This is a genomic window from Rhodococcus sp. APC 3903 (assembly GCF_030407755.1).
GTDB classification, from domain to species: Bacteria; Actinomycetota; Actinomycetes; order Mycobacteriales; family Mycobacteriaceae; genus Rhodococcus_F; species Rhodococcus_F erythropolis.
On the sequence record NZ_JASDCV010000002.1, the window covers coordinates 296432 to 411774 of the forward strand.

Annotated in this window: 95 protein-coding genes and 1 tRNA gene (1 of these 96 cut by a window edge); 64 read left to right on the forward strand and 32 right to left on the reverse strand. The window is 62.9% G+C overall.

What is annotated here, in order from left to right; all coding sequences use genetic code 11:
* Window positions 1–2031 (forward strand): Ig-like domain-containing protein (locus QMA15_RS03865; RefSeq protein WP_290283700.1); only part of this gene is annotated, 2031 nt, incomplete at its 5' end.
* 251 nt (window positions 2032–2282) lie between these two features.
* Window positions 2283–5183: an Ig-like domain-containing protein gene (locus QMA15_RS03870; protein ID WP_290283701.1), complete on the forward strand. Its 2901-nt coding sequence runs from the start codon at window positions 2283–2285 to the stop codon at window positions 5181–5183.
* A 10-nt stretch (window positions 5184–5193) separates the two neighbouring features.
* On the opposite strand, the gene QMA15_RS03875 is transcribed toward QMA15_RS03870, so the two are convergent.
* Window positions 5194–6033, reverse strand: coding sequence for a hypothetical protein (locus QMA15_RS03875; RefSeq protein WP_029254199.1), 840 nt, complete (start codon window positions 6031–6033; stop codon window positions 5194–5196).
* 93 nt (window positions 6034–6126) lie between these two features.
* Between QMA15_RS03875 and QMA15_RS03880 the strand changes: the two genes are divergently transcribed.
* Genes QMA15_RS03880 through QMA15_RS03890 form a run of 3 tightly spaced genes read left to right on the forward strand, consistent with a single transcriptional unit; the run spans window position 6127 to window position 8495 of the window.
* Entirely contained in the window at window positions 6127–6882 is a 756-nt protein-coding gene (locus QMA15_RS03880; protein ID WP_020905757.1) for a lysophospholipid acyltransferase family protein, read from the forward strand.
* A 3-nt stretch (window positions 6883–6885) separates the two neighbouring features.
* On the forward strand, window positions 6886–7620 hold the full coding sequence (locus QMA15_RS03885) for a lysophospholipid acyltransferase family protein (RefSeq protein ID WP_029254200.1): 735 nt from the start codon (window positions 6886–6888) through the stop codon (window positions 7618–7620).
* 53 nt (window positions 7621–7673) lie between these two features.
* Complete coding sequence (locus QMA15_RS03890; RefSeq protein WP_024488043.1) at window positions 7674–8495, forward strand: Cof-type HAD-IIB family hydrolase; 822 nt, start codon at window positions 7674–7676, stop codon at window positions 8493–8495.
* Window positions 8496–8532: 37 nt separating this feature from the next.
* Here QMA15_RS03890 and QMA15_RS03895 read toward each other — a convergent pair whose 3' ends face one another.
* Entirely contained in the window at window positions 8533–10542 is a 2010-nt protein-coding gene (locus tag QMA15_RS03895) for an N-acetylmuramoyl-L-alanine amidase (protein WP_290283702.1), read from the reverse strand.
* Window positions 10543–10873: 331 nt separating this feature from the next.
* Here QMA15_RS03895 and QMA15_RS03900 point away from each other — a divergent pair, with 331 nt between their 5' ends.
* Window positions 10874–12436, forward strand: coding sequence for a SpoIID/LytB domain-containing protein (locus QMA15_RS03900; protein ID WP_042950300.1), 1563 nt, complete (start codon window positions 10874–10876; stop codon window positions 12434–12436).
* Between the two features lie 102 nt (window positions 12437–12538).
* Here QMA15_RS03900 and QMA15_RS03905 read toward each other — a convergent pair whose 3' ends face one another.
* A complete protein-coding gene (locus QMA15_RS03905; RefSeq protein ID WP_019746400.1) occupies window positions 12539–14032 on the reverse strand; it encodes a PucR family transcriptional regulator ligand-binding domain-containing protein in 1494 nt (497 codons plus the stop codon).
* A gap of 171 nt (window positions 14033–14203) precedes the next feature.
* Between QMA15_RS03905 and QMA15_RS03910 the strand changes: the two genes are divergently transcribed.
* The 17 genes from QMA15_RS03910 to QMA15_RS03990 all read left to right on the forward strand — a co-directional run bounded on the left by QMA15_RS03910 (window position 14204) and on the right by QMA15_RS03990 (window position 40485).
* Window positions 14204–15625 (forward strand): amino acid permease, encoded by a 1422-nt coding sequence (locus QMA15_RS03910; RefSeq protein ID WP_020905763.1) that lies wholly within the window; start codon window positions 14204–14206, stop codon window positions 15623–15625.
* A gap of 90 nt (window positions 15626–15715) precedes the next feature.
* The gene (locus QMA15_RS03915) at window positions 15716–16897 is read left to right on the forward strand and encodes a thiolase family protein (RefSeq protein ID WP_007731825.1); all 1182 of its coding nucleotides are present in this window, start codon (window positions 15716–15718) and stop codon (window positions 16895–16897) included.
* A gap of 2 nt (window positions 16898–16899) precedes the next feature.
* Window positions 16900–18051 (forward strand): acyl-CoA dehydrogenase family protein, encoded by a 1152-nt coding sequence (locus QMA15_RS03920; protein ID WP_021332810.1) that lies wholly within the window; start codon window positions 16900–16902, stop codon window positions 18049–18051.
* Between the two features lie 110 nt (window positions 18052–18161).
* A complete protein-coding gene (locus QMA15_RS03925) occupies window positions 18162–19085 on the forward strand; it encodes an MBL fold metallo-hydrolase (RefSeq protein WP_290283703.1) in 924 nt (307 codons plus the stop codon).
* 69 nt (window positions 19086–19154) lie between these two features.
* The gene (gene glf / locus QMA15_RS03930; protein WP_024488040.1) at window positions 19155–20369 is read left to right on the forward strand and encodes a UDP-galactopyranose mutase; all 1215 of its coding nucleotides are present in this window, start codon (window positions 19155–19157) and stop codon (window positions 20367–20369) included.
* Window positions 20366–22279: a glycosyltransferase gene (locus QMA15_RS03935; RefSeq protein ID WP_290283704.1), complete on the forward strand. Its 1914-nt coding sequence runs from the start codon at window positions 20366–20368 to the stop codon at window positions 22277–22279. Before glf ends, QMA15_RS03935 begins: the two co-directional genes overlap by 4 nt.
* Window positions 22260–22793 carry a phosphatase PAP2 family protein gene (locus QMA15_RS03940; protein ID WP_003943893.1) on the forward strand — a complete coding sequence of 178 codons (534 nt, stop codon included), beginning with the start codon at window positions 22260–22262 and terminating at the stop codon, window positions 22791–22793. Before QMA15_RS03935 ends, QMA15_RS03940 begins: the two co-directional genes overlap by 20 nt.
* The gene (locus tag QMA15_RS03945) at window positions 22790–23695 is read left to right on the forward strand and encodes a decaprenyl-phosphate phosphoribosyltransferase (RefSeq protein ID WP_003943808.1); all 906 of its coding nucleotides are present in this window, start codon (window positions 22790–22792) and stop codon (window positions 23693–23695) included. Before QMA15_RS03940 ends, QMA15_RS03945 begins: the two co-directional genes overlap by 4 nt.
* Window positions 23673–25592, forward strand: a complete 1920-nt coding sequence (gene zomB, locus QMA15_RS03950; RefSeq protein WP_046377737.1) for a flagellar motor control protein ZomB — start codon at window positions 23673–23675, stop codon at window positions 25590–25592. The genes QMA15_RS03945 and zomB overlap by 23 nt, the downstream gene beginning before the upstream one ends.
* Before the next feature lie 331 nt (window positions 25593–25923).
* Entirely contained in the window at window positions 25924–26934 is a 1011-nt protein-coding gene (locus QMA15_RS03955) for an alpha/beta hydrolase family protein (RefSeq protein WP_020905770.1), read from the forward strand.
* A 253-nt stretch (window positions 26935–27187) separates the two neighbouring features.
* On the forward strand, window positions 27188–29071 hold the full coding sequence (locus tag QMA15_RS03960; RefSeq protein WP_021332816.1) for an alpha/beta hydrolase-fold protein: 1884 nt from the start codon (window positions 27188–27190) through the stop codon (window positions 29069–29071).
* Window positions 29072–29177: 106 nt separating this feature from the next.
* Window positions 29178–29729, forward strand: coding sequence for a DUF732 domain-containing protein (locus QMA15_RS03965; RefSeq protein WP_019746408.1), 552 nt, complete (start codon window positions 29178–29180; stop codon window positions 29727–29729).
* A 9-nt stretch (window positions 29730–29738) separates the two neighbouring features.
* Window positions 29739–30692, forward strand: coding sequence for a cutinase family protein (locus QMA15_RS03970; protein WP_019746409.1), 954 nt, complete (start codon window positions 29739–29741; stop codon window positions 30690–30692).
* 206 nt (window positions 30693–30898) lie between these two features.
* Window positions 30899–31894, forward strand: coding sequence for an LLM class F420-dependent oxidoreductase (locus QMA15_RS03975; RefSeq protein ID WP_290283706.1), 996 nt, complete (start codon window positions 30899–30901; stop codon window positions 31892–31894).
* Between the two features lie 182 nt (window positions 31895–32076).
* Window positions 32077–33966 carry a long-chain-fatty-acid--AMP ligase FadD32 gene (gene fadD32 / locus QMA15_RS03980; protein ID WP_003943899.1) on the forward strand — a complete coding sequence of 630 codons (1890 nt, stop codon included), beginning with the start codon at window positions 32077–32079 and terminating at the stop codon, window positions 33964–33966.
* Between the two features lie 37 nt (window positions 33967–34003).
* On the forward strand, window positions 34004–38947 hold the full coding sequence (gene pks13, locus QMA15_RS03985; protein ID WP_290283707.1) for a polyketide synthase Pks13: 4944 nt from the start codon (window positions 34004–34006) through the stop codon (window positions 38945–38947).
* Complete coding sequence (locus QMA15_RS03990; RefSeq protein ID WP_019746413.1) at window positions 38944–40485, forward strand: acyl-CoA carboxylase subunit beta; 1542 nt, start codon at window positions 38944–38946, stop codon at window positions 40483–40485. The genes pks13 and QMA15_RS03990 overlap by 4 nt, the downstream gene beginning before the upstream one ends.
* Here the strand turns inward: QMA15_RS03990 and QMA15_RS03995 are convergent.
* A complete protein-coding gene (locus QMA15_RS03995) occupies window positions 40482–41393 on the reverse strand; it encodes a LysR family transcriptional regulator (RefSeq protein WP_020968113.1) in 912 nt (303 codons plus the stop codon). The two genes, QMA15_RS03990 and QMA15_RS03995, sit on opposite strands and share 4 nt — an antisense overlap.
* Window positions 41394–41466: 73 nt before the next feature.
* Here QMA15_RS03995 and QMA15_RS04000 point away from each other — a divergent pair, with 73 nt between their 5' ends.
* On the forward strand, window positions 41467–42417 hold the full coding sequence (locus QMA15_RS04000; RefSeq protein ID WP_172932457.1) for a DMT family transporter: 951 nt from the start codon (window positions 41467–41469) through the stop codon (window positions 42415–42417).
* Here the strand turns inward: QMA15_RS04000 and QMA15_RS04005 are convergent.
* The 3 genes from QMA15_RS04005 to QMA15_RS04015 form a co-directional block, all read right to left on the reverse strand.
* The gene (locus tag QMA15_RS04005) at window positions 42414–45716 is read right to left on the reverse strand and encodes an arabinosyltransferase domain-containing protein (RefSeq protein ID WP_020968115.1); all 3303 of its coding nucleotides are present in this window, start codon (window positions 45714–45716) and stop codon (window positions 42414–42416) included. The two genes, QMA15_RS04000 and QMA15_RS04005, sit on opposite strands and share 4 nt — an antisense overlap.
* A 73-nt stretch (window positions 45717–45789) precedes the next feature.
* Window positions 45790–49047: an arabinosyltransferase domain-containing protein gene (locus QMA15_RS04010; RefSeq protein ID WP_279162981.1), complete on the reverse strand. Its 3258-nt coding sequence runs from the start codon at window positions 49045–49047 to the stop codon at window positions 45790–45792.
* Between the two features lie 82 nt (window positions 49048–49129).
* On the reverse strand, window positions 49130–49399 hold the full coding sequence (locus QMA15_RS04015) for a helix-turn-helix transcriptional regulator (protein ID WP_003943854.1): 270 nt from the start codon (window positions 49397–49399) through the stop codon (window positions 49130–49132).
* Window positions 49400–49448: 49 nt separating this feature from the next.
* Here QMA15_RS04015 and map point away from each other — a divergent pair, with 49 nt between their 5' ends.
* On the forward strand, window positions 49449–50213 hold the full coding sequence (gene map / locus QMA15_RS04020) for a type I methionyl aminopeptidase (RefSeq protein ID WP_279162933.1): 765 nt from the start codon (window positions 49449–49451) through the stop codon (window positions 50211–50213).
* A gap of 9 nt (window positions 50214–50222) precedes the next feature.
* Here the strand turns inward: map and QMA15_RS04025 are convergent, their stop codons facing one another.
* The gene (locus QMA15_RS04025) at window positions 50223–52055 is read right to left on the reverse strand and encodes a glycosyl transferase (protein ID WP_019746419.1); all 1833 of its coding nucleotides are present in this window, start codon (window positions 52053–52055) and stop codon (window positions 50223–50225) included.
* Window positions 52056–52390: 335 nt separating this feature from the next.
* Between QMA15_RS04025 and QMA15_RS04030 the strand changes: the two genes are divergently transcribed.
* Window positions 52391–53062 carry an MspA family porin gene (locus tag QMA15_RS04030; protein WP_020968119.1) on the forward strand — a complete coding sequence of 224 codons (672 nt, stop codon included), beginning with the start codon at window positions 52391–52393 and terminating at the stop codon, window positions 53060–53062.
* Window positions 53063–53084: 22 nt separating this feature from the next.
* Here QMA15_RS04030 and QMA15_RS04035 read toward each other — a convergent pair whose 3' ends face one another.
* The 5 genes from QMA15_RS04035 to QMA15_RS04055 all read right to left on the reverse strand — a co-directional run bounded on the left by QMA15_RS04035 (window position 53085) and on the right by QMA15_RS04055 (window position 58634).
* Complete coding sequence (locus tag QMA15_RS04035; RefSeq protein ID WP_020905778.1) at window positions 53085–53711, reverse strand: hypothetical protein; 627 nt, start codon at window positions 53709–53711, stop codon at window positions 53085–53087.
* A 105-nt stretch (window positions 53712–53816) separates the two neighbouring features.
* Window positions 53817–54425, reverse strand: coding sequence for a TetR/AcrR family transcriptional regulator (locus QMA15_RS04040; protein ID WP_279162934.1), 609 nt, complete (start codon window positions 54423–54425; stop codon window positions 53817–53819).
* Window positions 54426–54498: 73 nt separating this feature from the next.
* Window positions 54499–56352: a galactan 5-O-arabinofuranosyltransferase gene (locus tag QMA15_RS04045; RefSeq protein ID WP_256064851.1), complete on the reverse strand. Its 1854-nt coding sequence runs from the start codon at window positions 56350–56352 to the stop codon at window positions 54499–54501.
* Window positions 56353–56442: 90 nt separating this feature from the next.
* On the reverse strand, window positions 56443–57204 hold the full coding sequence (locus tag QMA15_RS04050) for a decaprenylphospho-beta-D-erythro-pentofuranosid-2-ulose 2-reductase (protein WP_019746424.1): 762 nt from the start codon (window positions 57202–57204) through the stop codon (window positions 56443–56445).
* Window positions 57201–58634, reverse strand: coding sequence for an FAD-binding oxidoreductase (locus QMA15_RS04055; RefSeq protein ID WP_021342475.1), 1434 nt, complete (start codon window positions 58632–58634; stop codon window positions 57201–57203). Before QMA15_RS04055 ends, QMA15_RS04050 begins: the two co-directional genes overlap by 4 nt.
* A 63-nt stretch (window positions 58635–58697) precedes the next feature.
* Between QMA15_RS04055 and QMA15_RS04060 the strand changes: the two genes are divergently transcribed.
* The 3 genes from QMA15_RS04060 to QMA15_RS04070 are packed head-to-tail and all read left to right on the forward strand — an operon-like array spanning window position 58698 to window position 61158.
* On the forward strand, window positions 58698–59174 hold the full coding sequence (locus QMA15_RS04060) for a GtrA family protein (RefSeq protein WP_078377459.1): 477 nt from the start codon (window positions 58698–58700) through the stop codon (window positions 59172–59174).
* A 54-nt stretch (window positions 59175–59228) separates the two neighbouring features.
* A complete protein-coding gene (locus QMA15_RS04065) occupies window positions 59229–60155 on the forward strand; it encodes a PIN domain-containing protein (protein WP_080909280.1) in 927 nt (308 codons plus the stop codon).
* Window positions 60156–60174: 19 nt separating this feature from the next.
* Window positions 60175–61158 (forward strand): alpha/beta hydrolase, encoded by a 984-nt coding sequence (locus QMA15_RS04070; protein WP_021342478.1) that lies wholly within the window; start codon window positions 60175–60177, stop codon window positions 61156–61158.
* 13 nt (window positions 61159–61171) lie between these two features.
* Here the strand turns inward: QMA15_RS04070 and QMA15_RS04075 are convergent, their stop codons facing one another.
* The gene (locus tag QMA15_RS04075) at window positions 61172–61780 is read right to left on the reverse strand and encodes a TetR/AcrR family transcriptional regulator (protein WP_020905785.1); all 609 of its coding nucleotides are present in this window, start codon (window positions 61778–61780) and stop codon (window positions 61172–61174) included.
* 209 nt (window positions 61781–61989) lie between these two features.
* Between QMA15_RS04075 and QMA15_RS04080 the strand changes: the two genes are divergently transcribed.
* From QMA15_RS04080 to QMA15_RS04095, 4 genes are read left to right on the forward strand one after another with little or no spacing between them, the layout of a single operon-like run.
* Window positions 61990–62781, forward strand: a complete 792-nt coding sequence (locus QMA15_RS04080; RefSeq protein ID WP_070385939.1) for a cyclase family protein — start codon at window positions 61990–61992, stop codon at window positions 62779–62781.
* A gap of 53 nt (window positions 62782–62834) precedes the next feature.
* On the forward strand, window positions 62835–63767 hold the full coding sequence (locus QMA15_RS04085) for a fumarylacetoacetate hydrolase family protein (protein ID WP_279162935.1): 933 nt from the start codon (window positions 62835–62837) through the stop codon (window positions 63765–63767).
* Window positions 63764–65002, forward strand: a complete 1239-nt coding sequence (locus QMA15_RS04090; protein WP_279162936.1) for a thiolase family protein — start codon at window positions 63764–63766, stop codon at window positions 65000–65002. Before QMA15_RS04085 ends, QMA15_RS04090 begins: the two co-directional genes overlap by 4 nt.
* Window positions 65003–65010: 8 nt before the next feature.
* A complete protein-coding gene (locus tag QMA15_RS04095) occupies window positions 65011–66546 on the forward strand; it encodes an AMP-binding protein (protein WP_290283710.1) in 1536 nt (511 codons plus the stop codon).
* Here QMA15_RS04095 and QMA15_RS04100 read toward each other — a convergent pair.
* Genes QMA15_RS04100 through rfbA form a run of 4 tightly spaced genes read right to left on the reverse strand, consistent with a single transcriptional unit; the run spans window position 66535 to window position 70055 of the window.
* Window positions 66535–67395: a hypothetical protein gene (locus QMA15_RS04100; protein ID WP_279162937.1), complete on the reverse strand. Its 861-nt coding sequence runs from the start codon at window positions 67393–67395 to the stop codon at window positions 66535–66537. The two genes, QMA15_RS04095 and QMA15_RS04100, sit on opposite strands and share 12 nt — an antisense overlap.
* Before the next feature lie 34 nt (window positions 67396–67429).
* Entirely contained in the window at window positions 67430–68521 is a 1092-nt protein-coding gene (locus QMA15_RS04105) for a trypsin-like peptidase domain-containing protein (RefSeq protein ID WP_341464784.1), read from the reverse strand.
* 51 nt (window positions 68522–68572) lie between these two features.
* Entirely contained in the window at window positions 68573–69178 is a 606-nt protein-coding gene (gene rfbC / locus QMA15_RS04110) for a dTDP-4-dehydrorhamnose 3,5-epimerase (protein WP_042950318.1), read from the reverse strand.
* 1 nt (window position 69179) lies between these two features.
* Window positions 69180–70055, reverse strand: coding sequence for a glucose-1-phosphate thymidylyltransferase RfbA (rfbA, locus tag QMA15_RS04115; RefSeq protein WP_290283734.1), 876 nt, complete (start codon window positions 70053–70055; stop codon window positions 69180–69182).
* A gap of 98 nt (window positions 70056–70153) precedes the next feature.
* On the opposite strand from rfbA, the gene rfbB reads away from it, so the two are divergent.
* The gene (rfbB, locus tag QMA15_RS04120; protein WP_279162939.1) at window positions 70154–71155 is read left to right on the forward strand and encodes a dTDP-glucose 4,6-dehydratase; all 1002 of its coding nucleotides are present in this window, start codon (window positions 70154–70156) and stop codon (window positions 71153–71155) included.
* 7 nt (window positions 71156–71162) lie between these two features.
* Here the strand turns inward: rfbB and QMA15_RS04125 are convergent, their stop codons facing one another.
* Both QMA15_RS04125 and QMA15_RS04130 read right to left on the reverse strand, forming a co-directional pair.
* On the reverse strand, window positions 71163–72116 hold the full coding sequence (locus QMA15_RS04125; RefSeq protein ID WP_341464785.1) for a lysylphosphatidylglycerol synthase transmembrane domain-containing protein: 954 nt from the start codon (window positions 72114–72116) through the stop codon (window positions 71163–71165).
* Between the two features lie 124 nt (window positions 72117–72240).
* Window positions 72241–72957 (reverse strand): DapH/DapD/GlmU-related protein, encoded by a 717-nt coding sequence (locus QMA15_RS04130; RefSeq protein ID WP_020968131.1) that lies wholly within the window; start codon window positions 72955–72957, stop codon window positions 72241–72243.
* Window positions 72958–73067: 110 nt separating this feature from the next.
* Here QMA15_RS04130 and QMA15_RS04135 point away from each other — a divergent pair, with 110 nt between their 5' ends.
* Both QMA15_RS04135 and QMA15_RS04140 read left to right on the forward strand, forming a co-directional pair.
* The gene (locus QMA15_RS04135) at window positions 73068–74168 is read left to right on the forward strand and encodes a DegT/DnrJ/EryC1/StrS family aminotransferase (protein ID WP_020968132.1); all 1101 of its coding nucleotides are present in this window, start codon (window positions 73068–73070) and stop codon (window positions 74166–74168) included.
* Window positions 74169–74171: 3 nt separating this feature from the next.
* On the forward strand, window positions 74172–75152 hold the full coding sequence (locus QMA15_RS04140; RefSeq protein WP_019746438.1) for a Gfo/Idh/MocA family oxidoreductase: 981 nt from the start codon (window positions 74172–74174) through the stop codon (window positions 75150–75152).
* Here the strand turns inward: QMA15_RS04140 and QMA15_RS04145 are convergent.
* A complete protein-coding gene (locus QMA15_RS04145; RefSeq protein ID WP_020968133.1) occupies window positions 75107–77317 on the reverse strand; it encodes a hypothetical protein in 2211 nt (736 codons plus the stop codon). The two genes, QMA15_RS04140 and QMA15_RS04145, sit on opposite strands and share 46 nt — an antisense overlap.
* Before the next feature lie 145 nt (window positions 77318–77462).
* Here QMA15_RS04145 and QMA15_RS04150 point away from each other — a divergent pair, with 145 nt between their 5' ends.
* The gene (locus tag QMA15_RS04150) at window positions 77463–78269 is read left to right on the forward strand and encodes a glycosyltransferase (RefSeq protein ID WP_019746440.1); all 807 of its coding nucleotides are present in this window, start codon (window positions 77463–77465) and stop codon (window positions 78267–78269) included.
* 85 nt (window positions 78270–78354) lie between these two features.
* Window positions 78355–80229, forward strand: a complete 1875-nt coding sequence (locus QMA15_RS04155) for a glycosyltransferase (protein WP_037277809.1) — start codon at window positions 78355–78357, stop codon at window positions 80227–80229.
* A gap of 3 nt (window positions 80230–80232) precedes the next feature.
* Here QMA15_RS04155 and QMA15_RS04160 read toward each other — a convergent pair whose 3' ends face one another.
* From QMA15_RS04160 to QMA15_RS04185, 6 genes are all read right to left on the reverse strand, one after another.
* The gene (locus QMA15_RS04160; protein WP_279162942.1) at window positions 80233–81060 is read right to left on the reverse strand and encodes a class I SAM-dependent methyltransferase; all 828 of its coding nucleotides are present in this window, start codon (window positions 81058–81060) and stop codon (window positions 80233–80235) included.
* A 46-nt stretch (window positions 81061–81106) separates the two neighbouring features.
* Window positions 81107–82177, reverse strand: a complete 1071-nt coding sequence (gene rsgA, locus QMA15_RS04165; protein WP_279162943.1) for a ribosome small subunit-dependent GTPase A — start codon at window positions 82175–82177, stop codon at window positions 81107–81109.
* 198 nt (window positions 82178–82375) lie between these two features.
* A complete protein-coding gene (locus QMA15_RS04170) occupies window positions 82376–83272 on the reverse strand; it encodes a glycosyltransferase family 2 protein (RefSeq protein ID WP_279162944.1) in 897 nt (298 codons plus the stop codon).
* Window positions 83269–84075 (reverse strand): ABC transporter ATP-binding protein, encoded by an 807-nt coding sequence (locus QMA15_RS04175; RefSeq protein WP_007731776.1) that lies wholly within the window; start codon window positions 84073–84075, stop codon window positions 83269–83271. The genes QMA15_RS04170 and QMA15_RS04175 overlap by 4 nt, the downstream gene beginning before the upstream one ends.
* Window positions 84076–84084: 9 nt before the next feature.
* Window positions 84085–84957 (reverse strand): ABC transporter permease, encoded by an 873-nt coding sequence (locus tag QMA15_RS04180; protein ID WP_029254233.1) that lies wholly within the window; start codon window positions 84955–84957, stop codon window positions 84085–84087.
* Window positions 84958–85021: 64 nt separating this feature from the next.
* On the reverse strand, window positions 85022–85591 hold the full coding sequence (locus QMA15_RS04185; protein ID WP_007731772.1) for a bacterial proteasome activator family protein: 570 nt from the start codon (window positions 85589–85591) through the stop codon (window positions 85022–85024).
* A gap of 132 nt (window positions 85592–85723) precedes the next feature.
* On the opposite strand from QMA15_RS04185, the gene QMA15_RS04190 reads away from it, so the two are divergent.
* Window positions 85724–86926 (forward strand): cysteine desulfurase-like protein, encoded by a 1203-nt coding sequence (locus QMA15_RS04190; protein ID WP_007731767.1) that lies wholly within the window; start codon window positions 85724–85726, stop codon window positions 86924–86926.
* A 15-nt stretch (window positions 86927–86941) separates the two neighbouring features.
* On the opposite strand, the gene QMA15_RS04195 is transcribed toward QMA15_RS04190, so the two are convergent.
* On the reverse strand, window positions 86942–87931 hold the full coding sequence (locus tag QMA15_RS04195) for an NAD(P)H-quinone oxidoreductase (protein ID WP_259121394.1): 990 nt from the start codon (window positions 87929–87931) through the stop codon (window positions 86942–86944).
* On the opposite strand from QMA15_RS04195, the gene QMA15_RS04200 reads away from it, so the two are divergent.
* From QMA15_RS04200 to QMA15_RS04210, 3 genes are all read left to right on the forward strand, one after another.
* Entirely contained in the window at window positions 87930–89168 is a 1239-nt protein-coding gene (locus QMA15_RS04200; RefSeq protein ID WP_021332842.1) for a lactate 2-monooxygenase, read from the forward strand. The genes QMA15_RS04195 and QMA15_RS04200 overlap by 2 nt on opposite strands.
* 128 nt (window positions 89169–89296) lie before the next feature.
* Window positions 89297–89722 (forward strand): MarR family transcriptional regulator, encoded by a 426-nt coding sequence (locus tag QMA15_RS04205; RefSeq protein WP_020968140.1) that lies wholly within the window; start codon window positions 89297–89299, stop codon window positions 89720–89722.
* 50 nt (window positions 89723–89772) lie between these two features.
* Window positions 89773–89862, forward strand: a tRNA-Ser gene (locus QMA15_RS04210).
* A gap of 81 nt (window positions 89863–89943) precedes the next feature.
* On the opposite strand, the gene QMA15_RS04215 is transcribed toward QMA15_RS04210, so the two are convergent.
* Window positions 89944–90438: a DUF1877 family protein gene (locus QMA15_RS04215; RefSeq protein ID WP_021332843.1), complete on the reverse strand. Its 495-nt coding sequence runs from the start codon at window positions 90436–90438 to the stop codon at window positions 89944–89946.
* A 252-nt stretch (window positions 90439–90690) separates the two neighbouring features.
* On the opposite strand from QMA15_RS04215, the gene QMA15_RS04220 reads away from it, so the two are divergent.
* The 21 genes from QMA15_RS04220 (at window position 90691) to QMA15_RS04320 (ending at window position 112053) form a co-directional block, all read left to right on the forward strand.
* Window positions 90691–91542 carry a glycoside hydrolase family 43 protein gene (locus QMA15_RS04220; protein WP_223257880.1) on the forward strand — a complete coding sequence of 284 codons (852 nt, stop codon included), beginning with the start codon at window positions 90691–90693 and terminating at the stop codon, window positions 91540–91542.
* A gap of 589 nt (window positions 91543–92131) precedes the next feature.
* The gene (locus QMA15_RS04225; RefSeq protein ID WP_029537404.1) at window positions 92132–92815 is read left to right on the forward strand and encodes an MspA family porin; all 684 of its coding nucleotides are present in this window, start codon (window positions 92132–92134) and stop codon (window positions 92813–92815) included.
* Window positions 92816–92906: 91 nt separating this feature from the next.
* Window positions 92907–93305, forward strand: coding sequence for a hypothetical protein (locus tag QMA15_RS04230; RefSeq protein ID WP_019746452.1), 399 nt, complete (start codon window positions 92907–92909; stop codon window positions 93303–93305).
* A gap of 62 nt (window positions 93306–93367) precedes the next feature.
* Window positions 93368–93706, forward strand: coding sequence for a hypothetical protein (locus QMA15_RS04235; RefSeq protein WP_019746453.1), 339 nt, complete (start codon window positions 93368–93370; stop codon window positions 93704–93706).
* The gene (locus QMA15_RS04240) at window positions 93703–96630 is read left to right on the forward strand and encodes a hypothetical protein (protein WP_070796541.1); all 2928 of its coding nucleotides are present in this window, start codon (window positions 93703–93705) and stop codon (window positions 96628–96630) included. Before QMA15_RS04235 ends, QMA15_RS04240 begins: the two co-directional genes overlap by 4 nt.
* Complete coding sequence (locus QMA15_RS04245; protein ID WP_223257874.1) at window positions 96606–97322, forward strand: Imm52 family immunity protein; 717 nt, start codon at window positions 96606–96608, stop codon at window positions 97320–97322. Before QMA15_RS04240 ends, QMA15_RS04245 begins: the two co-directional genes overlap by 25 nt.
* Window positions 97323–97364: 42 nt before the next feature.
* On the forward strand, window positions 97365–98060 hold the full coding sequence (locus tag QMA15_RS04250; RefSeq protein ID WP_223257881.1) for a hypothetical protein: 696 nt from the start codon (window positions 97365–97367) through the stop codon (window positions 98058–98060).
* A gap of 247 nt (window positions 98061–98307) precedes the next feature.
* Complete coding sequence (locus tag QMA15_RS04255; protein WP_279162946.1) at window positions 98308–99081, forward strand: hypothetical protein; 774 nt, start codon at window positions 98308–98310, stop codon at window positions 99079–99081.
* Window positions 99082–99613: 532 nt separating this feature from the next.
* Entirely contained in the window at window positions 99614–100309 is a 696-nt protein-coding gene (locus tag QMA15_RS04260; RefSeq protein ID WP_326839284.1) for an Imm52 family immunity protein, read from the forward strand.
* Window positions 100310–100588: 279 nt separating this feature from the next.
* Complete coding sequence (locus QMA15_RS04265; RefSeq protein WP_223257877.1) at window positions 100589–101092, forward strand: hypothetical protein; 504 nt, start codon at window positions 100589–100591, stop codon at window positions 101090–101092.
* 92 nt (window positions 101093–101184) lie between these two features.
* Window positions 101185–102180: a squalene cyclase gene (locus tag QMA15_RS04270; RefSeq protein ID WP_047888768.1), complete on the forward strand. Its 996-nt coding sequence runs from the start codon at window positions 101185–101187 to the stop codon at window positions 102178–102180.
* Window positions 102181–102749: 569 nt separating this feature from the next.
* Complete coding sequence (locus tag QMA15_RS04275; RefSeq protein WP_007731720.1) at window positions 102750–104435, forward strand: ammonium transporter; 1686 nt, start codon at window positions 102750–102752, stop codon at window positions 104433–104435.
* Window positions 104436–104486: 51 nt separating this feature from the next.
* Entirely contained in the window at window positions 104487–104789 is a 303-nt protein-coding gene (locus QMA15_RS04280; RefSeq protein ID WP_279162947.1) for an urease subunit gamma, read from the forward strand.
* 29 nt (window positions 104790–104818) lie between these two features.
* A complete protein-coding gene (locus tag QMA15_RS04285) occupies window positions 104819–105256 on the forward strand; it encodes an urease subunit beta (protein WP_003943812.1) in 438 nt (145 codons plus the stop codon).
* A gap of 35 nt (window positions 105257–105291) precedes the next feature.
* Window positions 105292–107010: an urease subunit alpha gene (locus QMA15_RS04290; RefSeq protein ID WP_003943847.1), complete on the forward strand. Its 1719-nt coding sequence runs from the start codon at window positions 105292–105294 to the stop codon at window positions 107008–107010.
* A gap of 9 nt (window positions 107011–107019) precedes the next feature.
* Complete coding sequence (gene ureE / locus QMA15_RS04295; RefSeq protein ID WP_007731715.1) at window positions 107020–107667, forward strand: urease accessory protein UreE; 648 nt, start codon at window positions 107020–107022, stop codon at window positions 107665–107667.
* Window positions 107651–108364, forward strand: a complete 714-nt coding sequence (locus QMA15_RS04300) for an urease accessory protein UreF (RefSeq protein WP_029254252.1) — start codon at window positions 107651–107653, stop codon at window positions 108362–108364. The genes ureE and QMA15_RS04300 overlap by 17 nt, the downstream gene beginning before the upstream one ends.
* 10 nt (window positions 108365–108374) lie before the next feature.
* On the forward strand, window positions 108375–109016 hold the full coding sequence (gene ureG / locus QMA15_RS04305) for an urease accessory protein UreG (protein WP_007731713.1): 642 nt from the start codon (window positions 108375–108377) through the stop codon (window positions 109014–109016).
* Entirely contained in the window at window positions 109013–109960 is a 948-nt protein-coding gene (locus QMA15_RS04310) for an urease accessory protein UreD (RefSeq protein ID WP_205907278.1), read from the forward strand. The genes ureG and QMA15_RS04310 overlap by 4 nt, the downstream gene beginning before the upstream one ends.
* 34 nt (window positions 109961–109994) lie before the next feature.
* Entirely contained in the window at window positions 109995–111038 is a 1044-nt protein-coding gene (yut, locus tag QMA15_RS04315; RefSeq protein WP_020905834.1) for an urea transporter, read from the forward strand.
* 88 nt (window positions 111039–111126) lie between these two features.
* Window positions 111127–112053 carry a D-isomer specific 2-hydroxyacid dehydrogenase family protein gene (locus tag QMA15_RS04320; RefSeq protein WP_290283713.1) on the forward strand — a complete coding sequence of 309 codons (927 nt, stop codon included), beginning with the start codon at window positions 111127–111129 and terminating at the stop codon, window positions 112051–112053.
* On the opposite strand, the gene QMA15_RS04325 is transcribed toward QMA15_RS04320, so the two are convergent.
* Window positions 112047–112454: a DUF4259 domain-containing protein gene (locus tag QMA15_RS04325; protein WP_205907279.1), complete on the reverse strand. Its 408-nt coding sequence runs from the start codon at window positions 112452–112454 to the stop codon at window positions 112047–112049. The genes QMA15_RS04320 and QMA15_RS04325 overlap by 7 nt on opposite strands.
* Window positions 112455–112479: 25 nt before the next feature.
* A complete protein-coding gene (locus tag QMA15_RS04330) occupies window positions 112480–113100 on the reverse strand; it encodes a LysE family translocator (RefSeq protein ID WP_019746468.1) in 621 nt (206 codons plus the stop codon).
* A 426-nt stretch (window positions 113101–113526) separates the two neighbouring features.
* Here QMA15_RS04330 and QMA15_RS04335 point away from each other — a divergent pair, with 426 nt between their 5' ends.
* Window positions 113527–114510, forward strand: coding sequence for an alpha/beta hydrolase family protein (locus QMA15_RS04335; RefSeq protein WP_279162982.1), 984 nt, complete (start codon window positions 113527–113529; stop codon window positions 114508–114510).
* A gap of 20 nt (window positions 114511–114530) precedes the next feature.
* Here the strand turns inward: QMA15_RS04335 and QMA15_RS04340 are convergent, their stop codons facing one another.
* A protein-coding gene (locus QMA15_RS04340) for an MYG1 family protein (RefSeq protein WP_019746470.1) crosses the window boundary here: on the reverse strand, window positions 114531–115343 show its 3' portion. It continues 57 nt past the right edge of the window; only the last 813 of its 870 coding nucleotides appear in the window; the start codon falls outside the window, past its right edge; it ends in the stop codon at window positions 114531–114533.

Below are 115343 nucleotides of genomic sequence, written 5' to 3' on the forward strand. Positions count from 1 at the left end.
GCGACGGTTGCTCCGAACAATGCTGTCGGTACGGTGCAGTTCAAGTCGAACGGCACTGCGATCGGTTCACCGGTGGCAGTCTCCGCGGGTGTTGCGACGCTGTCGCATTCGTTCGATGCTGCTGGTGCTCAGAGTGTTACGGCGGACTTCACCGCTGGTGCAGGGTTTGTCAGTTCGTCGGCGTCGGCTCAGACGGTGACGGTTTCTGATCCGGCTCCGGTCGATGTGGAGACGACGACGTCGCTCTCGGTTCCGGCTACGGCGATCACGGGTACGGCTGTTGATCTGACCGCGACGGTGGCTCCGAACAATGCTGTCGGTACGGTGCAGTTCAAGTCGAACGGCACGGCGATCGGTTCGCCGGTGACGGTCACGTCGGGTGTTGCGACTCTGTCGCATGCGTTCGATGCTGCTGGTGCACAAAGTGTTACCGCTGACTTCACTGCCGGTGCAGGGTTTGTCAGCTCGTCGGCGTCCGCTCAGACGGTGACCGTTTCGGATCCGGCTCCGGTCGATGTGGAGACCACGACGTCGCTCTCGGTTCCGGCGACGGCGATCACGGGTACGGCGGTTGATCTGACGGCAACGGTGGCTCCGAACAACGCTGTCGGTACGGTGCAGTTCAAGTCGAACGGCACTGCGATCGGTTCGCCGGTGACGGTTTCCGGTGGAACCGCGACGCTGTCACATTCCTTCGATACCGCTGGCGCTCAGAGTGTTACGGCGGACTTCACCGCCGGTGCAGGGTTCGTCAGCTCCTCGGCATCGGCTCAGACGGTGACCGTTTCGGATCCGGCTCCGGTCGATGTGGAGACGACGACGTCGCTCTCGGTTCCCGCTACGGCGATCACGGGTACGGCTGTTGATCTGACGGCAACGGTGGCTCCGAACAATGCTGTCGGTACGGTGCAGTTCAAGTCGAACGGCACGGCCATTGGTTCGCCGGTGACGGTCACGTCGGGTGTTGCGACGCTGTCGTATGCGTTCGATGCTGCTGGCGCTCAGAGCGTTACGGCGGACTTCACCGCTGGTGCAGGGTTCGTCAGCTCGTCGGCGTCCGCTCAGACGGTGACGGTCTCTGATCCGGCTCCGGTCGATGTGGAGACCACGACGTCGCTGTCGGTTCCGGCTACGGCGATCACGGGTACGGCTGTTGATCTGACTGCAACCGTTGCTCCGAACAATGCTGTCGGTACGGTGCAGTTCAAGTCGAACGGTGCGGCGATCGGTTCTCCGGTCACGGTGTCCGGTGGGACTGCGACGCTCTCGCATTCCTTCGATGCTGCTGGCGCTCAGAGCGTTACGGCGGACTTCACCGCCGGTGCAGGGTTCGTCAGCTCCTCGGCGTCCGCTCAGACGGTGACGGTCTCTGATCCGGCTCCGGTCGACAAGGCGACGAAGACGGTCCTGAGCGTTCAGGGTGAAGCCAAGGTCGGACTGCCTGTTGATCTCTTCGCGACAGTGTCCGAAGATCCCTCGGACGCCCTGGTGCCGTCCGGCGGAACGGTTCAGTTCAAGATCGGTGGAGTCGATCAGGGTGCCCCGGTCGCGGTTGTTGACGGAGTTGCCAAGCTGCCGCACGTGTTCGGAGCAGAAGGCACCTTTGTAGTCTCGGCTGTATTCAGTGGCTCCGGCGTGTTCACGTCGTCCACCGCGGAATCCGTCGACGTCAATGTCACGGTTCCGACCCCGTCGGATGTCGAAAGCTCTACGTCGTTGACGGCTCCGTCTTCGGCAAAGGTCGGCACGTCGGTGCAGCTGAAGGCTGTGGTCAGTTCTTCCGGCGCGACGTCGGGAACCGTCCAGTTCTTCGATGGAACGACTCCGATCGGAACGGCCGTCGATGTTGTCGGTGGGCAGGCTGTGTTGAGCCACACCTTCACCACGACCGGCAACCATTCGATCACCGCGGTCTACAGCGGAGCCCAGGGCGTCACGGGTTCCACGTCGACTGCATCGGTTGTGAACGTCGGTAACGGGGGCGGTGACTTCGGTTCGCTCGGATCGTTGTCGCTGCCGTTCGGGTCCTGATTCTCCGATGATGTGATGCCCCTTGCGCCCGACGGGTGCAAGGGGCATCACTCTTCGCGAATCGATGATTGGTCGTTAGCAGAACTATCGGCAATTCGTGAATATTTGTCTGAAATAACTGATACAAGTACTACTTTCGACGGGTACTGTACGAGCGTCCAGCTCCATTCTGATTTCCGCTCTGTTCGAGTGACCTCCTTCCGTGCGGTTCCCGATCCACGTCTGTTGCTAGCTGAGGAGAGTTCGTGTTGGTGAGAAGAAGTTCCGCGGTTGTGGTGGCAGCGTTGGTCGGTGGCGTGCTGGTGGCAGGTGGTGTTGCTTCGGCTGCTCCGACGTCATCTCCCGCGGTGGAGAACACGATCGGGTTCAAACTGGGTTGCGATGGTTACGAGCACCCTGGCTTGGGCAGCATCTCCGACGAATTCCACTCCACGGGCGTGACCATCTCGGCTCCGGAGAAGGTCGCGGCGGGGTCGACGTTCACCTACCGAGCCCAGCCAGGTGCGATGACTGTTCCCACGAGTGGTCATGCGGGGCGTTCGGCGATCAGGTGGACACGGATGAAGTACGACTTCGACATTCCTGCGGGGGTGTCGTTGGTCGATGCTCAGGTAGTGGCGGGTACGTCGTCGAATTTGTCGGGTGCGGCGCCCTCGGTAATTCGAATCAACGACGGTGGTTCGCCGGATGCTGCGGGCACTCACTTGCGTATTTCGGGGAACAATCAGACTGCTGACTCCAATGGCGGTGGTGGAAACGGTCCGAGTACAAGTAAGAACGATGATGGCGGAATCGGCGCGGAGGCTGGAAAGACTTTCCGGTTGCCGGCGATCGATGTGACGGTGATTGCGGGTGGTGCGGGTAGCACTGTGCAGCCGAAGTTAAGGGTGACGGATGGCAATTCGGGATCCTTTGATTCTCCGAAAAATGCCTTCACCTTCTTGCAGCGCGAGAAGGACGTCTTCACCGTCGCATACTGGGAGAGGTACAACTGCTCTCCGCATGACTCACGCAGCGCGGGATTGAATGCGGGTGGTCAGGCATTGGCCACCGTCAACGTCGTCTCGCAGGTGGCGACCACGACCGCAGTGACGTCCGGCGCGTCGGCAACGATCGGTCAATCGACGGATTTGATTGCGCAGGTCTCCCCGGCGCCGACAGGCGGCACCGTTCAGTTCAAGGATGGCGGGACTGACATCGGCGCCCCGGTGGCCGTCGTCAATGGCGTTGCCACACTGCCACATACATTCACCGCGGCGGGAGATCACTCCATCACCGCTGTGTACGACGGAGTTCTCGAGTTCTTGACCTCAACGTCACCGGCGCGCACAGTGAGCGTGGCTGCTGCCGATGTACAGACGACCACGGCGCTGACAGTTCCGAGCAGCGCCGTCGAGCAGACCTCGGTCGCGCTGACCGCAAACATCTCTCCGGCAACTGACGGCGGAACGGTCCAGTTCAAGGACGGTGGCACAGACATCGGCGGACCGATCGCGGTGACTGCCGGCGGAGCGACCCTGGATCACACGTTCACTACGACGGGATCGCACTCGATCACTGCGGTCTACTCAGGCACTGCCGGTTTTGGTGGTTCGACCGCGCAAGCTCAGACCATCGAGATCTCGAGCTCCGCGCTGAGTACGACTACAACGCTTCAAGTTCCGGCTGCTGCGATCACGGGCAGCGCGGTTGATCTGACTGCGACGGTTGCTCCGAACAATGCGGTGGGCACGGTGCAGTTCAAGTCGAACGGCACGGCGATCGGCACTCCGGTGGCAGTCACGTCGGGTGTTGCGACGCTGTCGCATTCGTTCGATGCTGCTGGCGCTCAGAGTGTTACGGCGGACTTCACCGCCGGTGCAGGGTTTGTCAGTTCGTCGGCGTCGGCTCAGACGGTGACCGTTTCGGATCCGGCTCCGGTCGATGTGGAGACGACGACGTCGTTGTCGGTTCCGGCGACGGCGATCACGGGTGCGGCGGTTGATCTGACTGCGACGGTAGCTCCGAACAACGCTGTCGGTACGGTGCAGTTCAAGTCGAACGGTGCGGCGATCGGTTCACCGGTCACAGTTTCCGGTGGAACCGCGACGCTCTCGCACATCTTCGATGCTGCTGGCGCTCAGAGCATTACGGCGGACTTCACCGCCGGTGCAGGCTTCGTCAGCTCCTCGGCATCGGCCCAGACGGTGACCGTTTCGGATCCGGCTCCCATCGATGTCGAGACCACGACGTCGCTCTCGGTTCCCGCTACGGCAACTACGGGCGCGGCGGTTGATCTGACCGCAACGGTGGCTCCGAACAATGCTGTGGGCACTGTGCAGTTCAAGTCGAACGGCACGGCCATTGGTTCACCGGTGACAGTTTCCGGTGGGACCGCGACGCTCTCGCACATCTTCGATGCTGCTGGTGCTCAGAGCATTACCGCGGACTTCACCGCTGGTTCCGGATTCAAGAACTCGGTTGCGAGTGCGAAGTCAGTTCAGGTGAGTGTTGCCGACCAGGAATCCGTCGTCGAACTGAATATCCCCACCGATGCCAAAACTGGTGTGGCGACCGACTTGTGGGCAACAGTCCGAACGTCGTCGGATGACGCTGTCGGCGTCGGAACCGTGCAGTTCTACGACGGTGGCGTCGCGATCGGCGGTCCTGAAGCGGTTACGGCCGGCGCTGCTGGTCTGTCGCATACGTTTACCTCTGCGGGTGCGCACAGCATCACGGCGGTTTACTCGGGAGGAGCCGGTGTAGTCGGGTCCTCGGCCCAGGCGCGGACGGTGAATGTAACGGACCCTGCGCCTTCGGATGTCACCACGGAGACTGTGGTGACGGTGCCTGCCGATGGTGTGGTGAACAAGTCGGTGACCCTGTCGGCGACTGTCAGTTCGGTGCAGAACGGTGGAACGGTGCAGTTCATGGATGGGGACACCCCGGTCGGTGACGCTGTGGCGGTGGTCAACGGGATCGCGGCGCTGAACCACACCTTCACCACAACCGGCGCGCATTCGATTTCGGCAATCTACAGCGGCGCAGCCGGATTCACAGGCTCCACCTCGGCGGCCCACGCAATTCAGATCAAGGCTGCAACCGGCGGTGGCACGGGCAGCCTCGGTTCAGGCAGCGCTGGCTCGAGCGATTTCCTTCCCTTCGGTTCCTGACCGAAGCAGTTCAGGTCGCGGCCCCGAGGCAGTATCCCTCGGGGCCGATCGACAGGGTGAACTGCATCGAGCGTGAGTTACCGGTTCCGTCAGTGACGGGCAGGGTGACACGGACGTAGTCGCCGCGAACCGGAGTGACTGTTGCGGCGGCGGCATCAAAAGACTTGATACCGGCCAGCTGATTCGGATCGAGCTTGAGTGGCGGCTGGCCGGTGGCGCCGGTGCCGTCCGGATCCCACGGGCTGTTGCCGGGGCAGATCAGTGGATAGAACGTCTCGACGTCGCGGGTATTGACCGGCCGTCCCGTGGCGCGTGAGAGAAACCGGACGACGGCGTGGGAAGCGTCGGCCGCGGTGTAGAAGTTTGATTGCCCCGCAGGGAAGACGAACGGGCACGCATAGCCGGAAGCGATCTCCGAGCGCTTGGCGGCGACGGAGAGTCCGCCTCCACTCCAGGTGACCGCGTACTGGCCGTCGACGCCTGGTGCGGCGATGGCCGTCAAGATGGCGGGCACATCCGAGTATCGGTCGGCAATTGTTGTGGGCGGCATCGTCCAGCATGCGTTCGTGAGCGCGTCGACGTCCAAAGACACCAGGTCCGTTGCCCAGGCCGCCAAGGCCGGCGCAGCAGCCGGATTACCGGGCACGTCACCAACCGGAGGTGGCGCGACCGGCGTGGCGGGCGCAGTGGTGGTCGTGGGCGCGAGAGTGGTTGTCGTCGTGGTTTCCGTCGTAGGCGGAGACGGTTCGTCCGTCAGGATTCCTGTCCGTCCGTCGTCCTCACATGCGGTTATCGCCAACGTCATGGCGAGTGCGACTGCCCCCACTGCCGCTCGTCCTGCCGACTTCATTCGTTCTTACGCCCCTTTTGCGACATTCTGACCAACATCCACCCCATAACTGCTGCGGGTCAGATCACGGATTCCCGTCTACGCTAGCGAACTGTGGATCCCGTTTACAGAACAGTCATCGGCATCGCCCGTACCGTCTTCGCTTTCGAGGGCCTGAAGTTCTCCGTCAAGGGAGAGCAGAACATCCCGGCGTCCGGTGGCGCCGTGATCGCGATCAACCACACCGGATACATGGACTTCACGTATGCGGGACTGCCGGCGCGGACCCCCAAGCGCTACATCCGGTTCATGGCGAAGAAGGAGGTCTTCGACAACAAGATCTCCGGACCGATCATGCGGGCCCTCAAGCACATCCCGGTCGACCGCGGCGCGGGCGCCGACTCCTACAAGGCGGCCGTAGATTTCCTGAAGCGCGGTGAATTGGTGGGCGTGTACCCCGAAGCGACGATCAGTCGGAGCTTCGAGATCAAGGAATTCAAGTCCGGAGCCGCCCGGATGGCGATCGAGGCGGGCGTCCCGATCGTTCCCGTCGTCATCTGGGGCGCTCAGCGCGTGTGGACGAAGGGTTATCCGAAGCGTTTGGGCCGCACCAACACTCCCATCTCCATTGCCGTCGGCGAGCCGATTGCACCTTTCGAACCGGCGAGTGAGCTGACGGCGAAGCTACGGTCGACGATGCAGGAGTTGCTACTCGATCTGCAGAAGGACTACGACCATCCCGCCGGCGAGTACTGGGTACCGGCCCGCCTCGGTGGCAGCGCGCCGACGCTCGAGCAGGCCGACAAGATGGATGCCGACGAGGCCGAGGCGAAAGCCAAAGCACGTGAGGCGCGGAAGTCCGAAGGCTGACCCATGTCCTTCGAACCCGTTTACACCGCCGTCGAGGTAGTCGCGCGTGGTCTGAGCGGTTTCCAGGGCGTGAAAGTCACCCGCACCGGGACGGAACACGTCCCGGTGTCCGGCGGTGCCGTCATCGCGATCAACCACACGAGTTACCTCGATTTCATACCGGCGGCCCTGGCGGTCGGCACCGCGAAACGCAAGCTCAGAGTGATGGCCAAGGCTGAGCTGGCGGACAACAAGGTCCTCGGCTTCCTCATGCGTGGATGCGGCGTCATCGAAGTGGACCGCTCCGCCGGAGCGCAGGCGTATCGAGCCGGAGTCGACGCCCTCGAGCGTGGCGAATTGGTGGGCGTCTACCCGGAAGCGACGATCAGCCGGAGCTTCGAGATCAAGGAAATGAAATCCGGAGCAGCTCGGATGGCCATCGACGCCGGCGTGCCGATAATTCCGCTGATCGTCTGGGGCGCCCAGCGGATCGTCACCAAGGGCGGACCGAAAAATCTGGGCCGCAATCATTTCCCGATCTCGGTGGAGGTGGGTGCACCGATCGATCCGGTCGAGCCCGCCGAAGCGCTGAGCGAGATCCTGCGCATCGAGATGGATGCGATCCTGCGCCACGTTCAGGACGGATTCGTGCACGAACCCGGGGCGTACTGGGTGCCTCGCCGACTCGGCGGTGGCGCGCCGACGCCGGCGGAAGCCGCGGCCATGGACGCACAGGAACGCGCGAAGCGGGCGCGCTGAGCGAGACCGTCGTACCGGGCAGGCACAATGGCGGTGTGAGCCCAGACCGTCGTATCAGCCCTGACCGCCCAACCTTGGTTGCGACCGATGTCGACGGCACCCTCATCGATCACGACGAGTTGGTCAGTGCCCGCACCCGCGCCGCCGTGCATGCCGTCGTCGAATCCGGCACGCCGTTCCTGCTGGCAACCGGGCGTCCTCCGCGATGGATTTCGCCAGTCGTCGAAGGTTTGGGATACGCGCCACTCGCCGTCTGCGCCAATGGAGCCGTTGTCTACGACAGCTACGCCGACCGCGTCCTCAGCGCCGCGACCTTGTCGGTCGACGCACTCACCGAACTCTCCGAGTTGGCTCTGGTTGCACTTCCCGGGTCGGGATTGGCCGCGGAACGGGTGGGGGAGAGCGCACACGACGCCGCCACCCCACAGTTCGTCAGCTCACCAGATTACGAACACGCCTGGCTCAACCCGGACAACACCGAGATGTCCGAGGACGAAGTGCTTGCGGCGCCGGCCGTCAAACTCCTGATTCGCCGTCCAGGCATGACCAGCACGGCGATGTACGACACGCTCGCCCCGCACGTCGGTGCGCTCGCCGACATGACGTACTCCACCGAGAACGGACTGATCGAACTCTCGGCGCCGGGAATCACGAAGGCGTCCGGCCTGGTTGCCGCCGCTGAAAGGTTCGGCTTCGACCTGTCGGGTCTGGTTGCCTTCGGGGACATGCCCAACGACATCCCGATGCTGGGGATGGCACGCCTCGGCGTTGCCATGGGCAACGCTCACCCCGAAGCCAAAGCCGCAGCCGACGAGGTCACCGACACCAATTCGGCGCACGGGGTCGCAAAAGTCCTCGAGCGCTGGTGGTCGTAGAACCCACCAGCGCCCGAGGACGTGTACTGCTCGAGTGTCAGCCGACAGGCGCGCTGTTGGCCATTTCCTGGGCAAAGGTCTCGTTGTAGGTCTTGAGGACCTTCGTGACCATGCCGGTGATCTGGTTGAAGATCAGCGAACCGTTCTCGAAGTCGCTGCGCAGGCCGTCCGGGATCGAGTATTCGTCCGAGATCGGCAATCCGAGTTCACCCGCGTCGGAACCGAAGCTCTGCCACGACTTGAAGATCTCGCCGAGCACGGTGAACACTCCGCCGTTGGGTGAGGTGTAGACAGCGCCGTTCTGGAACAACGCACCCTGGTTGCCGAGCTTCGCCTGCAGGATTCCGGACAGCGCCTGGCCGAGGCGTCCGAGGTCACCACCTTCGGCGATCCACTTCTGCGCGAGCGGTGAATTGTCGGTGATCTTCAGAATCTGGGTGACCAGATCCGGGATCGACGATCCGGTGCCACCGGTGACCGTGTCGACCGGAGTGGTCGGCTTGGGCGCAGGCGTCGACGGATTGGAGGGGTTCGACGGGTTCAACGATCCCCCGATATTCGCGGCCGCGATGTTCCGGATGTCGTTCATGTGTGCGTATGCGGCATCACCAGGGCAAGCCGTGTTTCCGACGTCGCGGTGGGCGAAGATGATCGGCAGATCCACTGCTGCGCCCTGCGGGTACGGAGTGAACTCCGTGCCCTCGGAGTACATCGTCGTTCGACCCTTCGGGTCGAGGCCGGCCAGGCCGAGCTTCCAACCGAGGAACTTGCCGACGGCATTGAGCGTCGCCTGCGAAGGCTCGACGGTGGAGTAGTCACCCATCATCGCGATACCGGTGGTGTTCTCGTTGAAGCCGCCGGCGTGCGCGCCCTGAACTGCTTTGTCGAGTCCGCCTGCGCGGCCTTCGAAGGTCTGACCGTACTTGTCGACGAGGACGTTGTATCCGACGTCGCACCAGCCGAGAGTCCGTGCGTGGTAGGCGTAGATAGAGCGGACGATGCCGGCCGATTCTTCCTTGGTGTAGTTGTTGCTGCCCGCGGTGTGGTGAACGGTTGCTCCACCGGTGAAGTCGTCGTACGTGGGGGAGTCGCAGCGAAGTGACTCGTCGGCTCCCCACTGTGCGCGGGTGATGACGGAGGGTCCACTGCCGCCGAGCGGTGCCGCGACTGCCTGCAGATTGCTGTCCGCGTCGCTGGTACCCGGATCGATCAACACTGCGGTAACGGCATCTGCTGCCGTCGTCGCCTGGCGTAGCGGCTTGGACACCGAAGCCGGGGTGTACCCGAGTTCGCGGGTGGCTGCGGGTGCTTCCGCAGGCACAGGTGCTTCGGCCGGCGCTTCGGCAGGCACAGGCGCTTCAGCAGGTGCTTCGACAGGTGCGGGTGCGGCTTCCGGAGCCGGCACAGCTTCGGCCGCGGGGGCAGCGACACCCTGCGGGGTGAGGATCTGGATGGACTTGGTGGCGCCGACGAAGACAGGTTCGGTGGCGGTACCGGCGTTGGTGGCCTGATCCGAACTGGCGGAGTCGATGGCGTCAGGGGTGAACCACGGACCCCAGGTGCCGTCCTCGGCCAGGGCGCGGACCTTGGACTGCGCCGAGGCGAGCGTGTCCGAGGTCAACGCGACCATGCTGAACGGAGTGTCGCGGGTGACTTCCTTGACCACGGCACCTGGCTCTTCCTCGGAGGGAACCGGAGCGGTTTCGGTCGGGGCCCCGGGAGCAGCGGGTGCCGGGAAGAGCTCGGTCGGCAACGTGATCCCTGGAGGTAGCGGGATTTCGGTCGGGAGCTTGAGGTTTCTGAGATCGCCCAGGTTGATGTCGGGGAGATCGAGACCGGTCAGCTCCTTGACCGGAATGATGATGTCGGGCACCGACGCGAGGAGCACCTCTGCGATCTGGGTCGGCACTGCTACTGACGTCGTTTCGTTCGCGGAACGTACATCGGACGTAGTGCTCGTGAAGCCGTAGACCGCAAAAGGACTTGCGACAGCCACTGCGGCTACAGCCCCGAGTACGAGCGAGGGCTTCGGTCGACGGTGTGGCAAGGGATTACTCCTCGGTTGTAGTTACTTGCGAGCGAACTTCAGGGCCGATGACGGCCGTGAACGGAATCCTTCAAAACCGGATCCGAGCAGGTCGGATGCCATGTTCTGGGGTTGAACTCCAGTTTTCGGACGCGTACGTCTGCAACTCGTGATGCTGATGTGACTCGTGTGACTGGTGTTGCTAACTCCAAACACTCTTGCCACACTAGTCACAAAAGTCCATAACGCTCAACCTTAGGGTGAGACTTTAGTTAAATCGTTGTGGACTGGCCTGCGCGCGAAGTACCGACTTCGCGGACTCGTGAGGCCGGTAGCGATGAGGAGAGCATTGATGGCGAGAAGCGGAAGAAGCGGAACTGCAGGTAAGAAGCCTGTGTCCGGTCGCGCAGGTCGCTTTCTGGTGGGCGGACCCGGGAGGCGAACCTCGCTGATGCGGGTCTCGGTCCTCGGTCTCGTTCCGGCTCTTGCGCTCGGCGTCGCGATCGGAGGTTTCACGCAAATCCGCGCTGACGAGCCGTCGATCCTGCACGCCGTCGCCGCCGATACACAATTCACGCTCTCCGGTCATGGCAACGGACACGGCCGCGGAATGGGGCAGTGGGGCGCTTACGGCTACGCCAAGAACGACGGCTGGTCCGGCGAGCGAATCCTCAGTCACTACTACGGCGGAACCGTCCTGGACTCCTTGCCGCCCGCCCAGATGAGTGTGCGGCTCACAGCCCAGGACAACTCGACGCTCGACGTCTACTCCGACGCCGGCCTCGTGGTCAACGGTCAGCGCACCGCGCCGGGCGAGGCTGCCCATCTCACTGCACTGCCCGGTGGCGGTGCGCAGGTGGTTGTCACCAGCGGGTGTGGTGGCGGGGTTGTCTGGGAAGCGGTCACCGAGCATCCGTGGGTGGATCCTGTGGATCTCAGTCCCGATCGACCCGCCGACCAGTTCCTGAAGCTGTGCAACAACGACGCGCCCTATCGCGGCGCCCTCGGCGTAGTGCTCGACAACGGCTCGGCTCGGACGGTCAATCTCCTCGACATGGAGGACTACCTGCTCGGCGTGGTGCCGGTCGAGGCGAAAGCCGAATGGGCCGATTCCGGTGGGGCCGAAGCACTACGGGCGCAAGCCGTGGCGGCGCGCTCGTACGCTGCGACCGAGCATCGCAGCTCGTACGCCGACACGTGCGACACTCAGGACTGCCAGGTCTACGGCGGAGCTGGCAAGGAAGATCCCCGGACCACTGAAGCCGTTCGGTCCACCGCCGGCGCCGTTCTGTCGCGTGACGGCAAGATTGTTGCCACCGAATTCTCTTCGTCCACAGGAGGTTACAGCTCCGGCGGTGAATTCCCGGCCGTCGAGGATCTCGGTGACGCCCTTTCGCCCAATCACGACTGGACAGTGAATCTGACCGCGGGTGAGATTGCGGACGCCTTCGATGTGGGCGAGCTGCAATCGCTCAAGATTCTCTCGCGCAACGGATTCGGTACCGACGGCGGGCGAGTGACGGCAGTCGAGGTGGTCGGAACAGATGCAACTGTCGGCGCCACCGGAATGCAGTTCCGTCAGAAACTCGGCCTGAAATCGGACTGGTTTACCGTCGGCGACGGCGCTGGTGTGGTAGTGGCACCGGATTCGGAATCGACAGTGCCGGAATCCAATTCGCCATCCGGCGATCCATCGGGTACGGTTACGGAGACGCAGATCGAGAAGAAGTATCGGGAGCTCGGCGGTGAAAGCGGCTCTCTCGGTGCTCCTGCCGGCCCGGAGATGCAGTTGCCCTCCGAAGCAGGCACTTTCCGTGTCTACGAAAACGGAACCATCATCTGGACAAAGGTTTTGGGTGCGCAGGTAGTTGATGCCAACGTGCTCCGCGAGTGGATACCGACGGGCGGAAGCTAGGGGAAGGTCGGTCGGTAGCGACTCGCACGTATCGACTCTGAAGGGTCTCTGCCGTAACCCGGCGGAGACCCTTCAGGTCGTTCAGGGTTCGTTGCTTGTCGGTCAGATGGTCGGAGCGTCGCCGAGCAAGCGGTACTCGAGCCACAACTCCGCACGTTCCGTGGGGGAGCCGAGGTCCAGTTGGAGAAGACTCTCGATCCGAGCGAGTCTGCTGCGCAACGTATGCCGATGAATATTCAGCGCTGTGGCTGCGGCGTCGCCCACCCCGTTGTGTGCCAACCACATGGCCAAGGTTCGGTAGAGGTCGCTACCGCCCTTCGCTTCCAGAAGCGGGCGCAAGTGTGCTGCCGCGAATGCCGTCGAGCGATCCTGATCGAGAAACGCGGACAATCCGCTCTCCGAGAGTTCGGCGAACCGCATCGAAGGCAGGTTGCGGGCGCCGGCCTCGGCTGCTGCCTGCGCGGCTTGGCGTCTGGCGCGCGAGAGATCGTCCCACCACAGCATGTCCGACACGCCGACGGTTACGTCGATTTCGTTGACGCGGGCGAGGATTCGCCCGCTGTCGGTAGCCGAGACGACGGCAATCAGCGCACCGTCGGTGATGCCGAACGCCAGATCGCGGCTGAGACCGTCGAGCAGTGAGACGGACACGCTCTCGAGCAGGCCACTCGGGCCCGCTACGTGGAAGACCTGGAAAGGTTCGACCGGAAATCCTCCCCACAGTTCCCCGGAGATGTTGCGGGCGAGCGCATTCTGTCCTTCGAACAGCTGATGCATCGCCACGGTACGCAAGTGGTTCATCGTCAACTGTGCATCTCGGGTTCGAGCCGTCATCAACGTGAGCAGAGACGCGGCGGCGATGACGATGCCCTGATTCAGAGAGCCGACGGCGCCGGGGCAGCCGGCGACGAGATACCCCATCAGCTTTCCCCTCGACGTCATCAAAGGGTGCGAGATGACGTCCTCGTTCTCACTCGTGAGGAAACTGACTTCCATCGGGCGGGCGTCGCGCTCGGGAGCCGTTCGCTCGATTCCTGCGGCAGCAGCGGTGTGTGAGATCTCGACGGTATGGCCGGCCGAGTCCAGCAGGGCCGCCCATCCGCCGATCAATTCCGCCACCCGTCGTACGACTGCCCGGGTGCCGTTGACCGTCACTGCAGCTTGAAGCAGTCGCCGCAGGCTCTGGTAGTTGCTGCGCAGCGCTTTCATGTCGTCGTCGGATTGCGCCTTCGACACCGCTTTGGTCAGGGCGATGAAAGGTGTTCGCAATGGGACGTCGAGTAGGGGCACACTGAAACGGGTGGCCGCATCCACCAGAGTCTGCGGCGCCTGCTCGTATCCGAGGCCGGTTCCGAAACCGATTCCGGCAATTCCGGCCGCCACCAGGGTCCGTACGAAACGGGTCGTTTCCGCGGCCGTCGTCGGTAGCGACACCCCGGTGATGAGTAGTAGTTCGCCGCCGTCGAGGAAGGGCGTCGGATCGGGAAGTTCGGAGACATGTGCCCAGGTCAGGGTGCGATCGAGCTGGTCGTGCCCCGCCAGGACGCGAAGGCCGAACTGTTCGGTCGCACAAAGCTGGCGGAGCGTGATGGGCATGGGTCCAGTCTGACACCTCCGACTCGCCACTTTGTAGTGCCTGCGGTCACGTTTGTACAAAGTGGAGCCTGACGCGAGCTTGCCGAAGGTCCGACACTGGCGCTATCGAAAATGCGCTCCAGAAGAGCGTCACCGAGATCCACCCTCCCGAACAGCCCACAAGGAGTACTGATGTCCAGTACAGACCAGCCGGCACTTCAGCACACGCTGAAGAAGCGGCATCTGTCGATGATTGCGATCGCGGGCGTCATCGGCGCCGGACTGTTCGTCGGCTCCGGTGTGGCGATCCAGGAGACGGGACCGGGTGTCCTGGTTTCCTACGCGTTGGCCGGCGTAGTCGTCATCCTCGTGATGCGCATGCTCGGCGAGATGTCGGCAGCGTCGCCGGAAACCGGCTCGTTCTCGTCGTACGCCGACAAGGCCATCGGCCGCTGGGCGGGCTTCTCGATCGGCTGGCTGTACGCGTGGTTCTGGATCATCGTGCTCGGCATCGAGGCCACCGCCGGTGCCCTCATCATGAATCGTTGGGTTCCCGGCGTTCCCCAGTGGACCTGGGCTCTGATTCTGATGATCGTGCTGACGCTGACCAACATCATCTCGGTCAAGTCGTTCGGCGAGTTCGAGTTCTGGTTCGCTTCCATCAAGGTCGTCGCCATCATCGCGTTCCTCGGCATGGGCATCGTGGCGATCTGCGGATGGATGCCCGGCGTCGAAGCACCGGGAATGACCAACCTGACCGGTCACGGCGGTTTCCTGCCGAACGGAACAGGAGCCATGCTCGCCGCAGTCCTTGTGGTCGTGTTCTCGTTCTTCGGCGCCGAAATCGCCACCATCGCCGCCGGTGAATCGGCCAACCCGCTCGAAGCTGTTCGCGCTGCCGTCAAGTCCGTCGTCTGGCGAATTCTCATCTTCTACATCGGCTCGATCGCGGTGGTCGTCACTCTGCTTCCCTGGGACAGCGCATCGGTCGCGCTCAGCCCGTACGTCGCCGTCATGGACTCCTACGGCATTCCGGCCGCGGGCAACATCATGGACGTCGTCGTCCTCACGTCGGTTCTGTCCTGCCTCAACTCCGGTCTCTACACCGCGAGCCGCATGATCTTCTCTCTCGCCGGCCGCGGCGACGCCCCCAAGTCGCTCTCACGTATCGAGAAGACCGGCGTCCCGATGCGCGCTGTCCTGGTCTCGACGATCGTCGGCTTCCTGACCGTCGGCATGAACTACCTCTCCCCGGACAAGGTCTTCCTGTTCCTGGTCAACTCCTCCGGTGCGATCGCACTGTTCGTCTGGCTCGTCATCTCGGTGTCCCAGCTGCGCACCCGCCGCAAGCTCGAAGCTTCGGGCCAGGAGCTGGAGCTCAAGATGTGGTTCTTCCCGTATCTGACCTACGCGACGATCGCCGCCATCATCGCGCTCTGCATCGGCATGCTCACCCTGGACTCGACGCGCAGCCAGATGATCGTGTCCCTGGGGCTCGCAGCGATCCTCGTGGGCATCGGGCTCTACCGATACCGGAACCACAAAGAGACCGAGGACGCCGAACGCGCCGACGCCGAGGTTGTACCCGTGTCCGAGAGCGCTCCCACACCCTGACACCAACGTCCCCATCTGCGAGATACTTAGATGTCCTAGTATCGGCCACGGACAGAGAAATCGACGTGAGCACAGCAGATGGGGACAATCATGACCACACCCGAACCGATCGTCATCGTCGACGGGGCCAGGACCCCCGTCGGTAGCTTCGGCGGCGTCTTCAAGGACGTACCCGCACACGAGCTGGGTGCCGCAGCAGCCAAGGCAGCGCTGAGCCGCGCCGGCGTTGCACCCGAAGACATCGACGAGGTCGTCATGGGCTGCATCGGCCAGGTCGGCCCAGACGCCTACAACGCACGCCGCGTGGGCATCGCCGCCGGACTGCCCGAGAACGTTCCCGCCTACACCGTCAACCGCCTCTGTGGCAGCGGCCTGCAGGCCGTATGGTCGGCGGCGATGCAGATGCGCTGGGGCGCAGCTGCCATCACCCTCGCCGGCGGCGACGAGAGCATGTCCCGCATGCCGTTCTACGACTTCGCCGCCCGCTCGGGCTACAAGCTCGGCGATCGCAGCCTCGTCGACGGCACCGTCGCCATGCTCACCGACCCGTTCAGCAAGGCTCATATGGGCCGCACCGCCGAAGCCGTCGCCCGCAAGTACGGCGTCAGCCGCGAGCAGCAGGACGAGTTCGCCGTGGAATCTCAGCGCCGCGCTGCTACCGACGCAGCCAAGGCAGCATTCGCCGAGGAGATCACTCCCGTCGAGACCGGTGGTCGGCGCTCCGTCACCGTCACCGAAGACGAGCACCCCAAGCCCGGAACCACTGTCGAAACCCTCGCCAAGCTGCGCCCTGCATTCGAAGAGGGCGGATCCGTCACCGCCGGCAACGCGTCGGGCATCAACGACGGCGCCGGCGCACTCGTCCTCGCGACGGGCACCGAGGCAGCCAAGCGCGGTCTCACCGGACTCGTCACGCTCGAAACCGTCACGACGGCAGCCATGGAGCCCGGCCTGATGGGCTACGCTCCCGTGCTCGCTCTCGAAAAGCTTTTTGCGCAAACAGGATTGAAGCCGTCCGACATCGGCACCGCCGAGGTCAACGAGGCCTTTGCTTCGCAGGCCATCGCCGTCATCCGTGACAGTGGCCTGGATCCGGAAAAGACCAACCCGTACGGCGGAGCAATCGCCCTCGGCCACCCGGTCGGCGCCACCGGAGCCATCCTGACCCTGCGCGCGGCACGCGACATGGTCCGTCGCGACCTCGAATTCGGCATCGTCACCATGTGCATCGGCGGCGGTCAGGCACTCGCTGCCCTGCTGAAGCGGGTCTGATCATGGCGACCAAGCGCAAGCCGTCGTGGCATGACGACGAGATCACCGCAGTAGCCGAACTGGCCCGTGGTTTCTTCGATCGTGAACTGATCGCCAAGCGTGAGCAGTGGGACGCTCAGCATCGCGTCGACCGGTCCGTGTGGCTCGAAGCCGGCAAGCTCGGCCTGCTGTGCTGCTCGATTCCCGAGGAATACGGCGGGGGCGGTGGATCTTTCGCGCACGATCTTGCAGTCTTCGAGGCGCAGGGCTACTGCGGGGACTATGCACTCGGTAACTCCGTGCACAGTGGCATCGTCGCCCACTACGTGCTCGAGTACGGAAGCGAAGAGCAGAAGAAGGCCTGGCTGCCAGGTATGGCGACGGGCGAGATCCTCGGCGCCATCGGAATGACCGAGCCGGGAACAGGTTCCGACCTCAAGGCCATCACCACGTCCGCGATCCGCGACGGTGACCACTACGTCGTGAACGGGTCGAAGACCTTCATCACCAACGGTGGCAGCGCAGACATGATCGTGCTCGCCGTCAAGACCGATCCCAAGGCGGGTGCCAAGGGTGTCTCGCTCCTGATCGTGGATCTGCGTGACTGCGAAGGCTTTGCGGTCGGCCGCGTCCTCGACAAGGTCGGTCAGCACGGCGCCGATACGTCGGAGCTGTCCTTCACCGATGTTCGCGTTCCCGTCTCGAACCTCCTCGGCGAGTCCGAGGGGCTCGGTTTCGGTCAGTTGATGGCGCAGCTGGTGCAGGAACGCCTCATCATCGGCGCACAGGCCATCGGCACCATCGAGCGTGCCGTCGAGGAGACCGTCGCGTACACCAAGGCGCGTCAAGCGTTCGGGCACAGCCTCTTCGAGTTCCAGAACACCGCCTTCGAGCTGGCCGAGTGCCAGACGATCGCGCGCACCTGCCGTGTCTTCCTCGACAACTGCATCGAGGATCACCTCAACGGCGAGCTGGACGGCGCAGACGCCGCGATGGTCAAGTACTGGCTCACCGAACAGCAGTGCGCCGTCGTCGACCGGTGCGTGCAGCTCTACGGCGGATACGGCTACATGCGTGAATACCCGATCGCGCGCATGTACGAGGACTCCCGCGTCCAGAAGATCTACGCCGGCGCCAACGAAGTGATGAAGGGCATCATCGCGAAGAGTCTTTGATCACCGGCGTCGAAAACCATTGACACCGACCAGGCACCCACCGAGCATTTCGGTGGGTGCCTTTGTGTGTGCCTACAAGCGGGATCGAGCTGTTCGGAAGGCAATCACTGATGAGCTTCACCATCGACGTCGGATCGGCGCGCGTCACCCAACTGACGGAGCTGGCGCACTGGCCGTTTCCGCCGCGAGAGCTTTTTCCGCACGCGGGTGATGCGGAGATCGAGGACGCGTCGGCGCGGCTGACACCGGAGTTCTTCGACGCGGGTAGCGGTGACCTCGTACTTGCCATCCACACCTACCTGGTGGAGATCGGCGGCAAGGCCATCGTCGTCGACACCGGCAACGGGAACAGCAAGCACCGGCCGAACCTCCTGCCGCACCACATGTTCGGCACCGACTACCTCTCGCGCTTCGCCGACACCGGCGTCGACGTTGGCGACGTCGATCTGGTGGTCAGCACACATCTGCACCCCGATCATTGTGGTTGGAACACCAACCTCGAGGCCGAAACCTGGCGGCCCACCTTTCCCCGCGCGACCTACATTTTCGACCGCACCGAACTGGCCGCGCTCGAACAACTCGCCGCCGACGGTCCACACGAAGGAGTGGTCTCGGATCTGGCGCAGACCTTCGAGGACAGCGTCCGTCCCGTTCTGGACGGGGCGAAGTGGGAGGCGGTCGACGACGGCCACGTCCTGGCCGAGTCCGAAGGCACACGCGTCGTCGTGCGCAGCGCGCCCGGCCACACGCCGGGCCACGTCGTGATCGAGATCCGCACCGCCGACGGCGGCGCCGTCATCGCCGGCGACGTGATCCACCATCCGATCCAGTTTCTGTACCCGGACCTCAGCCAGGGCGGCGACGCGGATCCCGAGATCGCCAGGGTCACCCGCCGCGAACTTCTCGAACGCTGCGCGTCGGAGGGACTGCTTCTACTTCCCGCACACTTCCCCGTCGACGAACCGATCACCATCGAATTCGATTTGAGCGGTGCACCGAGTGCTTCCGGTCTGATCGGTCTTGCAACGTCCTGACTTGCCGCATCGTCCCTGGTGACGCATCCAACCCTCGGCGTCCGAACAGGTCCGATACCCTGGTTCATCGTGACCGCTGCAAATTCAGAGACCGCCCGTGCCCAGTACGACCTGATCGTCGTCGGTTCGGGATTCTTCGGGCTGACCATCGCCGAGCGTGCCGCTACCCAGCTGGGTAAGCGCGTGCTGGTGTTGGATCGCCGTCACCACCTGGGGGGGAACGCATACTCGGAGGCTGAGCCGGAGACCGGCATCGAGGTCCACAAGTACGGTGCCCACCTGTTCCACACCTCCAACAAGAAGGTCTGGGACTACGTCACCCAGTTCACGGAGTTCACGAACTACCAGCACCGCGTCTTCGCGCTGCACAAGGGACAGGCGTACCAGTTCCCGATGGGCCTCGGCCTCGTGTCGCAGTTCTTCGGTCGGTACTTCACTCCCGAAGAGGCGCGCGCCCTCATCGCCGAGCAGTCCAGCGAGATCGATTCGAAGGATGCCTCCAACCTCGAAGAGAAGGCGATCTCCCTGATCGGACGCCCGCTCTACGAAGCATTTGTGCGTGACTACACGGCAAAGCAGTGGCAGACCGACCCCACCGAGCTGCCCGCGGCGAACATCAGCCGCCTGCCGGTCCGCTACAACTTCGACAACCGCTACTTCAACGACACGTACGAGGGCCTGCCCGTCGACGGCTACACGGCGTGGCTCGAGAACATGGCGAAGGATCCGAAGATCGAGGTCCGTCTCGACACCGATTACTTCGACGTCCGCGACGAACTGCGCGCCGCGAGCCCCGACGCACCCGTCATCTACACGGGCCCGCTCGACCGCTACTTCGACTACTCCGAAGGTGCACTGGGATGGCGCACCCTCGACTTCGAGACCGAGGTTCTGCCCACCGGAGACTTCCAGGGCACCCCTGTCATGAACTACAACGACGCGGACGTGCCGTTCACCCGTATCCACGAGTTCCGTCACTTCCACCCCGAGCGCGAGTACCCGACCGACAAGACCGTCATCATGCGTGAGTTCTCGCGTGCCGCGGAGGCGAAGGACGAGCCGTACTACCCGATCAACACGCCCGAGGATCGCGAGAAGCTCTCCGCGTACCGCTCCCGCGCCAAGAAGGAGACCGCGGAGAACAAGGTCCTCTTCGGCGGACGTCTCGGCACCTACCAGTACCTGGACATGCACATGGCGATCGCCAGCGCACTGACGATGTTCGAGAACACCCTGCGCCCGCATCTCGAAACGGGTGCGGAATTGGCAGGGGAGAGCGAATGAACGCACGTCATCTACTCGAAGGCGAAGACGCCGTCAGCGGCGACGAGGTGACCTACCTCGGCAAGTCCCTGCTCCAGCGGATCATCCTGCCCCGTGCCGGTGAGCCGCTCGACGTCCGCACGTTGTACTTGGAAGAGTCCTGGTCCAACAGTCGACGGGCGCACTCGACCTCGCGCACGTCGGTAGCGCTCGGCGCCGAGACCGAGGTCTCGTTCGCGACCTACTTCAACGCGTTCCCCGCCAGCTACTGGCGGCGCTGGTCCATCCTGAAATCGGTGGTCCTTCGACTCGAACTGTCCGGACACGGCCGCGTCGACATCTATCGTTCCAAGGCCGATTCCTCGCGAATTCACGTGGAAGGTAAGGAATTTGCCGACGGCGATGCCGCGGTCGAGTTCGAGGTGGAACTGGCGCCGTTCGAGGACGGTGGCTGGATCTGGTTCGACATCACCACTGATACGGCCGTCGTCGTCGAGAGTGGCGGCTGGTACGCGCCCGTCGAGGCTCCCGGCGAAGCGACTGTCGCCGTTGGTATTCCGACGTTCAACCGTCCGACCGACGCGGTCAAGGCTCTCGCTGCACTTGCTTCCGATCCCCTGGTGTCGGACGTGATCAAGGCCGTCATCATGCCGGATCAGGGCACGCGCAAGGTGCGCGACGAACCCGGATTTGCCGAAGCTGCTGCAGCGCTCGGTGATCGGCTCGCCATTCACGATCAGGGCAACCTCGGTGGTTCGGGCGGATACAGCCGAATCATGTACGAGGCGCTCAAGACGACGCAGTGCCAGCACATCCTGTTCATGGACGACGACATCGAGATCGAACCCGACTCGATTCTGCGTGCGCTTTCGTTCTCACGTTTCGCGAAGTCGCCGATGCTGGTGGGTGGGCAGATGCTCAACCTGCAGGAACGAAGTCACCTCCACGTGATGGGTGAAGTGGTCAACCGCGGCACCTTCATGTGGACCGCGGCACCGAACGTCGAATACGACCACGACTTCTCGAAGAAGCCGCTGCGCGAATCGAAACTCCTGCACCGCCGCATCGACGTCGACTTCAACGGCTGGTGGATGTGCATGATCCCGCGCCAGGTCGCCGAAGAAATCAAGCAGCCGCTACCGCTCTTCATCAAGTGGGACGACTGCGAATACGGTTTGCGCGCAAAGAAAGCCGGATACCCGACCGTCACACTTCCGGGTGCCGCGATCTGGCACATGGCGTGGAGCGACAAGGACGACGCCATCGACTGGCAGGCGTACTTCCACCTCCGTAACCGCTTGGTGGTGGCAGCGCTCCACATGCCGGGCAACGGCCGTGGCCTCGTGGTCAACACGGTGAAGGCAACGCTCAAGCACCTGCTGTGCCTCGAGTACTCCACCGTCGCGATCCAGAACAAGGCAATCGCAGACTTCCTCGCCGGACCCGAGCACGTCGCGAACATGCTGCCGACGGCACTCGGTGAGGTCCACGCCCAGCGCAAGGAATTCTCCGACGCCGTCGTACTGCCTTCGTCGACTGCGCTTCCGCTGCCCTCGGGTGCAGATGTCGGGGACGTGAGCCTGCCGTTGTCGACCGTCGCGAAGATCACCCGGGTCCTCAAGGCCGGAGTGCACAACGTGAAGCCGGCCAAGCCGGAACACCTCGAGCGCCCTCAGCTCAACGTGCCGACCATCGACGCCCGTTGGTTCCTGCTCTCACAGGTCGACGGCGTCACGGTCACCACCGCTGACGGTCGCGGCGTCGTCTACCGCAAACGAAACCCCAAGCTTGCACTCGAACTGCTCAAGGAAGCCACACGGTTGCGCCGCGAACTCGCCGCGCGTTTCCCCGAGCTCAAGAAGCAGTACCAGGACGCCGTTCCTTCACTGACCAGCACGGAAAGGTGGGAACGTGTCTTCGGCATCTCCTGAAGTACAGATTCTGGCCGGTATTCAATCGACCGTCGGGCAGCTGCCGGGAGCCGTCAAGGTCGCCCGCGGTATGTCTCACTTCGGTGAGCACTCCCTCGGGTGGATAGCGATCGCTGCCGTCGGAGCTGCCGTGGACAAGCCGCGTCGACGGGAATGGGCCGGAGCAGCCGTCGGAGCATTCGGTGCACACGCCGCCTCCGTGGTGATCAAACGAGTCGTCAGGCGCAAGCGACCTTCCGACCCTTCGGTGCAGGTCAACGTCTCGACACCGAGCAAGCTCAGCTTCCCGTCGTCACACGCGACGTCGACGACGGCGGCGGCTGTGCTGATCGGTCGACTCACCGGGCTACCCTTACCGGCGTTGCTGGTGCCCCCGATGATGCTCTCGCGTCTGGTCCTGGGAGTTCACTACCCGACCGACGTACTCGCCGGAGCGGCACTGGGAGCCGCATCCGCGGCGGTAGTTCGCCGGGTCGAAGAAGCCAGAGCCGAACAGAAATGTGGAGATAAATGAGCGAGGAACCGGCTACGGTCAGCGGACCCCCGAAGTCCCTGCCCGCCGGCATCGTCAAGGCGCTTCGCCCACGTCAGTGGGTCAAGAACGTCCTTGTGCTGGCAGCGCCCATCGCGGCCGGAACCGCCACCGAAGCCGACGTGCTCCTGCCCGTCGCGCTGGCGTTCGTCGTGTTCTGCATGGCGGCGTCGGGCATCTACCTCGTCAACGACGCGATGGATGTCGAAGCCGACCGTGCTCACCCCACGAAGCGATTCCGTCCCATCGCGGCCGGAGTTCTACCCGTCAACATCGCGTACGGCATGGCAGTCGTGCTGCTTGCCGGTGCGATCGGGCTGTCCTTCCTGGCCAACTGGCAACTCGCCGTGGTCATGGGCGTGTACATCGTCATCCAGCTCGCCTACTGCTTCGGTCTCAAGCATCAGGCCGTCATCGACATCTGCATCGTCTCGTCCGGCTTCCTGCTTCGAGCGATCGCCGGTGGCGTTGCCGCCGAGATCGATCTCTCGCAGTGGTTCCTGCTGATGATGGCGTTCGGCTCACTCTTCATGGCGGCAGGCAAGCGCTACGCCGAACTGCAGTTGGCCGAGAAGACCGGCGCGAAGATCCGTAAGTCCCTCGAGAGCTACACGATGACGTACCTGCGTTTCGTGTGGACGATGGCAGCGACGACGCTGGTCCTCTGCTACGGACTGTGGGCGTTCCAACAGGACGCCATCAAGGGCACCAACTGGTATGCCATCTCGATGGTGCCTTTCACCATCGCGGTGCTGCGATATGCGGTGGACGTCGACGGCGGCGAAGCCGGAGAGCCTGAGGAGATCGCGCTCGGTGACCGGGTGCTGCAACTCCTCGCGATTGCGTGGATCGGAGTAGTGGGTGTCGCTGTCTACCTCGTCTGAGCCACGCACCGAGGCCGACCCGCACGTCGACACTGCGGCGAATCGCACCACCCTCAGTCGAGGAGTTTTTCTCGGCGGGGTGGTGCTTGCTGCTGCCCTCATGTTCTGGGGGGCGTGGGAGCGTCGCTGGATCGCCGACGACGGACTCATCGTCTTGCGAACCGTCCGCAACCTGCTCGCGGGGAACGGCCCGGTCTTCAATGCGGGGGAGCGTGTCGAGGCGAACACGAGTACCGCGTGGACATACATCGTCTACGCGTTCAGTTGGCTCACGCAGATCCGCCTCGAATACGTCGTTCTGACGATCGCGCTCGTACTCTCGACTGCTGCCGTCGTGCTGGCGATGCTCGGCACCGGTCGTCTGTACCGAGGCGTTCGGCCGTCGGCGGGCGGAACGATCCTGCTGGTACCGGCAGGTGTTCTCGTCTACATCGCGGTTCCGCCTGCGCGAGATTTCGCCACTTCCGGGCTCGAGACTTGCTTGGTGATCTTCTGGATCGCGCTCCTGTGGCTACTGCTCGTTCGGTGGGCGCAGGCGTCGAAGCCGTCCACGGCGTCGATCCTGACTCTCTCGTTCGTGGCAGGCCTCGGACCATTGGTTCGACCCGAGATGGCAATTCCCGGTGCTGCCGCGTTGATGATGATCGTTCTCTCCGCAGGCCTGACCTGGAAGATTCGCGCACTGATCGTGGTCGTCGCCGGACTTGTGCCGGTGGGCTATCAGATCTGGCGAATGGGCTATTACGCCCTGCCGTACCCGAACACCGCGGTGTCGAAGGACGCCGGTGGCGCGAAGTGGGCGCAGGGTTTTGCGTACCTGTGGAACCTCGTCGGGCCGTACCTGCTCTGGCTGCCGCTGCTTTTCCTGCTCATCGGCGCGCTGCTGCTCGTGTGGCGAAGCCGAGCGGACGCACCTGCTACCGCCACCGATCAACCCGCACGCTCGCTGTGGCAGCGCTTTCAGCAGTTTCTGCGCACGCCGCGGGCCGTCGTCACGTTCATCCTCGGCAGTGGGCTGATCCTAGGGATCTATTCGCTACGCGTCGGCGGCGACTTCATGCACGGCCGCGTCCTGTTGCCGGTGTTGTTCTGCCTGCTCATCCCGGTCGCGGTTATTCCGTTGCGGGTTCCGGCGCGGGCAGCGTTCGGAAGTAACCGCGACACCGCGATCTTCGGAGTCTCGGCGGTGCTGTGGATCGGCACGATCATCTGGGCCTTCTTCGCTGCAAACACGACGGGCATGCCGGAAGGCTCCGTGGTGGGTCGCTCGGGAATCGTCGACGAGCGTGCGTTCTATGCACTCAACACCGGTCACAAGCACCCGATTCTTGCCGAGGACTACCTCGACTATCCGCGAATGCGTGCCATGGTGGAGACCATCGCGCGGACTCCGGAGGGTGGGCTGCTGTTGCCGTCGGCGAGTTACGACTCCTGGTTCGTCGTCCCACCGCCAGGGCCGCTCGAGGAGCCTGCCGAGCACGTCGTCTTCTTCCTCAACCTCGGAATGACGAGCATGAACGTGGGCCTCGACGTTCGGGTGCTCGATCAGATGGGGCTGGCGTACCCCCTGGCAGCACACACCGAGCGCCTCGAAGACGGCCGGATCGGGCACGACAAGAATCTATATCCGGACTGGGTGGTCGCGGATACCGGAATGATCGACGTTCGCCCGTGGCTGCCGTTCTTCCTCGACGAGGACTGGGTTGCCGACGCGAAGCTGGCGATCACGTGCCCGGAAACGCAGGAGTTGCTCACGTCGTACCGCTCCGAGCTGACCTGGGCCAGATTCAAACAGAACTTCCAGCAGGCTTTCGACTTCGCGAAGTACCGATTCGACCGGGTTCCGGCCTACGAATTGGAACGCTGCGGGCTCGTTCCGCCGGAGCCGCCGAAGTGATGTGATCAGCATCACCGACGGTTGAAGGTTTGAATATTTCGATTCAGTAACACCGAATCGATTGGCCACGATGTACTCGAAGACGATTCACCTAACCTGAATCACTCCCTGCGGGTGATGACGGCGTCGCCCGCGGACTGAGACGTAACGGTCTGTCTATTTGTCACAGCTGAACCTGTGACATAAAGTCCAGCGAGCGCAGTGTGACTTGGAAGAGGTCCGCTGCCGACCCGAACTTGTTCGGGCTGGCAGAAAAGCCTGTTCCCCGACGGAATCCGCCGGAGCCACTCCACCGAGTGAGTGCCGCAGACGAAGAGAGAGAGCAGTATCCATGCGTTTTGCCAGAAAGAGGCTGACCCAGCGCCTCAAGCACCGAGCGTTGGCCATCGGTGCCGCAGCACTTGTGCTACCCCTTGCTGCAGGAGTTGCCGGTAGTGCTGTCGCCTCTGCTGCGCCCGCGCACACTGCTCCCAGCCACACCGCCCCCTCCGGCGGATACGACGAGCTGTGGGTGCCCTCCTCGATGGGCAACATCAAGGTCCAGGTCCAGTGGGCCGCACGCGGCGGAAACGCTGCCCTCTACCTCCTCGACGGCCTGCGTGCGCGCAACGACGCCAACGCGTGGAGCTTCGAGACCAACGCGATGGACCAGTACCGCAACGACAACATCACCCTCGTGATGCCCGTCGGCGGCGAGTCCAGCTTCTACAGCGACTGGTATGCACCGTCGAACTTCAACGGTCAGCAGATCACGTACAAGTGGGAAACGTTCCTCACGCAGGAACTCCCCAACTTCCTCGCGAACTACGGCGTCTCGCCGAACAACAACGCGGTTCTCGGTCTCTCGATGGGTGGCAGCGCTGCTCTGACGCTGGCTGCTTACCACCGCGACCAGTTCAAGTTCGCCGGCTCGCTGTCGGGCTACCTGAACATCTCGGCTCCCGGCATGCGCGAGGCAATCCGCGTCGCAATGCTCGATGCCGGTCGCTTCAACGTCGACTCCATGTGGGGACCGCCGTGGAGCCCGTCCTGGCTGCGCAACGACCCGTTCGTCTTCGCACCGCGTCTGCAGGGCCTGTCGATGTACATCTCGTCGGCAAGCGGCCTGCCCGGTGAATACGACCACCCGCGCGCACCGATCGATTACTACAACACGGCTAATGGCATGGGCCTCGAAGCACTCGCCCTGGTCAACACCCGTGCATTCCAGATCCGCATGAACTCGCTGGGTATCCCGGCCACCTACAGCTTCCCGTCCAACGGCACGCACTCGTGGCCGTACTGGTCGGCAGAGCTGTGGAAGGCTCGCGGCCAGATCCTCGACACCATGAACGCTTGGTGATCGTGCGCCATCCCGTGACCTAGTCACTTCACCAGTGCCGTTCCGGACTCCCTCCAAGGGAAACCGGGACGGCACTTGTGTATTCAGGCGCTGCACGATCGCCTGAGGTCAGTAACAATTGCACCACCAGTAACAGCGCGGCTACCCCAAGCGGGGATCGTTTGCGTGTAGAAATAGTTTCAACGGGGGTCTGGCTGCTCAGGCGGCTACACGATCGACGCGCGGACCGAACGTAAGGAAAGAGAGTGAGCTCATGCGAGTAGGCCTTGCCACGGAGGACCGTCGCCGGTCCCGGGCAACCTTCCGGACAAAGGTCGTCGGCGCACTGGCAGCGATGCTGGTACTGCCGATCGCCGCGGGCTTGACGACGGCCGGAACCGCGGCAGCCGCGCCGGCACCTGCTCAGGCCGCACCGGCCGTGACCCAGAACCCCACCGGCGCAGCGGTCACGAAGGTCGACTGGCTCAGTGAGCGTCGCGTCGCGCTGTGGGTGAACTCTCCCGCGATGGGCACCCCGATTCAGGTGCAGATCCTCTTGGCTCGCGATTGGAACGTCAATCCGTCGGCCAGCTTCCCCTCGGTCTGGATGCTCGACGGTCTTCGCGCGACCGACAACGAGAACGCCTGGACCTACGAAACCGACGCCGAGTCCTTCTACGCGGACAAGAACGTCAACGTCATTCTTCCCGTCGGCGGTCAGTCCAGCTTCTACTCCGACTGGCTCGAGCCCGACAACGGCAAGAACTACCAGTGGGAGACGTTCCTGACCAAGGAACTGCCCTCCATCCTCGAAAAGGACTGGCGCACCACGCAGACGCGCGGTGTCGTCGGACTGTCGATGGGTGGCACGTCCGCGATGTTCCTCACGGCACGCAACCCCGGCTTCTTCAAGTTCGCGGCTTCGCTGTCCGGCATCCTCACCACCACCTCGCTCGGCATGCCTCAGGCAATCCAGTTCGCGATGACCGACGCCGGTGGATACAACTCCGCCGCGATGTGGGGACCGCCGTCCAACGCGCAGTGGGCTGCACACGATCCGTATGCGCTCGCCGAGAAGCTCAAGGGCGTCAGCCTGTACGTCTCGAGTGGCAGCGGTACGACCGGCCCGTACGACCAGCCGTCGGGAATTCCCGGCGTCAGCACCAACTACGCAGGTATGGGCCTCGAGATCCTCGCTCGCCTGACCTCGCAGACCTTCGCGACCAAGCTCAACCAGCTCGGCATCCCCGCGCAGGTCAATTACCGCCCGTCAGGAACCCACTCGTGGCCGTACTGGCAGTTCGAGCTTCATCAGCTGTGGCCGCAGTTGGCCAACGCCATCGGCGTCGAGGTCGAGAAGCCGGCTTGCGGCACTTCGGGTGAGATCGGTGCGACGGCCGCAGCCAACGGCTGGATCGGCGACTGCATCACGCCCGAGTACAGCGTCGCGGGTGGACTGGCACAGGACTTCCGCAACGGTCGCATCTACTTCACCAGTGGAACGGGCGCCCAGCCTGTCGCCGGTCGTATCGCCGGCGCGTACATGAACACCGGAGCAGCGGCCGGCCCGCTCGGCTTCCCGCGTACCCCGGAACTCGGTACCCCCGACGGACGCGGACGCTTCAACCACTTCCAGAACGGCTCCATCTACTGGACCCCGCAGACCGGCGCTCACCCCGTCAGCGGCGACATCCTCGCCGAGTGGTCCGCACAGGGATGGGAAGGTGGCCCGCTCGGCTACCCGACTGCCGACGAGATCGCGACCCCCGGCAAGCCGGGCAAGGTTCAGGGATTCGAGATCGGCGCGATGTACAGCAGCGCCAACGGAACTCACGCGGTTCTCGGAATGATCATGGGCAAGTACGGCGAACTCGGTTGGGAAAACGGCTGGCTCGGATTCCCGAAGTCGAACGAGGTTCCCATCAAGGACAACGGGCGCTTCACCGAGTTCGAGGGCGGCAACATCTACTGGAGCCCCGGCACCGGTGCATGGTCCGTCGAGAACGGCCCGCTCTTCGACGGCTGGAAGAGCGTCGGATACGAGGGCGGCCGCCTCGGATTCCCGATCAGTGACAAATTCGACATTCCCGGTGGTGTCCAGCAGAACTTCCAGTTCGGCTACATCACGGTGATCGGTGACAAGACAGAAGTTCACTAACTCACAGTGGTGCACGACGGGCGGGCCCGATCACGGATCGGTGCCCGCCCGCGTGCGTTGCGTAACCTGTTGATGGACTTTCGACTGAAGGCAAGGACGGACATTGATGTCGCTTTTCTCGGGTAACCGAAACACTTGTGCACGCGCGATCGCGGTCGGCGCCTTGGCGCTCGCCACGGGTGGTGCGCTGGTCGCGTGCGGTAGTGACGACTCCACTGCAACCTCCAATCCGGTCACCACGACGTCCGCTGCGGCTTCGTCCTCGAGCGGTTCGGCGTCTGCGTCCGCCTCTGCGACCACGACGGCGTCGGCTGCGCCCACCAGTCCAGGAGCAGCAGCCACCGCGCCGCCGGAGCAGCCGCAGAGTATCGAAGGCTTCCCGGGCCCCACAGTCGTCGAGGTCAGTCCAGAGGCACAGAAGTTCCTCGACGGACTGAAGGCGAAGGGCATCACCCCAGCCGGTGACGGAAGCATCGCCGTCAACACTGCCAATTACATCTGCGCTGCCGGTCCTCAGACCGACGACGAGGTCCTGACCTTCGTGACTGCCTTCGTCGGTCAGGAAGCGTCGGCGGAAGGCAAGCAGATCACTCCCGAGCAGGCAGGTGCGAACGCTCAGATCTATATCGACGTCGCCAACACCACCTACTGCAAGTAGGCGCGGGTCATGGCGAGGTCTGGAAAGCGTCGTGGGTGCCTGATCCCGCTGCTGATCATTCTTGTGGTCGCAGCGGTCGTGATCGGCGGTTGGTACATCCTGGCCGGGCGGGTGCCTTCGCCGACTCCGATCCCGCCGAGTCCGGAGCCACCGGTCTCTCAGCCGGCCAGTTGCCCCGATGTCCAGGTAGTAGCCATACCGGGTACGTGGGAGTCGAGCGCTACCGACGACCCGTACAACCCGACGGCCAATCCGGCGTCGTTGATGCTGAACGTGACCCGTCCTCTTCAGGAGAAGTTCGATAGTTCGAGGGCCGACGTCTACACCGTTCCTTACGTCGCACAGTTTTCGAATCCGGTTGCGATCCCGCCGGACGGACAGCAGTCCTACAACAACAGCCGGGCTGCGGGAACTGCTGCCACTAACGACTTTCTGATGAAGCGGCACGCCGAGTGCCCGCTCACGAGCTACGTCCTGACCGGATTTTCCCAGGGCGCGGTGATCGCGGGTGACGTCGCCGCGAGTATCGGCGACGGTACCGGCGCGGTGCCTGCCGATCTGGTGCTGGGCGTCGGCTTGATTGCCGACGGTCGGCGCGATCCGGCGTTCGGGAACACGGTTGGCCCGAGCGTTGCCGGTGTCGGCGCCGAGCTGTCGCTGAACGGGCTGAAGCTTCCCGGTCTCACGATGACCGGCCCGAGGCCAGGCGGATTCGGTGACCTCAACGACCGGACTTATCAGATCTGCGCGCCGAGCGACGGTATCTGCGACGCTCCGGCCGCCGCTCTCAATCCGACCAACTGGTTGAGTTCGGCGCCGCGGCTTCTCGAGTACTACAACAACCCTGTGCACGCGATGTACAACTCCTTCCAAGTCGATCCGAACGGCACGACGGCCACCCAATGGATGGCACAGTGGGCTGCGGAGAAGATCGACGCCGCACCGACACCGCCCCACAGTTGAGTCACCGCCGCACTGTTGATTCGTCACAATCGGGCGTCTCGGGAGTTCGCTCGCGGGTAATCTGCTCGTTTGGTCCCGGTAGAGTGCTGCACGGTCCGGGGGCGTCCTCTACAGTGCTGTCACGTAAGTGACTGGCGAGTAGGTTCGATTTGTCCGGTTTCGAAGTCCGAGTACGACGTACGTGTCCATCACAGGAGAATCGCTATATGAGTTCCACCCACGGCAGCGATGCCCTACGCAAATTCCGGTTTGCGGCCGGTGGCGAGGGCAACGCCGAAGAGGGTGGTGCGCGACGTTTCATCAAGCTTGCGCAGAAGGCCGAGGAACTCGGCTACGACTCGTTCATGATTCCGGACCACCTGGGTAATCAGGTCGGACCGATCGCCGCTCTGGGAGCGCTCGCAGTGGCCACGGACAAGATCCGTCTGGGCACTGCCGTGTTGGCCAACGGCTTCCGTCATCCTGCTGTGCTCGCGAAGGACGCGGCGACTATCGACGTGCTGTCCGGTGGCCGACTCGAACTCGGTATCGGCGCAGGCTGGATGAAGGAAGAGTTCGACAAGGGCGGCATCGCATACGAAAGCCCCGGCGTTCGCATCGAGAAACTCGAGGAGTCTCTGCAGATTCTCGACACACTGCTGCGCGGGCAGGAATGCACTTTCGAAGGCAAGCACTATCAGGTGCGTGGCCTCAAGGGCAGCCCGCGACCGCGGCAGGGCCCGCGGCCACCGATCATCGTCGGTGGCGGCGGACCGAAGATGCTCGCTCTTGCCGCGAAGTACGCGGACATCATCTCGGTCGCCACACCGACCAACCGTGACGGGCGGCTTCTGCTCTCCGGAATCACGATGGAAAAGACCATCGAACGTGTCGAGCGGATCCGCGATGCTGCCGGCGAGCGTTTCGATGAGATCGAACTCAACTGGACCATCACCATGATCATGATCACCGACGATCGAGAGCAGGCTGCCGAGATGGCAATCGCCGCTCTGGACCAAGGTTTTCCGCCGAACATCGAAGTGGATCGTAAGCTGAGCGTGGAGGAGTTGCTGAACTCTCCATACCTGGCTGTGGGCACTTTCGAGGAAATCGCAGACCAGATTCGACTGGTCCGTGAGAAGACGTCGATGTCGTACGTCGGGGTCTTCCCGACGCAGATGGAAGCGTTCGCCCCGATCATCCCGTTACTGGCGGGCGAGTAGGCCGGAGAATACGGACGATGCGAATCTGTAACATATCGATGGTTTGGGATCGATGAAGTGATTCAGGTGAGTTGCGCACAAAGTGCGATTCGATTGATCGAAGATGGACCCGAGAGAGCGAAGGAAGTCTGGGGCGCAGGCATGAAAGACAGTGCTTGTGTGATCGCTTCGGAGGAGATGGAATGAACGCGCTGTTCGATGGCTTTCTCGACGAGAAGGGCCAGATCCGCCTGCAACCAGGCTTCACGCTGGTCGACTACGTCGAGCAACACTCGCGTGTCAACGCGGACGAGCTCGCGTATCGGTACATCGATTACTCACGCGAACGTGACGGTGAAGCCCTCGAGCTGACCTGGGAGCAGTTCGGTGTGCGTCTGCGCGCTGTTGCAGCCCGTTTGCAGCAGGTCACCAAGCGTGGCGACCGTGTCGCGATTCTTGCGCCGCAGGGGCTCGACTACGTCATTTCGTTCTTCGCCGCCATTCAGGCAGGTTCCATCGCGGTGCCGCTCTTCGATCCGGACGAGCCCGGTCACACCGACCGTCTTCACGCTGTTCTCGGTGACTGCAAGCCGACTGCGATTCTGACTGCCGCTTCGTCGGCAGCCGGTGTTCGTCAGTTGTTCCGCTCGCTTCCCGCTGCCGAGCGTCCGCGCATCATCGCCGTCGACGCGATTCCCGACACCGTCGGTGAAACGTGGGTTCGTCCCGACATCGAACTCGACGACATCGCGTACCTGCAGTACACCTCCGGTTCGACCCGAGTTCCCGCCGGCGTGGAGATCACCCACCGCGCTGTCGGAACGAACGCGCTGCAGATGGTCGACTCCATCGAACTCAACGAGGACTCACGCGGCGTCACGTGGCTGCCGCTGTTCCACGACATGGGCCTGCTGACGGTCATCCTGCCTGCTCTGGGCGGCAAGTACATCACCATCATGAGCCCGCGCGCTTTCGTGCAGCGGCCGTACCGGTGGATCAAGGAACTGGCTGCGGTTTCCGACGGCGCAGGCACCTTTGCCGCCGCTCCCAACTTCGCTTTCGAGCACGCTGCCGCGCGCGGCCTGCCGAAGGACGGCGAGACCCTGGACCTGAGCAACGTCATCGGCCTGATCAACGGCAGTGAGCCGGTCACGACGTCGTCGATGCGCAAGTTCAACGACGCTTTTGCTCAGTACGGTCTGCCCAAGACTGCGATCAAGCCGTCGTACGGCATGGCCGAAGCGACGCTCTTCGTCTCCTCGACCAAGCATTCCGACGAGGCCAAGGTCATCTACGTCGACCGCACGGAACTCAACAAGGGCCGCATGGTCATCGTCGACCAGTACTCCGAGAACGCCATCGCACAGGTCTCCTGTGGGTACGTCTCGCGCAGTCAGTGGGCGGCGATCGTCGATCCCGAAACTCTGACCGAGGTCCCCGACAATCACGTCGGCGAGATCTGGTTGCACGGCGAGAACATCGGCATCGGCTACTGGGGTCGCCCCGACGAGACGGCGGAGACCTTCCACAACAAGCTGGACAATCGGTTGAGCGAAGACAGCCACACCGAGGGCACGCCGGCGGATGCCAACTGGATGCGTACCGGCGACTTCGGCGTCTACGTCGACGGCGAGCTGTACATCACCGGTCGCGTCAAGGACCTCGTGATCGTCGACGGTCGCAATCATTACCCGCAGGACCTCGAGGCTTCGGCTCAGGAAGCCAGCCCCGCCCTGCGTCCCGGCTTCATCGCTGCGTTTGCCGTCCCGGCCAACCAGCTGCCTTCTGTCGTGTTCTCCAACACGCACTCGGGTCTGAAGTTCGACGACGACGATTCCTCGGAGCAGTTGGTCATCGTGGCCGAACGTGCTCCCGGCGCAGGCAAGGCCGATCCGCAGCCGATCGCGGACACTGTGCGTGCGGCGATTTCTTCCCGTCACGGTGTTACGGCCCGAGACATCCTGCTCGTCCCCGCGGGTTCGATTCCGCGTACGTCAAGCGGCAAGATCGCTCGCCGCGCGTGTAAGGCGAGTTATATCGAGGGAACGTTGCGAGGCGGCTATCAGCAGACCGCATTCCCCGATAGCGTTTGAGGAGCAGTCCCTTCATGATCGGTGGCTTGGTGAGTTGATGGTTGAACAAGATGGTGCGCAGAGCAAAGACGTTGTGAGCGAGATGAGTGTCGCGCAGTTGCGTGAGTGGCTTCGCAACTGGATCGCCGACGCGACCGGTCAGCCGGTGTCGACGATTGTGGACGACCGGCCGCTGGACGAGTTCGGACTCGCCTCGCGGGACGCAGTTGCTCTGAGCGGAGACATCGAGGATCTGCTCGGTGTCACGCTGACCGCCACGATCGTCTACCAACACCCCACCATCGCCTCGCTGGCTACTCGGATCATCGAAGGTGAGCCCGAGGCGCCGGAGGAGACCGTCGACGCGTCGTACTACGTCTCAGGCGCCACGACGGACGCCCACGACATCGCCATCGTCGGACTGTCCACACGATTCCCCGGTGCCGGGCACACGCCTTCGGACATGTGGGAAATGCTGGCGGCCGGACGCGACGGCATCAGCGACCTCCCCGAGGACCGCTGGGCCGAGTTCATGTCGGATCCCGCCATCAAGGCCGCGGTCGAGAACGCCAACACCAAGGGCGGGTACCTCGACGACGTCAAGGGCTTCGACGCCGAGTTCTTCGCGATGTCTCCGCTCGAGGTCGTCAACGTCGATCCGCAGCAGCGCCTCGCCCTGGAACTCGCGTGGGAAGCGCTCGAGCACGCGCGCATTCCGGCCAGCGGGCTCAAGGGCAAGCAGGTCGGTGTTTTCATCGGCAGTTCCGCCAACGACTACCAGTTGCTCGCGGTCAGTGATCCGACGACGGCGCACCCGTACGCACTGACCGGAACGTCGACGGCCATCGTCGCGAACCGGGTTTCGTACTTCTTCGACTTCCGTGGACCGTCCATCGCTCTGGACACCGCGTGCTCGTCTTCGCTGGTTGCCGTTCACGAGGCTGTGCGTTCGCTGCGCAGTGGTGATTCCAACATCGCGCTGGCCGGTGGCGTCAACATGCTGCTGGCCCCTCCCGGAACCCTCGGTTTCGATCAGACCGGGATGCTCGCTCCCGACGGAAAACTGCGTGCATTTTCCGCACACGCTCAGGGCATCGTTCGCAGTGAGGGTGGCGGACTCGTCGTGCTCAAGCGTCTCGAAGACGCCGAGCGTGACGGCGATTCCATCCTCGCGGTGATCGCCGGATCCGCGGTCAACCAGGACGGCCGTTCCAACGGTCTGCTCGCGCCCAACCCTGACGCCCAGGCCGACGTGTTGCGTTTCGCGTACCGCGACGCCGGAATCTTGCCGACCACAGTCGACTACATCGAGGCGCACGGAACGGGTACCGATCTCGGTGATCCAATCGAGGCCGACGCGCTCAGCCGTGTCGTCGGTCGTGGCCGTGACGACGACAAGCCGGCTCTGCTCGGTAGTGCGAAGACCAACTTCGGGCACCTGGAAGCAGCTGCGGGCGCCGCCGGCCTGATCAAGGTCGTTCTGGCGATGCAGGAAAACAAGATTCCCGCGACGATCAACTACCTGGGCCCGAACCCGCACATCGACTTCGAGAAGTCGCACCTGCAGGTGACGCCCGAGGCCACCGACTGGCCGCGTTACACCGGCAAGGCCGTCGCCGGTGTTTCCGGTTTCGGTTTCGGCGGAACCAACGCGCACGTCGTGGTCAAGGAATACGTGCCCGCCGACGTGGCAGTCGATGAACCAGTCGTGGATGCCCCGGTAGTTGACGAACCGGCAGCAGAGGACGAGAGCACCGTTGTGCTGGCTGTGTCCGGTGCGCTGCCTTCGCGTCGTCGCCGCGCAGCTGCAGATCTGGCCGACTGGCTCGAAACCGAAGAGGGAAGCAAGACGCCCCTCTCCGACGTTGCCCGCACACTCGCGCGTCGCAACCACGGACGCTCGCGCGCCGCTGTTCTGGCGAAGACGCGGTCCGAGGCCATCAGCTCGCTGCGCGCCGTCGCCGCAGGCAAGCCGGCTCAAGGAGTCTTCTCGGCCGACTCGCCGTCGCCCAAGGGCGCGGTGTGGGTGTTCTCGGGCTTCGGCTCGCAGCACCGCAAGATGGCCAAGCAGCTCTACACGGAGAACTCGGCCTTCAAGGCAGCCGTCGACGAGGTCGATGCGCTGATCCAGGACGAGGCCGGCTACTCGATGGTCGAGATGTTCCTCGACGATTCGATCGAGTACAACGTCGAGACCGCACAGGTGGGAATCTTCACCATCCAGGTCGGTCTGGCCGCATTGCTGCGTCACCACGGCGCTGAGGCCGAAGCCGTGGTTCCGCACTCGATGGGTGAGGCCGCTGCCGCATACGTGTCCGGTGGTCTGAACCTGGAAGACGCTGTGCGCGTGATCTGTTCACGATCACGGCTGATGGGTGAGGCCGAGGGCGCACTCGTCGGTGACGACATCCGTCTGATGGCACTGCTCGAGTACAGCGCATCCGAGATCGAGGCGCTGCTGCCCACGTACCCCAAGCTCGAGGTCTGCGTTTACGCAGCTCCGACGCACACGGTGATCGGTGGACCGCAGCCGGACATCGAGGCGATCGTCGCGGCCGCCGAGGCCGACGGCAAGATGGCGCGTGTCCTGCAGACCAAGGGCGCCAGCCACACCTCACAGGTCGATCCGTTGCTCGGCGAGCTTGCCGCGGAGTTGGCCGGTATCGAGCCGACCACGTTGAAGCTCGGCGTCTACTCGTCCGTCGACAAGGACACCTTCTACCGTCCCGGTCACGAGCCGATCCATCAAGAGGCGTACTGGGTCAAGGGTCTTCGCCACAGCGTGTACTTCACCAATGCGGTACGCGGTGCAGTTGCCCACGGCCACACCACTTTTGTCGAGCTTGCACCCAATCCGGTGACGCTGATGTCGGTGGCGGCTACCGCTTTCGATTCGGGCCTGCACGACATGGAACTCATCCAGACGCTCAAGCGTAAGGAAGACGAGTCCGCGGGTGTGCTTGCCGCTCTCGCGCAGCTGTACGTGCACGGCCATGCCGTGAACCTCGAGTCCTTGCTTCCTGCAGGCGATTTCGCCTCGGTTCCGCGTACTGCATTCCTGCGTAAGCCGTACTGGCTCGACATTCGCGTCAGTGCCGGCGGTTCGGCTCGCGTACCCGGTTCGCACGTCGCTCTGCCCGACGGCCGCCACGTGTGGGAGGTCGACGCATCCGCCGTCACCGATCTGGCTGTGCTCGTGAGCGCTGCTGCCGGACAGGTGCTCTCGGATGTCGCTCTCACCGCTGCCGTTCCGCACGGTGAACTGGCCGGCGCTGCGACCCTGACGACAACTCTCAACCCGCACCCGGGTGGAGCGTCGGTGCAGGTGCATGCTCGTGAGGGCGCTACGTTCCGTTTGCTGTTCGACGCCGTCGTCACGTCCGGTGAGCCGCTGCCCGAGCTGGTCGTCAGCGCGCCGGTCAAGACCAGCGCGCCGATGGAAACCCTGGCCGAGGTCGTCGAAGACGCCGGAGACAAGTGGGATCCGAACGGTTCGCAGAGCCTCGACGATCGCCTCAAGATCGTTGTGGCCGAGTCGATGGGGTACTCGCCGGAAGATCTTCCGGCCGAGGTTCCGCTCATCGAACTGGGTCTCGATTCGCTCATGGCGATGCGTATCAAGAACCGCGTCGAGTACGAGTTCGACATTCCGCAGCTCCAGCTCCAGGCAGTCAAGGACGCGAGCCTCAACGAGGTCAACAAGTACCTGCGCTACGCGATCGACAATCGCGAAGAGGTTCAGGCGATGGCCGACAAGCAGGCTGCCGAGAAGTTGGCAGCCGATGCGGCTGACGAGGACGCTGCTCCCGCTGAGGAGTCGGTGGAACTGCCGGCGACTGCTCCGGTTGCTGCTGCGCCTTCCGATCCTTCTCGAGCCGGAACTGCCGACGATGCCGGCTCCGATGTTCCGCCGCGAGATGCGGCCGAGCGCTTGACGTTTGCGACGTGGGCCGTCGTCACCGGGAAGTCCGCCAAGGGTATTTTCAACGATCTGCCGATCGTCGGTGACGAGGTCGCCGAGAAGCTTGCTGCTCGGCTTTCCGAGCGTGCGGGCGGCGAGATCACTCTCGACGACGTTCTCGATTCCACCACCATCGAAGAGCTCGCGGACGTCGTGCGCCAGTACCTCGAGGACGACGGCAAGATCGACGGGCTCGTACGCACTCTGCGTGCTCGTCCCGAAGGCTCCACTGCCGTACCGGTATTCGTCTTCCATGCTGCCGGTGGTTCGACGGTGACGTACGAGCCTTTGCTCAAGCGCCTGCCCGCCGGCACGCCGATGTACGGGTTCGAGCGGGTCGAGGGCTCGATCGAAACCCGTGCTGCTGCTTACGTTCCGCTGCTGCGTGAGATCCAGGGCGACGGACCGTACGTACTGTGTGGCTGGTCGTTCGGCGGCGTGATGTCGTATGCGGTCGCGAAGTTGCTGCGTGAGCAGGGCGCTGACGTGCGTGTGGTCGGACTGCTCGACACCGTCATGGCCGGCGAGGTAGTGCCGGACACCGAGGCGGAACGACGCAAGCGTTGGGAGCGCTACGGCAAGTTCGCCAAGCGCACCTACAACCTGGATGTTCCGCTGCCGCTTGACGTTCTGGCCTCCACCGAAGCGGACGAAGATCAGATCCAGATCTTGATGGACATGATCAAGATGAGCGGCGCCAAGATTCCCGGCGGCATCATCGAGCATCAGCGGACGTCGTGGTTGGACAACCGCGCCATCCAGACGGCCGAGTTCAGCAGCTACGACGGCGACGTCGTGCTCTACATGGCCGACAAGTACCACGACGAGTTGATGACGCTCGAGCCTGCATTCAAGACCCGCAAGGCAGATGGTGGTTGGGGTGACTACGTGAAGAACCTCGAGGTCGTCTACATCGGCGGGGACCACCTGCAGATCGTCGACGAGCCGTACATCGCGAAGGTTGCGGCAGACCTCACCACCAAGCTGGCCCAGATCGAGACAGCTCAGACCAAAGCAGCGGAAACCGGAGTTCAGAAGTGACGACAACCACCGCGGAGAAGCTCGCTGAACTCCGCGAAAAGTTGGAGAAGGCAAAGGAACCCGGCTCGGCTCGGGCCATTGCGAAGCGCGATGCAGCAGGGCACAGTACGCCGCGCCAGCGCATCGACATGTTGCTCGATCCCGGTAGCTTCGTCGAGGTCGGCGCCCTGGTGAAGATGGCGGGCGAGGACAACCCGTACAGCGACGGCGTCATGACCGGTCACGGAACTGTCGACGGGCGTCCGGTTGCCGTGTTCGCGCACGATCAGACTGTGTTCGGCGGTGCCGCCGGAGAGATGTTCGGCCGTAAGGTCGCAGCCGTCAACGATTTTGCACTGAAGGTGGGCTGCCCGGTCGTCGGTATCAACGATTCCGGTGGAGCTCGAATCCAGGATGCCGTTTCCTCATTGGCCTGGTACGCCAACATGGGTTCACGTCAGGAGCCCTTGTCCGGCGTCTGCCCGCAGATCTCGGTCATCCTCGGTAAGTGCGCCGGCGGTGCCGTGTACGCACCGATCAACACCGACGTCGTGGTCGCGACCGAAGAGTCGTACATGTTCGTCACCGGACCCGACGTCATCAAGTCGGTCACCGGCGAAGAGGTCAGCCTCGAAGATCTGGGCGGAGCGCGCAAGCAGGCGGAGTACGGAAACATCCATCACGTCGCTCCCGACGAGAAGGCTGCATTCGACTGGGTGCGTGAGTACCTGAGCTTCATGCCGTCCTCGTGCACGGAGAAGGCGCCGCTGATCAACCCGGGTCTCGAACCCGAGATCACCGAGTCGGATCTCGAACTCAACGCCTTCATGCCGGATGCCGACAATGCCGGCTACGACATGCACGACATCATTCTGCGGATCTTCGACGACGGAACCTTCCATGAAATCGGAGCCCAGGTCGCGCACAACGTGATCACCGGGTTCTCCCGCGTCGACGGCCTGCCCGTCGGTGTCGTGGCCAACCAGCCCACGTACCTCAGTGGCGCCCTCGATGCGGACAGCTCCGACAAGGCTGCCCATTTTGTGCGCCTGTGCGACGCTTTCAGTATCCCGCTCGTTTTTGTCGTCGACACACCAGGCTTTCTTCCCGGCGTCGATCAGGAAAAGGTCGGTGTCATCAAGCGCGGCGGGCGATTCCTGTTCGCATACATCGAAGCCACTGTCCCGAAGGTGACTGTGGTGGTTCGTAAGGCGTACGGCGGCGGTTATGCCGTCATGGGTTGCAAGCAGCTCGGTGCCGACATCAACCTCGCGTGGCCGACCGCTCGTATCGCCGTGATGGGCGCCGAGGGTGCCGTCAACATCATGGGACGTCGTCAGCTCGCCGAGGCGGGCGAGAACGCACCCGCGGTGCGTGCTCAGTTGATCAACTTCTACAACGAGTTCGTCGCGACGCCGTACATCGCGGCTGAGCGCGGATACATCGACGCGGTGATCGAGCCTTCGCAGACGCGTCTCGAAATCCGCAAGGCTCTGAAGTTGCTCAAGGACAAGACGATTTTCAAGAACCCGCGCAAGCACAACTTGATGCCGCTCTAATTCTTCTTGTCACCGAGGGCGTCGAACTGGCGGCGTAGCGCTTCTATCGCCGCCAGGACGGCAGGTCTTTCGCTGTCGGTCCGCCAGGCGAGGTAGATGTCGCGGCCCAGCGGCGGAAGGGTGTCGAGCATTCGAACACCTTCCGGTGGTACAACTCTCGCCAGGCGCGGGATCAAAGCGACGGCGAGGCCCTGAGCTACGAATTCGACCTGGGTGGGAAACTCGGCGACCTCGTACTCGATTCGTGGGTCGAACCCCTGCGCGCGCAGGGTCCTGACGGTGAAGGTGTGAAAGTCCGTTCCCCGGGTCCACGTCGCCCAGGCATGCTCGGACAGCTCGCTGAGCGCGACGACCTTGTTCTCCGCCAGCGGATGTGACGCGGGGAGAGCGAGCAGCGCCACGTCGTCGTACACGGGCGTGAAGGAGACTCCGTCGGGAAGTTCGACGGGCAGAGTGCTCCAACTGTCGACCACCACGACGTCGAGGTCGCGGCGAATCAGTGCGGGGAGGAGTTCTTCGGATTCGCCTTCGTTGAAGGTGATTTCGAGCTGGGGGTGCGCGTGCCTGATCTCGGCGATGGCTCGCGGCAGCACTGTCCTGCTGGGGGAGACCAGGGCGCCGATACGTACGCGGCCCGTCACCTCGCTCTGCAGCGACGCGATTTCCGCCTCGGCCTGAGCGAGCGTCGAGAGAACCTCTGCGGTTCGGCGCGCGAGGATCCGGCCCGCTTCTGTGAGTCGCACACCGCGGCCCTGCGGTTCGAGGAGCGGAACACCGACCTCGCGCTCGAGTTTGTTCAATTGCTGCGAAATCCCGGACGGTGTGACATGCAAGGTGCGGGCGGCAGCCGCCACTGATCCGTTCTCGGCGACGGCGTGCAGGGCGCGGAGTCTTTCGAGATTCAACACAGTAGTAATGCTACCGAATATACGGTCTGAACATTTGCTTGTGCTGAATAGTTAGCGGCAGGAACATTGTCGGGTGACCACTCTGACCTCCGTGACTGCGCAGACACCGACATCCACCAGAACTCCTCGGGGGCGTATCGACCCTCGATTGCTGGTCGTCGGAGGCGCAGCCGCGATCTCGATCAGTTCGCTCCTCATCAAGCTGGCTGATGTCGGGCCCTCGACCGCCGTTTTCTTCCGTTGCTTCCTGGCCTTGCCGCCGCTGTTGTGGTTGGCGTGGCGAGAGTACCGCCGGGTGGGCAAACCGAGCCGGCGGGCAGTCGTTCTGCAGGTGCTCGGCGGTCTGTTGCTCGGACTGGATTTTGCGTTGTGGTCGCAGTCGATTCTGATGATCGGCGCGGGTATGGCAAGCGTCGTCGTGAACGTGCAGGTGATTGTGGTGCCCGCACTGTCCTGGTTGGTATTCGGCAATCGGGTTCCGATGCGCTTCGTCTTCGCCCTACCGTTCATGTTCACGGGAATCGCCTTGGCGGGCGGCGTGTTCGGGAGCGGGGGAACCGGCGACGACTTGCTGTGGGGAACGGCGCTCTCGCTCGTCTCCGGAATCGCGTACGGCGGTTACATCTTCGTGGTCGGCCGTACGGGCGAGGCGGATCGGGCCGCGAGCCAGGTGTTGATCTCGACGACGTCCGCGGGCATCGCCGGCTCCGTCATCGGATCGCTGTGGGGCCGGATCGATTTCGTCCCGGGTTGGGAAGCGTTCGGCTGGCTCGCGGCACTGGCGCTGGTCGGCCAGGTGTTCGGCTGGATGCTGATGGGGCACTCGCTCCCTCGGCTTCCCGCCGAGGTGGGCGCGACGCTCCTGCTCATGCAACCGGTCCTCGCCGTGCTGCTGGCGGTTGTGCTGCTCGGCGAACGGCCAGGCGTTGGGCAACTACTCGGGTGCGTCGTCGTTGTCGGAGCGGTCTCGGCCGTCTCCGTACGTCGCACCCGAGCAGTCACCCGAGTAGGTAGCGCAGGCTAGTGCACTCGCATCTCGCCGGGCATCCACATGCCCGAGCGGGTTGCGGTGCCCGTCTCCACCTCTGCCGGAACAGCATTCGGGAAGTACCGGTCGTAGCGCTCGAGTGATCCCCAGTCCCGTGCCCAGTCGTCCTTCAGGTAAGTCGGAACCGTCGTAGCACCGGCGAGGACCTCGGTGAATCCGAGCGGTCCACCGTTGTCCGCGGACTGCCAGGTATCGGTGGAGCTGACGGCCAGGGGACGGTCCGGGAGGATGCGGAAGTTCGGCATCTCGGCCACACCGTTCTGATGTGTGAACGGACGTTGGCACGGGAACTGAAGGCCGACAGCCCAGTCCAGGAGAACCGGCTGCTCGCTGCCGATGTACGAGTCCAGGGACTCGAGCTTGGGCACGCGCGGCGGCGTGAATGCCATCCACTGATCGCCCGTGAGGTTGGGATCGAACGCGACCACCCGAACGGCGTCGGCATCTGGCGCGAGTTCGTCGATCGGGATACGGACGTTGCGCCACGACGGCGCCGGGCCGATGTCTCGCGGCATGTACGAACCCTGAACCTGCACGGTTCCGTCGGGCTGAGTCTTGCCGTACTCGACCAGAAGCGACTGGCCGTACGTGATCGCACCGGTGTTGTCGACGGACCACACGCGGCCCGCCACGGACATGACCACCAGCGGTGATTCTTCACTGCGAGTGGGCAATCCGTACCAACTCGAGATGAGGGAAGCAGGTTCCTGCACGCCGGGCTGGTAGCTGCCCATGACCGGTGTCTTCGACGGATCGAGGCCGAAGGGGAGCTTGGCCGTGCTGCCGTTGACGCCGAGGTTACCGGTGCCGCCGCTGGTTCCGGCGCCGGAACCGGTGGCGAAGGTGGGGCCGACACTCTGGCTGTCGGTATTACCCATGCCCTGCTTGACTTCGATGTAATCGGCGGTCAGATCGCTGGGAACCCCATTGGGGGAGAAGCCCTTCGAATCAACTCCGGACAACGGATCCTCGGCGTTGAATCCGGGAGCGGGCAGAGGCCGCAGATTCCCGGAATTGACGTCGGTCTCGACCAGAACGTCCTCGGCCATGCCGCAGGTCTTGCCCGCGAGTGCCTCGATGTTGCTTCGGCCCAGCGAGTACGCCGGGTACTGCGACACTGCGCCCTTGAGTAGCGAGAGCACCTCGAACAGGACCATCAGACCGGCAATCACGGTGAGCGGAGCGGCCGCGAATTTGCGAATTCGTCTGCCCTTGGCCGTGTTCGGCTTCTCGGGCGGGGCAGCAAATCCCTCACGCAGGTACTGCCAGGCGGCAAAGGCCAAGGCGAGAGCAAAGAGCGCGAGGAACAGTGTGTTGGATTCACGGCCGTCGTAGGAGATGGTCTTGTCGAACCACGGAACGCCGTAACTCGAGACGTACCAGTAGCCGTTGATGCCGGCGAACGTCAACGCGAGCATCAGGAGCAGTCCGGCCACGAACACCGATCGGTTACGACGCGAGCGCAGGGCAGACGCGGACACAGCCACGGCGGTCAGCGCGGCGAGAGAACCGGCGATGCCCGCGTACGCACCGAAGTGGTGAGTCCACTTGGTGGGGTTGAACATCATCAGGAACATCGTGCCGAAGACGACGCCGACCAGGCGCCACGACGGACCGGTTGCCGCGCCGGGGACGCGGCCGCGGCGCAACAACACGAAGAGCGTCGTGAAGAGGCACAGGATCATCGTCAAGAACGCGAAGCGTCGGGCAACCGAGCCGTCGACCGTCTGGACGAAGAGGTAGTAGTAGCGCAGGAAGTCCTGGTACCACTCGAGATTGGGCCCGATGATCGTTCGGACGCGCGTGGCTTCCATGACGCCGGCAAAGGTCTGGTCGGCGAAGATGACCACCAGCACGATGGTTCCGGCAGCGGCGATCGGAGCGAGAAGCGGCAGTGTGCCGACCAGTCGGTGACGCTTGACGACGATGCGCACCAACGGGCGCACACCGGCGAGAAGGGCTGCGATACACATCAATCCGGTGGGTGCGGCGGCAAGAGTGAAGGCGCCGATCAAGATTGCCGTGGCCGCGGGCAGCAGACGTCCGGTGGCGATGGCGCGCTCGATGGAGCACCAGGTGAGCAGTGCGCCGAGAGCCACGATGGGCTCGGGGCGAAGACCGTTGTTGTACGCCAGCCAGAAGGACAGGAATACCAGACCGCCGGTCCAGAGGGCGACGTTGCTCCGGCGGACCGCCCGGCCGAGACGCGGGACGACCTCGCGGCTGATCACCATCCAGCAGAGGATTCCGGCGAGCAGAGCGGGCAGACGCATGAACGGGCTCGCCGTCGAGATCTTCGCCATCACGGCCAGGACTTCGTAGTACCAACCGAACGGGGCCTCGGGAACGCCGAACCAACGGAAGTAGTTGGCCATGTATCCCGCGTCCGGCGAGACTCGGGCCATGGTCAGGAGATAACCGTCGTCGGCGGTGTTCGCGCCGATGAAGTGCCAGACGACCAGCGTGCCGACCACAACTCCGTCGATACCGGAGAACTTCCACCAGCGTTCGGGCAGGAAGCGTCGGTGCTTGCGGCCGTCGGTGCCGTCGAGGCGAGCCAGGGCGACCAGCGCGACGATGGTCGAGAGGACGGCCACGATCATCGCGACCAGCTTCAGGACGCTGGGGCTCGACGAGAAACGTGAGTCGATCGTCATCGAGAAGCCGAGGCCCTCGGGGGCAGCGCCGTCGGGCAGGTCGCTGAAGACGCCGACCACCTGCGGGCGGAAGTCGCCGTCGAGCTGGCCACGAATCGGGTTGCCGTCGGGATAGGTCAGGCCGACGAACTCTGCCGAGGTCCGGTTGACGTCAGAGCTGAACGCGATGGCGCCGCAGCGACTCGACTCGACGTCCTCGCGCGCTGCCGAAGCGACGACGACGTTGCGATCGAGCACGTCGACGCTGGTAGCGGACACGCGGACGAACATCGACGAGAGCGCGGCACCGTCGCCCTGAGCAGGTGCCGTCGACATCAGGATGCCGCCGCCCTCGGGGAGTGAGCTGACCGCGGTGCAGGGGATCGACGCGTTGACGTCGATGGGAACCTGCGCCATCAGCGGTGCCTCGACGTCGCCGATCACGCCGTTCTGTGGCCAGTTGACCGTCGCCGTCGTCTGCACGACAGGAAGCAGAGGAGTTGCCAGTGCGAGTACGAAGCCGAGCAAGCCGGCGATGATCGCAACCCATCGAGTGCGATGGAAACGCTCGCGGGCATCCTGACCAGCAGGAGGCGGCGAACTCGAAGTCTGGGGTGAAGCTGTCACGGCGTCGGGCACGGCTACCGATGGTATGTCAGGGCTGAGCGTGGACCTACCGTGACCGGGTGGTTGGTAGGTCCACGCGTAACAGTTACGACTGGTAACGAATCGGGCCCGGTGTCCAGGTGCCCGAACGGGTCTCGGTGGTGACGTTCATTTGCGCGGGAACTGCGTCCGGATCGAGCGGTGTGTACTGCTCGAGCGAACCCCAGTCACGATCCCAGTCGTTGTCAAGATAGGTGGGCAATGCCCTGGCCGAGAGCAGTTCGCTGGTCCAACCGAGCGGTCCGCCGCCGTAGTGGTCCTGCCAGGCGTTGGTGGACTCCGCGCCGATGCGGTCGGGCAGAATGCGCCACTCGGGGATCTCGGCGACGCCGTACAGATGATCGACCGGGCGTTGACACGGGAAGGCGAGACCGACGGCCCAGTCCATCAGCACCGGATCGGTGGATCCGACGACGTCCTGCAGCGTGCGCATGGTCGGCACTCGCGGCGGTGTCACCGCCAGCCACTGGTCGGCACTGATGTCGGTGTCACTGGCCACCAGACGCACGGTGTCGGCGTCGGCGGGCAGTTGATCCATCGGAACGCGCAGGTTGCGCCACGACGGCGACGGGCCGATGTCGATCGGATCGACTCGTCCCAGCGCGTCGACGCTTCCGTCGGCCTGCTTCTTGCCGTATTCGACCTGCAAGACCGCGCCGGGGGTGACGATGCCGTCGGAGTTGACGTAGCGGATTCGTCCGGCCGCGGCGACGGTGAGGAGCGGCGCGGCGTCGTTGCGCTCGGGCAGTGAGTACCAACCGGTGGTCAGTGACGCGTTCTGGGGCGCTCCGTAACTACCGAGCACCGGCGTTTTTGCGGGGTCGAGCCCGAACGGGAGCGCGACGTTGCTGCCGTTCACGCCCGAGGTCGACTGCGAGCCGCCAGCGGTTCCGGATCCGGTTCCGGGCGTGCTGGTGGTGCCGGACTGAGAGGTCGTGGTGTCGAGGCTGTTTGCACTGCCCGCCGTCGAGTCCTCGGCGTCTGCGGTGAGGTCGCCGGCGACTCCGTCCGGCGAGAATCCGGTCGATTCGCTTGCACCGAAAGCTCCGGCGCCGGCGAGGTCGGTGGGCCTGTCCACCAATTGCAGGACGCCGGTGTTGGGATCGGACTCCACGAGTACCTCACCCGCGAGACCGCAGCTTCCGCCGAAGACGGATTCGATGTTGGACTTGCCGATCGAGTACGCGGGGTACTGAGCGACCGCTCCCTTGAGTAGGGACAGCACCTCGAAGAGCACGACGGCTCCGGCCGCGATGGTCAACGGTGACGGGGCGAGAAGGCGAAGTCGCCTTGTCTTCTTGACGCTGTCTTCTGTGCCGTTTCGCTCGCGCGGCTCCATGACGTGGTACCAGGCTGCCAGCAGCAGGGCGAGGATCGTGAGGCCGAGGAAACCCGTCGAGAATCCCTTGCCGGCGATTGACGGTGGCTTGTCCCACCACGGGACGCCGTAACTCGAGACATACCACCAGCCGTTGGAGCTGGTGAACGCCACAGCGAGGATGAACAGGATGCCCGCGGCGAACAGCGCGCGGTTTCGTTTGGAACGCATGCTCGACGCACTCACGCCGACGGCGGCGAGCACGGCAACCGTAGCGGCCAGACCGGCGTACACACCGAAGTGGTGAGTCCACTTGGTGGGGGTGAACTGCATCAGGAGCAGCGACGCGAACACGATGCCGAGGATTCGGCGCGAGGGCCCGATCGCGGTACCGGGGATCCGGCCCTTGCGCAGGATCATCATGACGCAGAAGACGAGTCCGACGATCATGACGAACATGCCGAAGCGGCGGGCCAGTGAGCCGTCGGGGGAGATGGTCATCAGTGCGTCCCACCGCAACCGCTCCTCGAACCACGGAACGTTCGGCCCGACGGCGGTTCGCACCCTGGTGGATTCGAGAACCGTTGCGAGGGTTTGATCTGCGAAGACTGCGACAAGAACCACGGTTCCGGCTGCGAGGATCGGCATGACCTGGGACAGGAAGCCGACGCGTTTGCCGCGGGCGATGAGGATCTGCAGGATCGGCCGGGCTCCGGCGATCAGCGCGCCGATGGCGATCAGCCCCGAAGGTCCGGCGGCCAGCGAGAATGCGGCGATCAGCACGGCCATCGCGGCGGGCAACAGACGTCCGGTGGCGATGGCGCGCTCGATGGAGCACCACGTGAGCAGGGCGCCGAGGGCAATGATGGGTTCGGGACGCAGGCCGTTGTTGTACGGCAACCAGAAGGCCAGGAACACGAGCCCGCCCGTCCAGATGGCAACCTTGTTGCGGCGCACCGCAACACCGAGTCGCGGTATCACCTCGCGGCTGATGACCATCCAGCACAGAATGCCGGCGATCAATGCGGGCAGGCGCATCCACATGCTCGCGGTGCTGACCTTCGCGAACAGCGCCAGCACGTCGTAGTACCAACCGAACGGCGCTTCGGGGACGCCGAACCAACGGAAGTAATTGGCCATGTACCCGGAGTGCTCCGAGACTCTGGCCATGCCGAGCAGATAACCGTCGTCGGAAGTGTTGGCGCCGAACACATGCCAGAGCGCCAGCGTGCCGATCACCAGGGCGTCGATGCCGGTGAACTTCCACCACCGTGCCGGAAGGAATCGCCGGGCACGACGGCCGTCGACGCCGTCGATCCGGTGCAGTGCGTACAGCGAGACGATGGTCGAGAGTGTCGCGACGATCATCGCGAACAGTTTGAGAAGTGTGGGGCTGGACGAGAACCGCGAGTCGACGTCCATGTGGGCAGACAATCCGGCGGGCGCTACGCCCTGCAGGTCGGTGAAGATGCCGACAACCTGTGGGCGGTAGTCACCGGTCAGGGTGGTGCCGACGCCGTCGATTCCGGTGACCGCCGCGACGGTCTGCTCGGAGTTGGTCGTGATGGTGATCGCCGTGCACCCGCTCAGTTGATCGAGCGGAGCCGAGATCAGCACCGAATCGCGAGTGAGTGCTTCCAGGCGGTCGGCCGTGGTGCGGACGGTGAGGCCGCGGGCGTTTCGGTCCGGCGCACTGTTCGGCATGGTCGAGAGCAGTGTGCCGCCGCTGCCGCCCAACTGGCCGAGAGTGGAACAGGGAATGCTGATGTCGAGCGATGTGGGCGAGTAGGAGATCAGCGGCGACGAGACGCTGTTGACGGTCCCACCCTGCGGCCAGTCGATGCTCGCGGCTTCCTGCTTGACGGGCAGGAACGGCGTCGCGAGTGCAAGAAGCAGGCCAAGAAGGCCGGTGACTATCGCGATGAGTCGTGCCGTCCGGACTCTCTGGGAATCCGATTCTCGGGGAGCTTCGGGGCCAGTGGGCACGGGTTTCGGGGGCACTACTACTTCAGACGGCACAAGGAACGATGTTAGGCGAGTGCGGGCCCACACATCCTGAGAGAACTACTCAGGATGCAACTTCCTGTTCGGATTGTGGTGTTTCAAGTGTTCGGGCGATGGTGTCGAGTGAAATACCCAACACTTCCGCGACCGCGCTGATGGTGAAGAAGGCGGGTGTCGCGATGCGTCCGGTTTCGATCTTGCGCAGCGTTTCGACGGAGATACCGGCGTCGAGCGCTACCTGAACCATGCTTCGGTCCCCCCGCGCCGATCGCAGGAGTTCACCCAGTCTTAGTCCTCGTTCGAGTTCTTCCGCCGTCAGCGGCACGCGCACCATGTGCTTATAGTAATACCGGTATAGTTATTCGACAAGGAAGGTGTTCGAGATGGTCGAAATCAAGACCGCAGGAGAAATCGACGCGATGGCGGCGGCGGGGAGAATCACGGCGCAGGCGCTGGCTGCGGCGCGTGAGGCGGCGAGCGTCGGAGTGACGTTGCTCGAATTGGACGCCGTTGCCGCGGAGGTCATTTCGGCTGCCGGCGCCTCGGCGCTGTTCTTGAATTACCGGCCGGCGACGGCGCCGATACCCTTTCCCGGCGTCGCCTGCATCAGTGTGAACGATGCTGTGGTGCACGGTATCCCGAATGGGTACCGACTCCGTGACGGTGACCTGGTCAGTATCGACTGCGGTGCGAGACTCGACGGCTGGTGCGGCGACTCCGCCATCAGCTTCACCGTCGGACAGGGAAGTAGTGAGGATCAGGCACTGATCGACGCGACCGATGAGGCACTAGCCCGTGGCATTGCCGCCGCCCAGCCCGGAAACCGATTGGGCGACATCGGTGCCGCGATCGGACAGTACGCGCGCGGCCTCGGATACGGAATGCTCGCCGGTCACGGTGGGCACGGCATCGGCCGCGAGATGCACGAAGGCCCGGACGTGCCCAACGAAGGTCGAGCAGGCAAAGGCTTCCGGTTACGGCCCGGCCTGGTCATCGCCATCGAACCGATGCTCATCGCCGACGGAACCGACGACTACCGGCACGACGCCGACGGGTGGACCCTTCGCACCGTTTCGGGCGCCAGGGCTGCGCACAGTGAGCATACTGTCGCGATCACCGAAGACGGTCCGGTGATCATGACCCGCTGATCAACCCGCTCAGCTCTGGTTGGAGGTCTTGCCGCTCACGAGGTCTCGTACGTCCCACACCCACACGTCGTCGACGCGCTTGGCGTCGAAGCCGACCAGCTCGTCGACCGTGTGGCGCAGGGCGTCGTCGCCGGAGAATCGGGGAAGCACCAGTACGTCGGCGTGCCAGTACCGCAGGTCGGTCAGTGCGTTCGCCCTGGTGCCCACGTCGATCAACGGGACCTTGCCGGTTTGTTTGGCATTGACCAGCAGGGTCGAGGTGGGCCGTGACTCGGCGCCGTAGATCCCGGCGCGGGTCTTCGAATCCGGGCCGACGAAGTACCCGCCGGCGATGGGGAAGCCGAAGTCGGCGTCGACCTGCCAGCTCAGTGCGCGGGCGTCTTCGGCGCTCGCGACAGGGACCGTCACCAGGGTGCCGTCGCTGACGTAGTTCTCCCACGAGCCACTGGTGATGAATTCGGGCGTCGCAGATCGCTGATCGGCGTCGATGGGGGTCGGGATGAGGGGAATCATCGCGACGGCGAGCGCCACCAGCCAGACACCGGCGGCCGTGCGGCGCGGTCCACGAAGTTCGACAAAAGCGCGGTAGGTGCCGAGGGTGAGCAGCAGCCCGATCGCCGGAATCGCGCCCATCGCGAATCGGGATTCGAGCACCGATTCGAACAACGGCAAGTCGGCGAGGAGTTTCCACGGCAGGGTGATGCCGGTCTTGTCACCGTCGATGGTCAGTTCGGAACCGAGCGAGAGCACACCCATCACCACGATCACGGCGGCGGCAGCGCGGGTCAGACGGATGCGCCACAGCCACACCGTTGCACCGAGAAGCAGGAGCACCAACGGCCATCCGAAGTAGGCATTCTCCTCGGTCGGGTTCATCCGGAACTCCGCGCCCTCGGGATCACCCGCAACCGATTCGGTCGGGAACGTGGTGAGTGCAGCGGTGTCGTTGCCGGCCTGACCGTGTGAGACGCCGTCGTAGCTCGCAGGGCCGAAGAACTGCGACCACAGCGGCACCGCGGTGATCAGGAGTGTGACCGCGCCGCCGATCACGAGACCGGGCATCGCGCGCTTGATCGCCTGGCGCGACTTGGCCAGGTCAGGCAGTGCATAGGCGGCGCCGAACACCATGGCTGACATCGTGAAGATGAGGAGCGGCTCTTCGCCGAGGAAGATCTGCCACGCGACGAGTAGGCCGAGAACGATTCCGTCGCGAACCGGACGCTTGCCGTTCGAGATGCGCACTACCTGCAAGAAGATGAACGGGAGTACGAAGAAAGCGACGAAGTTCGGGTGGCCGTTGGCATGCGAGATCATGGCGGGCGCAAATCCGCAGAACCCCGCTCCGACGGCGGCGGCGATCTTGGAGCGGACGGAGACGCCGGTCAGTACGTGCCGCGAGAATGCCCAGTACCAAGCGATGGCGGTGCCGCCGAGGCCGGCGGTCAGCCCGATCGCATACGTGGCTGTCGGTCCGAAGATCAGCGTGATCGGGGCCAACGGGATGCTGATGCCGAACATCGCGGTATTGGCCATCAGGTTCACGCCGAGCGGGTAATTCTGCAGGTCACTGAACAGCGGGCTGCGGAACTGGGCGAGGGCGTGAGCGGTATCGGCGAAGAACCATTCCCACATGGCCTGGTCGCGGCCCGCGTTGAACAGATAGCCGGACTGCAGATCGCTCCACAGGTTCGACATCACGTAGATCGCCGCAACGGTGAACGTCGCCATGATCGCGAGGTCGACAAGACGCCCGCGCTGGACGACCGAGCGCCGCACTGCTGAACGGACTCGCCCTGGACGTGCTTCTTCGAGCAGTTGGACGTCGGGCAAGGTCTCGGTCATGCAGTCGGTGCCTTTCGGTTCTGGCGCCCATCCCTGAAGTGGCAGTTCTCAGAAGTTCGGGGTGGCCTATTTAGGTCTCGATTCGATAACTTCCTCTGTCAGAGTAACGAACAAAACGGTTCGCGTCCGCGAGCGGGCGCAGTCGACGGGACAAACCGGGCCACCCGACTTGTCCGGAAAGTAATGTTTTCGTGCATCGTTTGACGGGTTCGTGACCGGGGTATCGCAACAAGGATCTTGCTCGCGTTTGTTCAGGCAGCCCCGACGAATCCCATCCTCGACGAAGAGTTGGAACCTACGTCCGGGGCCTATACCGGATGGGATGGTGCTTGTGCATGTCGAAGACAGCAGTTCGCAGTAGCGCAGTGGGAGCAGTGGCCTTACTGGCCGTTGTCCTGGGGGGTGGGACGGCGTCGGCAGGCGTCGACAACACCAGTTCGATCACCGACGTCAAAGGAAATCGGATAGAGGTCTATCAGGCTGATACCGCTATCCACGTCTTTCCGCCTCTCGACAGCTCACCGCTGAGTGTCGAGTTCTTCCACGACGGGGTTGCCGGCGTGAAGATCGACGGGCCGGACGCAGCAAGTTTCACCGGCACGAAGCTGACCATCGGTTATCAAATCGGCTACCCGATCGCGTTGACCGGCGCGACGGTCGTTCTCAATAGCCCCGGTCTCGACTGGGCTGTCGAGAGTGGAACCAACCTCGGTATCGGTCTGGTTCCGGACTTCGAACTGGGCCTGGACATTTCGAACGGGTTCGCCATCGGCGGCGACATCATTCCTTCACAGGAACTGGACGTCGATCTGGCGCCGGGCGGTATCACCGACGTCGCGCTACTCGAAGACCAGGAATTCGACGGACCTGAAGCAGCCGTCCGGCTCTCCGGAGTTCACGGATACGTACAGGGAGCAATCGGGCCGGTAACCATCAGGCCCTACGCGAAGGCTGTCACGTCGAATGGCGATACCGTCGTCACTTACGGTGTGCCGCAACGGTTGTAGTGCAGTACCGGCGCTCCCGCCCTCACGCTGCAACAGCGTGGTGGTGGGAGCGTTCCGCGTTGTGAGTTGTCGAATCGGTGCCACGAATAGGCTCGGCGTCCGCCCAATGGGCACTGCGGGAAACACTGACGAGTTTCGCGACCAGCCGTGCCGCGATCCACACGAGGTACACGGCGGTGATCAGAAGGAGAAGTGCCCAGTCGTGCGCGAAGAATCCGACTATCCCGCCGATCGTGAACGCGAGGGCGACGAAGACGACGCGTCCGCCCACGTCGGTCTCGACCAGATACTCCGGCTCGATCGGATCGTCGAAGTCGTTCGTTTCATCGGCGTCTCCAGCCGATTCGGCTCTGGACTTCTCGTGGTGTTCGGTCGGGATCTCGAGTAGCTCACCCCATTCGAGCACCGCAACGGTGTGTGCGGTGTCGGTCGGGATCGCGCGGTAGTCGCGGGACTCGGAAACGTCGATGAGAGCCCTTGCCAGGGTGAGTACTTCGATGCGATTGCGAATCGCGACGCTCAACACTTCGTGGAAGGCCTGCTCGCGCCCGAACGGTTTGCCGCGCGCAATGACCAGAACATGTTCTGCGGAATCGAGAACTGCACGATGCGGTACAAGCTCGCGGCTTTGCGTAACGAGTTCGCTCACTGTCATCACCTACCCCGCCGGTGGTTGATGCGGCCGTTTGCTCGACTGCGCTTGGAGGGGCTGAGTACCCCGGCAGTTTCGGAAACAAACTCGCCGGACAGCGTGTCAGATTTGCGCAGCCGGGGCCGAGAGTGCTCCGAGGCAACTTTCGATCAGGTCGGCAACAATCACGTGAGCACGTTCTCGGCTGTCGACGCGACCCTCCCACGTGGCAAAAGTGACGACGGCGAGCACGGTCAGAGTTGCCGCCCGAAGTTCGGCGATCTCTGCCGGCAACGAGGACGCAGCGACTATCCGCCGCTGAACTTCGCGGAAACTCTCGGCCTGCATGTGATCACGGATGGTCGACGACATGGCCGGGTCGAAGATCGACTGCACCAGGAACCGTGCGTACAACGTGCCCTCGCGGTAGATGGTCTGTTCCGCCAACGGCAGGACGAGAGCCTCGACGAGGGCACGCATCGTCGGTGGATTCGCGTGGAGATCGATCGTGTCGAGCAACTCACGTCGACGCTCACCGGCAGGTCGCATTCTGGACTCGACGACGGCCGCCAGCAAACCTTCACGTGAACCGAAGTGATACTGCGCAGCCGATTTGTTGGCCTGTCCGGCTTCGGTCTGAACATCACGAAGCGTCAGAGCGGCCAGACCTCGTTCGGCAACCAGACGCTCGGCTGCATCGATCATTGCCGCTCGGGCATCGGTTCGGGTCACGGTATGAAGTTAGGGGTGCGTCGGGGTCGCGTCAACGACCCCGACGGTAAGCCTTTTGTGACGTATCTCCTGGTTAGATCGCGTCAGAGCGGGTAACGACCACAAACGGGCCCTGCTCGGTGACTGTGAAACGAGGATCGTCGAACAGTTCCTTGGGGAACGTGACCGTGTAGCGGCGGACGTTCGGGTCGTTGGGATAGACATCCTCAGCCAACCGCAGCGTGTACCCGTCGGCGCCCTGCCGGAAAACGAAGGCGTCAGGACTGCGCCACGGCGACGCGTCCAGCGCAGCTATCAGTTCGTCTGGGGTCTTCAGTTCCGACCACTGCTCGATCAGTGCGGCGCGGGCACGGAAATCGGCGAGGGGGTTTGCGTAGTGCGACGTCAGCCCTTGGAAACCGAAGTACGGGTAGAAGCTCAGGAAGCCGATGTCGGCCGTGAGTACCACCGTGTCATGGGGTTCGCGTCCCAACTGTTCGCGGATGATCCGGTCGATGTCCGCGTAATTGGCTTCGGCCCCGGGAGGTCGCTTGTCCCCGCGCTCGCCGTTGCCGTCGGTATCGCTGTATGCCACAGCGATATCCGGCGCCAGCACCTGCGGGATGTTCTGCGCGAAGGCGATGGCTCCGATGACACCGAGTGCAACCAGTACCGCTTTGACGCGGGGATTTTCGCTGGTGGCCAGGACGATCCAACCGGCGAACTCGAAGAATCCGAACACGCCGGCGGCGGCAAGGAGTCCGATCAGAACCGGCTCCAGTCGGAAACCGAGGAGTGTACTGCCGGCAACGGTGAACGTCATCGACAGCAGTGCCCACAGATACACGGCAATGACACCGATACCGAGTGCCCGGGCGCGGCGGGAGAAGAGGAAACGAGAAATCAGCCAGACCGTGCCGAGTAGGCACAGTCCGCCGACGAGGGTGAAGCTCAGCATCGGGAAGGGCAGCACCGCACCGGAATCGGGGAGGTAGTGCATTGCCGTGCCGGATTCTGCAGTCGCACCCGAGAGTGCCTTCAACAGGTAGGGCGCCCAGACCGTCAGAGCGACCAAACCCGAGATCACCGCGATTGCGGCGAGCCTGACAAGGGGACCCAGTGCGGCTTTCCACGTGTTCTGAGCGCGGGCGGCAAGTACTGCGGCAACCACTGCCATCAGCGTCACTGCGAACGCGGCGAATCCGAGATACAGCGTGTAGACGGTTGCGGCAAAACCGAGGAACAGGCCCGTCCCGAGTATCGCGCCGGCACCGGCAAATCGAGAGGCACCCGGCCGGTCCAATGCGCCCCACGCGAGGATCAGCACCGGCGGGATCAGGAGGTTGATGACGGCGCCGTATGCCTCGGGGGAGTTGTACGCCAACACGACGGCAGTGACGGCCAATGCCGCGACGACGGCCCAATCGCGTCGAATCAGCTTGGTCCACAACACGAGTGCAACGACGGCGACGACAGCCAGCGAGCCGATCGCGTAGGGCTTGAACGCTTCCCAACCGTCCATGCCCAGCAGGTTCGCGACGCGTCCACCGATCCAGAACCAGCCGGCCGGGTAGAACGGCGGCAGATCCACGTACGTCATGTCCTGCAGCGCAGCCGAATCCGTCAGCCGGGTCAGGTACTCGGTGCGGAACTGCTGATCGACCGAGACGCCGTGCAGGTACAGACTTGTCGCGGCCAGTGGAAGTCCGAGCGTCGTGGTGACGAAGCCGGAGAGCCCGGCCCACGAGAGGAGTTTTGCGACCCGCTCGGCCTTGCGGGCGCGGAACATCAGAACCGCAACACCGACCACGGCGATGCAGAGCACCTGCAGCACCGTCGTGACGGCCTGCGTGACGTTGGAAGACGTGAACGCCGGCCACTGCACTCGGCCGAAAGCAAAGAGCCCGACAGCGGCTACAACAGCGGCGACCAGCGCTCCGAGGGCCATTTCCACCACCGTCGCCGCGGCATTACGCCACGGCGACGGGGTCGAAAGTTCTGTACTCGGAGCAGTTGTTGTTTCTGGCACGGGAGGAGCTTAAACCGGCAACTTCCGGAAGATCGGGCGCGGCACGTGGCGAAGACCCATCATGACGAAGCGCCACGGGCCGGGAGTCCAGACGATTTCCTTGCCCTTGTCCGAGGCGGCAACAGCGAGCTTCGCGACGATGTCCTTGTTGACCGTCAGCGGAGCTTCCTTGACGTGGGCGCTGAACTGGGTGCGCACCATGCCGGGGCGAACGACGGTGACCTGCGGTCCGAATTCCGCGAGAGCCTCGCCGAGTCCGAGGTAGAAACCGTCGAGGCCTGCCTTGGTGGAGCCGTAGACGAAGTTGGCACGCTTGACGCGCTCGCCGGCAACCGACGACATCGCGATGATCTTGCCGAAGCCCTGAGCCTTCATCTTCTCGCCGAGAAGAACACCGACCGAGACGGACGCTGTGTAGTTCACGTTTGCGACCAGAACCGCCTTGCGCTGGTTCTGCCACAGCTCTTCGGAGTCACCGTCCAATGCGAAGGCGACGATCGCGACGTCGACGTCCCCGTTCGAGAACGCCTGGTCGATCACCTTCGGGTGCGATTCGAAATCAACGGCGTCGAAGTCGATGAGCTCCACCGAGGTGGCACCCTTCGCTTCGAGCTGCTTGACCGCAGCTTCGCGTCCCGGGTCGCCGGGAAGTGCCGCCAGAATGACGCGGAGCGGCGCCTTCTTCAGGTATTCCTCACAGATGGCGAGGCCGATCTCGGAGGTTCCACCGAGAAGCAAAACGGTTTGCGGGTTACCTACAGCGTTGATCACAGTTCCAGCCTTCTGGACATATCGGAGGCGAAAACGCCTGTGGGGTCGTACTTGCGTCGCGTCGCGATCCACTCGTCGATGCGCGGGTACATGGCGTGGAAAGTTTCCGCGGACGTCCGCGAATCCTTGGCCGTGTACAGGCGCCCACCGAATTCGAGGACACGCTTGTCGAGTTCGGTGACGAACTCGTTCAGGCCCGGCTTGATGCGGAAGTCGACGCAGATGTTCCAGCCCGGGATCGGGAAGCTCAGCGGCGCCTGGTTGCCCTCGCCGAACAGCTTGAACACGTTAAGGAACGAGTAGTGCCCGCTGCGCTGGATGTCGACGATGATCTTCTTGAATTCGTCGACGGCCTCCGGCGGAACCACGAACTGGTACTGCAGGAATCCGTTGGATCCGTACGCCCGGTTCCACTCACCGAACATGTCGAGCGGGTGGTAGAACTGCGTCAGATTTTGGACCTTGCCGCGGTACTTGCCGGACTTGCGGAACCAGACCTCACCGATCGCGGTGAAGTTGAACTTGTTGGCCAGCCCGTTGGGGAAGACGTCGGGGAACGTCAGCAACTGCGGCGCATCGAAGGCGAGCGGGTTCTTCTGCAGCTTGGCCGGAAGCTGGTCGAGCTTCGCCAGAGATCCGCGCGAGACTGCCGCACGGCCGAGCTTCGGGGGCGCGGAAATCGCGTCGAACCAGGCGCTCGAGTACTCGTAGTTGGCCTCGCTGCCGTCGCTGTGCAGCGCGATGGTCTCGTCGAGGCTGTTGGTGACGTCGCCGTCGGCGATGAAGTACGCCGTCTCGGTCGGTGTCATCTTGATGGTTGCCCGCAAGATGATGCCCGTCAGGCCCATGCCGCCGATCGTGGCCCAGAACAGTGCGGCCTTCGGGTCGTTGCGCCCGCCCTTGGGGGTGAGCGTGCGAACCTTGCCGTCGGCCGTCAGTAGATCCAACGACACGACGTGGTTGCCGAAGCTACCTGCGCTGTGGTGGTTCTTGCCGTGGATGTCCGAGCCGATGGCGCCGCCGATCGTGACCTGGCGAGTACCCGGCAGGACCGGAACCCACAGGCCGAACGGCAGAGCAGCCTTCATCAGCTGATCCAGATTCACACCGGCGTCGACGTCCACCAGGGCGGTGTCGCGATCGATGCGATGAATGCGGCTGAGTGCATTCATGTCGATGACCAGCCCACCGGCATTCTGCGCCGGGTCGCCGTACGAGCGGCCGAGGCCGCGCGCGATGACACCGCGTCGCAGATGCGATGGCTTGGAATCGTTCTGTTCCGCAACCTGGGCGACCGCGTTGGCGATCACTTCCACGTCGGGGGTGGACAGCACCTGTGCGGTGGTGGCGGCGGTGCGTCCCCAACCGGTGAGGGTGCGGGCTTGGGTGTGGAGAGCCGGATGCGGCGTCTCTTCTGCTGTCGTGGACATCAAGGTAGAGGTTACCTGGGAGTAGTGCCGACGGCTCCGACTCGAGTGGTTACTCTCGTCGTCGTGCCCGAAACACCTGCAAGTCACCAGCACGAACCCCATGTCCCGCTGCCCGTCGAGATTCCTGTCACGACGGACATCGCCGACGACGCGATGGACCTGAAAACGCAGATCGTCCGGTTCGTCGCGACGGGTGGGCTGTCGGCGGTCGTGGACTACGGGCTGTACGCATTCCTGTTCAAGGTCGTCGGCCTCGATCTGAGCGTGGCCAAGTCGATCAGCTTTATCGCCGGCACTACGACGGCGTATCTGATCAACCGGCGGTGGACGTTCAAGGCCGAGCCTTCTCGCGCCCGCTTCATCGCTGTTGTCGTGCTGTACGCGGTCACTTTTGCGGTTCAGGTCGGGCTCAACGCGCTGATGGTGCATGTGCTCGCCGACGAGTGGTGGCGCATGCCGCTGGCCTTCGTCATCGCGCAGGGCACCGCGACGGTCATCAACTTCATCGTTCAGCGGGCAGTGATCTTCAAGATCAAGTAACGGTTCGGGGTGGATTAGCGCATTCGTCCGGTTTCTCGAGAGAGAATCGAGCCCATGATCATCGTTCTCGATTCTTCGGCCCTGACCAGGGGCGCACGGTTCGACGCCGCCATCGCCGACGCTCGCGCACTCGGACACCGCGTCGTCGTGCCTCGATTGGTCGTACTCGAGGTTGCGAGCCGCTACCGCGAGGAATCGGCGGAGATGATCGCGGCCCTGAGCGTCCAGGCGCGCATGTACGACCGACTGGGGTTGCGGCGCGACCTCACGAGGTTCGTCGACGCTGCTCACGACAAGGCCGACGGCTACGTCGACGACGTGATCGAAGACCTCGTGGCGATCGGCGTCGAAGTGGTCGATCCAGTCGACGTGTCGCATCTCGAGGTGGCCGAGAGGGCGATCTCGCTGCGTCGGCCCTATACCGACAAGAAGAAGCGAGACGGCTACCCGGCGACGCTGAACTGGCTGACCGTGCTCGATCTCGCCCACCGCAACCCGGAGGTCGACGTCATCTGGGTCAGTTCCGACGCGCGGGCATACGGCGACGGCGAAGACGGGGTCTGGCACGCGGATCTCGCACGTGAACTGGCATCGCGCGGCCTCGAGTATCGGGTCCGCTGGGCGTCGGACATCCCGGTGATCGACGGACCGGTGCAGGTGGAGCAGGTGGCTGAGGTCGCTGAGGTCGCGCCCGAGGCCCCGGTTGCTCGGGGCTTCGTGGAGCCGGAAGCGGTCGTTCCAACAGAGATTCCCGAACCCGAGGTTCCGGCGGCGCCCATCGCTCCGGAGGCACCGGCAACAGCTCCCGCACCCAAGCCCGTACAGCGCGCAGCGCGGACGAGAGTTGCGCCGCAGCGCATCGAACCCGCCCCGAAAGCTCAGTCCGGTGGACTGCGCGGTCTGGGCAAGGTCATCGGCGGGCGGAAACGAAAGGTCACGATCGTCGACGATCTCGACGAAGTCGACCTCTTCGGCGCCTGATCGCTTCTAATCTGGACAGATGTCTCTGTTGCCGACAGTCAGTCGTAGGACCGGAACTCGATACGGCAGGCCGAGTATCGAATCGCAGGTCCTCTACAACGCGTGTCGATGGATGCTTCGGCCCGTAGTTGGGATCGCGCCGCTGACGCCTGGCGCAATGCGCCGCGCCGCAGTTCTGGACTCGGCCGCGGGTGTACGCATTCCCTCCGGGATCGATCGGGAAGCGATTCGTTTTCCAGGTTTCGACGGTGAACTCGTCCGGACAGCAGGCTCGACGGCCGATCTGCGCGACGGTGTAGTTCTATACCTGCACGGCGGCGGGTTCATGTGCTGCGGGCTCAACACGCATCGGCCGGTCGTTGCCGGCATCGCCAAGCGAACCGGCCTTCCGGTCCTGCACATCGCGTATCGGCAGTTGCCGAGTACGAGCATCAGCGGGTCCGTCGACGACTGCCTCGATGCATACCGGTGGCTTCTCGAACAGGGAGCTTTTCCGGAAAAGGTTGTCTTCGTTGGTGATTCGGCCGGAGGTTTCCTGGTCTTCGCGACGGCGCTTGCAGCAGTTTCCGCGGGGCTCGAGGTTCCGGCCGGCCTGGTCGGGCTCTCACCGCTCCTCGATCTCGATTGCACCACCAAATCGGTCCATGCCAACGCTCGACGCGACGTGATCGCCCCGGTGTCGGCATTGATGGCGATCGGAAAGCTTGGCGGACAGACGAACTCGCCCGTCGACGGCGATCTTGCAGTTTTGCCGCCGTCGTTGCTGATCGCCGCCGAATCCGAGGTGCTCAGAGTCGATTCGGAGGTGATGGCGCAACGGCTCGCCGCCGCGGGGGTGCCGTGCTCGCTGCAGATCTGGAACGGCCAGGTTCACGCGTTTCCCGCCGTCTGGCCTGGCTTGCCGGAGAGCCGGGCCGCGCTACGTGACGTTGCCAGGTTCATTCGCGCCAGGCTCGATGCGGTCCCGCCCCAGGTCGCGGGCGAAAGTTGTTCGGGAAGTTGAACTTCCGGTCCGGTTAGGGATTCTCGTGTCCTGACGTTGCGGTAGGTGCCATCGCGCGGGCATAGATCGATTCGAGCTCGGTTACTGCTGAACGTCGATCGACGTTGTCGGGATCGAGGCGATGTTGGAGGTTGATCCCGAGAGTGCCGGCCAGAAGGGTGACGGCAACCAACTCCGGATTGGCGACCGGGGTGTCGATCGAACGCAGGTAGTCCGCGTACAGCGTTCGCATTGCGACGTACTGCTCTGCGTAGGTCTCGCGGATGGTGGACCCGGGAATCACGGCTTCGATCAAGATGGTCGAGAAAATTCGTGCCTCGGGGTATGACATAAGTACGAAGTTGGCTTCGATCAATGCTTCGATTCCGGTCGCCGAGGATGATGCCAACTCTGCGCGTAGCTTTTCCATGCCCCACCGGAATGCGTCCTCGACGACGGCTCGTAGAAGCCCGTCCTTCGATCCGAAGTGCCAGGCCACGGACCCTCTGCTGATACCGGATCTTTCTGCCACGGCTTGTACGGACATCGCGGTCGACCCGCCTTCGGCAGCCAGTTCGGCCGCGGCTTTCACCAGTCGCCGTCTGGTTTCCTCGGAAATCTCCTGCTTGCGTGTCGACGCCATTCGGTGTTCCTGCCTTCTTTCGTTCTCGAGTGCAGCCAATTCCGGCACGCGGTGACGTCGACGTGCCCGTCGGGGCCGAGACCTGCGCACCGCACTCATGCTACGAGGCCGGCCATCGGCCGGCCGTATTCCTCTCGCGACACCCTCTTGCCTATGTTGATCGTCCAGTTCTATGCTGAGCGTCCAATAACTTAACGGAATGGGCGGACATGGAACTCATCGATCTGACTAGAACTCTCGATCCGGCCGATCGGGAATTGCTCCCCGAGGGTTTGAAGGCACTGGCTTCCGTCGTTGCCCCCTCGGTGACCTACTCGCACCCCGCAGGTGCCGGACGCGACGAGTTCGCGGCAGCACTGCAGTGCGGAGTTCATGATCTTCCGGACGGTGAGGGGTGGGGATCGGAGATGTTGAGTGAGTTCAACAGCCATCTGGGCACACACGTCGACGCGCCGTTGCACTACGGATCAACCTCGGAGGGTAAGCCTTCTCGCACGATCACAGACATCGCGTTGGATGAATTGTTCTGCGAGACAGTGGTGCTCGACCTGCGCGGCCGGTGCGAGGCGAATCAGCCGATCTCGGTGGACGCGCTGAAAGCTGCCCTGGCGGAAAACGGTGCGTCCGTTCCCCAGGATGGTGCCGTGTTGCTCCGTACCGGACAAGAGAGCTTCACCTTGGCTGATCCAGGGTTCTTTCAGTATCCAGGGATGAGTCGCGAAGGCACGCTGTTTCTCGCCGAGCAAGGCGCGAAGGTGCTGGGCACCGACGCTGCCGGCTGGGACTTGAGCTTTGCAGTCATGGCACAGAAATTTCGTGACACCGGCGACAACTCGGTTCTCTGGGACGGGCACCGGGCCGGACGCGAACGTGAAGTATTCATCGTTCAGCAACTGGCGAACCTCGCCGCGCTTCCGCCCTCGGGATTTCATGTGGCGTTTTTCCCGATCAAGCTTGCGCGAGCCAGCGCTGCCCCGGCTCGTGTGGTCGCGTTCGTCTGAGCAAAATTCCTGCCTCACCTAACGAACAATTCAGTGAAAGGTATTGACTCACAGTGAAACTTGCGACCGTCGAATACGAAAAGACCCAGCAGACGGCTCTGGTGACGGGCAGCGGCGAGCAACTGTTGTTACTCGAGCGAGCTCATCATGATGTGACGGGAAAACCGGCTCCAGAACTGGAAACCATGCAAACCATCATCGAAGGTGGTCCGGCGGCACGGGAGATCCTGGATCGGCTCGCAGACGAGCAGCCGGCAAGTGCGATCGTCGACGCGGGTGATGTGCGCTGGATGTCGCCGCTTCCTCAGCCGGTCCAGATCCGAGACTTCGGCTGCTTCATGGATCACTTCCGCAACGCTCGCGCCCGAATTCAAGGGGTCGCACTCGAGGACGTCGAACTGCCGAAGATCCAGTTGGAGCGCCCGCTGTATTACATAGCGAACCGATTGGCGGTGACCGGACACGAATCTGAGGTCGTGTGGCCCGAGTACTCGAGCCTGCGCGATTACGAACTCGAATTCGCCTGTGTGTTGGGGCGCGGTGGAAGCGACATCTCACGAGCGGATGCCCCTGCGTATATCTTCGGTTACACCATCTTCAACGATTTCAGCGCCCGCGATACTCAGCTCGAGGAGATCTCCACCGGACTCGGTCTCAGTAAGAGCAAGGACTTTTCGAACGCGAATGTCCTCGGCCCCTGGATCGTGACGGCCGACGAAGTCGGAGACCCGTACCAGCTCGAGATGACCGCGAGAATCAACGGAGACGAGGTGAGCCGAGGAACCAGCGCCGACATGGACCATCGTTTCGAGGACGTGATTTCGTTCGCCTCGACTTCCACGCGGCTGTACCCGGGTGAAGTCTTCTGTTCCGGCACCGTGCCGAGTGGATGCGGCTTGGAACACGGGCGGTTCCTCGAACCGGGAGACGTAGTCGAACTCGAGGTCGCCGGCCTCGGTGTATTGAGGAATCGAGTGGTGGCGTGAGCGGCGAAGTCATGGTTCTCGGTGTCGGCGCGACTCCCTTCGGGCGGCACGCGGATACCTCGGCCTCGGAATTGGCGGGGCGTGCAGCGATCGACGCCGTCGAAGACGCGGGCCTGACCCGCGGTGACGTCGGTGCAGTCTTCTACGCGACCGTCAGTCAGAAGGCGATCGACCGGCAGCACATGATCCCAGGCCAGATTGCCTTGAGGCCTTACGGTTTCGGTGGAGTCCCGGTCGTCAATGTCGAAAATGCCTGCGCCGGCGGGGCAACGGCACTCTGGCTGGCGATCGCCCACGTTCGCGCCGGTCTGTCCGAGGTCGCATTGGCGGTCGGGGTGGACAAGCTGGTGTGCTCGGATCCCGCTCGAAGTCTGGAGGTGTTCGACGGTGCACTCGACGTTGCGCATCGCGACGAGACGCTCGCCGGCCTTGCCTCACTCTCCGCTCCGGTGCCGGGTGAACTCGGATCGCAGGGTGAGCGGTCGGTGTTCATGGAGATCTACGCTTCTCTTGCTCGGGCGCACATGGAGAGATTCGGAACGACCGAGTTCGAACTCGCGTCCGTAGCAGCCAAAAATCATGCGCATTCCGTGCACAATCCGCGGTCGCACTTTCGCAAACCCTTCACTGTCGACGAGGTGCTTGCCGCGAGGCGAGTCGCGTGGCCTCTGACCGTTCCGATGTGTTCGCCCGTCAGTGACGGTGCGGCGGCAATTGTTGTGACCACTGCAGACTTTGCGCGAAGGCATGATTCCTCTCGGCGGGCGGCGCGGGTACTCGGTTGCAGCTTGGTGTCAGGCACGGATCGGGCCGCAGATGACGTCGAGAGTCACATCGGTCGCCGAGCGGCAATGAGCGCATACGAGGAAGCCGGAGTCGGGCCAGGCGATGTGGATGTGGCAGAGGTCCACGACGCCACGGCCTTCGGTGAAGTACAGCAGGTCGAGAATTTGGGGTTCTGCCCGATCGGTGAGGGCGGCGCGTGGTCTGCGTCCGGTGCGAGTTCATTGGGAGGCGTGCGTCCGGTCAATCCGTCAGGTGGGCTCGAATCCCGTGGTCATCCGGTCTCGGCAACGGGACTAGCGCAGGTCTTCGAACTTGTCACGCAGTTGCGTGGACAAGCAGCGCGGCGACAGGTTCCCGGGGCTCGAATCGCGGTCGCAGAGAACGGCGGAGGTCTCTACGGCATCGAGGAAGCCGTCGCCGCGGTCACGATCTTGGGAGGGCCACGATGAACGCGGACATGATGAACGATGAACCGATGGCGCCAGGCTTGCACGAGCAAGCGGGATATGCGGATCTGATTCTGTCGGCGCTGCGACGCCGACCAGACCACATCGCGTTTCGATTCACGGATCGGAACGGTGATCGGGCCGAGCTGACATATCGGCAGACCGCGGAACAGATCGAGCGGATTGCAGGTGTCCTCAGTAGCCTCGCTCTGCCGGACGGAGGCGGGGTGGCCCTGCTTGCGGGTCCGTGTCCTGAAGCATTCACGGTCATGGCGGCAGCGTGTCTGGCGGGCGTGCGCTACACGGCACTCCATCCGCTCGCGACCGAAGAGAACGACAGGATGGTGCTGAAAGACAGTGGTACCGATCTCCTGTTGGTTGCCGACGGACAGTTCCAGACGCGCGCCGAAGCGGCGCAGACTCGAGTGATGTCACTGTCAGCCCTCGGATCAGCGTGTGAATTGGCTACGGCGGGAACAGGTTCAGACTTCGGCGGTCAGGGTCGAGCTTTGTATCTCTTCTACACCGGTGGAACTACCGGTGAGCCGAAGGGCGTCATGCTCAGGGACCGATCTTTGGTCGCCAATGCCTGGGCCTGCACCACGTGGGAGTGGCCGGCTGATACCACCATGCTGCTCACCACGCCGATGTCTCATGCTGCCGGTCTGCTCGTCGCACCCGGTCTGCAGCGAGGTGCAAGCTTCGAGTTGCACAGGTCGTTCGACCCGGACAGGGTTGTCGACGCAATCGAAAATGACGGAGTCACAGCTACATTCGTCGTTCCTACGATGCTCTACGCCTTGCTCGACCATCCACGCCTGTCGGATGCGAATCTGTCCGGGCTGAACTGGATGCTTTACGGTGCTGCACCCATCGACCCCACCAGGCTCGCGCAGGCAGGGGCGGTGTTCGGGCCGATCCTGAGCCAGCACTACGGTCAGGCCGAAGCCCCGAATGCGTTGACGGTGCTCGATACACGTGAGCACACGGACGATCCCGCGGTTCTGGGGAGTTGTGGGCGCGCGATGCCAGGTGTCGAAGTGGTGTTGTTCGACGAGCAGGGAAACGAGACCGCGACGGGCGTACCCGGCGAGCTTTGTGTGCGAGGTCCGCTCGTGATGGACGGCTATTGGAACAAACCTGAACAAACCGCTGCAGCGCTCGCGAATGGGTGGTTGCACACCGGCGACGTTGCTCGGATCGACGAAACTGGGCTCATCTCGATCGTCGACCGGATCAAGGACACGATCATCAGTGGTGGATTCAACGTCTACCCGCGCGAAGTCGAGGACTCACTCGGACATCATCCCGCAGTGGCCGCCTGTGCAGTATTCGGTGTCCCCGATCCTCAATGGGGAGAAGCGGTTACCGCGGCAGTCGTACTGAAGACGGGATGGTCGGTCACGCCCGAGCAACTCGTCGCACACGTCAGATCACACAAGGGCCCGATCTGGGCGCCCAAGGAGATTTCAATTCTGGAAGCGTTGCCGCTCACTGCTTTGGGGAAGGTCGACAAGAAGGCACTCCGAGGCGCTTCACAGACCTAGAGACGCGACAACTGCACGTGCGAGGGAGTCGGCAGATCCGGGGGCGAAGGGCAGGAAGAGTTCGGGCTCGATCAATTCCACTTCCATGAGCAGTGGTTGATCCACCGGCCCCACGACGTCCACACGCGCATAAAGCAATTCGCCGGGGCCGCATGGGGTCGCGGCCAGTGCCGCGTCGGCCACCGCGAGTTCGGCGGCGGAAGGCTCGTGGAGGAAGTTGGTTCCGCCGTGGAACTCCTGCACACGGAAGTCATTGGTGGCTGGGATCTTACGGACGGCATGGGAGTAGCGTCCACCGAGGTGGATGATCGAGCGCTCGCCGTCTACGACATCCGAGATGAAGGGCTGGACCAGAGCGTCGTTGCCTCTCTCGAGGATCGAGCTGAGGTGAGCGTGGGCCTGTTCGGACCCGGCGGCAAACTTTCCCACTCCGACAGCGCCGGCGGACACTGCAGGCTTGACGATGACGTCGGCACCCTCGAACGAAGGGAGGGTGAGTGTTTCGCTCTTTCCGGCAGCGATCACAGCGGTTGGGACGATGGGGACGCCGGCCGCGGCAAGTTCGGTCAGGTATCCCTTGTGGGCGTTCCACTCGACGATCGGGAGCGGGTTGGCGATCGGGGCGGTCAGCTGATCGAGAACGGCAAGAAATTCGTCGAGGCGCTGGGTGTAGTCCCAGGTCGACCGGATCAGAACCAGGTCGGCGTCGATATCGAGGAGGGACGGGCTCGACCACGGCGCCATTGTCGACGCGATGCCGTAGGAGGTGAGAGCTTCCATGACGAGTTTGCTTTCGACATCCGCCTCGCGGGCGGCGCCGTCACAGGTGAGCAGGAGAACCGTCGTCATGCCACGATGCTTTCACGGCTGGCGCCTTGTACGACTAGCGAGGTGGCCCCTCGTCGAGGACCAGGGAACCGGTCCCGGGTTGCCCGGTTGCGTCCACCCACGTCACTGCGACGGTGTCGCCGGGGCGGCGCGAGCTCATCGCCGCGTTGAGATCAGCGGACGACGCGATCCGGCTGCCACCGAACTCGGTGATGACCGCACCTTTGGTCAGCCCCACCCGCTCGGCCGGCGAATCGAAGCTCACGGCAACAACTTCCGCGCCGGCCGGCATTTCCGCGTGATCCTTCACCGCGACACCGAGCACGGGCGTCGGTCCCACACGCACGGTTTCGGAGGAGCGGCCACTGAGTACCTGCTCGACGATCGGCAGCGCGGTGTCGATCGGTATCGCGTAGGACTGAGGCGCCGGCGAGGTTTCGGTGCGGTCGGTGACGGCGTTGCCCGCGCTGCTGACGCCGATCAGCTCGCCAACGGCATTGACCAGGGGGCCACCGGAATCGCCAGGCCGGATGTCCGCGTCCACCTCGATGAGGCCCTTCAACTGGTTTCGCGATCCGTCGGACACGTTGCGGGTGTTGACGGTGACACCGAGGTTGGTGATGACGCCGGGAGCTGGGACGGGTACTCCGCCGCCTTCCGCATTTCCGATTGCGGTGACGGAATCCCCACGAGTGGCTTCTGCTGATTTGCCGACCACAGCCACCGGCAGATCCGTGGCGCCCGCGAGTCGAAGGACGGCAAGGTCGCTGACGCTGTCGTACCCGAGGATCTCGGCGTCGTAGATCAGTCCGTTGGACATGCTGACGGCAGTGACGTCCGAGGCTCCGCTGATGACGTGGTGATTCGTGAGCACAACTCCGTCAGGGGAGAGCACGATCCCGGTTCCGGCGGTGGTGGTGAATCCGGCCGGCGCGGTGATGGTGACGATGGTGGGGACCACCTGGGCCGAGAGCTCCTCCGGGGTGAGCGGAACAACCGACGCCGGTGGGGTGGTCGTGATGACGGTGACGGGGGCGGACTCGATCGTGCCAGGCGTCAGAGGCGGTGCGACCAGTGCGAGGGCGCCGAGTCCGGCTGCGAGAACGGCGGCCGTCCACAGACCGCGTCTGCCCGCACGTTTGGTCATCCAGCCGTCCGTCCCGCCGGTCGTCATCCCATCGAGTGTGAAAGGTGAAGATTACCGATTCGGCGAATCTTCGGCCACAAAACCGGGCAACAGGCCGTTCGTCCGGAGCGTCGCCAGGGACGGTGCGGCGTCGTCCTTTGCGGAGAGCTCGTAGGTCAGGGGGTTGCCTTCACGATCCGTGGTCGGCCATTCGATCGCGAGTTCAGGATCGAAGGGATCGAGGTCGCGGTCCAGGTTGGGGGAGTATTCGATGCTGCACAGGTACATCACTGTCGATCCGTCTTCGAGTGAAAGGATCGCGTGGCCGAGGCCTTCCGCCAGGAAGACTGCTCGTCGATCGACGTCGTCGATCACCACCGCATCCCACTCGCCGAAGGTCGGTGATCCGATCCGTAGGTCTACGACGACGTCGAGGAAGGCACCTTTCACGCAGGTGATGTATTTCGCTTGTCCGGGCGGATTGTCCGTGAAGTGGATCCCGCGGAGGCTGCCGGCTTCGGAAACGGAGCAGTTGGCCTGGGCCAGGTCGAGTGTGCGGCCGGTCGCGGCGGTGAAGGTAGAGCTTTTGAACCATTCGAGAAAGACGCCGCGGTGGTCGCCGAACTGCTTCGGCGTAATCTCCCACGCTCCAGCGATCTTCAGTGGACGAATTTCCACGTCACCATTCCTTGCCGTGCTCGATCAGTTCAAGTAGGTAGTCGCCGTACCCGGATTTGCCCAATGCTTCTGCCTGAGTGCGCAATTGGTCGAAGTCGATGAATCCCTGACGCCACGCGACCTCTTCGGGTGAACCGATCTTGAGACCCTGGCGGTGTTCGATGGTCCGCACGTAGTTTGCAGCCTCGAGCAGGGAATCGGGTGTTCCGGTGTCGAGCCACGCCGTTCCGCGGGGGAGGACGTCGACGGTGAGTTTGCCTGCTTCGAGATAGCGCTGATTGATGTCGCTGATTTCGTATTCGCCACGCGCAGAGGGCTTCAGCGTGCGTGCGATGTCGACGACGTCGCTGTCGTAGAAGTAGAGGCCAGGGACTGCGTAATTGGATTTCGGTGACGTCGGTTTTTCCTCGATGGACACTGCTCGACCCGAGTCGTCGAATTCGACAACGCCATAGGCGGTCGGATTCGATACCCAGTAAGCGAACACGGCGCCACCGTCGATATCGGAGAAACGCCTGAGTTGAGTTCCGAGACCGGGGCCGTAGAAGATGTTGTCGCCGAGGACGAGCGCCACGGATTCCGATCCGATGTGATCCGCGCCGAGGGTGAATGCCGTTGCGAGGCCGTTGGGTTCGTGCTGGATCGCGTACGTGAGATTCACACCGAATTGTGAGCCGTCGCCGAGAACTCGACGGAATTGCTCGGCGTCGTGTGGAGTCGTGATGATCAAGATGTCGCGAATGTCCGCGAGCATGAGAGTGGAGAGCGGGTAATAGATCATCGGCTTGTCGTAGACAGGCAAGAGTTGCTTGCTCACTCCGAGGGTGATCGGGTGCAACCGCGACCCGGTGCCACCGGCCAGAATGATTCCGCGCATGCGTGCAGTGTCCTGCACTCCTGCCCGCCGATGCAAACGGGACATGGCGAATTCTGCCGCTAAAGTGGGAGTTCGTTCGATGAACCTGAGGAGATGAAGTGCGACTACTGGTCACCGGGGGTGCCGGCTTCATCGGTGCCAATTTCGTTCATCAGACGGTGTCGACGCGTCCCGACGTGGAAGTCACGGTTCTCGACGCTCTGACCTACGCCGGAAATCGCGAGTCCCTGGCGTCCGTCGAGGACCGGATCACGTTTGTTCACGGCAACGTGGCCGACGGGCCGCTGGTCGACGATCTTGTCTCGCGCTCCGACGCAGTCGTGCACTTCGCCGCCGAAAGCCACAACGACAATTCCCTCGCCGACCCCGAACCGTTTCTGCGCACCAACGTCATGGGCACTTTCTCGCTCCTGCAGGCAGTGCGTTCACACGGGGTCCGTTATCACCACATTTCCACCGACGAGGTGTACGGCGACCTCGAACTGGATGATCCGGCGAAGTTCACGGAGACGACACCGTACAACCCGTCGAGTCCGTACTCGGCGTCCAAGGCGTCGAGTGATCTGTTCGTGCGTGCCTGGGTACGCTCGTTCGGGATCGCGGCCACCATCTCCAACTGCTCCAACAATTACGGCCCGTACCAGCATGTGGAGAAGTTCATCCCACGCCAGATCACCAATCTGCTCGACGGGGTGCGTCCGCGGTTGTACGGGGAAGGTCGCAACGTCCGCGACTGGATTCACGTCGAAGACCACAACCGCGCCGTCTGGGACATCCTGGACCGCGGAAAGTCCGGCGAGACTTATCTGATCGGCGCCGACGGTGAAACCGACAACCGGACGGTGATTGCGGCTCTGCTCGAAATTTTCGGACGCAAGCCGGACGATTTCGACTTCGTCACCGACCGCCCTGGTCACGATCTGCGGTATGCGATCGACTCGACGCGACTGCAGCAGGAACTTGGGTGGAAGCCGCAGTACCGCGATTTCCGAAGCGGACTGGAAGCCACCGTCGAGTGGTATCGCGACAACGAGCAGTGGTGGCGTCCGCAGAAGGCCGGCGTCGAGACGCAGTATTCCGCGTCCGAGAAAGTGGTCTGACCGAACGTCAGGCTTTGGTGGGGTCCGGCACCCGCGAGCGCTCGTGCACGAGTGCATTGCGCAGGCCCCGTGATCCCGACAACGCAGCCACGACGCCGGCAAAGACCTCACAGAGGGTGAACAGCAGCCTCGACGCCAGTGCGAGGCCGAGCGCGACGCCGGCATCCATGAACGGTGAAAGCGCTGCGACGATGACGGCTTCGCGGACACCGATTCCGGACGGCACGACAAAGACGAGGACTCCCGCGCACATACCGAGGGCGAGAGCGCCGATGCACTGGACGAGCCCACGGATTTCGAAGCCCGCCGAACTGGACGCGAGCAGCCACAACTGGATGCCGTAGAGCACCCAGCTTGCTGCGCACCAGCCCAATGCGAGCGCAATCTTGTGCATCGTGAGCGGCTTGTGCAGCGGCGTGCGGCGGAGCAGTTTCAGCGCGAGATTCACCAGGCGTGTGAGCACCGGCGGGTAGGCGCAGACCAATGCGATCGGTACGAGGATGATCACGCCGACCGCTGCCGCCGTGCTGACCTCGAACAGGGCAGGTAGACCGAAGAGGCCGACGACCAGCGCCGAAGTTGTGCTCAACCCCACCGTGACCAGCACTGCGACAAAGCCTGCGGCACGGGACACACCGGCGCGCCTGACGAGTTCCGTTTGCAGAACGAAGGCCCAGACACTGCCGGGAAGGTACTTGCCGAGTTGGCCGACCAGATAAGAGCGAGCGGCGTCGAAGGCCGGGATCGGTTGTTCGAGGGCGCCGAGTGCGTGCTGCCAGGCCCGCACTGCGGCACCCATACCGAGGAAGATGAACACCGACGAGGCGGCAAGCGTCCACCAGTTCAGCTCGGTGATCGTGTTCTTGACCTCGGACCATTGGGACTTCACCGCGAAGATGATCGCGACGACGATCGCGAGGGTGACGAGCACCTTGAACCCGTTGACGAGAAGGCCGCGCAGAGCGTTCGGCTGTGCGGCCGGTTCGACGTCTTCGACCGGTTGTTCAGATTCGGGAGAGGTACTCACGCGCCTGCATCCCGCCCGTTCGTCATTTCGCAGACGATACCAACCAGGATTTGTCTCGCTAAACCACGAGCGGTTTGTCGGCGCGTTCCCGCCACCAGGTGAAGGCTTCCGAGAGTGAGTCCGGAATGGCCGGTGACGTGCCGAAGCTGCCGGCGGCGTAGAGGTCTTCGATTGCGGAAATATCCGCGTCCGAGATACCCGATCGGCTCATTCCGATCCGGTTGACACCGTTCAACGACACCGGGTTGCCGAATGCCTTCGAGAAGGGTGGAACGTCCTTGACCACGACGGTTCCCATCCCGATCATGGATCCGGAGCCGATGATGCGGCGTTGGTGCGCGACAGTGTGCATGCCTAGGTTGACGCTGTTTCCGACGCTGACGTGCCCGGCAAGCGTCGTGCCGGATGACACGACGCATCGGTCACCGATCTGCACGTCGTGCTCGATTCCCACTCTGTTCATCACGAAGCAGTCTTCGCCGATCTCGGTGCGGCGTTCGCTGCCCTGATGGACGGTGCTCAATTCGCGAATCGTCGTTCGAGCACCGATTCGAATTCCCAGACCGGCGCTGACCGACCAGGATGTCGGGTGTAGCGCGCCGAGGATCTCGGGGGGAGCTCCCAAGACCGCTCCCGCGCCGATCCAGCAATCGTCGCTGATCTCGAGTGGGCCGGTCAGCACGGCGTTCGGTCCGACCGTGACCCCTGCCCCGATCAGTACGTCGGCGCCGATGACGGCGGTCGGATGGATGTGGCAGTCGGCTCGTTCAGACATGCGGGTTCCGGAATCCTCTCGAAGTATCGAATCGTGTTTCGATACGCTTCCTGGGTTGTCGGGGTATTTCGTTCCGACGACGGTCGGATGAATCTATCGGAGGTAACTCAGTGATCGCGATATCCAGTATCTCGTTCGGGGAAGAAGTCGAGCGCGAGGTGCTGGACACTCTGCGATCGGGAATCGTCGCGCAGGGACCCAAGGTGAAGCGGCTCGAGGACGAGTTCGCGGCGCTGGTGGGCACGCGACACGCGGTGGCGGTGAACAACGGCACTACGGCGTTGATCGCGGCTCTCCAGGTCCAGGATCTTCAGCCAGGTGACGAGGTTCTGACGACGCCGTTCACGTTCGTGGCCACGCTCAATGCGATTCTCGAGGCAGGCGCGACGGCGCGGTTCGCCGATATCTCCGAGTCCGATTTCAACATCGACCCGGCAGTTGCTGCCGATCGAATCGGTGACCGCACGAAGGTTCTGATGCCGGTTCATCTGTACGGACAGTCGGCGGATATGGGCGCATTGATGCCGCTTGCATCGAAAAACGGTCTGACTGTCGTCGAGGACGCCGCTCAGGCCCACGGAGCGACGTACGACGGGCGAGGCGCCGGCAGTTTCGGTGTGGGTTGCTTCTCGTTCTATGCAACGAAGAACCTCACGACCGCCGAGGGCGGAATGATCACGACCGACGACGACGCGATCGCCGATCGACTTCGGGTCCTGCGCAACCAGGGCATGCGGGCGCGCTACCAGTACGAGATGGTCGGCCAGAACTACCGGATGACTGACCTCCAGGCGAGCTTGGCTCTGCCCCAGATGGCGACGTACATGCAGCAGGTCGAGGCGCGCCGCCGGAATGCGGAGGCCTTGCGTGTCGGCCTGAAGGACGTCGAAGGACTGATCCTGCCGAGCGAACTGTCCGGTCGTGGACATGTCTGGCATCAGTTCACCTTGCTGCTGGCCGAAGGCGCACCGATCACTCGCGACCAGTTGAGTGAGCGTCTGGCCGCGAAGGACATCGGTAGCGGCATCTACTACCCGAAGGCCGTCTACGACTACGAGTGCTACCGCGAGCATCCGCGCGTCGTCATCGACGAGACGCCGGTGGCCACTTCGGTGGCGTCGCGGTGCCTGAGCATCCCCGTCCACGCTGCGTTGTCCGCCGGCGACGTCGATCAGATCGTTGCCGCGGTACGCGGCGCCATGGAGGCCTGAAAAATGACTGCTAGCAAGCCACGTATCGCTCTTGTCGGATCCGGTCAGATGGGCTCGCTGCATGCGCGGGTCATCGCGCAGTCGGCGCTGTGCGAGTTGGATCTGCTGATCGAGCCGCGCGAGGAGCAGGGCAAAGCTGTTGCTGCGCGGTTCGATACGCGTTGGGCTGCAGATTTCGACTCGCTCGACGGTATCGACGCCGTCGTGATCGCCGCTGCTACGCCGGCGCACTACGAGTTGGCCGGGCGGGTTCTCGATCTGGGTAAGCCTGTCCTGGTGGAGAAGCCGTTGGCTGCGACGTACGAGCAGAGCGTCGACCTGGTCGATCGTTCGCGCGCGTCCGGTGTTCCACTGATGTGTGGACTGCTCGAACGCTTCAATCCTGCTGTTCGCACCGCCCGCGAGTTCTCCGGCGATGTGTGGCAGGTGAACGGTATCCGCCACTCGCCGTTCGTTTCCCGCATTCCGACGGGTGTCGCGACGGACCTGCTGATTCACGATATCGACCTTGCCATCGGATTTGCCGGCTCGGAACCCAGTTTGGCAAAAGGGGAGTTCGGCTACTTCCACCCGACGTCCGTGCAGAACCGGTCGGAAGATTGCGCCGACGCCGTATTGCGCTTCGGATCAGGTGCTGTTGCAACGATTTCCGCGAGCCGGATCAGTCAGCGCAAGATTCGCCAGCTGTCGTTGCTCGAGGCCGATCGACTCATCGAGATCGATCTCTTGCGTCGCGACATCACGATCTACCGGCACATCGACGACAACATGCCCACCGATCGGGACGGCTACCAGCAGCAGACGGTCATCGAAATTCCGACGATCCGCTACAGCGAGGAACCGCTTGCCGCGCAGCTGACGCATTTCCTCGGATTGGTGCAGGGCACCGGTGACGCAGACGGTGAGCGAGCGTCGATTCTGCCCGCTCACCGCGCGGTTCACGAGGTGACGGAATCTGCGTTGGCTGCAGCGTTGTCGTCCTGACCGCTGCGTCGGCGTCGGAAGGCCCACGCTCCTTGAGACAGTGCCAGGAGCAGTCCGACGCCGGCGACAGTCCACCCGAAAGTACTTCCGGGCGGACTGAATTCGATGGTGAGGGTAGATCCGGATTCGGCGCTCGGCGGTAGATCGACCTGCAACAACCCGCCGGGGCTGGCCTTCGTCTCGACCGTCTGACCATCTACGGTCGCGCTCCAACCCGGCCAGGCCAGCAGGGCGAATGTGACCGTGCCTGATCCGGTGTACTCGACGGTTTCCCTAGTGTCCGTAGCGGCGGCATCGCCACGCACGTCGAGACCAGGCGTCGTTGCCGATACGCGACCGTCGGGCCACTGATGCTCGGTGGTGCGATGGCCGACCGTGACCACCCGATCCGGCGATACGGTCCACTCGCCCTCGGGTAGGGCGTCGAGGGCGCGTTTTCCGCCGTACGGTCCGGAATTCTGAACCACGACGGTATCGATACGCATCGCGTCGAGCCAGGACACACCCGTTCCCGGCGATTCGGCGAGCAGTCGGTCGACGCCGTCCGGACACTGGACGCCGCCGTAGTAGTTCAAGCACAGTGCTTGAACGAAATCGTTGTAGCTGATTCCGGCGTAGCTGTTGACGGCATTGACTCCGGCGGGCTGCCAGGCGTTGCCGAACAGGAGGTCACCCCACTGCCCGGTTTCGTTGTCCGGCGGGATGTTGACGGGGTCGGCAATCGCGAAAGTGGTTCCCTGGTAACGGTCCTCGAACTTGGACTCCAGGAATGCCACCTGCCTGGGGAACTTCCACGGTGTCACGTTGTAGTTTCCGGTGAACCAGAAATTGGTCTGAGCACTGAGCACGACGACGATGCCGACAGCGAGTGCACCGGCGAGGTAGCGGGGCTTTCGGTAGGCCACGACCAACGCGAAAACGGTGAGAACCACGGTGATGAGCAGCGATGCCGAGTGAATACCGATGTCTTCCGGGACATTCGACCAGGCAAGGTAGAACTGAAGTGCCAACAATCCCGCGGTGATGATTGCTCTCGCCTGGATACGGTCACGATGCAGTCCGGCAGAGAGCGCGACCCCCGTGACCACGATTGCGGGCAGTTGACCGTACTCGAGCAGTCGCGCTGGCCAACGGAACAGCCAGAGATTCGACGGTCCGAGAAGTAGTACGACGTAGATTCCGCCGAATACGAACAGCGAGACGCTGTGGCGGCCCAACTTCTTCAGTGACTTCCATTGAATCCACGGTGCGAGCGGTATGAGGAACCAGGCCAGGTACACCAGTGGAATCGTCATGGCAGGCGAAGCGAAAGCGGTGACGTACGGCTGGTTCGACGGGCCGGAGAGGTTGAGCAGGTCACCGAGATCGGGTCGAAGCGAACCGTCGTTCGCGATTCCGGACTGAGTACGCACCGACACGCCGGTGGTGAAGAGCAATGGTAGATACACGATCAGCGACATCATGATGATCGCTGCCGCGCTGATCATCAGTGATTTGATGCTGCCTGCGCGTTTGATTGCGATGCATTCCGCTATGACAGCGAGGTAGACGACCGCGACACCGACAGCGCCGTACGGGTTTCCGGTGGTCATCGCAAGATAGCCGAAAACGATCGGTACCAGGGGGTTCACTCGGCCGAGGGCGCTGGCGCGGGTAGACCACCAGACGTGGGGGATCCAGGCGAAGGCGATCAGCCCGGACGCCCAACTGGAGGCGTCGAAATAGAGCGTGTATCCGGCGAACGGCATGGCAAATCCGGCGATGAAAGCCATCGACCGATTGGCGCCGTACTGGCGGGCCACCAGATAAACGCCTACCGCGAGAATCGCCATGAATTGCATCTTGACCAGGGTGATTCCGATTCCCAGGTTCGGAATGAGTGCAATGGCAACCGAATCCAGAAGGATCACGGGATTGTATGTCCCGTAAAGGGCTTCGGCTGTGACATTGCCGCCGGCCCACAATTCGGGAATGAGCGTCGGCCATGACCCGGACAGGATTCGCTCGCCGATCGTGTGCCAACCAGGCGTGAAAGCTGCTGCGCTGTCGTCCCAGTAGTAGAACCACCGATTGGAGATCAGTGGGATGGCGGCGACGATCGACACCAGAGCGGCGAGAAGAATTGGCGGCACCACGCGTTGTGCGAGCGGTAAGTCAGATTTCACGATGTGCTTTCGTCTTCGAGTCGATGGCTGTTGTTCGGAGCCTGGGTCGTGCTCTTTTTCTCGGAGCCTGGGCTGCGCCTTGTTTCTCGGAGCGTAGTATTCCGACGAGTTCGAACTGCAGTCGGGGAAGTAAGGAGATCGGGACGTGGCGACATCGCGAACGGAACCCGTTCGTGGGGAACCAGCTACGCCGGAACTCTCGGTGATCATCCCCGCATACAACTCAGGCGAGGTGCTGGAGTCGACGGTGCGTCAATTCGCCGACTACTTCACCAGCCGCCCGGCCGAGAGCGCCGGTCAGGTCGAGATCATCGTCGTGGAGAACGGTTCGACGGACAACACTGCCGACGTGTGTGCTGCTCTGGCAGCTTCCTGGTCTTGGCCTGGAGTGACCTTCCTGCCGATGAGCAGCGACAAAGGGATGGGCGCAGCGCTTCGCGCCGGGACGCTAGCTTCTCGTGGACGACGCGTGTTGCTCACCGCGGACGACCTTCCGTTCGGTTTCGGTGACATCGAAGGCGCCGACCGCGTGATGGCGGATCTAGGGTCCGTCCCGCCGGTGGTCATCGGTTCGAAGGCTCATTCGGAATCAGAGGTGGAACGTGGCTTGCTGCGTTCGGTGATGACGGGTGGATTCGCGACGCTGCGACGGGTGGTGCTGGGTACCCGCACGGGCGATCCCCAGGGAACTTTCATCGTCGACGGTGTCTTGCTGCGTCGAATCGCACCCTCGTTGACCGAGCGTGGCTTCCTTTTCACCACCGAACTGGACTACGCCCTCGAATTGGCCGGAGTACGCCCGGTCGAGGTCCCGATCCGACTCAGCGACGATCATCTGGCGCATGCAAGCCGTATCTCGCCCAAGGACGTGATCCAGATGGCGAAGGGTTTGTTGTCGCTTCGTCGGCGAAAGACCGAGCTGCGGGCGGCCGCTGCAGTGAGTGATCGCTAGGAGTAATCGCGGGTAATCGCGGGTAGACCTGGTGTGTCTCGGTGCCCGGGGCGCCGAGGTGCGGATTCGCGATACCCTGCGGGGCGTGGATACCGTGAACACGACCGATGACCAGTCCGATTCCGGAGTCGAGTTGATCGAACGCAGCGCGACGTCGGATCGACTGCTGGCGCAGCGGACGTTGTTCACCGGAACTTCGCCCGTCGCCAGTGACGAACTGTATGCGGTGACCAAGGTCGGTATGTCGACGCGATCGCGGTTCGAGTTGCGGCTTCAGCCGGGCGCGGTCGCGCACACCAATACCTTCTTCGGTCGTTTTCCGGCCAGCTACTGGCAGCGCTGGACCAATGTCACCGAGGTCACCGTCACTGCACATGTCGTGGCCGATACCGCTTGCCGCATCCAGATCCAGGCCTCGGACATCGGTGGCCACCGTCGTATCGTGACGAACGTCGTCGTGACCGGCGACGAGCGAGTGTCCATGACCGCCCCGCTCGATACTTTCGTCGACGGCGGGGCACTGTGGCTGCAGTTCGAAGCGCAGGGTGGCGGCGCAGTGGTCGACGATGTGGAATGGACCGTCGTCTCGCCGGAGTCGATTCGCCCGGTAGCCGTGGCGATCTGCACGTTCAATCGTGCGGACGACTGTGCGCGCACGGTCGAGGCCCTCGCGTCCGACGAGCGTGTACTCGCGTTGCTCGACGCTCTGTACGTCGTCGATCAGGGAACGGATCCGGTAGAGAGCCGTGAGCTGTTCCAGGAAGTGTCGAAGAAGTTCGGTTCGCGGTTGCAATATCTGCGGCAGGCGAATCTGGGTGGTGCCGGCGGGTTCACCCGGGGCCTGTACGAGGCTTCGGCGGCCGGACCGCACGCCGACGTGATCTTGATGGACGATGACATTCTGTGCGAGCCCGAATCGGTTCTTCGACTGAGTGCGTTCGCGAACATGACGACGGAGCCGGCTTTGATCGGCGCCCAGATGCTCTTTCTGTTCAACCCCGACTTCCTGTTGGCTTCGGGTGAACGCGTCGATCTGGGCACCCTGCAGCGTGGTGTGCCGACCGACGAGCACGGTGTTCGCAACCGGAGTGTGCTCGAGAAGCTGCCGGAACGTCGCGTGGACGCCGAATACAACGGCTGGTGGTCTTGCCTGATCCCTGCTGAAGCCATCGAGCGGATCGGCTTGCCACTGCCGGTCTTCTTCCAGTGGGACGACGTCGAGTACAGCTTGCGGGCTGGGCGGGCCGGGATTCCCACCATCACGTTGCCGTCGGCTGCTGTCTGGCATGCGGACTTCTATTGGAAGGACGTCGACGGTTTTGCGCACTACTTCAGTACGCGCAACGGACTCATCACCGCTTCGCTCGACCCGGGGTTCGCGCCCAAAACGCTCGCGAAGCAACTCTCTCGCGACATTTCGCATTCGATCGTCGGGTTGCAGTACGGCCTTGCACACACGCAACTCCGGGCGATCGAGGGATTCCTCGAGGGGCCGGAAGGTTTGGCGGACGGTGGGCAGGAGGCGCTTGCCGCGATCAACCAGGAACGTAAGCGCTTCCCCGAGACGGTAACTCGCCCGGCGTCGGAGTTGCCGGGGAGGCTGCCGATCCGTCGCGTTGCGCCCAGCCCGAAACCCGGTTTGTGGACAGACCTGGTTCTCGCGAAACGTGCTGTGATGCAGGCGCGCAATCATCTGGAGCGGGGCCCGGTGGCGATCTCGTACGAAGATGCGCAGTGGTGGCACGTCGGACGTTTCGATCACGTCTTCGTCACCGATGCTTCGCAGGGAGGCGTGCGCGAACGCCGCTTCGACAGCGAGAAGGCCGCCGAGATGAGCGGTCGCCTCGCCGGCGTCATGAAGCGGTTCCTCGCCGAAGCGCCAAGTGTGGCTGAAGCATTCGCTCGCGAGTTCCCGCAGCTCACCAGCCGCGAGAACTGGGCTCGACTGTACGAGAAGTGAGCCTCAACGCACTATCTTGGCGATGACCTGCTCGTTGTCGACGGTGTACCCGAGATATTCGAACGAGATGCCGGTGCGTGTGACGAACTCCGTCCACGCCCGGTACTCGTGCTGCTGCCAGCCGGGATAGTTGAAGAACTCGTCGAAGACGACGATCGACCCGGGGACCAGTCGGTCGCCGAGCAGATCGAGCACGGTCTTGGTGGACGAGTAAAGGTCGGCGTCGAGGTGCAGGAACGCAACGGGGCCGGATTCGTCGTTCAGGAACGAGGGCAAGGTGTCCTCGAAGAGGCCCGGAACAAGTTGCGCTCCAGGCACTTCGGGGATGGATTCCTGTGCGAACTCGCCGACCGGGAACCCGGTGCGCCAGGTCTCCGGAAGGCCGGAGAACACGTCGAAACCTGCGACGGTCCCCTCGCGTTCGGTGAAAGCCTCCGCGACGATCCTGAGTGTGGTTCCGCTGGCGACGCCGAATTCGAGTGCCATGCCGGGCATTTCGATCAAGCCCAATGCGTGGCGCAGCGTGTCGTGCGGGTGGCCGAATGTCTCCGCGACTCGAAGGTGCTCGAGGATGAACTCGGCCGTCGACGCCGTCGCTTCCAGGTCCACGGCGTAGGCCAGATCCCGACGCTGACGAAATTCCAGCTCGTCGATCCTGGACCGGAGGCCCGCGATGTCACCGCGGGCCTCGGCCAGTTCGTCACGTGAGAGAGCCAGCGCGTCGAGGATCTGTTGCGTGCGGTCTGCGTTGCGCCGGTCGGCGGCCTCGACCACCTCGGATACCGCACGCTGAAGCTTGGTCCTGGCGCTGGAACGGAACTGCTCGAACATGGCAACCTCTCGTCGGGATCACCCCCATGCTGCCAGGCTTTCTACGCTACCGGTCCCGACCGCGGTAGTGACTCTTGAGCTGTCTGGAGATCACCTTGATCTCCCGCGTCCTCTCTGCCTGCAGACGAGCATCGCTTCGCGCGGCGTTCCATGCATTCTCTCGCTGTAGTTTCCGGTAGCTCGCAAGTCTCCGTTCGTCGATATCGCCGCGCCCGAGTGCGCTCAGGACTGCGCATCCCGGCTCGGAGTTGTGTGCGCAATCGGAGAACCGGCACTCCGCAAGCAGTTCCTCGATCTCGGGGAACGTCTTGTCGATCCCCTCCGTCGCGTTCCACATGCCAACCCCTCGCAGGCCGGGTGTGTCGATCAACGTCCGGCCGCCGGAGAAGGGGATCAGTTCTCTCGTGACGGTGGTGTGGCGTCCCTTTCCGTCACCGGTCCGAACGCGACCGGTCTCGAGTCGATCGGCGTCTGTGGTGTCCGAGAGGAGGGCGTTCGCGAGCGTCGACTTACCGGCGCCGGATGGACCGAGTATCGCCACGGTGCCGTCCAGAACTGCATCGAGTACATCCATTCCTTCGTTGGTCTCGGCACTCACAGCCAGCACTGTTGCGCCGGGCGCAATGGCAGAGACCTCAGCTAGAGTGTCGGAGATATATTGAGCTGCATCCGATTTGGTGAGTGCGACGACAGGTGTTGCGCCACTTTCCCAGGCGAGTGCGAGTAGTCGCTCGATGCGCCCGAGATCGACGTCGCCGTCCGAAGCCGTGGCGATGACGACGGTGTCGACATTGGCCGCCAGAATCTGGCCTTCCGATTTTCCGGATGCCGAGGATCGAACGATGCTGCTTGATCGGGGGAGTATCGAAGTGACCGTGTGCATCTCGGGTTCGCGTGAGTCCCGTAACTCGGCCACGGCGACCCAGTCACCCGTACAGAGTGGATCGCTGCCGCTGAGTGCGCGAACTGTACCTTCAGCGATGGCCACGTCACACCGTCCGCGGTCGACGCGAAGAACGCGCCCGGGTACGGAGTCCGGTGGCGCCAGGGCAGTGAATGTGTTCGAGAGTGTTGCGTTCCAACCGTATTCGGTCAGGGGCGTGCTGTTTTCCGACATGGTGAGTGTGTCCTCGAGTACGAAGAAGTGTGAATGTTGACGGCGCTGAAACTGCGGAACACGACAGTCATCAATACTCACTCCTCGAAAATCTCAGGACGCACCATGCGTCGGATCAGAATCGTCTCAGCCGCAGACGCGACTGTGCAACTGATTTAAAAGATATTGGGGCAACTGCTTCAACTCAGGACGACTGACTTAACTCGGGCGTTCGAACTTCTCTTCCCGGCCGAGCTTGCGCAGTCGCATCCACTCGCGCAGTCCGGCCGGATCGCGGCGGGTGATCAGGAAGTACCAGCCGAACCGAACCCATTCCTGCGGAAGCAGTTTCCGCATTCCCGGTTGGGCGAGGATGTATCCACGGTTGCGGTACGTGAAGTAGCGCTTCGTGTCGTTGTCCGGATACTGCGTGTGCATGCGTCCGCCGAGAATCGGCTTGAACTCGTCCGCACCGTTGGGGTGGACGTAAGCAGTTTGCAGGCAGGTACCGAATTTCAGGCCGGAGCGCACGAGGCGACGGTGTACCTCGACCTCGTCGCCGCGGACGAACAGGCGTAGATCCGGAACTCCGACAGCATCGATCGCGTCGGCTGTGAACAGTGCGCCGTTGAAGAGAGACGCGATGCCTGGCAGGAGATCCTCGTCGCCGAGTTCGGAACGCAACCGGCGCCACGACGTGCCGCGGCGCAGTGGGAACGCGAGGCGGTCGGGGTTGTCGATGTCGCAGACGACGGGGGAGACCTCGGCCAGGTCGTTCCGAATTGCACAGTCGAGCAGTGTTTCCAGGACCTCAGGTCCCTCCGGGCGGCCGTCGTCGTCGGCGAGCCAGACGCGGTCGGCGCCGAGTGAAAGCGCGTAGAGAATGCCAAGAGCAAATCCTCCGGCACCGCCGAGGTTGTGCTGAGAACCGATGTAACTGGTCGGCAGTGGAGCGTTGTCGACGAGCTCTTTCACATCGGCTTCGTCGGCGTTGTCGACGACAACGAGGTGATCGAGCGGCCGCGACTGGGTGCTGAGGATCTTCAGGGATTCGGCCAGCAGTTCACGACGCTTGTGCGTGACGACAACCCCGATGATTTTCTCGGGTGCGCTCACGGGGTGTTCTCCCGTTCCATCTCCTTGATCACGTGACGCACGTGTTCGGCGGCGTCGTCACCTTCGTAGGCGCGCACGACGTCTTCGATGTCGCCTTGCATGCGGATCTGGCCGTGGTCGATCCACATCGCGCTGTTGCACAACTGGGCGAGGAATTCGTTGGAGTGGCTGGCGAACACCAGGATGCCGGAGCGTTCCACCAGCTTCTGCAGCCGGATGCGGGCCTTCTTCATGAATTCGGCGTCGACGGCACCGATGCCCTCGTCGAGAAGCAAGATCTCAGGATCGATACTGGTCACGACGCCCATGGCAACGCGTACGCGCATGCCGGTGGAGTAGGTGCGCAACGGCATGGAGAGGTATTCACCGAGTTCGGTGAATTCGGCGATCTCGTCCATCTTCGCGAGCATCTGCTTGCGGGTCTGACCAAGGAACAGGCCGCGGATGATGATGTTCTCGTACCCGGAGATTTCCGGGTCCATGCCGACACCGAGGTCGAAGACGGGTGCGACGCGTCCGCGAATGCTGGCGGATCCCCGGGTGGGTTCGTAGATTCCGGAGAGCAGGCGCAGCAGGGTGGATTTGCCGGCGCCGTTGTGGCCGACGAGCCCGATGCGGTCGCCTTCCTTGAGCGTCATCGTGATGTCGCGGAGCGCTTCGACGACGACGACATCGGAGTCGTTGCGGCCGATGGACCCTCCGGCTTTGCCGAGGAAGGCCTTCTTGAGCGAGCGGGATTTCGCGTCGAAGATCGGGAAGTCGACGCACGCGTTCTGCGTGTGGATGCTGACTGGCTGACTCATGTGTTTCCTCTAGACCCAGTAGGGCACGCGTGCCCGGTACTTGCGGAGTGCCAGAATCGCGACGGCCCAGCCGACGACGGTGAAGGCGATGACGATGTACCAGTGGTATGCCTGCTGGTCGGCCCCGATGAGTGGTGCTCGGATGATCTCGAGGTAGTGGTACAGGGGGTTGAGCTCGGCAAGCCGGACTCGCTCGCTGGCTTGCCCGCCCTGGTCCTTGAGGGCCTGAGTTGTCCACATGATCGGCGTCAGCACGAACAGCAGGAGCGTCATGCTGCCCAGGATGGGGGCGATGTCGCGGTATCGGGTGGAGAAGATACCGAAGACGATCGAGACCCACAGCGTGTTCGCCACGATCAGCAGGAATGCCGGTATCGCCGCCAGCGCAGTCCAGCTCATGTTCTGCCAGATGCTGAACGCGAACAGCAGAACTATGTAGATCGCAAAGTTGTGCGCGAAGAACAGCACCTGACGCCAAACCAGGCGATATACGTGCACGCTCAACGCCGACGGCAACTGCTTGATCAGGCCCTCGTTGGCGATGAAGACCTCGGAGCCTTCGAGGATGCCTGCACTGATCAGGTTCCACACGATCAGGCCGACCGTGACGTACGGCAGGAACTCCTTGAGCGGAATGTTCAGCAGCGCAGAGTACAGAAGACCCATCGCGCCGGCCTGGACGCCGGTGGCGATCGTGATCCAGAACGGACCGATCACCGACCGGCGGTAGCGCTGTTTGATGTCCTGCCAGCCGAGGCTGAGCCACAACTCACGCTGATTCAGACCGTCGCGAAGGTCTTTGAACGCACGACGGAACGTCTGGGAGTCGGACACGGGCGCAGGTGCGTCCGGCGTCTCGGATTCGATTGCGGATGCTGACACGGAGGTCGAGCCTACCGGCCTGGCGTCGGCGCCGGATTTCCCTCGGACCTAGTGGTGGTCCGGGTTACAGATACTGGCCGGTTCCTGGGCTCTGTTGGTCCGGATGTGCAGGCGAATGCGGAGCCCCGATGCTCATGCCGGGAGGCAGTGCGCCTTGACGCATTTGTTCGAGCTGAGCGCGCGCTGCCATCTGCTGGGCGAACAGTGCGGTTTGAATTCCGTGGAACAGTCCTTCGAGCCAGCCGACGAGTTGGGCCTGCGCGATTCGCAGTTCGGCGTCGGAGGGAATGGAGTCGTCGGTGAACGGGAGGCTCAGTCGCTCGAGTTCTTCACGGAGTTCGGGTGCCAGGCCTTGTTCCAGTTCTCGGATGGACGAGGTGTGGATGTCCTTGAGGCGCTTGCGGCTGGCGTCGTCGAGCGGTGCGGCGCGCACTTCTTCCAAGAGTTGTTTGATCATCGTGCCGATTCGCATGACCTTGGCCGGCTGCTCGACCATCTCGGCGACGGACTCGGCTTCGGATTCCGCGCCTTCGGTGGTGCCGGAGGTGGCGGCCTCTGCCTCGGCCACCGGCATCGCGACGGGTCGACCGTCGGGTCCGATAACGAGTACCTGCTCTTTGTCGGGGTTCGTCATGCTTCCATCTTGTCGTGTGTGGGCGACAAACGCCGCGTAACCCCCAAAAAGTTAGCTATCGAATAACTGTACTGACGGGTAATTGGGTGACTGCCTTCGACTAAGCGGGCGTCTGCACCTAGAGTGTCGAGCATGGCTTACGACGTTGCCCGCGTACGGGGGTTGATTCCCTCACTCGGTGACGGCTGGATCCACCTCGATCCGCAGGCCGGAATGCAGATCCCGGACGCCGTCTCGCGGACGGTCTCCACCGCGTTCCGTGCCTCTGCATCTTCTTCCTCCGGTCGCCACGTCTCGAACCGTCGTAGTGCTGCCATTCTCGAGAGTGCGCGCACCGCGGTCGCCGATCTGGTCGGCGGAGATCCTGCGGGAGTCGTTCTCGGATCAGACCGAGCGGTGTTGTTGGCTTGGCTCGCCGAGTCGCTGAGTTCGCGGTTGGGCCTCGGAACCGGTCTCGTGCTCTCGCGCCTCGACGAAGAGGCCAACGTCGCGCCCTGGCTTCGTGTGGCCAGTCGCTACGGCGCCCAGGTGCGATGGGCCGAGGTAGAAATCGAAACGTGTGAGCTCCCGAGTTGGCAGTTCAACGATCTCATCACCTCGACGACTCGCTTGGTGGCCTTGACGGCCGCATCACCGGTCGTCGGTTCGGCTCCGAACGTCCGTGCCGCAGCTGATCGTCTGCACGAATTCGGCGGACTGATGGTGGTCGACGCGGTCGGTGCAGCGCCATATGCGCATGTGGACATGGCTGACCTCGGGGCGGACATCGTTGCCGTCAGCGCGCCGTCGTGGGGCGGTCCACAGGTGGGCGCACTCGTCTTCCGCGATCCCGGACTGCTCGACCGAATTCCGGCCGTGTCGCTCAACCCGTACGCGCGTGGCGCCGAGCGACTCGAGGTGGGCGGTCATCAGTTCGCGCTGCTGTCCGGTCTCACGTCGTCGATCGATTTCCTGGCGGGCTTGGACGAATCGGCAACGGGAACCAGGCGTGAGCGCCTCGAAACCTCGATCAGCTCGCTGCAGGACTATCAGGACGGTCTGTTCGATCACCTCATGCGTTCTCTCGCAGCCCTGCCCAACGTGATGGTGATCGGCGGCGCACCCACGCGGGTGCCGACGCTCAGCTTCACGCTCGAGGGGATGGCGGCAGACAAGGTCGCCGCGCACCTGGCCGACAAGCGCATCGCAACGGTCAGCGGTACGCATGGTGGTTCCAGGCTGCTCGACGCCCTCGGTGTCAACGACGAAGGCGGCGCGGTCACCGTCGGCCTTGCGCCGTACACGACTCGGTACGAGATCAATCAGCTGGTCGCCGAACTCGGCGCCCTGGGCTGATCGATCCCGCTCGGCTCACTTCACGGTGAGGATGACCTTGCCTACGGTTTCCGGCGAATCCAGCAACTGATGGGCTAATGGTGCCTCGGCGATCGGAAGTTCGGTCGACACGATCGGTTGAACCGATCCATCGGCGATCAACGGCCACAACTTCGCACGGACGTCGGCGACGATGTCCGCTTTACCGCCGGGTCCGGTGAGCGGACGCCCGCGCAGGCCCGTCGACGTGATGTTTCCGCGCTTTCCCATCAGCTTGGCGATGTCGACTTCGCCCTTGCGGCCACCCTGCATTCCGATGATCACGACGTGGCCGTCCATGGCGAGTGCGTCGACGTTGCGCCCGAGGTACGACGCTCCCATGTTGTCCAGAACCACGTCCGCGCCGTGGTTGTCGGTGGCTTCGGCGAGTGATGCTACGAAGTCGCTGTCGCGATAGTTGATGAGAATATCCGCGCCCAATTCGCGGCAGCGGTTCAATTTGTCCTCCGAACCCGCGGTAACTGCGACGCGGGCGCCGAGGGCTTTGCCGACCTGGATGGCGTGGGTGCCGATTCCGCCGCCACCGCCATGGACGAGGAGGACCTGTCCGCGTCGTAGGCCGCCCCGCATCACGACGTTGGACCACACCGTGCACGCAACTTCCGGCAGTGACGCTGCGACTCGGAGATCGACGCCAGCGGGAACCGGGAGAAGTTGTGTTGCCGGGACCGCAACCTTCTCGGCGTAACCGCCGCCGGCCAGCAGTGCGCAGACTTCGTCGCCGACGGACCAACCGGTGACGTCTTCGCCGAGTTCGACGATCACGCCCGAGCATTCAAGGCCGAGGATGTCACTCGCGCCGGGCGGCGGCGGGTAGAAGCCTTGGCGTTGGAGCAGGTCGGCGCGGTTGACGGCGGTCGCGGCGACCTCGACGAGTACGTGCCCGCGAGGCAGTTCGGGATCGGGCTGCTGCGCCCATTTCATGACCTCGGGACCGCCGGGCTGATCGATCGTTATGGCGTACATGGATACGACGCTAGCGAATCTCCCCGCTGACGGGTGTTTTGCCGCTACCGTCGCGGACGTGACTTACTTCGGGAACATGCAGAACGAGATCTATCTGACGGGACTGAGCGGCGCGAAGCCGGCTTTGCCGATGACTGCGGCGGGCTTGGAAGATGCCGCGCGCGAGCAACTCTCACCAGAGGCTTTCGGGTACATCGCCGGTAGCGCGTCGACCGAACGGACCGCGGTGTCGAATCTGCGGGCGTTCGACAAGCACGCGATCGTGCCGCGGATGTTGCGGGGGACTGCGGCGCCCGACGCGCGCGATCTGAGCGTCGAGGTGTTGGGGACGCGGTTGGCTGCACCGATCCTGACGGCTCCGGTGGGCGTGCTCGGCTTGGTCCACGACGACGCCGAGGTTGCGGTCGGTTCGGTCACTGCCGAGTTGGGGATCGGATCGATTCTCTCGACGGCGGCGTCCTCGACCATCGAAGATGTAGCGGCGGCCTCCGGCGATAACTGGTGGTACCAGCTGTACTGGCCGGCCGACGACGAGCTTGCCGAGTCGTTTGTCCGTCGGGCGGAGACGGCGGGCGCGAAGGCTATCGTCCTGACTGCCGACACTCCCGGTATGGGTTGGCGTCCAAGGGATCTCGAACTCGGTCACCTCCCCTTCCTGCAGGCGAAGGGTATTGCCAACTATCTGTCGGATCCGGTGTTCCGCGCAAAACTGGCCACACCTCCCGAGGAGAGTGCAGAAGCCCTGCAGATCGCGGTTCTGACGTGGGTGTCGTTGTTCGGCAATCACGCGGTGCGGATCGCGGATATCGCGAAACTTCGCCAGTGGACGACACTTCCGATCGCGGTGAAGGGAATTGTCCATCCCGACGACGCACGTGAGGCCGTCGCGGCCGGCGCCACCGGCATTGTCGTGAGCAACCATGGTGGGCGTCAGGTCGACGGGTCGATTTCGGCGCTCGACGCTCTCGGTCCCGTCGCTGATGCGGTGGGGCATGAGGTGGACATCCTGATGGACTCCGGAATTCGTTGTGGCGCAGACGTAATCAAGGCTCTGGCCTTGGGTGCCGATGCAGTGCTGTATGGGCGACCGTGGGCGTACGGATTGGGATTGGCCGGAGCTGACGGAGTGCGTCATGCGCTCCGAAGTCTCCTGGCCGACCTGGATCTGACGATGGGGCTGGCGGGCCTGGCATCGGTCGCCGAAATCGACCGTTCGATCCTGATGTCCAATTCGTGACTTTAGGGTGAGTCTTACTGTGACGGGCGGACACAGGTCTAAACTTGGAACCTGTGACAGCTGAAGCGACAACCGAGGAGACATCGCAGGCGGCGCACGGTGAGACACCGTGGCTGACGCCGTGCGAGATGCGTGCATGGCGCGGCTACATGGACGGCAATCAGCGCCTCATGGAGGTTCTCAACCGCGAACTGCAGGATTCACACGACCTGTCGTTGGCTGATTACCGCATTCTGGTCATGCTCTCGGAGTCAGCTGACGGGTCGTTGCGGATGAGTGACCTGGCAGACGGCGTGTTGTCTTCGCGTAGCCGCCTGACGCACCAGATCAGGCGGATGGAATCTCAGGGCATCGTCGTGCGCGACACTTGCGTCGAAGATGGTCGCGGCGTGCTCGCGCGGATCACGGAAGAGGGTAGGCGTCGCCTCGCCGAGGCGGCACCTACTCACGTGGCCGGGGTTCGGAACAATCTGGTCGATCTGCTGACTCCCCAGGAACTGGACGTGCTGGCAGACGTCTTCGAGAAGGTCGACAAAGCCATCGGCGAGCGCTGACGTCGGAGCCGTTTTCGCGGTCCGCGGGAACACCCGATAGGATCGCCCACGGAAGCGTGGCAGAGCGGCCGAATGCACTCGCCTTGAAAGCGAGCGTGGCGTTAAACCCACCGGGGGTTCAAATCCCTCCGCTTCCGCCAAAGCAAAGGCTCTGACCTCGGACTTCGGTCCAGGTCAGAGCCTTTACTGTTTTCGGAGTCACACTGCTTGGGTAGTGGGCGTCAGAACCGCACGGTGAACACCACGTGGTGATTCTCTCGGGCCGCGCGCTGGAAAAAGTCCGCCACTTCCTGCAACCAACCCCAGGCGTACCGGCGCTCGTCGGGACCGTACTCGGGGTTGCGGTCGTCGAGCGGCATCGCGTCGTAGCGCACGCCGAACTCGGATTCGGTGATTTCCGCCAGGTACGAGGAGACTTCGGCGACCCGATCGGGTGCCAGGTAGGTGACGAGTTGGTCGTCGGTGTCGGTGTTGAGGTCGTCGTCCCCCAAGATCACGCCGTAGGCCGGCCAGTTCTCGGACACGCGCTCGTACCCCGTGCTGGAGAGGGCGCACAGGATCGGATCCCACGCCTTGTCCGTGTCGCACGAGAACTCGGATCGGCCCGTCTCCTCGATGTCCTCGACCACTGCGCCGAGTTTGTCGTCGTCGCCGCGTGCGTCCAGAAGTTCCGCTGCCACGCTGTCTGACAGCGCGAAATGCACCCCAAGTTCCATGGCGTGATGCTAACGGCTGACCTTGCCGGCGTCCCCGTCCTCACTACAAGGCGAATCGACTTAGGTAACGATCCTGCTCTACCTACCGCCGAAGCTACCCATCGTGCGCTAGCTGTCATACATACTGCATCGGTGATTCCGACAAAACGGACCGGCCTTTCTGCTGTATCGCTGGTGATCCTCGTCGTCGCGGGGTTGCTGGTCGCAGCCCCTGCCAGCAGCGCCGCGCCGCCGCCTGACTGGAAATACACAATGGTGGCGTTCAGCAACGCCAGCGACCGTGACATGGATGTCTACGAGTCGGCCGACGGCACCGGCTTTCAGCTCGTCCAGCAGTCGGCGTACAGGCCGCCGTCTGGGCTCGTGCGTGATCCGAGCATCTTCCGGAACACGGACGGGCTGTACTACCTCACCTACACGACGGGTGGTGGGGCGAACATCGGTTTCGCACGCAGCAGCGACCGCATCAATTGGACACCGCTGGGGAACTATCCGGTTCCGTTTTGCTGCGCGTTGATGCCTGGAACGGGAGATGGCACCGGTTCTGCGAGCCCGCCGGGCTTCTCGGGTTCGGCCGGTTTCAGCGACGGACCGTCGCTGTCACCATTCGTTACCAAGGCCTGGGCGCCTGAATGGTTTGTGGACGGCGATCGTGTCAACGTCATCCTGTCGATGTCGACCGGTGGAGGATTTGTGCCGTATCTGATGACGGCGTTGGAACCGTCGCTCCGGTTGTGGAGCCCGCCTGTTCCGCTCGCCGGGATCGGTGCGGACCACATCGACACCACCGTGGTCAAAGTCGGATCGACCTATCATGCGTTCACCAAGAACGAGACGAAGAAGGTCGTCGAGCATGCGGTCGCTCCTTCGGTGACGGGACCTTATTCGTTTGTCCCGCCAGGGAATTGGGGTTCGCTTGTCGAAGGTCCGGCCGTAGTTCAGTTGCCGAGCGGCGACTGGCGGATCTATCTCGACGCCTATACCGAAGGTAAGTATCTCTACTCCGACAGCACGGACGGGCTGAATACCTGGTCGCCTGTGCAAGAGGTTCCTGGGGTGTCCGGGACTGCACGGCATCTCGGCATCATGAGAGAACCGGCATAACTTTCGACTCCGAGTTGGTAGGGCTCTGATCAAGGACTGCGGTCTTGGTCAGAGCCCTTTCTCGTACATGCGTACTACTTCTGCGCGTCGTCTGCACGTATCAGTGATTGACAAGCTAACGGTGCGACGCAAGTGGGTCTTGCGAGTTCGCGCCGACCACGAAGTGAACATCTCCGCGTGAACCATGCAGAGTTGCGCTCCTAGGCCCCGCTCAGGTGTCTTGATTGCGATCGATTGCCAAGTAGTGCCTGTTGGTTGCACATTCAAGTACGTGCACTGGCTGGATGTCCGCACTTTCGGCCTTCAAATGCCCTGAGGCCCACGAAACGTGGGTTCAGTTCGGTTTGCCACACCGTTTCTGAGGGTTCTTCTTACCTTCAAACCGTGACCTTGCTCATAGTGGGACCTAGGTCCTTTTTGCTGATGATAAGCCTGTCGATATATATCTGTTACCGAAAGTTCACCCTAAATCCAAGATGGCGGAGTCGGCGCGCTGGCGGGCAAACAGGACGATTGGTACCGTCCGGTAACCAATTCAGTTAGTTGTCGGCTACCGCTCTGGTTGCTGTGTCACGTGGAGGAGCAGTTCATGTCGCTCGAATCGCAAAACGGCCTATCCCATCGTCGATCGAGGGTCGCAGTGGGGCTCGCGACGTGTGCGGTTGCCGCGCTGTCGTCTGGTGTGGTCTTCGCAGGGAGTGCATCGGCAACGCCGACGGCGTTGGCGGACAAATTCGCGAGCACTGTCACCGATGACGGTTGGTCGTTGGATCTTGCCGCCACGAAACTGTCGGCGAACCCGGTGCCGAATCTGGCGACGACGGCGTTCACCCGTGAGGGGTTCGTGTCGGCGAAGGTGACCGGCACGATCGGTGGTCAGGGCGATTCGGCAGTGAAGACCGGTTATGTCGAGCAGGGATTGCAGATCGGCTGCCAGATCGATGTTTCCTCCGGACTTGGCTTGGGGCTTGGTTTTTCGCTCGGCCCGTCTGTCGGTGTGAGTATTTCGGGTGTCCCGTCGGCGAACGTGGGTGTGAATGCGTCGGTGAATCCGAGTATTCAGTCGACGATTGCGCCGGGCACGATCACGACGATTCCGTTGGGGAAGAAGGATCTCGAGTCGTCGAAGGCGTCGATCACGGCAGAGAACGTGCACGTGAAGGTTGATGCGTGCATGGGGCCGGTGACGATCCGCTCGTACGCACAACTGTCGGTGTCGACGGCGACGTCCGACAACACGTTGTTCGTGTACTCCGATCCCGCCTGGCTCTGACCCTCGCAGACTTCGCCGGCGCTGCTGGCGAGTAATTCCTGATCCGTCCCGTCCCGGGGTGGTTACTCATCACGCTCACAAAGGAGAAATCATGAAGATTCGTACCTTGGCCACTGCCGGAACCCTCAGCGCAGGTATCGCCCTGATCGGTGTTCTCGGCGCCGGCGTGGCATCTGCTGCAACTCCGATCGTCGAACCTGAGCAGGGTCGGATCGGTCTGTCGCTCTCGAATGCGGAAACCGCGGCGTTGGCGGCGAGCCCGATCCCGGACGCCATCTCCGACATCGTTCCAGGCTCGCAGCGGTGGATTGAGCTCGCACCGGGCTCGGCGCTCACCGTCGGCCCCGATGGCAAGCTCAGCGCCCCCGACCGCGTAGTGATCGGCGAAGCCGCTGCACATGCTGGTGGCTACGTCGATGTCTACCTGGCTGATCCGAACAACCCGGCCAACGCCGGGTACGTCACCCTGGCCTACCAGTACTGGAACTGATACCGCGCCCAGTACCGGCGACTCGTTGTCCCCGCTCTCCCTTCCTGTTTGGAGTTCCAGCCATGACCGTCAACAACGCCGAACGTCGCAGTGTGCAAACGGAACCCGCTGCCGTCGACAGCAAAGACGTTGCAGACGTTGATGACTGGGATCCGGACAGCGAACTCAGTCCACTTTCCAAGGCTGTGATCGCCACCGCAGTCGGACTGGGGTTGCTGATCGCGGCATTCGCGGTGATCGGGAAGCTCGCCGGCTGGGCGAACGACTACGGGACGATCCTGGTTTACCTGGCATTCTTCTTGTGGATGTCGATCTCCGGACGGTTGTTCTGGTGGGGCGCAGACAAACTCATCGCGCTACTCCGAACGAAGAAGAGTGACAATCGTGGTGCGCACCGGTGAAGTCCGGTAGACGACTTCGCCGGACTCTCGCGGGAGTGCTTGCCGCCGGGGCGCTGTTGACCGGAGCGGCCGGAGTGATCGGTGCGGGAATCGCACTCTCCGCCGCTCCGGCGAACGCGACGCCGGAAGAAGACTGCGCGGCGGTGCGGGCACGTGATCATCAGATCTACCTGAATCTCATTGCGTCGCTGCCACCTGGTGCGCCCATCCCGCCAGAGATCATCAACCCGTGCCTGAGTGCGCCGTCCACGACGTCGACAGCTGCGCCGACGACCACTGTCGGGCTCCCCGGTGCGCAGGCTCCAGGCGGTGGCCCAAATGTCGGGGCCAATGCTCCGACGAACTTTCCCACCTACAACGGCACCCCCATCGTCCCTGTGCCGACGATCGAGGTTCCGCCCATTACTTCCGAGTCCCCGGCCTCGGAAACTGGTGTCGGTGCATTCCCCAATGCATCGGCATCAGCGGTTCCCTCACCCACACCCACCCCGGGTGAGGGAACCACCACCGATCGCGGTCCAGGACCGATCCCCGCGGATTCGGATTCGGATTCGAATATCGCACCGGCCCAAACGGTTCCGGATCCGGCAGCAGATGTTTCCACAACCGGGGAGGACTCGGGCCGTGACAGGTATCTCGAACTGGTCCTCGTCGGGGCCGCGGCGTTCACCGCTGCGGGTATCGGAGTGCGCGGGCGGCCGGGACCTTTCAGCCCCCGCACGCCCGAATCAGTACTCTCCCAGGCGGTCGGGACTGTCGCGTCGCCGTTGACTGCGTACGCACCTGGCGGGCAGTCCTCGTTGCGGGTGTTCGATCCGATCACCGGCGGAAGCCGGTTCTTCTTCCTGATCCACGACGAAACGTCGTCGCACGAATCCGTGATTCCGGTGACGGTGCCGCCCGGCGGTCACATGAGTGTCAACCCCGATGGCACGGTCACCGTCTTCGACGCCGACGGGAATCCGGTCTCGACAATCGATGCCCCGTGGGCGTACGACGCCAACGGCACTCCTGTTCCGACGCATTACGAGATCCGGGACGGGCAACTCGTTCAGGTCGTCGACACCGCCGGTATCGAGAACCTGCTCTACCCGATCCTCGCCGACCCGGAGCTGACACCGGAAGAACGTGCTGCGCTCGAAGCGCAGGCGAACTTCATCGGCCCGATGACCCCGGAGGGCGAACAAGCACGCAGGGACGCACAAAACGTCCTCGCCGCCAACCCCCCGGAGCCGGCAGATTCAGGCCTCGAGCAGCTCATGCTCGGTGACCCTAACTCCGAGGCCTCCGAACCGCCGATCACCGAAACAGGAACCGGAAACCCTGTCGGCGACGCGATACTCGCCGATCAAACCCAGGAGCCGATCACTTCGAACATCGGCGGGCAGGACTACACCACCGAACCCGCTGTCAGCGACGTCTCGTTCACGGACGAAAACGGAACCAACTGGTCCGGCACACCTTCGAAGGTGCCGAACGTGTGGAGCTGGACGTACACCGACGCGCAGGGAGAAGAGCACGACCTGCAGGTCACCTACGACGAGCAGGGACGCCCCTACCAGGTTTTCGACCATTCCAACTCGGAACTGTCCTTGTACGATTGGAGCACCGGCGAACCAGTTCGGATAGGCGACGCGCAGCATCTGGACCCCGGTGTCGCTTTCGATCAGCCCTACACCGACGAGATCATGAGCTTCGTCGTCCCACCGCTGCGCGGGGCCCGTCTGGCCGTCGGCGCGATCCGGGCTGAAGACCTGATCGTCTCGAACCGGACAACACCCACCCGGCCCCCGGTTACTTCACCATCGACCCCTGCTCAAAACATTCCCCGGCCGGGCACACTGCCACCGCGCGGCATACCCGTCATCGACGGCACAGTTCCACCTGCCGAACATGACCACCCCACGATCCCTTCCGTGAATGAACCTGCACGCCCGGATCCCACGATTCCGGAACCCTCGCAACCCACTTCGCCCGGCGATCCCGACCGCGGCCAGTGGGAACCATCCACGCCGGGGGAGATCGGTGATCCAGGGCCGAACCTGACACCAGGAATTTCTACCCCGAATGTTCCCTCGCCAGGTCAGGTCGAGGAACCGAGTGCGCCGACTCTGCCCGATGTCGGGCAGGTGCCGGTGAATCCGGACGCTCCCGGCGCTCCGCAGCAACCCGGACTACCGGAATTCGACCCCTTCGCCACCGATCCGAGCACCATTCCCAGCCCTGGCGTCATCGAGGATCCGACGCAGCGACCCGCGGTCACGATGCCTCCCACACAGCCTGACAGCCCGGAGGGACCAGGGGTTGAACAGGATCCGTTGTGGTGGATGCCGTTCGCACGAGAAAAACCACCGCAACTCGCACCCGGCGAAACACCGCCGGACATCGTGGAGGTCGAAGGAGTCGGCCCGTTGGATCTGCGTACGTTGCAGTCCCGGATCATCGGTGATCGGGATGGCACCGATGTCGGGGTATGGGGTGATGCAGGCGAAGGTCTCCGGTACGACGCCGCTCGGAGGTTGAGGCCTTCTCGGGTATTTCAGGAACTCGTCACGCTGGTGGACGGGCAGTTCGCGTTCATCTTGCCATTCGATGCCGGGAAGAACGGTGAGCTCAAGTTCGACGGTTGGTTCCCGGACATGAACGTCATCGTCGATGCGAAACACATCTACGACTTCATCTTCGACCGGAACGGTGAACCTTACGTAACGGACTTCCGGGGCCGTGTTTGGCAAAAAGATTGGCCCAAGACCGCTCAGGCGCAGCTCGATGCCCTCGCACAAGCCGGGATGGACGCTGAGCTCGTGTGGGTGATGCTCAACGAACAATATGCTGAACTCGCCTTGAGAGGCTTCGACGACGAGAACGTCGTCGGTGTCACGGTGGAAACTATTGCGCAATGGTTGGAAAGGACGGGGCGATGAGCTTTTTCGGGCGGCGGCCGACAGTGGGCGGGTATTGGGGCACGCGGGTGCAGTCGAGTCAGGAGGTGGCGCAGACGATGCGGGCCTTCCTCGACGATCTGGAAGCGATCGACCCGGGGTTGGCGTTGCCGTGGGTCTCGACTGCCGAGTTCGACAAAGTGCCAGCAGATCTCAGCGTGGACGGGTTGGTGCGAATCTTCGAGCATTCCCGCTCGAAGGAGATGGGGTATTCGGACACCCCGGGACCGGGCTACGACGTCGACTTGTCACCCGAAGACGGGACCGCGCGGCGGATCATCGCCAGGGTCGGCGGGCTGGAAACCAGTGCCCCCAACAGTGTCCGGGTGTCGTTGCCGACGGAGAAGGATGTTCCCCCCGAATTGCGACGGTTGCTCGAACCGGATGTCGGGGACGCGATCATGAAAGTGATCGTCAAGCATTGGGAACCGGATCGGGCTCGGTGGAGCATCGGCGACTACCTCGATCTGCAACCGCGAGTTAGAGGTCAGATCCAGGTGGGATGGGAAACGTACTTCCATTCCGGAGTTACGTTCGATCGCAGCGCGCTGCCCCAATCTGCGGCGGTAGAGGAGCTGCCCACTGGCACGTTGATTCGGTTGGGGGACAAGCCAATGGAGGTCGATGCCGCCGACATCGTGGCGGTGCGGGCGGCGTTGGGTTACCCGGTGTAGCGCCAGAGACTGTTCCGATTGGTCGATCGTCTTCGAGCAGGAGTGACGTTGTCTGCTTCATCTTTACGTCGCGATCCGGCGTCCGGGTTGACCGTGAAAGTCATGGCGCGGAAGGGGCCGCCGGAAGCCGAATCGGTCACCGCAGTGCTGGCAGCGCGGTCACTGCAGTTCCTTCGAAAGCTTGACCCAGTCTTTGACGTCGACATGTATCGCTCCGTGAGGAATGACCTTCCCGACGGCGTTACGGTCGAGCAGGCTCTGGCATTGAATGGTGGGCGGATCCTCACGCCTCAGGCAGAAGGCCTCCTCGAGGCCGCAATGATCGAGAGCAGAAAGTCTCCTGATGCCGCAGGCGGGATTTACCCACTCTCATTCGGGCATCAACTCAGGTTGTTCACCGACAACGGAAACATCGAAATTCTCATCGGATTCGGGAGTACGGCAGGAGCAGGTTCCTTACTTTGCACCTTCATCTGGCCGTACCCAGGGGGCTTCGCCGATGAATCTCTGATCTCACTGTCATTGAAACTCGTCCAGGGTATGGCCGATATCTGGGACGCTCCCACGGCCGTGCTCTACCGGGATGCGGAGCTCACACCTCAGTACAACGTGCCCGGCGACGCAACGGTGGGCAGTTGCACCTACTTCGGCCCTGAGATGCCGATCAACGAAACGCAGATCCCACCCACTGTCGAAGCTTTTCCGTACAAGAGAAGGAGCGATCGTCATCCAGCGTGATCCACGCGCCCCGTTGGTTGCCGACGATATCCGAAGCATCCGTGCAGCAGTCGGCCTGCTGACCGAACGACCGGAGGTTCGCCTACCGAAAGGCTCGCGCCGGCTGTGACACCAGAAGTTACGGCCAAGCTCACGTCCGCAGGTGATGGTGTTCTTAAGAACAAGCTGCTCAGATAATGGAGGATGCGTTCGACGAGGTCATCGGGATGGAGAACATCAACATCATCGTATTTGGAGGGGAGTGAAAGTGCCTACGTCATCACTGCGCCGCAATCCTACGGTGGGCTTGACAGTGAAGGTCATTCCACGAAAGGGTGCGCCTGAAAGCGAGGCCGTCACGGCCGCGCTCGTTGCACGTTCGCTACGATTGCTTCGCGACATCGATCCTGTCTTCGACATCGACTTGTACCAAACAGTAGGCGATGCCCTCCCCGACGGTGCCGGACTCGAGCAAGCCTTGGCGTCGAATATCCGTCAGATCCTTGTACCTCCGACGGAAAAATCGATCGAAGCCGCATTGATCGAGCGCAGACGATCCCCTGATGCCACCGGCGGTATGTATCCCCTCTCATTGGGACGACATATGACCCTGTATTCACCCGCTGGAGACGTCAAAGTCGTTGTTAGTTTCGGGGGCACCTCAGGGTCCGGCGCATTCGCATGTGCCTTTGCCGACGAATCACTGATTTCGCTGGCATTGAAGCTCGTTCAGGGGCTAGCCGATATCTGGGACTCGCGTGTCACCGTGCTCTACCGCCGAACCGAATCATCGCCTCAGTTCAACGTACCGGGTGACGCGATCGTGGGCAGTTGCACCTACTTCGGTCCTGAGTTGCCGATCGAGGAAACGCAGCTCCCGCCCAGCGTGGAGGCATTTCCCTACCAGGACGGCACAATCGTCATCCAGAAGAATCTGTCCACGCCGTTAACAGTCGAGGACATCCGAAGCATCCGCGCAGCAGCAGGACTGCCGACCGAACGACCGGAGATTCCTCTACCCAAAGGTTTCAGACGGCTGTGAGCCCTACGTTGGGCGCACTCGGGGCTGCCTGCAGGTAGGGATGGCGCGGACCGACCAGCCTGCCCGCAATTACCGCGCCGCGGTCCCGATCCGGCTACGCACCAGCTGATCGACGCTCCGGGTGGAGTGCCACCGCGCGGCATACCCGCCATCGACGGCACAGTTCCACCTGCCGAGCATGATCAACCCTCTGTTCCGTCCGTGAATGAACCTGCACGCCCGGATCCCGCGATTCCGGAACCCTCGCAACCCACTTTCCCGGCGATCCCGATCGTGGCGAGTGGGAATCACTCTCGCCCGGTGGGATTGGCGATCCGGGGTCGAACCCGAGACCCGAGAACTCCACCCTGGAGGCTCCCTCGCCAGGTCGCACCGAGGAACCAAGTGTGCCGACTCTGCCTGATGTCGGTCAGGTGCCGGTGAATCCGGATGCCCCCGGCGCTCCGCAGCAACCCGGACCACAACTGTTCAATGACAATGATTTGCCGAGAACGACTATGACGATCGCAGAGTGGCTGGAAAGGAAAGGTCGATGAATTCGGATCGTGGCGCGACAGTGATCGGGTATTGGGGCCCTCGGACGCAACCGGTAGAAGGCATTGCAGCGGAGGTGTTCTCGTTTCTTCATAGTCTGAGGAACATTGATCGAGCACTTGGAGAAGCTTGGGTGTTTTCGCCCGAGACTGCCTTCGAGTCGACCGATCTAAGCGTGGAAGTCCTAGCGAAAATCTTCCGGGCAGCGAAGGATATCGAAGGGCAATCCGTTGCTGCCTTCGACCTTGGCTACATCGTGAGTTTGTTGCACCCGGACAGATATCAGTTCTTGAGAATCCAATTCTCTCTCGGCCGGAATGTTCCGAGGGTTCCGAATCTCGTCAACGTCACCCTCCCCCCGGAGAAACAAGCAATCGGGGAGGCGTCGCAGTTGCTGACTGCACGCGTCGGGGACGCGATCATGAAAGCGATCATCGAGCATTGGTCGCCGGAGTCTGCGCGGTGGGGGACGCGGGAGTACCGCAATGCGCAGGGAAATGAGGTCAGCGAAATCGAAGTCGGGTGGGAGACATACATCCAGTCCGGGATCGATCTCGATCACAGCAAACTGCCCGTCGTCGCCGTACTGGAGGAACTCCCCAACGGAACGCTGATTCGGTTGGGCGAGAAACCGTTAGACGTCAACTTCGACGACATCCTGGCGGTGCGGGAAGCACTGGGTTACCCGGTCTAAGACGCCGCGTGACCGCCGACCCTTGCTCATGTCGCGACACGTAGTCGGACGGAGACTATTACGCAGTGGTTGGAAAGGACGGGGCGATGAGCTTTTTCGGGCGATGGCCGACGGTAGCCGGATATTGGGGCACGCGGGTGCAGTCGAGTCAGGAGGTGGCGCAGACGATGCGCGCTTTCCTCGACGACCTGGAAACGATCGACCCGGAGTTGGCGTTGCCGTGGGTGTACACCAAAAAAACTGGACAAAGGCCCCGCGGATCTCAGTGTGGACGGGTTGGTGAAAATCTTCGAGCATTCCCGCTCGAAGGAGGTGGGATACTCGGACACCCCCGGACCGGGGTACAGCATCGGTTTGTCGCCCGAGGACGGGACCGCGCGGCGGATCATCTCCAGGGTCGGCGGCTTAGAAACCAGCGCCCCCAACAGTGTCCGGGTGTCGTTGCCGACGGAGACGCAGCTCACCGACAGCACCCGGCAGCTGCTCGGCCCTGACATCGGAGACGCGATCATGAAAGTTATCGTCAAGCATTGGAAACCGGATCGAGCTCGGTGGAGCATCGGCGACTACATAGATCTTCAGAATCGGTCGAAAGGTGAGGTCGAGGTGGGATGGGAAACATACTTCCATTCCGGAGTTAGGTTCGATCGCAGCGCGCTGCCCCAATCTGCGGTGGTAGAGGAGTTGTCCACTGGCACATTGATTCGGTTGGGGGACAAGCCAATGGAGGTCGCTGCCGCCGACATCGTGGCGGTGCGGGCGGCGTTGGATTACCCGGTGTAGGCCACGCAATGGGTCCGGAGTTCACCATTGCATCAGACGTCGAGAAATGCGTTAACCGGATGGCCTGCTTCGCCTTTCGATAGTATTGCCAGATGGCACCCCGAACCGACTTGCTCGCGTGGCTCCTCGACTCGGATCCAGCGATTCGGTGGCAGGTGGAGCGCGATCTGTTGAACGAAGCGCCCACTGTGTGGGCGGCGACGCGCGCGTCGATCGCTACCAAAGGATTTGGTGCACGCCTGCTTTCATTGCAGGACCGAGACGGCCAATGGGCGGGTGGGGCGTTCTTCCCGGCAGAATTCGACTTCGCGGGACCCGAAGCAGCAGAACAAAGTTCGCAACCCTGGACGGCAACAACCTGGACGCTCAACTCCTTGCGTGAGTGGGGCCTCGACGCCGGTGTTCTGCGGGAGCGTCGAACCGCAGAACTGCTCGCGGAAAACTGTCGCTGGGAGTACGAGGGCCGGCCGTACTGGGACGGTGAGGTCGATTGCTGCATCAACGCCTGGACGGTGGCAAACGGTGTGTGGCTCGATGTTTGCGTTGATGAACTCGCTAATTGGTTTGTGCGGCATCAACTTCCGGATGGTGGGTGGAACTGCGAGTGGACCGAAGGTTCGACGCGATCGTCGTTTCATTCGACGCTCAATTCACTCAAAGGGCTTCTCGCGTACGAGATCGCGACCGGGGGAACGGATGAGACGCGCGCGGCTCGGCGATCCGGTGAGGAGTACTTGTTGCAGCGCGGTCTGTTCCGGCGACTCTCGACCTGCGAACCGGTGGGGCCCTGGGTCGGCCGGTTTGCGTACCCGTTCCGGTGGCGTTACAACGTGCTCAACGCAGCCGACTACTTCCGCGAAGCGTCGTTGTCGTATGGAAATGAGCCTGATCCGCGAATGGCGGACGCGATCGAGATGATCCGGGTCGCTCGAGCCTCGGATGGGACGTGGCTCCAGGCCGGTCGCCAACCGGGGCGGGTGTGGTTCGAGGTCGACACAAAGGCGGGAGAGCCGTCGAAGTGGCTGACTGTGTCCGGCATCCGAGTGCTCGCCTGGTGGGATCAATCCTCCCTTCTAGGTTCTGCATAACAAAAGAGTTACAGCGAGAGTTTTTTCACCTTCAAAGGTTATCGAAAGGTGATCTTCGACTTTCCGGTCGAAATATCCAGTACGGATGAAGAACATATTAACGACAGGATTGCCCTCAGTGCAGTGAAGGTTAGTCATCTGAACAGGTGAGAAGATGTTCGGTGAAATTACCTACCCGATTGGATAGGCGGGTCACCGACGTTGGTAATCAAACAGGGCGCTCGCGGCTGTCTTGGTTAGGGAGCTAAGTCCCGAGCTGGAAACGGCATTTCTGCTTCGAAAGTGTCGCTCACCTGCGGCTACGTTCCCCATTTTGCAAGACTTAAACCACTTTCGGTGAGAATTGGTCCCGCAATTGTAGGTTGTGGAGCGTCCGCAATGTTTAGGCAAAGTCCCATCTTTTCCCAGAACAATGCTCTACTAAACGTGAAAACCGGATGTTCCCCCGATTTTGCTGAGAAGGTGCAACTATGGGGCGTAGCGTAACTGTCGCAGTGAATTGGAACATCGCGAATTGCTGCTCTAACCAATGACTTTGTTCAGGTCCGAATAATGCTCGGAGGTCGTCGATGTCGATGGAAATGGTGTTAGCCGAAGCAGTGATAGACAGTGGGGACACGGCGTGGGTGCTGATCTCCGCTGGCCTGGTTCTCTTCATGGTTCCCGGACTCGCCTTCTTCTACGCCGGTCTGGTGCGTGGTAGCAGTGCGCTCGTCATGTTGCAGCAGAACCTCGTCCCACTCGGACTCGTCTCGATTACCTGGGTCGTGTTCGGATACAGCTTCGCGTTCAGTGGAGACTGGGGTTCCGGCTTCCTCGGTGACCTCAAATTGTTCGGCTTGCAGGACATACACACTGCCGCCGCCCCGGGCTTCCACCTGATCGAAGGTGCAGTCGCGGTACCGACTCTGGCGTTCGTGGTCTATCAGATGATGTTCGCGATCATCACGCCCGCGCTGATCACCGGTGCGACCGCAAACCGGCTCAAGCCCTTGGGCTGGGCCGTTCTGCTCGTGCTGTGGTCGATCATCGTCTACCCCCCGATTGCGCACTGGCTCTTCAATCCCGAAGGCTGGTTGGCGCTCCGCGGAGCTCAGGACTGGGCCGGCGGAATTGTCGTCCACGCATCCGCCGGCGCCGCCGCCCTGGCAATCTTGCTGGTGGTCGGCAAACGTCCGGGATGGCCCAACGCCGAGGCAGTCCCGCACTCGGTGCCTCTGGCGTTGATCGGCGCAGGCATCCTGTGGTTCGGCTGGTTCGGATTCAACGCAGGCGACGGATTGGCCGCCGATGGTGTTGCGGCACAAGCCTTGATGAACACTCACATCGCCGCAGCGGGCGGCATGGTCGTCTGGCTCGTCATCGAAAGGTATACCGAGGGCAAGGCCACGGCGATCGGTGGAATCACCGGCGCGGTAGCCGGTCTCGCGACCGTCACCCCCTGCGCCGGCTTCGTCAGCACCTTCTCCGCGTTGGCGATCGGCGCGCTTGCCGGACTGGTCTGCCACTTCGCGCTCGCGCTCAAGTCGATCTTCAAGTTCGACGACGCGCTCGACGTCATCGCGGTCCACTTCATCGGCGGCATCCTCGGTTCACTCCTTCTCGGTTTGTTCGGCGAAAAGGCGATCAATTCGATCGGCCGCGACGGACTCTTCTTCGGCGGCGGCGCAGGACTACTCGGCGAGCAGGCGTTGGCGTTGATCGTCGTCATCGCTTTCTCGTTCGTGGTGACCTGGCTGATCGCCACGGGCATCGAGAAGACCATCGGTCTCAAGCTGGCTCCGAAAGACCAGGTGGACATCGACCGTCGTCAGCAAGGCATGGACGCGTACCGCTACAACGCCGCATTCGTCGACGCCGGTGGTGCGCCGCAGACCAGCGGGTTCGACTCGGGGGTCCTGGTCGAGGGGGCAAAACTTGTTCCGAACCTCGGCGCCCCGAAGCACGAACTCATCACGGCGGTATTGCAGACCATCGAGTCCGAGAAGCTTCGGGAGGCGCTGCTGGCTGCCGGAGCGGAATCGATAGTCGTATCGGAAGCGCATGTCTCCGCGAGCGACTCGGCCTCTCTCAAGTTTCGCGGGCAACGCAACGACGTCGTGTTCACGGAGCGGTTGCGTGTCGAGGTGCTGGTCGCCTCGGAACATGCCCAGGCGGTTCTGGACGCGATCAACGAGTACTCGGGCGGCAGGAGGAGCGGTTTCGTCCAGCAGGCGGCCGAACCTCTCACCGAAGCGACGGAACAGGGGAGCTGACATGTATTCGACGACAGGGAGTTACCGCATGATCGACAAGGAGCGTTCGGAATGCATCTGACACCGCGAGAACTCGACAAGCTGACAATTCTCATGTTGGCGGATGTCGCACTGAGGCGAAAGGCAAAGGGGCTCAAACTCAATCATCCGGAGTCCGTCGCAGTCATCACTGCAGCCGCTCTGGAGGGAGCTCGGGAGGGCAAGACACTCGAGGAGGTCATGACCGACGCATCGCACGCCTTGACGGTCGACGACGTGATGGAAGGTGTCGCGGAGATGATTCCGCGTGTGCAGGTCGAGGCGGTGTTCCTCGACGGTAGCCGGCTCGTCACCGTGCACTCTCCGATCCAGTAGCCCGACCGAGATGTCAGGAGCACTCCAAGATGGCAAGCAAATCGACGAAGAAGGATTCCGGCGGCGAGAAGAAAGTGCCGGTCGGCGGATATGTGTTGCGGGACGAGCCGATCGAACTGAACGAGGGTCGTCCGCGTTTGAAGCTGCGGGTCCGAAATACCGGTGACCGTCCCATCCAGGTGGGTTCGCACTATCACTTCATGGAAGTCAATCGCGCGTTGTCGTTCGATCGTGAACAGTCCTTCGGCTGGCGCCTCGATATTCCCGCGGGCACTGCGGTCAGATTCGAGCCGGGCGACGAGAAGGAAGTGACGTTGGTGCCGTTCGGCGGCAAGCAACGGGTTCAAGGCTTCAACGGACTTGTCGACGGTTGGGCGCCGACCCACGCTGCCTACCGGCCGAGGCTCCCCGGAGCCGTCCAGCGTGCCGAAGAACTCGGCTTCCTGTCCGAACCTCAAACCGACTGATTCTCGTTCACGGCGGACGAAGGAGAGCAACACCCATGACAAGCATTTCGAGACAAGAGTATTCGGGCCTTTTCGGGGTCACCACGGGTGACCAGATCAGGCTCGGCAACACCGACCTGTACATCGAGGTCGAGGAAGATCTTCGAACCATCGGCGACGAGTCGATCTACGGCGGCGGCAAGACGCTGCGCGACGGCATGGGCCAGGATCCGGAGTCGTGCAGCATCGACGGTGCGCTCGACCTCGTGATCACCAACGTGGTCATCGTCGATGCGACCATCGGGGTCGTCAAAGCGGACGTGGGAATCAAGGACGGCAAGATCGTCGGCTGGGGCAAGGCGGGAAACTCCAGCACGATGGAAGGCGTCACTCCGGGGCTGACCACCGGTCCGGCGACCGACGCGATCTCCGGTGAGCAGATGATTCTCACTGCCGCCGGCATCGATCCGCACGTGCACCTCGTGTCACCACAACAGGCGTACCACGCACTCAGTGGGGGAGTGACGACGCTGATCGGTGGTGGTATCGGCCCGACCGACGGAACCAACGGCACCACCATCACTTCCGGTATCTGGAACATGGAGATGATGCTCAAGGCCAACGAGGGTTTGCCGGTCAACGTATGCATGCTGGGCAAGGGCAACTCGTCCGGGCATCAGTCGTTGGTCGAACAGATCAAGGCCGGTGCGGCCGGACTGAAGGTCCACGAGGACTGGGGCGCAACCCCGGCCACAATTCGTGAGTCTCTGCGGGTGGCAGACGAAATGGACGTTCAGGTCGCCATTCACACGGACACACTCAACGAGGCCGGATACGTCGAGGACACCATCGCGGCCTTCGAAGGCCGTACCATTCACACCTATCACAGCGAGGGCGCGGGCGGCGGTCACGCACCCGACATTCTGCGGGTGACGGGAGAGGACAACGTACTTCCGGCGTCGACCAACCCGACGCTGCCGTACGGCATCAACACTCAGGCCGAGCTCTTCGACATGATCATGGTCTGTCACAACCTCAATCCCAAAGTGCCCTCCGATGTTTCGTTTGCCGAGTCCCGCGTTCGCGCCGAGACGATCGGTGCGGAGAACGTACTGCAGGACATGGGCGTCATCTCGATGTTCTCGAGTGACTCGCAGGCGATGGGCCGCGTCGGAGAAAACTGGCTACGCGCGATCCAAACAGCGGACTGCATGAAGCGGTCCCGCGGGAAGCTGCCCGAGGATTCGCCGACGCACGACAACTTCCGCGTGTTGCGTTACGTCGCGAAGGTCACGATCAATCCCGCGTTGACGTTCGGTCTTTCGCACGTGGTCGGGTCGATCGGTGTCGGGAAGATGGCGGATCTTGTTCTCTGGGAGCCCGCATTCTTCGGTGCGAAGCCGAAGACGATCATCAAGAACGGTCTGATCAGCTGGCACGCCATGGGAGATCCGAATGCGTCGCTCCCGACACCACAACCGGTGATCTACCGGCCGATGTTCGGTGGATTCGGCAAGGCGTTGCCGCAGAGTTCGGTCTCGTTCGTCTCGCGAGCGGCACTCGACGACGGCATCAAGGACCGGCTCGGTCTCGAACGTCAGGTTGTTGCTGTCGAGGGGACCAGAACAGTCACCAAGCGTGATCTGGTTCGCAACTCGGCCACTCCGGAAATCAAGGTGGACCCGGAGACCTTCGCGGTGACTGCGGACGGCGTCCACGCATACGTCGAACCTGCCGAATCCATTCGCTTGAACCAACTTTACTTCTTCAGTTAGGGGTCTCCTGTGTCGGGAACAATCACACACACGCACGGCGCCGATGCGACGCCACACACGCACGGCGAGATGACCGCGCCGAGCGGAAAGCCGACGCGAGTCGACGCGCTGCTCGGGAAGGAGACCGACGAGGAGTGGGCCGGTCGACTCGACAATGCGGTAGTCGACGTCTTGTCGCTCGATCAGTGGGAAGCGCAGAAGAGTCGGTTACGACGCACCACGATCGGTGGCCGTGAATTGGCCGTCTCGCTCGATCGGGGTATTCAGTTGCAGGACGGCGACATTCTGCTGTGGGACGAGCCGGCGAACACCGTCGTCGTGGCGAGGATCAACCTCAAGGACGTGTTGGAGATCGACCTGAGCGCACTGGTCGACGTGACGCCCGAGAAGATGATTCAGACGTGCTTGGAGTTGGGACATGCCGTGGGTAACCAGCACTGGCCTGCGGTGGTGAAGGGAATGAAGGTCTACGTTCCGTTGACGGTCGACAAGGCGGTCATGGGCTCGGTGATGCGGACACATGCTTTCGAGGGCATCGAGTACACCTTCATCCCGGGCGCCGAGGTCATTCCCTACATCGCTCCACACGAGGCACGCCGTTTGTTCGGTGCGGCCGCGCGTGAGGGCGAGGGGCATACCCATGACCCTCTCGTCTGAGGGATCCGGGCTCAGCATCAACCGCGCGATGCGGATGATGCAGTTTTCCGATTCCATGTTCCCGGTCGGTTCCTTCTCGTTCTCCAACGGTTTGGAATCGGCCGTGGCGCAGGGAATTGTCACGGGTGGTCCGTCGCTGCGGGAGTTTGTGCTCTCGGCCGCCCATCAGGGTGCGACGTGCGACGGTATCGCCGTACTCGCAGCGCACCGGGGCGCGACCGCCGGTGACTTCTCGGCGATCCTCGCCGCTGATCATGCAGTGATCGAACGCAAGCTCAACGAAGAAGCACGCACGATGAGTACCCGAATGGGTAAGAAGTTGGCCGAACTCGGCGGGCGCTTGGCCGGTGAGACCCTGTTCAACAAGTGGTTGGCCGCGATCGCATCGGGGGAGACGCCGGGTACCTACCCCGTCGGCCTCGGAATTGCTTTCGCGGAGATGGGTTCTCCGGAGGAGGACGCTTTCACGGTCAATCAGTACGGTGTCGCGATGACGTTGCTCGGCGCTGCCCTTCGCATCGTCCGAGTAGATCACCTTGCGACACAGGAGATTCTGTTCGAGGTCAATCAGAGCGCCGGCCGTGAGTACGCCGCAGTGCGTGATTACGGACTCGACGACATGTCCAATTTCGCCCCGATGATCGACATTCTGGCTGCGGTGCACGTCAAGGCGCACGTCCGAATGTTCATGAACTAGAAGGAGAACGATGAAGAAGACAACGCGCATCGGAATCGGCGGACCCGTGGGTTCGGGTAAGACCGCACTCATCGAGGCGATCACGCCGGAGTTCATCAAGCGGGGCACCAGCGTTCTGATCATCACCAACGACGTGGTCACCACCGAAGATGCCAAGCATGTGCGCAAGGCTCTCAAAGGTGTTCTCGTGGAGGAACGCATCGTCGGCGTCGAGACGGGGGCCTGTCCGCACACCGCCGTTCGCGAAGACCCGAGTATGAACCTCGCGGCCGTCGAGGACATGGAGAAGACGTTCCCAGACACCGACGTGGTCTTCATCGAAAGTGGTGGCGACAACCTCACACTGACGTTCAGCCCGGCTCTCGTCGACTTCTTCATCTACGTCATCGATGTGGCCGCAGGCGACAAGATTCCGCGCAAGAACGGTCCGGGAATCTCGCAGTCCGACATCCTGGTCATCAACAAGACCGATCTCGCACCGTACGTCAACGCCGATCTCGGAGTCATGGATCGCGACTCCAAGGGAATGCGGGGAGACAAGCCGTTTGTCTTCACCAATTGCATGACCGGGGAAGGCATCAAGGAAGTGGTGGACCTCATCGTGCACGGAGTCCTCTTCGACGAAGAGGAAGTGGGAGCGAGCGCACCGTGAGCGCACCGCCCGTCCCGGGAGCATCGCGGGAGCTCCCGAGTCCGATCCCGACCATCCCGGAACTCGACCAGTACCAGGACCAGCCGAAGCAGGCTCCGGCCGGCAAGGTCGGGAAGACCGGCGTTCTCGAGATGCGATTTGTCGACCGCGGCGACAAGACGATTCTGCGGGACATGTACCGCAAGACACCGCTGCTGGTTCAGCAGGCGCTGTACTGGGACGAAGCGTTGCCGACCATGCCGTGCGTCTACATGATCTCGACGTCCGGCAGTGTGTTGCAAGGTGATCGACTGTTCCTGACCATCGAGATGGAGCCGGGTTCTCTCGCGCACGTGACCACTCAGTCGGCCACCAAGGTTCACCGGATGGATGCCAATCACGCGTCGCAACTCCAGAAAGTGGTGCTCGCGGAGAATTCGTATCTCGAACTGATGCCGGGGGTGACGATCCCACACCGCAACGCGAGGTACTACGCGCGCACCGACATCACGGTGGATCCGACTGCAACGCTGTTGTTCTCGGAGATCGTGATGTCGGGTCGCAAGTACCACGACGGCGGAGAGATGTTCGTCTACGACCTGTACTCCACAATGATCAAGGCGGAGCGTCCGGACGGGAAGAACCTCTTCACCGAGAAGTTGGTGATCGAACCGGCACGCTTCCCTGTGCGATACGGCGGAATCATGGGTGACCACGACGTGTTCGGCAATGTCATCTTGCTGACACCGAAGGAGCACGCCGACGCGATTCTCGAAGAGGTAGTTCCGGGCCGTGACGGCAAGGTCGTTTCCGGAGCGAGTCGGCTACCGAACGACGCCGGTCTCATCTTCAAAGTCCTCGGTCCGGAGAGCGAACCCGTCAAGGCGAAGGTTCGTGATTTCTGGGCTCTGGTGCGAAAGGCAGTTCTGGACACCACCATTCCGCCCGTCCCGCTCTGGGGATGACGCGGATCGTCGGATATGGATCGAGGGACGTGCGATGACCACCATCACCAAACCCTGGGACGACGTCGCGGACAAGAACGTCGTGCTCAGATTCATCGACACCAATCTCAAAGGCTCCGGGCAGGTGATGTTCCAGGGCAATGCGCTGACGGGCCTGCTGTTTCTGGTCGGTATCTTCTGGGGCGCGATAGCCGCGGACACGATCACCGTCGCGATCGGTGCCGTGGTGGGTCTGGTGGTATCCACCGTCACCGGCATGATGCTGCACTCCGACGACGATTCGATGCGTATCGGCCTGTACGGATACAACGGAATTCTTGTGGGAGCTGCCTTTCCGACGTTCCTTGCCGGTGGCGTGATGCTGTGGATCTACCTCGTGGTGGGAGCTGCCGCGTCGACCATCGCGTTCCTGGCTGTCGCCAATGTCTTCAAGACCTGGGGCGTACCGGCGCTGACCTTTCCGTTCAACCTCGTCAACTGGTTTTTCCTCCTCGCGGCGTTCCAGTTCCTGCGGATCGAAACGTCGGACCTCAGCGCCGGCCAGTTTCCCCAGCACATCGGGGACGCGTCGGTTCATGCCGACATCACTTTCAACTTCCTGTGGGACACGCTGTTTCGCAACGTCTCCCAGATCTTTCTGATCAACAACACTGTCACCGGCATTATCTTCGTGATCGCGCTGCTGGTCGCGTCGCGTTGGGCGGCGTTGTTCGCGCTCATCGGTTCCGCGATAGCGATGGGTTCGGTACTGGCGCTGGGCGCCAACACCGTCGACATCGGGAATGGTCTCTACGGGCTCAGTTCGGTGCTGACGGCAATTGCTCTCGGATCGGTGTTCTACAACCCGTCGTGGCGTGTGTTCGTCTACACCGTCTTCGGAGTGTTGGTCACTGTTGTCATCCACGGCACGCTGGTGTCTGCGTTCGCTCCGATCAGCCTGCCGGCCGGAACGGGCCCGTTCGTCTTCGCGACGTGGCTGTTCCTGCTGCCGAAGAAGAAGTTCGTTCCCATCCAGCACGACACCATCGAGGGCGGAGCGGCCGAAGGCAAGGATTCGATCGCAAAGGCGAACGGCTAGACGGGCCGAATTGGCGAGGCGCCCGTACGCTGGGGCACACCGATGAGTTGATCCGATCGCCCCGCCACTCTCGAAGGAACGCACCTAAATGACAGACTCCAGCGCCCCTCGCATCCATCTCGGCCCCGTCGAGGATCCGCACATTGCCGACGGAATTCGCGGAGTCGGTGGGGTTCTCGTTCCACTCGCCGAGGCAGAGGGCGTGGTCTGGGTACATGGTCCGGACACGTTCCCGTCGTCGCTACCTGACTCGGTTCGTTGGGTGCAGTTGCCCTTCGCCGGGATCGAGCCATGGTTCGATGCCGACGTGATCGACGACAAGCGGGTCTGGACGTCCGCTGCCGGGGCTTACGCGGGCAATGTGGCCGAACATACGATGATGCTCCTCCTCGCCGGAGTGCGTTCTCTCCCCGAACAATTGGTGGCGCAGTCGTGGCGAAAAGAAGAGTTCGATCCACGGGTGGGCACCTTGCAGGGCTCGACAGTGGCGATCATCGGTTGCGGCGGAATCGGCCGTGCGCTGATCCCGTACCTCGCCGCGTCCAAGGTCAGAGTCATCGCCGTCACCCGCTCGGGAACCCCCGTCGAAGGTGCCTCCGAAACGCTCTTGGCCGATCGAACCGGTGAAATCTGGTCCCAGGCGGATCACTTCGTGATCGCAGCACCGTCGACGTCCGCGACGCGGCATCTGGTCGGCAAGGCTGAATTGGACCAGATGTCGGAGTCGAGCTGGATCGTGAACATTGCACGCGGCAACCTGGTCGACACGGACGCGCTGGTCGATGCTCTCGAAGCTGGTTCGATCGGCGGGGCGGCACTGGACGTCACCGACCCCGAGCCGCTGCCGGACGGGCACCGGTTGTGGAAGCTGCCCAACGCGATCATCACTCCGCACGTCGCCAACCCGGCTACGACGCTCACGCGTGTGCTGGCAGATCACGTGGCCGCCAACGTCGCTCGATTCGCTGCGGGTGAGGACCTTGCTGCGGTAATCGATCCGTCGGCGGGCTACTGAACCGACAGAACACGCAAATCCTCGAGACCGTCCACGACGGGAACGCGCCACGAGGCGAGCTCTTCCGGTCCCTGCTCGTCCCACAGTTCGAACAGTTCCGAATCGGTCGAGGAGATGGTGCGCTCCACCATCTCGATCAGCCAGGTGAGCCGTTCGCTGGTCAGGGCCGCGGTGAAGGAATCGAGATCGAGGTCCTGGGCGGCGGGGTCGCGTTTGCGATCGGCGCGCACTATCAACACCAATTCGAGCAAGGCGACGGCGATTTGGCCGCCGTCCACCTCGAGGTAGTCGTCCTCGAATGCCCACTCCACCGATTCGAAGGTGAAGTCACCGTGTCCGATGGACGCGATCAAATCCCCTGCACCGTCGTTATCGAACGGTCCCGATCCCCACGCGCCCACTGTCTACTCTTTTCCGATTGCCGTGTCAGCGCGCTTCGAGCGCGATCTTCGCTCCGAATCCTAGAAGAACTGTTCCGGTTATGCGCTCGAGTGCCTGTCGCACTCGGGGCTTCTCGAAGGTGCTACGCGCTCGCGAGAGAAGGACCACGTAGCCACTGAGCCACACGATGGTGATGGCTGCGTGGATGAGCACCAGCAGCGCAAGCGATGGTCCCGTCGGCCACCCGACCGGAACCAACTGCGGCAGCAGTCCGGTGTAGAAGACGGCGATCTTGGGGTTGAGCAGGTTGGTGGTGAAGCCCGTCTGCCACGTTCCGGCCTTCTGCGACCGTGGAGCGTCGGCATTGTGTTGCATCCGCGACGTCCGGCTCTCCCACAGTGCTCGCACACCGAGATAGATCAGGTAAGCAGCACCGGCGAGCTTGACGACGGTGTACGCCTCCGCCGACGCGGCCAGGATCGCCGACAGTCCGAGGACGGTCAGCAGACCCCACACCAGAAGGCCCGAGACGATGCCGGCCGCTACCCGGAATCCGGCGGATCTGCCGGCGCCGAGAGCAGCCTGTGTCACGACGGCCATGTCGGGCCCCGGGACCAGGGTCAGTAGGGCGAGCACAGCTGTGGCGGCGAGGAGAGCGGTCAGCATGCACCAAGTATGAAGCCGGGGTGGGGAGCGTTCTCGGTCGGTGGTGTCGTCCCTGTGAACAAAGAGTGGCGCGGTGGAGTGAACTGCATGGACACGCCCGGAAACCGCTGTCGTGCCCGGCATGTTCGTCAAAGTTATGCACACTGTGGGGAAACGAAAAGATGCAGGTAGAAGGAATGACTTCGGTGTAATTCATTCTTTAGTCCACAGGTTATGCACAACTGGGAAGTGGATGTGAATGAAGTTATCCACACCTGTGTGTGCATCGGTGGAAAACTGTCCAACTCCATCGGATACCCGCGAGTAATAAATCCCAACCAGTGGGTTGACCTCGGGACGTTCGTCCTGTCCAATCGAGGGTTAGCGATAGTCGTGCGATGCTCAGGGGGCGCTTGACGGATGCGGAGATTTGGGTTTGTCGGGATTGTGTTGGTCGTGCTCGCGCTTGTTGTGGGCGGAGTGGCGTATGCCGAACCGGCGCCCGAAAATCCACCAGTAGATCTGACAGGTCAGACCGGGGCTCACATCAATCGCATCGAGCAATTGTCGCCCACTCGTAGCGCCGTGTTCGTCGATTCGCCGGCTATGCGGCGCGAGGTGCAAGTGCAGGTTCTGCATCCAGCGTCGAGTGCCGGTTCGCGTCCGTCCTTCTACCTACTCGACGGCGTCAGTGCCGGTTCGGAATCCGGATACTCCGAAAGCACCTGGACTCAAAAGACCGACATCGAAGCGTTTTTCGCCGACAAGAACGTCAACGTCGTTCTCCCTGTTGGCGGTACCGGCAGTTTCTATACCAACTGGAAGAACGACGATCCGAACCTCGGTGTGAACAAGTGGGAATCGTTTCTCGCTGAAGAGCTTCCGGCGTTGATCGATTCTGCGTTTTCCGGAAATGGGACGAATGTGGTCGGCGGGGTGTCCATGGGTGCGCTCGGCGCGGCCAACCTCATCACACATCACCCGAAGCTCTACACCGGATTAGCCTCGTACAGTGGCTGTCTCGACAACTCCGAGTCGTCTTCGCAGGATTCCGTGCGGCTCACCGTGGCCAGTAAGGCAGGCGACGCCACCAACATGTGGGGCCCGGCGTCGGACCCCGACTGGCAAAAGCACGACCCGTCCACCAACGCTGAAACGCTGCGAGGGAAGACGATCTACGTTTCCTCGGGCACGGGCGCACCCGGAGAATACGACAACATCTTCACCCCGGGCGGCCTGCAGACTGCCATCGAAGGCGGACCGCTCGAGGCGCTTGCAAACACGTGCACGCAACTGTTCGAGGCGAGGTTAGGGGAGTTGTCGATTCCCGCAGTGTTCGCGTATCGAAACGTCGGCACCCATTCATGGCCGTACTGGCAAGACGCGCTTCACGATTCCTGGCCGACAGTGAAGACCGCCCTGGGAATGTGAACTGGACTGTGAGCTGAGAACTACTCGGCCAGTGCCAGTTCGAGCAACTGGAGGGCGCCGTCACGGGTCTGCGCAGCCGCGATGAACCCAGCTTTGTGGCAGAAGACCGAACTGTCGACGCCCGTCTCGGCGGCAAGGTCGGAGCCGTTCAGGCCGCGCCACGGCTCCGGCAACAGCTTTCGTGAACCGAACTTGGAGTCAGCGGGCTTGACCGTCTGAATCGACCAGCCGCCGTTGGTGTTCGGGAAGATCGTGAACAGGAGCTCTGGCTGGGCCGACGCGGCGCGGCCGTGGGGAACGAAGCGTTCCAGCACGACGAAGCGCGGGTCCGTTGCTTTCTCGTAGGTCTCGGTGAACTCGCGCTCGGCCGCAGCGTCGCCGGCGTACTTGGCGCGCAGGCGAATCAAGACCTGAGTTGCGAGAACCACGGCCAGCTCGAACTGGGTGTCGAACTCTTCGTCGGTGGACGAGATCGGATTGAACAGGTCCAGCACCGACGACAGATCAAAAGGCTTGGTGCCGTAGTCGTTGAGGGTGTAGATCTCCTGGCCGTTGTCGACGGCGTCGATGCCCTCGACCAGACGACTGTCGATTCGGCGGAAAACGGAGGCGTCGCCTTCGCAGAACTGCAGGCCGTATTCCTGCCAGAGCAGACCGAAAGCGGAGTACAGGATGCCGTTGCTGCGCTCGCCGGCATCGCGCTGATGATGGTCGAAGCGACCCTCGGCCGGGTTGTAGCGACCGCCGACGTCGAGCACGATGTCCGCACTGTCGAGGACGGACTCGTCACGGCTGCGAACGACGGTGGCGTCGGGGTACAGCTGCTTGAGCAG

Coding starts and splice junctions, on each gene's coding strand:
- QMA15_RS03875 (WP_029254199.1), bottom strand. CDS start 6,033: ATGAAGTCGGCAGGACGAGCGGCAGTGGGGGCAGTCGCACTCGCCATG.
- QMA15_RS03885 (WP_029254200.1), top strand. CDS start 6,886: ATGTCCTTCGAACCCGTTTACACCGCCGTCGAGGTAGTCGCGCGTGGT.
- QMA15_RS03900 (WP_042950300.1), top strand. CDS start 10,874: ATGGCGAGAAGCGGAAGAAGCGGAACTGCAGGTAAGAAGCCTGTGTCC.
- QMA15_RS03905 (WP_019746400.1), bottom strand. CDS start 14,032: ATGCCCATCACGCTCCGCCAGCTTTGTGCGACCGAACAGTTCGGCCTT.
- QMA15_RS03910 (WP_020905763.1), top strand. CDS start 14,204: ATGTCCAGTACAGACCAGCCGGCACTTCAGCACACGCTGAAGAAGCGG.
- QMA15_RS03915 (WP_007731825.1), top strand. CDS start 15,716: ATGACCACACCCGAACCGATCGTCATCGTCGACGGGGCCAGGACCCCC.
- QMA15_RS03920 (WP_021332810.1), top strand. CDS start 16,900: ATGGCGACCAAGCGCAAGCCGTCGTGGCATGACGACGAGATCACCGCA.
- QMA15_RS03925 (WP_290283703.1), top strand. CDS start 18,162: ATGAGCTTCACCATCGACGTCGGATCGGCGCGCGTCACCCAACTGACG.
- QMA15_RS03935 (WP_290283704.1), top strand. CDS start 20,366: ATGAACGCACGTCATCTACTCGAAGGCGAAGACGCCGTCAGCGGCGAC.
- QMA15_RS03945 (WP_003943808.1), top strand. CDS start 22,790: ATGAGCGAGGAACCGGCTACGGTCAGCGGACCCCCGAAGTCCCTGCCC.
- QMA15_RS03955 (WP_020905770.1), top strand. CDS start 25,924: ATGCGTTTTGCCAGAAAGAGGCTGACCCAGCGCCTCAAGCACCGAGCG.
- QMA15_RS03960 (WP_021332816.1), top strand. CDS start 27,188: ATGCGAGTAGGCCTTGCCACGGAGGACCGTCGCCGGTCCCGGGCAACC.
- QMA15_RS03965 (WP_019746408.1), top strand. CDS start 29,178: ATGTCGCTTTTCTCGGGTAACCGAAACACTTGTGCACGCGCGATCGCG.
- QMA15_RS03970 (WP_019746409.1), top strand. CDS start 29,739: ATGGCGAGGTCTGGAAAGCGTCGTGGGTGCCTGATCCCGCTGCTGATC.
- QMA15_RS03975 (WP_290283706.1), top strand. CDS start 30,899: ATGAGTTCCACCCACGGCAGCGATGCCCTACGCAAATTCCGGTTTGCG.
- fadD32 (WP_003943899.1), top strand. CDS start 32,077: ATGAACGCGCTGTTCGATGGCTTTCTCGACGAGAAGGGCCAGATCCGC.
- pks13 (WP_290283707.1), top strand. CDS start 34,004: ATGGTTGAACAAGATGGTGCGCAGAGCAAAGACGTTGTGAGCGAGATG.
- QMA15_RS04015 (WP_003943854.1), bottom strand. CDS start 49,399: ATGGTGCGCGTGCCGCTGACGGCGGAAGAACTCGAACGAGGACTAAGA.
- map (WP_279162933.1), top strand. CDS start 49,449: ATGGTCGAAATCAAGACCGCAGGAGAAATCGACGCGATGGCGGCGGCG.
- QMA15_RS04025 (WP_019746419.1), bottom strand. CDS start 52,055: ATGACCGAGACCTTGCCCGACGTCCAACTGCTCGAAGAAGCACGTCCA.
- QMA15_RS04030 (WP_020968119.1), top strand. CDS start 52,391: ATGTCGAAGACAGCAGTTCGCAGTAGCGCAGTGGGAGCAGTGGCCTTA.
- QMA15_RS04045 (WP_256064851.1), bottom strand. CDS start 56,352: ATGGCCCTCGGAGCGCTGGTCGCCGCTGTTGTAGCCGCTGTCGGGCTC.
- QMA15_RS04055 (WP_021342475.1), bottom strand. CDS start 58,634: ATGTCCACGACAGCAGAAGAGACGCCGCATCCGGCTCTCCACACCCAA.
- QMA15_RS04065 (WP_080909280.1), top strand. CDS start 59,229: ATGATCATCGTTCTCGATTCTTCGGCCCTGACCAGGGGCGCACGGTTC.
- QMA15_RS04070 (WP_021342478.1), top strand. CDS start 60,175: ATGTCTCTGTTGCCGACAGTCAGTCGTAGGACCGGAACTCGATACGGC.
- QMA15_RS04075 (WP_020905785.1), bottom strand. CDS start 61,780: ATGGCGTCGACACGCAAGCAGGAGATTTCCGAGGAAACCAGACGGCGA.
- QMA15_RS04080 (WP_070385939.1), top strand. CDS start 61,990: ATGGAACTCATCGATCTGACTAGAACTCTCGATCCGGCCGATCGGGAA.
- QMA15_RS04095 (WP_290283710.1), top strand. CDS start 65,011: ATGATGAACGATGAACCGATGGCGCCAGGCTTGCACGAGCAAGCGGGA.
- QMA15_RS04100 (WP_279162937.1), bottom strand. CDS start 67,395: ATGACGACGGTTCTCCTGCTCACCTGTGACGGCGCCGCCCGCGAGGCG.
- QMA15_RS04105 (WP_341464784.1), bottom strand. CDS start 68,521: ATGACCAAACGTGCGGGCAGACGCGGTCTGTGGACGGCCGCCGTTCTC.
- rfbA (WP_290283734.1), bottom strand. CDS start 70,055: ATGCGCGGAATCATTCTGGCCGGTGGCACCGGGTCGCGGTTGCACCCG.
- QMA15_RS04130 (WP_020968131.1), bottom strand. CDS start 72,957: ATGTCTGAACGAGCCGACTGCCACATCCATCCGACCGCCGTCATCGGC.
- QMA15_RS04140 (WP_019746438.1), top strand. CDS start 74,172: ATGACTGCTAGCAAGCCACGTATCGCTCTTGTCGGATCCGGTCAGATG.
- QMA15_RS04160 (WP_279162942.1), bottom strand. CDS start 81,060: ATGTTCGAGCAGTTCCGTTCCAGCGCCAGGACCAAGCTTCAGCGTGCG.
- rsgA (WP_279162943.1), bottom strand. CDS start 82,177: ATGTCGGAAAACAGCACGCCCCTGACCGAATACGGTTGGAACGCAACA.
- QMA15_RS04175 (WP_007731776.1), bottom strand. CDS start 84,075: ATGAGTCAGCCAGTCAGCATCCACACGCAGAACGCGTGCGTCGACTTC.
- QMA15_RS04185 (WP_007731772.1), bottom strand. CDS start 85,591: ATGACGAACCCCGACAAAGAGCAGGTACTCGTTATCGGACCCGACGGT.
- QMA15_RS04190 (WP_007731767.1), top strand. CDS start 85,724: ATGGCTTACGACGTTGCCCGCGTACGGGGGTTGATTCCCTCACTCGGT.
- QMA15_RS04200 (WP_021332842.1), top strand. CDS start 87,930: ATGGATACGACGCTAGCGAATCTCCCCGCTGACGGGTGTTTTGCCGCT.
- QMA15_RS04195 (WP_259121394.1), bottom strand. CDS start 87,931: ATGTACGCCATAACGATCGATCAGCCCGGCGGTCCCGAGGTCATGAAA.
- QMA15_RS04205 (WP_020968140.1), top strand. CDS start 89,297: ATGCGTGCATGGCGCGGCTACATGGACGGCAATCAGCGCCTCATGGAG.
- QMA15_RS04215 (WP_021332843.1), bottom strand. CDS start 90,438: ATGGAACTTGGGGTGCATTTCGCGCTGTCAGACAGCGTGGCAGCGGAA.
- QMA15_RS04220 (WP_223257880.1), top strand. CDS start 90,691: ATGGTGGCGTTCAGCAACGCCAGCGACCGTGACATGGATGTCTACGAG.
- QMA15_RS04225 (WP_029537404.1), top strand. CDS start 92,132: ATGTCGCTCGAATCGCAAAACGGCCTATCCCATCGTCGATCGAGGGTC.
- QMA15_RS04230 (WP_019746452.1), top strand. CDS start 92,907: ATGAAGATTCGTACCTTGGCCACTGCCGGAACCCTCAGCGCAGGTATC.
- QMA15_RS04235 (WP_019746453.1), top strand. CDS start 93,368: ATGACCGTCAACAACGCCGAACGTCGCAGTGTGCAAACGGAACCCGCT.
- QMA15_RS04245 (WP_223257874.1), top strand. CDS start 96,606: ATGGTTGGAAAGGACGGGGCGATGAGCTTTTTCGGGCGGCGGCCGACA.
- QMA15_RS04260 (WP_326839284.1), top strand. CDS start 99,614: ATGAATTCGGATCGTGGCGCGACAGTGATCGGGTATTGGGGCCCTCGG.
- QMA15_RS04270 (WP_047888768.1), top strand. CDS start 101,185: ATGGCACCCCGAACCGACTTGCTCGCGTGGCTCCTCGACTCGGATCCA.
- QMA15_RS04275 (WP_007731720.1), top strand. CDS start 102,750: ATGTCGATGGAAATGGTGTTAGCCGAAGCAGTGATAGACAGTGGGGAC.
- QMA15_RS04280 (WP_279162947.1), top strand. CDS start 104,487: ATGCATCTGACACCGCGAGAACTCGACAAGCTGACAATTCTCATGTTG.
- QMA15_RS04285 (WP_003943812.1), top strand. CDS start 104,819: ATGGCAAGCAAATCGACGAAGAAGGATTCCGGCGGCGAGAAGAAAGTG.
- QMA15_RS04290 (WP_003943847.1), top strand. CDS start 105,292: ATGACAAGCATTTCGAGACAAGAGTATTCGGGCCTTTTCGGGGTCACC.
- QMA15_RS04300 (WP_029254252.1), top strand. CDS start 107,651: ATGACCCTCTCGTCTGAGGGATCCGGGCTCAGCATCAACCGCGCGATG.
- ureG (WP_007731713.1), top strand. CDS start 108,375: ATGAAGAAGACAACGCGCATCGGAATCGGCGGACCCGTGGGTTCGGGT.
- yut (WP_020905834.1), top strand. CDS start 109,995: ATGACCACCATCACCAAACCCTGGGACGACGTCGCGGACAAGAACGTC.
- QMA15_RS04320 (WP_290283713.1), top strand. CDS start 111,127: ATGACAGACTCCAGCGCCCCTCGCATCCATCTCGGCCCCGTCGAGGAT.
- QMA15_RS04330 (WP_019746468.1), bottom strand. CDS start 113,100: ATGCTGACCGCTCTCCTCGCCGCCACAGCTGTGCTCGCCCTACTGACC.